A 113,908-nucleotide genomic window follows, 5' to 3' on the forward strand; every position below is an offset into this window, starting at 1 on the left:
GGGAGGGGCAGCGGCGAGGGGAGGTGGGCGGAAGCAAAGGCTCAGGGCGAGCAAGCGAGCAAGCGCGTCCGGAAGGCCCGCCGGCGGGGGCCGACGGGCCGGGCGTCGCTAGGCGGTCTTGCCACGGGGCTTTATGCAGGCGGTCTCCCCGTGCACGTAGTTGTTGGAGTTCCAGGAGAAGTCGCCGCCGTGGTCGTAGCGGGCGACGTAGGGCAGGTCGGGATACGTGATGCTGACCCGTCCGTCGGGCGTCTCCACCCGGACGGCGATCGCGTTGCCGGCGGGCTGCCCGAAGCCGACCACGGGGTAGGCCCTCCAGCCGTTCTCGTGCTCGCGCAGCCACACCTCGTCGCCGACCTCGAGCTCGCCCACCGGCACCTCGACGGAGTCGAGGAACTCGCCGAGGCGCAGGCCCTCCGGCATGGACTCGTCGAAGGAGCGCAGCATCTCGTCGAAATCGTAGGAGCGCTGCTCCTCGCACGGCTCTACGTCTCGGACGCCGGCGGGCCTCCAGCCCTCGTCGTACTCCGTCGTGAGGCGCTCGGCGATTCTCCAGCCCTCGATGACGTAGATGCCGTTGTCCCCGGGATCCATGCTCGCGTCGTCGGTGTAGGGGCCGATGCCGACCGACAGCGCGCCGCCGAAGAAGTTGCCGACGACCTGGCAGATGCGGGCCCACCCGTAGTTGTCGGAGCTGGGCGGGCGGTAGCCCTGGAGCTCGCAGTACCGAAGCAGCGGCTCGACGGTGTCGCGGCCGCCGTTCCAGTGCAGGTAGAGCCCGATCTTCCTCTCGCGCGTGGTGATGATCGCCCTGTTTCCCATCCGGGACCTCCTTCTCTTTCCTGGCTCCGCCCTGTGCTGAGCCCCGTTGGCGATCGCAGTCCGCGAGGCGCTTCCGGGCGCAAGGGAGGAAGGGGAAACCGGAGGCTCGAGCTTCCGACGCAGGAGGAAGGTTTTCCGCGGCCCTTGCGCCCGCAGGGGCCTCGCGGTCGCATGGCGTCCGACGGGGCTGTGCGGGGCGGGGCGAAGGTGCGGATTCCGGGAACGGCATCATCCATCCCAAAGGAGAAGGCCGGCGCGTCCGATATAGCGGCACAAATTGGCTCTCGATTGACCATCGCGATACCAAGTCTGTTTACACTGGTGCGAGCTAACGAAGCATGGCGAAGCGATTCGACGCGTCAGGATCGGGGCGGATTGTCGTTACGCGGTGGGAACTCGCCGCTGCCCAAATTCGGATCATCGAAATCGGGTTCTGCTGCGCCTGCACGTGGTGAATATTGCAGGTGTCGAAAGTCGCACGAAACAAAATCCGCGGGCGTATCGGGAGGAGCGAGCGTGGTAGCATCGAGACAATGCCGAGAACTCATTCGATTCAATCGAATGCGCCTCGCTCGGAAAGGAGCAGCGTATGCCTATTGGGTTCGACAAGGATGATAAGAGGATTCTCTTCCGGTATGAACCTGGGTATTCCTTTGATGCCATCTGCGCAAAGCTATGCATCGGCTTCGATGACTCGGGCGTCATCAGACGATACACTCCGGAGACACTGCCCGACGAGCTCGAGCAGAAGCGCCCGCCCACGCAAGACGACGCCAGGGCAACCATAAAGAGGGTTTTCACGTTTCTTCAAGACGACTTGGTCGATGAGATGTGCGAGAGCCTGACCGAGACCCTAGTATTCAAGTTCGCGGTACTCGACGAAGCGAATCCGGGCTATTTCAGGGTCAACGGGCGCGTATTCGATTGCGAACAAGATATCCTGCTCGCTACCAATCTTCGGCTTGATTGGAGGCTGTTCTGCGTTGGATACGAGCGCCGCACATCGGTCATCGAGCGCATTGCCTCAATGCTCGACGACTCGGAGGCTTTCATCGCCATCGGCGGTGATGACGAAAGGGCAATTCCGGAGGAGACCTTCAAGGAGCTGCTGGATGGCTTTCCAACTACAGCGACCCTAAAGCGCTACGGCGACGCCCAGATAGAAAGCTATATCCAAGACCACCTGTCCCTGAAAAAAGACTACGGGGCACAATACAGGCGATCTCTAGAGCGCAGGCGAACGAAAGCGTGCTTCAAACTTGGAAGCCCGACGATAGACGCGAGCAGGATTACAGCATTGCGCGAAGCGGCCACCCAGCTACACGGCCTTTTGAATCAGGGGAAGGCCGTTCCTGAGGAAAGCTGGCAGAGAGGGATCCTATGCGTACTGCCCGTTTTGTTCCCTCAATACGTTGCCGTAATCCCAAAAGCAATAATAAAGGACACGCTTACAGGCAAGAAGCGGGAAGTGGATTTTCTGCTCGTGGACGCTTCGGGTAACGCGGATGTGCTCGAGATAAAGAAGGCTTTCGACAAACGCAACCTTCTCATGCGGGTCCCGTACCGAGACAACAAGGTCCCGGCGCGGGAGCTGAGCGGGGGGATAATGCAGATCGAGAAGTACATCCACCTCCTTCTCAATTGGGGACGGGAAGGAGAAGCGGCTCTCACTCGCAACCATTCCGACCTTCTTCCCGATGGCCTTGCGATACGGTTCGTTAACCCGCGGGGAATTTTACTCATGGGTAATTGCGAGTTCGATGAAACCGAGCAACGCGATTTCGATCTCATTCGGCGCCAGTACTCGCATGTTGCCGACATCATCACCTATCCCGACCTTCTCCACCGCCTCGAGAGAATGATTGAAGCCCTTGGCCCATTGGAGAGTTCCCAAGATCCTGCGCCATCCTAACAAGATGGAAGACGCTCAGAATAGGACTATGGGACCGGCGGGGCGAAGCAGGGTGCGGACTTCGGGGGGGCGGCATCGCCCACCTTGGAGAGGTGAGACGGCGCGCTCCCGATGCCGCAGCGGAAACCGTCCCTAGGTCGGATATCATGATGCTAAGTTCGTTTACATTCATGTAAACTATCGAAGCATGGTAAAGCAATCTGACATATCGGAGCTGGAGCAGCTCGCCGCCTCCCAATGGGGGATGTTCACCACCGCCCAGGCGCAGGCGCTCGGGTTCAGGCGCAACCAGATCTCGCGCATGGTCGACTCCATGCGCGCCGAGCCCATGTGCTACGGGGTCTACCGGTTCGCCGCGGGGAGCGAGCCCGCGCACGCCGACCTCAAGGCGGCGTGGCTCTCGGCCTTCCCCAAGGAGACGGCGGCCGAGCGCCTCGCCAAGAGGCCCTTCGACGCCGTCGTCGCGGCGGAGACGGCAGCCGCCGCCCTGGGCGCCGGCGATTTTCATCTGTCCCCCTACACCTTCATCACGGCGGCCAGGAAACAGACGGTGCGCAAGGACATGAGATTCCTAGGGTGCTCGCTCGACGAGGCCGACGTCGTGATGATCGACGGGCTGCCGACGACGAGCTTCGAAAGGACCGTGTTCGACCTCCTTCGGATCGACGAGGACCCCTCTCTCGTCGACGGGTTCATGCGCGACGCTGCCAGGAACCGCGCCCACGCCTTCGACTTCGAGAGGCTCTCGGAGCTCCTCGGCCCGATAGCGTCGCGGCACGGCTTCCCCGAAGGGGGCGCGGCCTTCGCAGCCGACCTCGTCCTGCGCAACGTGTCCGACGTGCTGGTCGACAGGGCGAACGACGCCCTGCGAAGCGCGATCGTCGACATATGCGGGAGCGAGGCGTTCCAATCTGCAGCGAAAAGCGCAAACGGCCTTCTTCTCGATATCCTAAGGAGCACTGGCATCACATCCAAACTCGAAGAGATGCAGAGGACGCTCTTCGACTCGATTGGGAGCATGCATCTCGAAGCCATCAAAGAAATAGGGTTCCCCGGGACAGAAGCGTTTGCCAACGAGCTCGCGGCAGCAACCGATGCACTTCCGAAACCCAGCGCCGAAGGCGTTGCTTCGGCTCTAGCGAAAGCGACGAGAGCTCTTGATGCGCCAAGAGAGAGCAACAGAGCCGTGAACGCAGTAAGCGAGGAGAAATGATGCCCAAGGAATATCAAAGCGCGCTTGCGCTGGAGCAGGCGGTCAAGGCGGCGGCGAGAAGGTCCGGGCAGGACGTCGGGCGCGCCGTGGAGGGATTCTACGTCGGCAGGCTGCTGGAGAGGGTCTTCAGCGAGGAGAGGAAGCCCTTCGTGCTCAAGGGCGGCAGGGGGATCCTCGCCAGGACCGTCGACGCCCGCTACACGACCGACACGGACTTCCTCTACAGGGGCGCCGACCTGGAGGAGGCCCTCGGGGAGCTCAAGCGCCTTGCCTCGAAGGACCTCGGCGACCGCATGGAGTTCCGGTTCGTCTCGGCGGACAAGATAGCCGCGACCCAGGAGTACCGCGACGGGTGCCGGGCGCGGTTCGAGGTCGTCCTCGACGGGACCAGGCGCAAGTCGGAGATAGCCATCGACCTCGTCGCCGATCCCGTCGAGCTCGGGAAGGCCGACCTGGTGACGCCAGCCAACAGGCTCGACGTGAAGGGCCTGGCCGTGTTCGACTACCTGGTCTACCCCGTGGAGAGGACCGTGGCGGACAAGGTGTGCGCCACCATGCAGGCATACCCCGGCGGCAGGGAGTCGAGCCGGGTGAAGGACCTCGTCGACCTCGTGCTCCACGTGACCCGCTACGCCATGGCGGGCTCCGACCTCTCGAAGGCCATCGAGAGGGAGGCGGGAGTGAGGGGAATCGGCCCGCTCGACGCCTTCAAGGTGCCGGAATCCTGGCGCGGGCCCCGCGAGGGGGCGTACAGGAAGGCGGCCGCCGAGGCGAAGATCCCCGACCGGTGGCTCGGGGTCGCGGATGCCGAAAGGGTCGTCAAGGCGTGCGTCGACCCGGCGATAAGGCGGCGAGTCGAAGGGCTCGAATGGGATCCGGAAGCGCTGGGGTGGGCACCCGCACCACCATCGGAAAGATAAAGATGAAAGCAGACGGCGGACAAGGAGCGGCCAAGATGGACGAGACCAGCATCATCGGCGTCGTGAGGGGGTACCTCGAGGACAGGGAGAACTCGTACGCCCTCATGCTCACCGGGGAATGGGGATGTGGGAAAACCTACTTCGTCAAGCATGCGCTGACCGAGAACCTGGAGGCGGGTGAGAGCCGGCATCCTGTCGTGGTGGCGTCCGCCTACGGCGTCAAGGACTTGGCGGAGCTTTGCGGGGCGATCGAAGCGGGCTTCATCTCGAAATGCGCAATAGGGCGCGCGGACAGCGGGAAGAAAAGCAGGAAGGACTCACTCGTCGAGTTCGCCAAAGACACGGGCGTGTCGTTCCTCGGGAAGAAAATCAGGGAGCTGGAGAAGAAGGCGGGCGTCGACCTCAAGATGGCGCCGCTGAACGCAGTGAACCTCATCATCGGCCCCGAGGCCCTTCTCGTCATAGACGACGTGGAGAGGTGCGACATGGGGCTTAGAGAGCTGCTTGGAGCGGTCGACCACCTCGTCGTCGGCTGCGGGAAGAAGGTCATCCTCGTCTGCAACGAGGACGAGTGGAGGAAAAGGATAGAGCCGAAGGATGGGAAGGGCCAGGACGCGAGGGGGACGGCCAAGGAATACGAGAATCTCATCGAGAAGACCGTCTGGCGGAAGTGCCGATTCGAGCCCTCGGTCGACTCGGTTGTAGAACGCGTTCTGGGAGACGTCTTGCGTGACGTCTACCCGGAAGCGATCGAGGACGCAGCCTCAGCGATAAGGGAAAGCGGATCGCCGAACTTCCGGTCCCTCGGCAAGATGCGCCCCGTGCTTGTCGGGATGGTGAAATCCGGGTTCTTCGCCGAACCCGCCGACCCGGAGTCCGCCAGGGCGGTCTTCAGGGAGGCTTGCGGATTTGCAGCGGGGGCGGCGAAGGGGAAGCGCATCGAGCCGCCGTCGAGCCGGGAGGACTCCGTCCTTAGGGGAGGCATCTTCGAGTCGCGCCGGCTCAAATACGCCGCCTTGGACTTCATCTCCTGCTTTTTCGAAAGGTGCGAGGGGGTTGATCCCGAGCACGTCCGTTTCTGCCTGGATGACTACCTTGCTACCTTCCACCCCGACGGGCCGGCCGCCCGGGAAGCCCTCAGGTGCATCGAAAAGATCAGGGACGTCGCGTTCCGCGACGCCGAGATCCCTGGTCTGGTGGAGGCGATAGTCGCCGGGATCGCCCCCGAGGACGGGAGCCGCGGCTTGTCGTTCGACGTCTATCCCGACGCCCTGCGCGCCGTCAACGGCATAGCGGATGATTTCGCGGACGCCCTTCCCGGGGGGACCGCGCCGCTCATCGAGGCGATGGAATCCTCCATCGGGCGGGATCCCGAATCTGCGGTGAAGTCGATCAGGAAGAATCGGGTCGAATGGCAGGAAATTCCTTTCGACTCGAGCGGAACGTACGCAATTCCGGTCTTGGAGGAGATCGACAGGTTGAGAAAACTCGCCTTGACGACGCTGCGCGAAAGGGAATCGAGGTCTCTCGGCAACGTCTTGGAAAACGCGCACGACCAATTCGCGGAAAAGCTCTATCTGACTTTCTCGAAATTAGATGATCGATCGGAGCCCATCCTGTCTCTCATTTCCCTCGACGCTTCTCTCTTCATGAGGGCGTTGGAGAAGATGTCTCCCGGGGACATTCGGCTTGTGCACAGGGCTCTCTCTCCGGACGGCCTCATGGGGTCGCGTCCCGCCTCGTTAAAGGATGAGGACAGGAAGGCCCTTGCAGCTTGGGCCAAAAGGATCGAATCAGAGATCGGCGAGGTCGAGGCCAAGGAATACTACCAAAGAATCTACTTCGAGGCCATATCCCGCAGCCTCGATGAGCTTGCCCATCTCTAAAGTTGCCGCTTTAGCCGAGTCGAGAGGCGGCGGCGCTTGATATCGTCGGCGAGTTACCGACGGCCGCTCTACCGCGGAGATGAGGGTTCCTCATTTCCGGGGCATCCTTCCCGTATGGCCTAGACTCCCGCCCAGGCGTCGTCGAGGTCGGACGCGCAGCTTTCCACCACGCACCTCACGGCGGCAATCTCCGACGGGGTCACGCTCCCGCTGCCGGCCTTCTCCTCGAGCATGGCGAGGATGGATGCGGCTCCTTCGAGGCGCTCGGTCGAGCGCACGATTGCGTCGATGGATTCTTGGGGTAGATTGGTGCTGCGGATGCCTTCCATGGGGCTCCCTTTCCTTGGCACGGCGGTCGAGGGAAGGATGTCCTCCGGGGCATGAAGAGAGAGGCATCCACCTCAGTTGTCACCCTGTTGGGAAATGTACGCCAAATACCCAAAACGGCAGATGCCCCTCTGTCCGGTATTTGGCGTACGAGTATTCAGTTAGGGTGACCGCCCTATTATACGCGCCGCGGCACCGCTTCGCCCGAAATGCACAACGCGGCAGGGCGGGAGCGGCGCGCGGCGGCGCCGTGCGCTCACATGAAGCGGAAGACGGCCTTGAAGAGCCATCGCGCGAACCTCGCCACGATCCTCATGACGCAGCCCTCCTCCCGTCCGCCGGCGCGGCGCCGCGGCGGCCGCCTCCGTGCAGCAGCTCGCAGATCGCGAGGTAGCGCCCGTAGCGCTCCTCGCACGCCGCCATGTACTTCCCGTAGAGCCTGTCGCCGGCGCACCTCTCCGCCACGTCCTCCTCGCTCGCCCCGGGCCGCTCGTCGTAGAGCAGCGAGCGCACGATGCTGCGCCGCGACTCGACCTTGCGCCAAAGGGGCGCGAACTCGGGGTCGGCCTTAGCGAGGCCGGGCATGTCGAGGGGCTCCCCGTCGCATCCCAGAAGGTCGGGAGGGACGGGCTCGTCCGCCCACGCGGCGAGGCCGTCCTCGCCCTCGATCCAGCGCAGGAGGTTCTTCGCGAGGCGCCTGTCGTCGCCGTTGCGCAGCCAGTAGCTCCTCGAGTACGCCGCGTAGGCGTCGGCGATCTGGCCGGGGAGGAACCCCGAGGCGACCTTGCGCCGCCACGCCTCGTGGCAGTCGCGCTTGAACCTCAGCGACGCGACGGGCTTGAGCGACATCGCGCACAGCCGCTCGAACGCCTCGGGGAACTCGCCCCTCCTGTACGGCCTGAAACCGCCCGTCTCCTCCGCCTTCCCGGCCGCCTCCGGGGGGCAGGAGGGGGGTTGTTCATCAGGGTCAGTCTTTCCATCCTTTGAGTAGTTTATAGGGGCGGATTCCCCAGATATGGGTTTTCCGGATGTGGCTTCCCCGGATGTGGCCGCGCCAGATACGGGTTTTCCCGTTCTGGGTACGACCTGGGCTTTTTCGGGGGCGCCCTCCCCGCCGCGCCCGCCATGGGGGTCGGCGCCGGACGCCTCGTCTGCCGGCTGGGCGTCGCTTCTGGAAAACTCGGAGAGGACGGCGAACCCGTCGGCCTTGAGCTCCTCGGACACTGCGCCGTGCATGGCGGGGTCGTCGAGCGTGATCCAGGTGGCCTCCTCCGCCTTGAGAAAGCGGCCGTTCTCGCTCCTCTTGCGGGCGCGGATGATGTAGCCGGCCGCCTCGAGCTCCTTGATCCCGGCGGTGACGGCGTCCACCCCGTCTCGGACCAGCGAGGCGAACCCCCGGATGGTGAAGACCCACTCGGGGTTGCTCTCCAGCGAGCGGATCTGGCAGTAGATGCCCTTTGCCTTCAGGCTCAGCGAGCGGTCGAAGAACACGGTGTTCTCGACGTGGGTGAAGGAGCCCTTGCCCCTGTGCATCACATTGCCCACGGCTCCCCTCCCTTCTCCTGGGCGGCGCGCCTGCGTTCCGCCTGCTCGAGCAGCTCGAGGGCGCGAACGATGCGGCCCTCGATCTCCTCGCGGGTCGCGGAGGGGTCGAAGAACCGGGCGATGCTCCTCTTGGGGATCTTCACCTGCTCGACCTGGTTGGGCTTCTCCTCCTCCATGATCGACTGGACGAGCGCGGGGGTGAGGCAGCGCGCGCTCGAGTAGCGCTTCAGCTTGAGCGCCTGTGCGTGGGAGGGGGTGCAGGCGCAGGCCCGCATCGAGTCGAGCAGCCATTCCTGCTCGTCCTTCGAGAGGTAGCTGGCCTCCACCGCGGGCAGCATCCTCATGCGCCCCTCGTCGACGAGGGCGAGCAGCTCCGGGATGAGGTTTGTGAGCCTGATGTAGCGCCTCACCTTGGCGCCGCTGACTCCCAGCTCCTCGGCCAGGACGTCGCGTGAGCGCTTTCCTTCCAACTTGTGTTCATTTTGCACACAAGTTAGGTCGGTGCGCTTCCCTTGGCGGTTCATGGCCTCGAGGCGCATCGCGTAGGCGAACGCGCGCTCGCTGGGCAGGATCGACTCTCTCTGGAGGTTGGAGTCCACCATCGCGATGACGGCCTCGTCGTAGGACATCTCCTTGACGATGCACGGGACGCTCTCGAGCCCCGCGCGCTCTGCGGCGGCCTTGCGCCGGTGCCCGCTGACGAGTCCGTAGCGGCCTCCGTCGACGGGCCTCACCGCGAGGGGGACGAGGACGCCGTTGCGCGCGACGCTCTCGACGAGCGCCTCCATCTCCTCGTCGTCGGCGACGCGGAAGGGGTGCTCTGGGAACGGGTCGATCTCTCCGAGCGGGATCTGGCGGACCTCGTCGGCGAGGGCGCGGTCGCGCTCCTCCTGCGAGGTGAAGAGGTCTTCGATGGCGGGAAGCCCGATGGAGGCGCCCTTCTTCCTAGCCACGGCGGTCCACCTCCTCCGCGAGATCGGCGAAGGCCCTGGCGGCCCTGCCGGAGGCGTCGTAGGAGAAGACGCTCTCGCCCGCGGCGGCGGACTCGGCCGCGGAGACGGCGCGCGGCACCACGGTGTCGAAGACGCGGAGCGCGGCGCCGTACTGCTCCCGGATGGCGCGCTCGACGTCGCGCGCGAGGTTGTTGCGGGAGTCGTAGAGCGTCACCAGGATGCCCTCGACGGACAGCCCGGGGTTGATCTGGCGCCTCACGCGCCCGACGGTCTTGAGCAGCCCCGCCATGCCCGAGGCGGGGAGGTACTCCGCTGACACGGGGATGATCACGCCGTCCGCCGCGACGAGGGCGTTGACGGGGATGATGCCGAGCGTGGGGGCGCAGTCGAACAGGATGTAGTCGTAGTCTGCGCGCAGGGGCTCCGCCCACGTCTTCAGGATGCGCTCGCGGGACATGGCCATGAACACGGCCATCTCGAGGCTGGCGAGCTCGATGTTGGCGGGCATGAGGTCGACCCCCTCGCGATGGCCCAGGATGCCCGCGCGAGGGTCCTCGTCGGCCCCCTCGATGACCGCTGCGATGTGGGTCGCGACCGTCGTCGCGATGGAGTCGGGGTCGGCCCATCCGAGCGATTTGGTCAGATCCCCCTGCGGGTCGGTGTCGACCAGCAGCACGCGCCTGCCGCGCCGTGCGAGCGCCACCCCGAGGCTCAGCGTGGTGGCCGTCTTGCCGGTGCCGCCCTTCTGGTTGGCGACCGCTATTGCCTTGCATGGCATGTTGCTTCCTCCCTTCCGCGGACTTGCGCCGCGTCCCGGGAGGTCAGAAGATATTGGCTTGCAGTTTGGGGAAGCTGCAGGAGGGCCGCAGGCGGGCGTCACGCCCCTTGCGGTCTCTCCGCCTCTGCCGCGTATCGGGTTCGAGGACAGGCGTTCCCGGCCTGATGACTTCGGTCGCAGCCGCTGGAACTGGACGGAAATACCGCGTTTTTCCAGTGCGAACCGATTGATTCCAGTAAATGATGGATAGCGAAAACAGCCGTTTGACGTGGTGTTTTATAGAAACCAGCTGTTTTGGGGTTCGAATCGGATGCGGGTTACTATGTATTGGGAAGCTGATGCCTTACCACTTGGCGATGCCCGCATATCACGTCGTCGCAACGACGTAGGGGATAGTATACCGTGCCGGTTTTGGCGGGACAAGGCTTCGCTCTTAGAACCGCCGCGGTCGCCACGCATTCGACTCATACCACAGCATTACTACCCCTGTGTACCAAGCAGACAGAAGTTCAGAACCAGCCTCTTGTAACAAGGGATATCTCTCCTCTCGAAAAAGATAGATAAATCTAACTTTTCACCTACCGGTCGCCTTTTATCTGATAAGTTATATCAGGTTAACACTTAAGCGAGGAGAGTCTATGGACCGACCGCTGTTAGGCGAAGAGCTCGAGAAAGCATTCGTGCGCTCGTGTGGCCCCGTCCTGCTCGGCGCCAAACCTGCCAACCTGTTTACCTTCTGCGGGCGTTTTGATGAGAACTGCTCCGTATGCGACAAGGGCTGCCGACAAAACCAACCACGTGAAAGAAACCCTCTGGTTGAGCAGCGCCGCAAGAAACTCGCACTCCTCGTTGATGAGCTCGATGCGAAGCTGTCGGCATGCGGTGTGCGTTGCGTTGTCCTTGCGTGGAGGCCTTTCGGCGCTCTCGTGTACGGATACCGTCCCTCACTCGTAGCACATCACATCAAACACGCCCCAATCGCCCACGACCTATTGGTTCGTGGATACCCCATAGAGAGGCTAGCGGACCGTTCACGCCCTCTACCTTCGGAGATGCCCTCCTGCAACATCAATCGGCCGATTCGGCATGAGGAGTTCCTGGCTCCGTGCATCGCCCATCTCGCCAAGCGGTTTCTAGAGCAGCCGGTCCCACACGAAATCGGCTATTTCCTTGGATATCCCGTCTCAGATGTGCGCGGCTTCATCGAGCACGAAGGCCGAAACTTCCTTTGCTGCGGCTGCTGGAAGGTATATGCCAACGTCCGCAGCGCGCAATACCGCTTCGCGCGTTATAAGCGCTGCACCCGAAGGGCGATTCGACTATACAACGCAGGAGTTTCGATTGTTGATCTGGCACGAGATCCCACCGTCAAGGTTGCGTAGCCAGGCGTCCAGATTGGTAACCCGGTTCGGCAAAGGGCCGACCTCAACGTAGAAAGGAACGAACATGAGCAAGGTCGCGGTTGTGTACTGGAGCGGCACGGGAAACACTGAAGCGATGGCGGAATTCGTCGCCGAAGGCGCCCGGGCCGCAGGTGCCGAGGCAGAGGTTATCGCTTGCGCTGATTTCTCTTCGGCAAACCTGGACGACTTCGACGCTTTTGCCTTCGGATGCCCCGCCATGGGCGCCGAAGAGCTGGAGAGCGAAGAATTTGAGCCCATGTGGGACGATGTCGAGCCAGAGCTTCCAGGTCGTCGCGTTGCACTGTTTGGTAGCTACGACTGGGCAGACGGCGAGTGGATGGACCTGTGGCGCGAGCGCGCTGAGGGCGCGGGCATTACGGTCATCGGCACCGTTATCGCTAAAGATTATCCTGATGAAGAGGCGACCGCTGCTTGCAAGGCGCTCGGTGCCGAACTAGCATAAAGGATACCCATACCGACAAACAACAAACAGTTTGCATGCTACCTAGGGGGATCTGGATGAATCAACAACGTGCGCAGGGGCCAACCGGCGTCCTGCTCATCAATACCGGATCCCCCTCCCCCCCAACACCGGAAGCAGTCCGCACCTACCTAGGGCAATTCCTCATGGACGACCGCATCCGGCCATTGCCTGCGCCGGTGTGGAGGGCGATTCTTGAACATATCATCTTGCCGCGACGGTGCCCCGCATCTGCCCAGAAATACGCTGCGATATGGGGTGACAAAGGCTCTCCGCTTATTGCGGGCTGCTGCGAGCTCGCCTCCCAAGTTGAGACGATTATCCGATCCCGAGGGCGCGAGGGGCGGAGTGCCTCGGCTACAGACGTGCCGCTTGTCCGCGCAGCAATGACCTACGGGGAGCCGTCTGTTGCCTCGGTTCTTAAGGAGCTCAAAGACGCAGGGTGCACGCAGCTCATCGCGCTCCCCCTGTACCCGCAATCCGCCTTCGCCACAACCGCTGCGGCGTTGGGCGCCCTTGATCGCAACCTCAAGCAGATGGCATGGCAGGTGCCGACCATATCAATCGAAGCGTACGGGGATAACGAGGCATATCTCGACGCCGTTGCAGATTCGATACTTCAGGCAGGCTATCGCCCCCAAAGCGATTATCTCCTCCTGTCGCTGCACGCAATTCCGCTCCCCGACATCGATGCGGGAGATACCTATACCGAGCAGGTTCGTCGTTCATCTCACGCCATCGCTGAGCGACTTGGCGCTCCCAGCGGTGCCTGGTCGATTGCCTATCAGTCACCGTTTGAGGACGGCAGGCGTTGGACCGGGCCCTATACGGCGCGCGTTGTCACCAGACTCGCCAAAAGCGATAGCCGGCGCCTCACGGTGGCATGTCCGGGCTTTGCGGTTGACTGTCTCGAAACTCTCTACGACATCGACCGGATTCTTCGCGCAACGTACCGGGATGCACAAGGCAATCCCGCGAACGACCTTCTATATGTCCCCTGTTTGAATGCCTCAAAATCGCATGCAGAGGTCCTCGCAGAGATTGTTCTACAGGCGATGAACGAGTAGCCTTCGCCTAAAGATAGCGAGGGACACGCACGCTTGGGTATCTGCAGCTGTCAGCAAAGCCAAGCGCGCGCATCCCGTAATAGCACCGCTAGAGCGTCCACTCCGCGCTCGCGGTCTGCAGATGCACCATACGGGCAAAAAGACCATTGGCAGCCAGGAGCTCGGCGGGGCTGCCCTGCTCGACCACGCGGCCACCATCGAGCACCACGATCTTGTCTGCACTCATGACGGTACGCATGCGGTGAGCGATGACGATAACGGTCTTGCCGACAAGCAAATGCGAGAGCGCCTCTTGCACCTGCGTCTCGTTCTCCACGTCGAGCGATGCCGTGGCCTCGTCCAAGAGCACAACCGGAGCGTCTTTGAGCAGCGCTCGGGCGATGGAGATGCGCTGACGCTCGCCGCCGGAGAGCTTGGAGCCGTTCTCGCCGATCATGGTGTCGTAACCCTTAGGCAGGCGGCTCACAAACTCATCGCAGTTGGCCGCGCGCGCCGCCGCGAGCACCTCCTCGTCGGTGGCGCCGCGCCGACCCAGGCGAATATTGCCCATTACCGTATCGTCAAAAAGCAACACATCCTGGAATACCACGGCAAAGTCGCGCAGCAGCACCTCGGAATCCACGCCAGACACGTCCACACCGCCCACGGTTACGCGGCCCGCATTGGCATCCCACAAGCGACAGCTCAAGCGCGCACAGGTAGACTTGCCGGAACCGCTTGGCCCCACAAGCGCCATGACCTCGCCTTCGCACGCAGTGAACGTCACCCCGTCGAGAACCTTCTCGCCACCATCGTAGGAGAAGGACACATCTTCAAAGGCGACGTCGTGGCCGTTTGGTTCGTACGTCTCGCCGCCCTGTGCAAGCGGCTCCTCATAGAAGCTCTTCATGCGCGACGCAGCGGTCTTGGCCGAGAAGAGCTCGGCGATGAGCATGAGGCACTGATCAAAGGGCGCGTAGATGCGGCTCACCACCACAAGAAAGGCAAAAAGCGTCATGAACGTGCAGGAGCCCTCCAAGATGAAGGTTGCACCGGCGAGAACCGTCGTGGCGAGGCCGAGGCGCAGCACAACTTGGGCACCGTTGACGGCGATACCGCACGCAACTTCGGAACGGGCCGCCTGTCGCTCAGCAGCATCGATGTCGGCATGGATGTGCTCGAGGTAGCGGTCCTCCTGGTTTGTGGCGCGCACCTCTCGCACGCACTCGAGAGCCTCTTGGATATCCTCGGAGGTAGCGAGTCCACGCAAACGCGTGGCCTCCATCATGGGCTGGAGCGTGCGGCGAGCCCCAAAGAGAATCGCAAGCCCCACCGGACAGCTCCAGAGCGATGCGAGCGCAAGCCGCCAGTCGAAGAAAAGAAGTCCTATGGCGGCGACAGCGAGCGTGATGTAGGCACCATAGAGCTCGGGGAGCACGTGGCTATAGGCGTGCTCGGTGGTCTTGACGTCGGTCATGAGGGTCTCGGTGAGGTCGGCAAGGTCGCGCCGGCCAAAAAACGAGAGGGGCAGTTTGCGCAGGCGCTCCGCGAGGCCGATGCGCTGCCGGCCACTTTCCTTATAGATGACGCCGTACTGGTAGTAGTAGGCAAGGTACTCGGTCGCAAAAAGCACGACGGCAAAGATTACAATCGCAGCTGCGTACGGGGCAAGCGGGGGTAGCGGCGCGCCCTCGGTGAGGTGCGCCATGAGCGCCTCCATAAGCAGGTAGACAATACCCACCCCACCGAAGATGACGAGGTTGGAGGCGGCCGTCCATACGGTGCCAAGCTTCACATTTCTCATGCCCTCGTCGGTGAGGGCGTACTTCTCTTGGATACTCATCTAATCCACCTCCCGGGCGCTCGTGATGCGCCAGCTCACAGACCGTTCGTAGTCCGCCCACATGCGCGCGTAAAGACCGCCCGCCGCTAGGAGCTCCTCGTGCGTCCCTTGCTCAACCACGCGCCCCGCGTCGAGCACCACGATTTTGTCGGCTTCGCGCACAGTGGAGAGCCTGTGGGCAATCATGAGGACCGTGCGAGGCTCACCGTTGCGACCGCGGGCGAGGCGCTTGAACGCTGTCTGGATCTTGACCTCGTTCTCCGGGTCGGCAAAAGCCGTCGCCTCATCGAGCACCACTACCGGCGCGTTCTTCAAAATGGCGCGTGCGATCATGAGACGCTGCACCTCACCTCCCGAGAGGTGAGCGCCGCCTGTGCCCACAAGGGTATCGACGCCGTTAGGCAGCTTCTCCAGAATATCGCCGCACTGAGCGGCCTCGAGTGCTTCGAGTGCCTCGCCGCGGGTAGCGTCCGGACGGGCAGCGCGAACGTTTTCGAGCACCGTCTGTTTAAACGGGCGATTTGCCTGGAAGACAAAAGCAACACGGTCCATGAGCTCGGCAGGGTCCATGTCCCGCACGTCCGCACCACCAAGCTCCACGCGCCCCGAGTCAACGTCCCAGAAACGCGGAACGAGGCTCGCCGCCGTGGTCTTACCGCCGCCGGAAGGGCCCACGAGCGCTACCGTGGAGCCGGCAGGCACCTCAAAGCTCACATGGTCGAGCGCCGGCGCCTCCGCTCCCTCGTAGGTGAAGGTAACGTCCTCGAAGCGGACGGCGTTGCCCTGGGGCATGCGAGGATTCACGGGTGCCGAGATGACAGGCGCGGCGAGCACCTCTTCCACGCGCGTCACCGCGTCTGCCGCCGACTGAAACGCCTCGGACATGAACATCACGCGCGTGACGGCGGTAGGAACCACGGCTGAAAAGATTGCGTAGAAGGCGAAATTAGCGACAAAGCGCGCAACGTCGCCCTCGCCAGGCGCTAGCAGAATCGCCGCGGGCACCAAAAAGATCGCGACGCCGTTTAGGACGGTAAGCGAGAGCGACTGTGGGGTCTGGCACCACTTGACTGCATAGTCCTGCGCGAGCCGCGTGAACTCGTCTATGGCGTCGTGGAACGCGCGGAAACTGTAAACCGTCTGCTGGAAGACCTTGACCACGGGGATGCCGCGCACATACTCCGTACCCGTCTTGTTCATCTTGACGAGCGACTCCATGTAGCGCGTCATGAAGTCCATACCGCGCCCGCCCATCATGTAAAAGAGGCAGGCAAGCGACACGATCACCGATATCATGCACGCAAGTCCAAGGCGCCAGTCGAAGACGAAAAACAGGGCTATCATCCCAACGATCATGGCCACAGACCCGGCCGTGTCCGGGAGCTTGTGGGCGAGCAGGCCCTCGGTCTCGGCGGCGCAGCCGTCCACGACGCGGCGAAGCGCGCCGCTTGCGTGGGTATCGAAGTAACCCAGGCTCGCATGCATAAGGTGGTCCGTGGTGCGCTTGCGCATGTTGGACGCGCAGCGGAATGCCGCAAGGTGCGTGCACATGAGACCGGCAAAGTAGAGCAGGATGCTCGCGCCCGAAAGCCCGAACGCCCACCAGCCATACACAGCGATTCCCGTTGCAGCGCCCCAGTCGGGTGCGACTGCGATGAGATCACGCGCTACGAACCAAACACAGATGTACGGCCCAAAGCTCACGAGCATCGAAACCGCCGAAAGAGCGCAACCCAGATACGTGAGCGCGCGGCGAGAGCCGGCGAAAGCAAGCAGGCGCCCCACGGCGCCCTTGCCACGGGCACCGCCCTCTGCCGCCGAGCGTGAATCAGACATATCATCCTCCCTGTCCGTTGAGGCCTTGATTGGCAGCACCCCGCAACGTATCATGTGATGAGCAGAAAGTTAGTATTAGTTAACTCATATGAGACAACCTCTCATGAAAGGCGGACGAATCTTCAAGATGACGGGCGCAGGAAGCATTTCCCGTGAGCTGGTTGCTCTCTTTGAGCCTCAGGTCGAGCAGCTTGGCATACGCCTGGAACGAAGGGGCGGCATCTGGACGGGCTTTGCCGCGGGTGGCAAAGCGCAGGGGTCGATGTGGCTCTGCACGCCTTCGCCGCACTGCCTTGTGCTCTGCCATGACGTAATTCCGCTCGAAGATATGCCGCTCTTTGAAGGATCCCTGGGCCCGTACGCCTGCGCCTGCACGATGGGCTTCGATGCCGTTGAGTGTTCTCGGGACTGCGGCCTTCCCGTCAGGTTCGTCGGCACCGAAAGCTGCAGGCAGCGGCCAGGAGACGAAGTCGCCACATTCGTGGAGCAGGGCCCACGCTCACTATCCAGCCGCCTTGTCGCCGGCCGTGTCTACCGCTCCCGCTCCATCATCATGTTGCCCGAGCTCTTTGATGAGCTGGAGCGCCGGTACTCAGGGGAATTCAGCAAGCTTTTCCCTGCGTTCGGTAAACGCTGGGGGACCAGCTCTGAGCTCGCAATCCGCGATGCTCTTGATGCCATCCCCACGCACCCGCCAACTCATCCCGGCAGCGAATTGGGGCTCCTCTCGACCGTCACTTCATTGCTGGCATCGCTCGTGACAGACGGGACAGGCGCTTGCCAGGATACGGAGGACCTCGCACGCCGTGCAGAAAGGCTCATAGCCTCTGCAATCGAGGTGAACGGAGTGCCGCCCTCTGTCGACGACCTTACAAACGCGCTCTACATAAGCCGGTCACGACTCTGCGATGCGTTCAAGCGCTCGACTGGCCATAGCATAGGCGCATACGCGCGGAAGCTGAGGATGGCACGGGCGTGCCGCCTCCTTGAAGGCGGTGGGCTCTCCATAGCGGAGGTTGCCGCGACCTTGGGCTACCCGAGCCCATCGGCATTCTGTCATGCCTTTGCCTCTGCCATGGGGCTCTCTCCCCGCAAATGGGTCGAACTACAACAGAGACGTTAGAGGCGAAGCAGCATGAGCGCCTCCTCGTCGTCGCCACCTTCCTCTACAAAACCTAGGCGCTGGTACAGATGGATGGCGCGGTTGGCACGCTGGGCAGAAAGCGAAACGGCAGGAAAGCCTGACTCGCGCAGGCGCTCGATCAGCCCACGCAGCAGTTGTGTCCCCACGCCCCGGCCGCGCCATTGGGGCCAGAGGGCGATGGCGATCTCGGGCACGCCCTCATAGAGAAAGCCGCAGCTATGGATCAGGCGCGCCCATGAGGCGCCGACTATCTCGCCATCAACCTCGGCCACAACGCCAATATCCCCCGCGCGCTTACCAAAGTCCTCAACATACGCACGGAATTCCGGCTTGTTGAGGATGCTCCGCGGAAAGGGCTCCTGCCCCTCGGGGACAAAGATCGACTCATAGAGAATGTCATCGAGCAGCGGTATCTCTTCCTCTGCGATATCTCGAATCTGCACCATAGCCCACCTCTTCTGCGCACCTGAGCGTTACGACTCGTGCTAAATCCTAGTAATCCTATAGACATTTGCACGACGCACCTCTACCATACTGGCATCGACGCGTGGCGCGCAAGCTCGCCGCGCATCCCAGAGGGGAGTCTCACCATGAGCTTCATCGCAACCGTCCGCGAGGATATCGCCACCGTTAAGCGCAACGACCCCGCAGCCCAGAGCGCGTTTACCATCTTCATCTCTTACCCCGGCCTGCATGCCAAATGGATGCACACGCCAGAGAACTGGCTCTGGCGCCACGGCCTGCGCGGCCCGGCCCGCGTCCTCAGCCAAATCACCCGCTTCTTCACGGGCGTGGAGATTCACCCCGCGGCGCAGATCGGCCGGCGCTTCTTTATCGACCACGCCATGGGTGTCGTCATCGGCGAGACCACCATCGTTGGCGACGACTGCGTGCTCTACCAGGGTGTCACCTTGGGCGGCACCGGCAACGAGGACGGCAAGCGCCACCCCACCCTCGGCAACAACGTCGTAGTGGGAAGCGGCGCCAAGGTGCTCGGCAACATCCACATTGGCGATAACGTGCGCATTGGCGGCAACTCCGTCGTGGTGAAGGACGTCCCCGCCAACTCCACGGTGGTGGGCATCCCCGGGCGCGTCGTGCGCCGTAACGGCTGCCGCGTGCTCACCGAGCGCTACGATGCGAAGAGCCGCCACGAGAGCATGCCCGACCCGGTGCGCGAGGCGCATGCGTGGAACCGCGAGAAGATCAACGACAACGCACGGCGCATCCGCCAGCTTGAGGAGCAGGTCGAGGTGCTTACCTGCATGCTCGAGCGCCGCGGTGTCCCGGTGCGCGTCGATGCGTCTGCAGAAGACGGCCCGACGCCGTGCGACAACGAGGTTTCCGCCAGCGGCAGATAGGTCGAACGAGTCGCGCGAAGCCGTATAATGTTGACGTTATGACCCCGATAGTCAAAGGAGCCGTATGGCACGTCTTTCCGTCGACTACTTCTCCGCGGCGCTCATGCGCACGACCACCCTCGACGTCATCCTCCCCATCGACAACACGGGCGAGGCGTACGGCGCCGACTACGAGCGCAGGCATGACGCATCTGCCTGGGACCGGCGCGACTACCCCCGCACCAAGGGGCCGTTCAAGACGCTCTATCTTTTGCACGGTATCACCGGCAACCACACCGACCTCATCTCCGAGACGCGCATCCGCGCCTGGGCCGAGGAGCGTCGCATCGCGGTGGTCATGCCGTCCGGCTACAACGCCTTCTACCTCGACCACCCCGAGACGCACAACTACTACGGCCGCTTTGTGGGCGAGGAGCTCCTCGACGTGACGCGGAGCATGTTCCCGCTCTCCGACCGGCGCGAGGATACGTTCATCGGCGGCGTCTCCATGGGCGCGTACGGTGCGATGCGCAACGGCCTTAAGTACTGCGAGAACTTTGGGTCAATCATCTCGCTCTCCACGGCCATGGTCATCGACGGGTTTGACCAGATTATCTCCGACGGCCTCTTCTTCTTGGAGCGCTCCTACCTCGAATCGATTTTTGGCGATCTCAACCAGGTCGTCGGCTCCGATAAGGACCCGGCACGCCTTGCCGCCGACCTCGTCTACTGCGACCGGCCGCGCCCGCGCGTCTTTATGGCGTGCGGCAACGAGGACCCGCTCGCGAGCGCGAACCGCATGCTCGCCGAGCGGCTTCGTGGCACCGGCCTCGACGTAACCTATCATGAACTTCACGGTGGGCACGACTGGAACCTGTGGAACCAGGCGCTGCCCCAAGCTATGGATTGGCTGCCCCGCTAAGTGGCTTGCCGCCGACGCACCATGCGGTAAGGAGGAATACCGTGGCACTGCTCCGAGTCGACTTCTATTCCCGTTACCTTCAGCGCAACGTCGTCCTGACGGCCGTCATTCCGGTCGACAAGATGGACGGCGACAAGCTCGCCAAACGCCGCCAAGGCCCGTACCGCACGGTCTACCTCCTGCACGGCCTCTTTGGCCGCGACTATGACTGGATCGACAAGACGCACGTGGTCCAAACGGCCGAGGCGCGCGATGTTGCCATCATCATGCCCTCGGGCGAGGACGGCCTGTACCTCGACAAACCCGAGATCAACGAGTGGCATGGGAAGTTCATCTCGGAGGAGCTCGTAGAGATCACGCGGCGTCTCTTCCCCTTATCGCGCAAGCGCGAGGATACTGCGCTCGCCGGCATCTCCATCGGCGCGTACACCGCGCTTATCAACGGCCTTTTGCGCCCCGACCGCTTTGGGTCGATCGTGGCGCTCTCGGGCGCGTTCATGCGCGACCGCGTGCTCGACGCCGTTGAGTCGCACTCGCCGCGCAAGCGCAAGTACTACGAGCGGTTCTTTGGCGACCTCGATACGGTCATTGGCTCGGAGAAGGACTACGTTGCCCTGATCGACCGCTTCCGCAACGACCCCGACCTGCCCAAGCCGCGCTTCTACGGCGCATGCGGCAAATCGGACAACCTGTGCAACGCAAACCGCGAGGTCGTGCGCCTGCTCGAGGACGCCAATTTTGACGTGACCTACTGGGAGCCCGGCATCGGCGGGCACGAGTGGCCGTTCTGGAACGCATGGATCGACTGCGCTCTCGACTGGTTTGCGCCCGGCCCGCTGCGCCCCTCCTCCGCCGGCGGCGACTACACGGCGCTCACCGAGCTGCGTCCGCCCGACGAGGGCAAGGGTATTCCCATGAACCAGGACTAGCGCCCCTATACAAAACGGGGAGGGCCGTTCAGGTTAGCCCTCCCCGTTTTGCTGTCTGTCGTTCGAATCCTACGCAAACTGGCTCTGGTAGAGCTCCGCGTAGGACCCGCCGAGCGCGAGCAGCTCCTCATGCGTGCCCTGCTCGATGATGTTGCCGTGATCCATCACCAGGATAAGGTCGGCGTCCACGATGGTGGAGAGCCGGTGCGCGATCACAAAACTCGTGCGGCCCTGCGTGAGCGCCTCCATGGCCTGCACAATCGAGCGCTCGGTACGCGTGTCCACGCTCGAGGTCGCCTCGTCGAGGATGAGGATCGCGGGGTTTGCGAGTAGCACGCGCGCGATGGTCAAGAGCTGGCGCTGACCCTGGCTGATGTTCTCCGCGTCGTTCTCCAGCTTGGTGTCGTAACCCTGTGGCATCGTACGGACGAAGAAGTCCACCTGCGCGGTCTTTGCCGCCTGGATGATCTCCTCGCGCGAGGCACCCGGCGCGCCGTAGGCGATGTTCTCGGCAATAGTGCCCTCGCGCAGCCAAGCGTCCTGCAGCACCATGCCAAAGTGGCCGCGCAGCTCGGAGCGCGTCATAGCGTGCGTGTCGACCCCATCGAGCGTGATACGTCCGCCGTCGATCTCGTAGAAGCGCATGAGCAGATTGATGAGGGTGGTCTTGCCGGCGCCCGTGGCGCCCACGATGGCAACCTTCTGCCCGGGCTCCGCCGTGAAGTTCACGTCCGTCATGAGCGGGCGGTCGGGGTCGTAACCAAAGCGCACATGTTCAAAGGCCACGCGACCCTGCACCGGCTCCACCACGTGGGCGGGCGTGGCCGGGTCAGGCTCGATCTCGGGCTCGTCGAGCACGCCAAAGACGCGCTCCACCGCAGCAAGCGCGCTCTGGAGCTGGTTCACCGTGAGCGAGAACTGCGTGAGCGGCTCGGAGGCGGTGTTGACGTACTGGAAAAACGCCTGCAAGGTACCGATGGTAAGGCCGCCCGCCATAAGGATGCCCGTGCCCATGAGCGCAAGCACCACCTGCGAGAGGCGCACGAGGCAGCGCACCATGGGCGCCACGACGTTGGTGACAAAGTCGGTACGGCGCATGGTGTCGGCGAGCTGCTGGGTCGCCTCGTGGATGCGCGCGGAGCTCGCCTCCTCCTGGTTGAACGCCTTGATGACAATACGGCCGGAGTACGCCTCCTCCACATGGCCGTTCAGAATACCGACGGCGCGCTGCTGCTCGGCGGCGAGCACGAGCGTACGCTTGGCCACAAGGCGCGTGCCGGTAATGGCAATGAGGGCAAAGCAGAGGAACACAAGCGAGAGCGTAAGGTTCAGGCGCACCATCATGATGGCGGCACCAGTAACCGAACCCACCGCCATGAGCATGGAGAGCAATCCGCGCTGCAGCACCTCGGAAACCTTGTCGAGGTCGTTGGTCGCGCGGCTCATGACATCGCCCGGCTTGTGAGCGTCGTAGAACTTAAGCGGCAGCACGTTGAGCTTGGCGGCAATGCGGCAACGCAGGCGCAGGTTCAGCCGCTCGGCAAAGCTTGCCATGGTGAAGCTCTGGACGGTATAGAACGCCCAGGCAACAGTCCAGATGCCCACAAACGTTGCGAGCTCGATGCCGCCCGTCGTCCACGAGATGGTAAAGATCTCGCCGCGGGCGTGCGCCTCTTGGATGTTTGCCCACAGAAGGTCAATCAGGTGCGCACTGTAGGCAGGCGCCGAGATCTGGGCGATGGTGTAGCAGATGACGCACACGACCACCACGGCGAAGCGCCAGTGCTCGCCGCGGGACTCGCGCCAAAGGCGGGCGATCACAGCACGAGCGTCCTTGGGAACCTCGAGCTCCTGCTCACTCTTAGGCTCAGGCGCGCCCGAGCGAGCGGGCTCGTGCGGGTCGGCAAAGCGCGCCGGCGACGCGGCGCCACCCTCGGCGGCAACTTCGTTTTCGTTGACCACGCGTAGATCCTTCTTCTCCTCTGTCATTTGCGCTCACCTCCCTTCGCGGCGGAATCTTCCATAAGTGCCTCCAGCTCCTCGGCGCGCAGCTGCGAGCGGGCGATCTCGCGATACGCCTCGCACGTGCGCATGAGCTCCTCGTGCGTGCCAAGGCCCTGAATGCAGCCGTCTTTGAGAACCACGATCTGGTCGGCCGAGAGAATGGTGTTGATGCGCTGGGCGATGATGAGAACCGCGGCGTCGGCCACCTCCTCGGCAAGGGCGTGGCGCAGCGCTGCGTCGGTCTTGAAGTCGAGCGCCGAGAACGAATCGTCAAAGATGTAGAGGTCGGCCTTCTTTACCAGGGCGCGCGCGATGGAAAGACGCTGGCGCTGGCCGCCGGAGAAGTTGGTGCCACCCTGCGCCACGCGGTGGCCGAGGCCCTCGGGCAGCTCGCGGACAAAGCCCGACTGCGCCACGTCGATGGCGTGCCAGAGCTCCTCGTCGGTGGCGTCCGGCGCGCCGTAGCGGAGGTTGTCGGCAATGGTGCCCGAGAAGAGCCACGCCTTCTGCGGCACGTAGGAGATGTGCTCGCGCAGGGCGTGCTGCGTGAGCTCGCGCACGTCGGTACCGCAGAGACTCACGCTGCCGTCCGTCGCGTCGTGGAAGCGCAGCAGCAGCTTGGCGATGGTCGATTTGCCCGAACCCGTGGGGCCGATGATGGCGGTTGTTGTGCCGCGGCGGCAGAGGAAGTTGATGTGATGAAGCGTGTCCTCGTCGGCGTCCGCAAAGCGGAACGACGCGTTGCCAAAGTGGGCGACCACCTCGCCGAGGACCTCACGTGCGGGAGCATTGCCAGCGTCAGCGGGCGTAGCCGAGGCGCGCTCCGGCAGGCTCTCGAGTTCACCGTCGGCAATCGAGGGCGCATGCTCGATAACCTCGCGGCAGCGCTCGATGCACACGAGCGCGCGCGGCAGCATAAGGGCGCCAATCTGGGCCATCATGATGAAGAAGAGAATCATCATCGCGTACTCAACGCACGCCGAAATCGAGGCGATCTCCATCGCATGCGCGCCCACGCGGTTGCCACCGAGCCAAAGAATCGCCACCTCGGCGATGTTCATGATGAAAAACGCCGAGCAATCGAACGTCGCAAAGATCCAGTTCACACGGATGGCGTTGGTTGCGTAGTCGGAGAACGCCTCGTCGAGGCTCTCCTGCTCGGAGGCCTCCTTACCAAAGGCGCGGATGACGCGCACACCGGTGATGCTCTCGCGCAGACGCACATTCATGCGGTCGATGAAGCGCTGCAGGCGCTGGAAGATACGCGCGGCCTTCTTCACGCTCAAAAGCGCGATGACGGCGACCACCGCCACAAACGCCAGAAGCATCATGCCCATCTGATAGTCGACCGACCAGGCGAGCGCGATGCCGATGACCATGGCAAACGGCACGGGCAGAATCATCTGCACGGTGATGGAGATGGCCATCTGGATAACGTTGACGTCGTTTAGGGTGCGCGTGATCATCGAGCCGGTGCCGAACTTCTCGAAGTCACCGCCCGAGAACGCAAGCGAAGCGTCGTAGACGGCGTTGCGGATGTCGCGGCCCACCTTGGTGACGAGGTCGGCGCAGAAGTAGCTGCACGCAAACGCGCCCGCGCCCGATACCACCGCCGCGACGAGCATGAAGCCGCCTTGGTTCAGGATGAAGCCAAAGTCGCGGGATGACACGCCGATGTTAATCATATTGGCGAGGATCGTGGGCACGAGCAGCACGCCGGCGAGATTCACGCCGAGCGCGATGAGCACGCCGAACGTTTGGAGCTTATAGGGCTTGAGAAAGCGCAGAAGCGTCTTCATGAAGCGGCGATCCTTTCGTGAACGCGGGTTCTCTGGACAAGGGCGCGGAAGCGCTCCGGTTGGAGCGCGGCGCGTGGGCCGCAGGTGCGCGGCGCGTGGGCCGCAGGTGCGCGGCGCGTGGGCCGCAGGTGCGCGGCGCGTGGGCGCGTGGCGCGCGGGCGGGGCGCTACCGGGACTCCCCTTCCGCCGTATCGACAGCGGCAAGCTGGGCGTCGAGCGCGTCTGTATAGCGGCGGACCAAGCGGATGAGGTCTTGCTGCTCGTCGGCGCTCAGATAGGAGAACGCCCGCTCCTCGGCGCGGATTGCGGGCAGGATGTGCCGGCGCGAGAACGTCCGCCCGTCCTCGGTGAGCGTTGCCTGCTTGCTCTTGCGACTGCCCTCCACATAGGAAAGCTCGACGAGGCCGCGCTCGCCTAGCACCTTGAGAGCGGAGTTGATGGTCTGTTTGCTATAGGACCACGACGTCGTAAGCTGCGTGAGCGGTAACGTCCCGCCCGCCACCTCGAGGTCGTAGAGCATCCAGTAGGCGCAGTCCGATACGCCACAGCCGTGGGCATAGGCGTGGTAGAGCTTGTCGATCTCGTTATAGAGGTAGTCGAGCTCGCGCGCAGAAGCGGCACCGTCTGGACTTGCGCATGGCACGCGGGTCGAGCGCTCGACCGATCGCATCTCCTCACTTGGCATAGCTACCCCCTATCGTCACACAAGCCAGAGTTTAGTCCGATTTCGGATGACCGTCAACGTACCGCTACACAAAAAGCCGCCGACGCGCGAACGCGCCGGCGGCAGGGGGCTCATCTGTTGTGAGACAGACGTTACTGATCCCAGCCCTCCTGGTCGGACTCATAGAACGTTGCCTGATCAAACAGGTCGTGGACGCTCTTGCCATCGCGGAACGGCAGCTCGATTACCTCGGGCATGGTGGCAACAAGCTCGGAGCAATCGGTGAAGCGGCCCTTGTCGTTCAGCTTGGAGCAGTCCTGAACGCGCCAGTACCCGTCGGTGTGCGTGATGTAGTACTCGTCACCGTCAACATCCATGAACACGCGCGTCTTGGAACGCAGGTAGGTCTGGAACCCTTCGAAATCGATCTCGAGCGGCTCCTCGGCTTTGCGACCCATAATGTTCCTCCTTGAAGACGGGCGCCCGGGGGCGCCGGCGGATAGTACCCGATATATCTAGTAAGCCCGTCTCGTCCGATATCCATACACACAATCTGGTGAGCGGTTGCGCTCGCAGGGTGGGCGGAATCAGAGCGCAACATCAAAGCTCGTGCCCAAGACGCGGCGCGAGAGCTCGCTGACCCACAAATGGGGGTCGCTGATGCCTGTGAGCAGCTCATTTGCACGTGCTTGATCGTCGGTGTAGGCGGCGAGCGGATAGATGGTCTCGGCCCCCGCCTCACGGTGGTCCACAAGCGGGCGCAACACGATGTTCTCGATGGCAACCGAGCGGCCGGAAGCAGAAGCCTCCTCGGCATTGAGCTTGGTGAAATCACAGGTGAGCATCAGCGAGACCGCCGCATCGACGTTCTCGGCATCGGCGCTTACGAGGTCTCCCAGGCCAAAGGCCACAAGCGTGCGGCCACCGGCGCCCTCGACCCACTCCACCGGCTGGATCACGCGGGTTCCGCAACCCAACACCACGTCGACGCCCGCGTCGGCGAGCTCCTGTGCGCGGGTGCGCTGCGCATCACCGGGATCGTGCGCGTACGCCGCACCGCCCCAGAGCGAGACCACCACCACATCGGCGACCTCGCGTGCGCGCGCAACGTCTGCGCGCATGGTCTCTGCGTCGTAGCGAACAAGGTAGAAATCCTCGGAGGGCGTGTCGTAGGTCGCGCCATCATCTGGGCACCAGTACGAGAGGAAGGCGATGTCGACGCCGTTGCAGGTTGCGGCACGCACGGCGTTGCGGTCGGCAGCGCTCGAGAAGCTTCCTGTTGTGAGGATGTCCGTACCCTTACCGTTCCAGACGCTCAGAGCGTGGGTGATGCCCTCGTCTCCCCCGTCAAAGGCGTTGGCGCTCGCTAGCGCGACCACGTCCCAGCCGGCGCCGACGATTGCGTCTGCCAGCGAGTCGGGCGTGGCAAAGGGTGCAACGCCGCCGGCGGAATTCTGATCCGCTCCGGTAAGCGGGGTGGCCTGGCTTATGAAGGCGACGTCGCTCGCGGCGAGCACGTCGCGCAGCCCGCTGTAGAGCCTGCTGAAATCGTAGGCGCCGTCGCCCGACTCGCCAGAAGCAGCATCTGCCTGGACGAGCTGGACATCATTTACAAAGTTGTCGCCAACTGCGGAAAACGTTACACGGCCCGCCGCCGCCGTGGCCGCGGCAGGGGCAATCACCCGCGAGGAGGGCACCTCGGCCTCGATTGCCGCAACGGAGGGGCTAGCGGACAAGACGCTCGCCAGAGCCTGCACCGAAGCCGCGGGCTCGGGTTCCTCGGCGCTGCCTTTGCCAAAGGGACCCCAGCCGGTCTGCACGGCAGTGCCCACGCCCCAGACCAACAGGACCGCGGCGATGATGCCGAGCGCGTAGGGAAGCACGTGAAGGATATGGGAGCGCGCGGCACGCTGGCGAGCGCTCCCGCCAAACGGTCCTTTGCGGATGTAGCCGAGCGAGCCGTTGTGCTGAACGGTCGAACCAATGACGCCACTGCGGCCGGCGCCGCGCGGAACTCCCTTGGCGAGGCGCTCGCTCACGGTGGGGTAGCCGTAGCGCGTCCGCCTGACATGCGTTCCCGATTGACGGCGCGAAGACGGACCGCGACCAGTGCGCTCGGCACCCCTGCGGGAAGAGGGTCCGGTACGACGGGGCGAGGGCGCCTGCCGCGCTCCGCCAGACGACGCCGACGAGCGGCCCGCCAGCTGCAACGGGCGATGCGTCGGGCGCGACGCGTTGCCGCCCGTCCAAGAACCGCCTTGGCCTGCAGAAGCCATGGCCCCTCCGTTCACTCCCCCGAGGAGCGCCCGCGCCCCGCAGCGGGACGGGCGCCCCGGCATGAAAACGCTTTGCGGCGACTAGCCCACCGCGACCGTGAGGTCGTCGCGCACCTGCACGCGACCCTCGGCAAGAAGGCCAATCACCTGCGGGTAAAGCACGTGCTCGACCGCGTGAATCGCCTCCTCGAGCTCGTCTACGCTCCAGCCTTCCTCAACGCGCACGGGCTCCTGGGCAATAATGGGCCCCTGATCGTACGCCGCGTTGGCGAAGTGCACCGTCACACCCGTGACCTTCACACCGCGGTCGTAGGCGTCCTGGATGCCATGCGCGCCCTGGAAGCTGGGCAGAAGCGCCGGGTGCAGGTTGACAACGCGGTTGGGGAAGGTCGCCAGAAGCGGCGCGTGGACCTTGCGCATGTAGCCCGCCATGACCACGTACTCCGCGCCCGCGGCGATGAGCTCGTGGGCGATGACCTCGTCCGCGGCGATGGGATCGGCGTACACCTCTTTAGAGAGGGAGAGCGTCTGGATGCCCGCTGCCTCGGCACGCTTAAGGCCATAGGCCGAGGGCCGGCTCGCAACCACAAGCACGATCTGGGCGGCAAGGCTGCCGTCGGCAATGCGGTCGATAAGCGCCTGCAGATTAGTGCCGGAGCCAGAGACGAGCACGCCGATCTTGAGCGGCGCGAGTTCCTCGCCCGCCTCGCGTGCGGCGGCGCGCGCCGTCTGGATGGCGTTGTTATCGGGAATCTCGAGATACGAGACGGCCTCGGTGGAAACCTCGTTAGCGCTCATCGGCGTACACCACCTGGCCCGAACCCTCTACGCAGGTGCCCACGCGGAACGGGTGCTCGCCCGCAGCCTCAAGGGCCTCGGTGAGCGCAGCCTCGTCCTCGGGCGCGCAGATGAGCATGAGGCCCACACCCATGTTGAAGGTCTTGCAGGCCTCGTTGGGGGTGAGCCCTGCCTTGCGGGCGATGTAGGAGATAACAGGCGGCATGTCCCAGGTAAAGGTGCCGTCCGCCGCGCGGTCGACCACGGCGTCCACGTCCGCGGCGAGCGCGCGGTTGAGATTCTCGGTAATACCGCCGCCGGTGATGTGGGCAATGGCGTGAACCGTACCGGCCGGTACGCGGTCGAGCACCTCGAGCACGGGCTTCACATAGATGCGCGTGGGCGCCAGAAGGGCATCCGCCAGGCTCTTGCCGCCGAGTTCCTCGAGGGGCTGCTCAAGCTCGGCGCGCTTGGCCTCGGCCTCGGGCGTGCCCGGGATGAGCCCGTCGACACCAATGACCTTGCGCACGAGCGAGTAGCCGTTGGAGTGGATACCGGTGGAGGAAAGGCCCAGGATGACGTCGCCGGGACGGACGTTTGCGGGGTCGAGCATCTTAGGGCGATCGACCACGCCCACCGTGAAGCCGGCGAGGTCGTAATCGTCCGGGCGCATGACGCCGGGATGCTCGGCCATCTCGCCGCCCACCAGGGCCGCGCCCGCGAGCTTGCAGCCGTCGGCCACGCCCTTCACGATCTTGGCCATGTGCTCGGCCTCAATATGGCCGATAGCGATGTAGTCGAGGAAGAAGAGCGGCTCTGCGCCCGACGCGAGGATGTCGTTCACGCACATGGCAACGAGGTCCTGGCCCACCGTCTCGTGACGGTCGAGCAGCTGCGCCAGCACGAGCTTCGTGCCCACGCCGTCCGTGCCGCTGATGAGGATGGGGTCCTCCATGTCCTTTAGCGCAGCGGCCGAGAAGAGGCCGCCGAAGCCGCCGATACCGCCGATAACCTCGGGGCGATTGGTGGAGGCGACCATCTGCTTGATCGCATCGACGGCGCGTCCGCCCTCAGCGGTGTCGACGCCGGCGTCCTCGTAGGTAACGTGCTTGGGAGTTTCGCTCATGGGGATCCTTTCCGCACGGGTCACGTAGAACACCATCATATCAGGATGGCGCTGGCAGCTACCGTGCGGATGGAGCCTTCTTCGGTAATTGAGGCTGGCTTTACGCCTCGCCGTGGGCCGCCTCCCAGCTGTGGTCGCGATCTTTGGCAACCACCACGTCGCGCGGCAGGCGCACCGGCTCGGTCATGTTAAAGGGGTCGTAGCCGGGCATGAACTTGTCGCGCCCAAAGCTCTCGGGCACCGCAACCGGGTAGACGCCCGTGAAGCACGCCGTGCAGTAGCCGCGCGAAGTGCCACCGGGCAGCTCCTCGCCTATTGCGGGCATGCAGGCGAGCAGTCCTTCGACCGAGAGGAACGCGAGCGAATCGGCCCCAATGAAAGCGCGAATCTCGTCCACCGTCTTATTGGCAGAAATGAGCTGCGCTTGCACGTCGGTATCGATGCCGTAGAAGCACGGCCACACGACCTCGGGCGAATTGATGCGCACATGGACCTCGGCCGCGCCCGCCTGGCGCAGCATCCGCACGAGCTGCATCATGGTGGTGCCGCGCACGATGGAGTCGTCAATCACCACGAGGCGCTTGCCGGCGATGTTGTCGCGCAGGGGGTTCAGCTTCATGCGCACGCCCATAGCGCGGAGCTCCTGCGTGGGTTGGATGAACGTACGGGCGACGTAGCGGTTCTTGATGAGGCCCTCGCCAAAGGGGATGCCGCTCTCGCGCGCAAAGCCCTCCGCCGGCGGCAGGCCAGAATCCGGCACGCCGATGACCATGTCCGCCTCAACCGGCGACTCTTGCGCCAAGCGGCGGCCCATATCGTAGCGGCAGGCGTAGACCGACTTGCCGGCCATGATTGAATCGGGGCGTGCGAAGTACACCTGCTCGAAGATGCACTCGGCGCTCTCCTGCTCGGGCGCCACGCCCTGCTCGGAAACGAGCCCCTCGGCAGAGATGCGCAGAATCTCGCCGGGGCGAATGTCGCGCACGTACGTGGCGCCCACGATGTCGAGCGCGCACGTCTCGCTCGCTACAACCCAGCCCTCCTCCGGAAGTTTGCCGAGTACAAGCGGCCTGATACCGTACGGATCGCGGAAGGCATAGAGTGCCTGCTCGTTGATGAGCGCCATGGCGTATCCGCCGCGTACGAGCTCCATGGTCTTGCGGATGCCCTCGCGCAGATGACGCGTCTTTTGCGTGAAGTAGCCAATGAGCTTGGCCGCGACCTCGGAGTCGGAATTGGAGAGGAAGCGAACGCCCAGATCGATGAGCTGACGACGCAGCTCGTCGGTATTGACGAGGGTGCCGTTGTGCGCGAGCGCGATGATGACGTCGTTAATGGTCGAGAGGTGCGGCTGCGCGGCCTCCCAGCTCTTTGCGCCCGCCGTGCCGTAGCGCACGTGTCCAATAGCGAGCTGACCGGGGAGTGCCGCCAAGTCGGCGTCGGTAAAGACCTGGCTTACAAGGCCGAGTTCCTTGCGGACCATAACGGTGCCGCCGTCGCCAACCGCGATGCCCGCCGACTCCTGCCCGCGATGCTGCAGTGACATCAGGCCAAAATAGGTGAGGCGCGCCACATCGCGCCCCGGTGCCCACACGCCAAATACGCCGCACTCCTCGTGCAGCGCGTCGTCTGCCAGCGGTCTTGTTGCCATAGTGCTACCTCACAACCCCATACGCGTCAAAAATACCGAACTATTATGCCGCCCGCGCCCTCATACGGTGGGCACGGGCGGCATATTTTTCGTGTCGACACAAAAGGTGGGACAGCGTGGTGTGGGGTCGACGCGTTTACGCGGGATGCTCGACCTCGGTCACGCACTCGTTTTTGAGCGTGGCGACAAGCGACTGGAGAGCGTCGATCACGCGCGGGCGGATATCGCCGCCCACGAGGACGTACATGATGTCGTCACCCACGGAGAGCTCGCCTTCGTTGAGCCAAACGCGCACGTAGAAGATACCCGGCAGCTCACGGGTGCGGGCGATGGCGGCGTCGACCTTTGCCTGGTCGTAGCCAAAATAGAGGCCACCGACCTTGTCGCCGGGCTGCACACCATCGGTCGCGATGCCGCGTGCCTCGGCCTTAGGCGTCTCGCGCACCACGCCGTTGTGCACAAGGTACATGCCGCACTGCGCGGCAGACTCGTCTGCTTTGGCCTCAGCGAGCCATGCGTCCATCGAGGGAACGGGACGTGCCATGTGTGTCTCCTATCTGATTGGGCGGGCGAGCGCCGGCATGTGCCCTGCGTTTACCCTTGGGAAGCGACGGCCAGACTCGGCGTCTGCTCATCAACCGAAAGAACCATGACCGTTCGATCGGCGCCGGGCAGCTCACCCGAGCAGGTGATAAGCGTGAGCACCTGGTCGACCGTGGCGATGCGTTCCTCGGCGTCGTCCGCCTCGGCACGCATGTCGGCGTGCATCTCGCGCAGGTAATCGGCGAGCGAGTGCGTGTCGGAGAAGTTTGCCTGACGCGCATCGACAAAGGTCTCGTCAATAACGCAGGTCATGAGCGGCGCGCAGCGGTAGGTCGCGTCGCGCGTGATGTAGTAGACCGCCTCGATCTTGTCGAACGCGGCCTGGTCGACCGTGTCGTCAATCTCGTAGAACATGCTGCGGTTGTTCATGTGGTGACCGTACACCGGCGTCTGCTCGTCAACAATACCCGGCGCGGTGGCGTCCGCGTCGAGGAAGATGCTTCCCGAGCTGTTGGACGTCCCGTCGAACAGGCGGTACAGGTACTCGCTGTTGTCGTCGCCCTGGACCACGGGATAGTTGATATTGGTGTTGGGAACGTAAATCCACGCCACGATATCGGGGTTGATCTCGGCCAGCGCATCAAAATCGACCACCGGGAGGCCCGAGCTCGACGAATCGTCGACGGGCGCGTACTCGGCCAGGCTGCCGTAGGTCTCCTCCGCCTGGCGGTAGCCCAAAAGCGCGTGGACAAAGATTCCGCCCGCCACCAGAAGCAGGATAACGCCGAGGGCGATGAGGAGCTTGGGGACGATGCTCTTGCGGCGCGCGGGGCGCTGCTTGGCAGGCGCGGGCGCGGCTTGGCGGTAGCGTGTTCCGCCCGCAGAGGTTGAGGCGGCCGAACGAGGCGGGACAACGCCTGCAGGGGCGCTGCTTGAAGCGGTGCGGAATCTCGTGCCACCCGTGGTGCTGCCCGCGTCCGCGGCGCGGGCATGGGCGCCGCGTGCAGCGGCCGGGCGGGCGCTGCTGTCCGGCTGCGTCTTCTTGAAGCGTTTCCCCTGATAGTCAGCCATTACGCTACCTTTCGGCCGCTAAACCTCCGCGTTAGGCGTTCTCTTTACGCCTCGGCCATCTCGGCCTTGAGCTTCTCGACCGTAGCGCGATACTCCGGCATGGTGGCGCCGAGGATCTGCGTGGCGTAGATGGCGGCGTTCTTGGCGCCGTTGATGGCCACGCACGCAACCGGCACACCGGAGGGCATCTGGACCATGGAGAGCAGCGAGTCCAGACCGCCGAGGTCGCTCGTCTTCATGGGCACGCCAATGACCGGCAGCGGCGTGAAGGCGGCAACGACGCCGCCCAGGTGCGCAGCCTTGCCGGCGGCAGCAACGATGACCTTGATGCCACGGTCGGCGGCGGTGGCGGCCCACTCGTGCACCTTGTCGGGCGTACGGTGAGCGCTCGCGATCACGAGCTCGTAGGGCACACCGAGGGCCTCGAGCTCGGCGGTGCAGCCCTCCATAACGGGCAGGTCGGACTTGGACCCCATGATGATGCCTACAAGCGGCGTCTTCTCTGCGTTCTCGGACATGGCTCCTCCTTGGAATCGACGTACATACGTCCAGTATAGCGGCATCGTTGGCGGCCGCGGACACAGGGGGCACCAACGCAGCTCCTCTGGTTACAAAAAATGCGCCACGTGCACTCGATGGGAACGGGTGCCCGGCAGAGGCTCCTTATGGCTGCTTCCTCCCGGACCTGACCAGGTTCGGAACATATCGTCACCCGAACCCATCGAACGCGCGCGGCGCTAGAATCTAATACTACCCGCTTGCGCCCTCCACGTCGAGAGGCTCTCGATTTCTCCTTCTTGCCAAGTTTGGCGAGCTGGTCACAAGCTATACTGTATGGCACATTATGTATAGCAAGGAGGAATCATGGCTGCATCCCAGATGAACATTCGCATGGACAACATGCTCAAGCAATCGGGGAACGCGGCGCTCAGCAGCCTAGGAATCACCCCATCGCAAGCAGTTCGAGCACTATGGGAGTTTCTAGCCATCCAGCAAACGCTTCCTTCCGAGCTTCTGCGTCTTCTCCACCCCAAAGAAACCCCGCATGCCACGGAACTTGATTCCGGGCATGAGGGGGCGCGTCTTGTCGCTAGATTCTATGAAATAACGGGCATCCCAGAACCCGGCGAAGACCCGCTGGACTACGACGAACTCAAAGACCTCGCTGCGGCCGAGCAGCTAGAAAAATGGGGCCTTTCATGATGACCGACCCTAAGCGAAACAACGTTTTACGGTTGCTGCTAGACACTAATATCTGGCTTGATTACTTTCTCGCCCGCAGCACGCATCACGCTGTTGTCGACACGCTTATTGCAAGTGCGGCAAATCGCGAAGATATTGCCCTGTACGTCACGTCACTTTCTCTAAAAGACATTGCCTACCAGCTCGCAGCGCAAATGCAGGCGGATGTGCGGCGCTCCGGCAAACGGGTAGACGAAAACAGCGCATCGGCGGCCCGTGAGGTCGCGTGGGGGTGCGTACGCAATGTGCTAGAAAAGGCAATCGTTTTGCCCATTGGCTACGACGAGGTCCTCCGCGCGTTCACCTTTAAACCTTTACACGACGACTTGGAAGATGACCTTGTGTTGGGCGCTATGGAGGCATCGGGCGTTGCCGTGCTTGTCACGCATGACCAGAAGCTTGCAAAACACGCAGAGGGAATCTGCTTTACAGCAGAAGAGGCGCTTGCGCTGCTTGACGGTCGTGGTTAAAGCCGCAGCAGAGCACCGTCACCGCGTGCGTCGTTTATCTACGGGCGGCGAAGAGCCATGCGTATGGCGGTCTCGCCGGCAGCGATGAGGTTCGCGCGGGTCTCGGCGGGGTTGAGCGCCTCGGCAAGAGGCATCGGACGCCGCAGGATGGGAAGGGCGGCGTCGATGCCCTCGTCATAAACCGCATTGAGATCGTCTGCCCGGCTGCCGCAGACGGCAACTACGAAGGCGCGCGGATTAGCGCGCTTTGCGCGGCGCGCCACACCAACGGGGACCTTGCCGGATGCCGTCTGCTCGTCAAGCGCTCCCTCGCCCGTGATCACTGCATCTGCTGCGCGCGCCGCTTCGTCAAATGCTGCGAGGTCGAGCACGGCATCTATACCGGAAACGAGCGAACCGCCGAGGGCAAGCACTGCGGCGCCCAAGCCGCCCGCCGCCCCCGCACCCGGCACGCCGGCGAGCGCACGGGGCCGTGCGCCCGGCGCGGGAACGGCGAGGTCGGTGCCGTCCAGCGCGTCACGCGCCCGCGTGAGCTCGGCAGCGTAGCGCACCATCCAGCCCTCGGCAGCGTTGATGAGTTCGCCCTCTTTGGGCAGGCCCTTCTGCGGGCCAAAAACGCGCAGCGCACCACGCGCCCCCACGAGCGGCGCGCGCACGTCGGTGAGCGCAACAAGCGTCACGCCCTTGAGAAGGCGCCGCGCCGGCGCAAGGTCTATGTGCGCCAGATGCTCGAGCCCGGCAAGCCCAGGAGCTACAGGCACGCCATCCTTTTGCAGAAGCTCGGCGCCAAGGGCCTGGAGAAACCCTGCGCCGCCGTCGTTGGTGGCGCTTCCGCCCAGGCCAAGATAGATGATGCGAGCACCCGCCTCGACCGCCGCGCGCACAAGCGCGCCGACGCCCGCCGTGCTGGCGGCAAGAGCGTCTGCCTCGGTTCTGCTTGTGAACGAAAGCCCCGCCGCGCGCGCCATCTCGACCACCGCGATCGGAGCGCCCGACGTATCTGCTGTGCGCAGATAGGTAGCATCGACCACATCCCCCAAAGGACTGGGTACCGAGCAGTGAGCGTCTTCTCCCCCGCACGCAGCATGCACGGCGTCGAGCGTTCCCTCGCCACCGTCTGCCACGGGGATAGCCCGGACCTCGACAGGCCGCCCAAGCTGCGCCGCGGCGCGTTGTGCACCCTCGGCCAGCCACGTCTCCGCCTCGGCGCTCGTGGCCGAACCCTTGAAGGAGTCCACGGCAAGTAACGCGCGGGCGGGCGGCAGCGCGGCAAGGCGCTCGTTGCGCGAGACGCGCACAGAGGCGCACGCCTCCTGTGGCGCGGGGGCACCGCCGACAACCTTGCCCGCACGACGCGACGCAAAAAAGGCGGACAAGAGCTCCGCGCACTCATCGCCCAGCACGCCCGCCGTCACGGGAAAAGCGTGGTTTAGGCGCTCGTCATCATGCAGACGGTACAGGGAGCCGGCAGCACCACCCTTGGGGTCGGCCGCGCCGTACACGCAGCGGTCGATGCGAGCGTTAACCATAAGACCCGCGCACATGCAGCACGGCTCAAGCGTCACATACACGGTGCAGCCCGTGAGGCGCCAGCGGCCAAGAGCGCGTGCCGCGGCAACCATGGCGGAGAACTCGGCATGCGCCGAAGGGTCCGCGTCCGCCTCGCGTCGATTATGCGCGCGGGCGATGACCTCGCCATCATGCACTACCACGGCGCCTATGGGAACCTCGCCCTCGGCGGCGGCCAAGCGAGCTTCGGCCAGCGCTTCGCGCATAAAGTGCTCGTCATCATACACGCTCACGCCCTGCTTCATGTCCATCGGCCGCACACCCCTTTGCCCTCCGCGCGCATCAGTTGATTCGATGCTATCATTACCTCTCACGGAGAGATGGCAGAGCGGTTGAATGCGGCGGTCTTGAAAACCGTTAGGCGCGTGAGCGTCTCGGGGGTTCGAATCCCCCTCTCTCCGCCAGTTGCGACTTGCGCGAACCCCATCCGGCGCGTCCGGGTGGGGTTCGTTTTCGTTTTGCGGGCGCTTGCGCGGGCGGTTTTTCAACTATTCAACAATCTTCGCCGCGCTGTTGGAGTATCTGTCCAAAACAGGCTCCATTTCCCTGCGGTTTTGCTGATGGCCCGAGGGCTCTATCTCGACATGCGCGCCTAGATTGTTGAATAACTGCATTTCTGAGCGACAGGTGCTTCCGGGTGGCACGTTTCGCTTTTGCCCAGAGATGAGCATGCTGCGTGAAATAGGGGCGGGCACGGCTTCAAAGCCCATGCCCGCCCCCGTTTAGGACGCATATACGAGCATCAAAAGACGCTTGGAGAAACCCTACGCGATCTTGACGACCCAGCCCTCGGGCCCCTCGATCTCGCCAGCCTGAATGCCGGTGAGCGTCTCGCGGAGCTTCTGCATGACAGGACCGACGTGGTCCATGCCGCCCTCGCCAAAGACGATCTCCTCACCACCCTTGACGACCTTGCCCACCGGGCTGATGACGGCGGCGGTGCCGCACATGCCGCACTCGGTGAACTCGTGGAGCTCGACCTCGCTGAAGGGCACCGGGCGCTCGACAACCTTCATGCCAAGCATGTGCTCGGCCACATACACGAGCGAGCGGCGCGTGATGGAGGGCAGGATGGAGTCGGTCGCGGACTTGGGCACCACGAGCGTGCCTGCGTGATCAACGAACAGGAAGTTCGCGCCGCCGGACTCCTCCACATAGGTGTGCGTCTGCGGGTCGAGGAACATGTTGTCAGCAAAGCCCTCGGCATGGGCCTCGACGCTTGGGTAGAGACTCATGGCGTAGTTGAGGCCCGCCTTGATGTTACCGGTGCCGTGGGGCGCCGCGCGGTCGTAGTCGGGAACCTTGACGGCAACCGGCTTGACGCCGCCCGAGTAGTACGGGCCAACGGGCGTCACGAGAATGCGGAACTGGTACTCGTCCGCCGGGGCGACGCCAATGACCTCGCCCGTTGCCACCATGAAGGGGCGCACGTAGAGCGTCGCGCCCGAGCCAAAGGGCGGGACCCACGCCTCGTTAGCCTTGACGACCATCTTGACGGCCTCGATGAACTTGTCCTCCGGGAAGGGCGGCATCACGATGCGGCGCGCCGAGTCGGCCATGCGGCTGGCGTTGAGGTCGGGGCGGAAACAGACGATGTCGCCGTCCTTGGTGGTGTAGGCCTTAAGGCCCTCGAAGACCTCCTGGCAGTAGTGGAAGATGCCCGCGCACTCGGACAGCGTAAGGGTGTGGTCGGTCGTGAGGCCGCCCTCCTCCCAGGCACCGTTTTTGTAGTTGCAGACGTAGCTGTAGTCGGTGGGCTGATAGGCAAAGCCGAGGCTGCCCCAATCGATATCCTTCTTCTCCGCTGCCATGGCGAACTCCTTTGCGTACCGGGTATAGCGAAGGACTCCCGCCCAAAAGCGAGAGCCCGTATGCGTTGTGTTCCCGATTGTACTCCCGCCTGCGCTGCCTCGGAGTTTGTTTACCGCAGCGTAACGTTGCGCGGCACGCCGCTAGCTCTGCACCTCGAGCGTAGCGAGGAGCGCCCGGTGATCGGTGCCGCTTACGGCAACCGTCTCGAGGTCGCTCACCGCGAGACCCGCGTCGCGCACATAGACAATGTGGTCGATCTCCACGAGTGAAGGAATCACGCTGTTGGAGGGGTAGGTCATGTGGAAGCCCTCGCCCGCCTGCTCGCTCGCGTCAACAAACGAAGTGCCCAAAAGCTCGCGGAAGCGCGCGTGGTCCCACGTGGAGTTGAAGTCGCCCATGATGATATAGGCATGGTCGTAGTCCGACAGGGACCCAATGGTGGAGAGGCCCTCCTCCCATAGGTCCTGCGCGCCACGCACCGGCGAGTTGGGGTGCACGCCCACCACGCGCAGAGCGCGACCGCCGATGGTGATGGTCACCGCGGGCATGGAGCTCGTCTGGATGGGGAGCAGGTTCTGCGAGATGTTGCTCATGGGGGTGAGCGTCCAGATGCCGTTGCGTCCGCCGTTGTTGACGCCCGAGGCGCCGAGCGAGATGACGTGGTACGGCAGAAGCTCGTCGATGCCCGCCGCCGAGAGCTCCGCCGCAAAGTCGTCGGAAAGCTCCTGCAGGCACAGAATTTCGACGTGCTGCTCGCGCACGATCTTGACAATCTCCTCTGCCGAGGCGCGGCCCGCGAGCGTGTTGAGGGTCATGATGCGGGCGGCGTTGTCTTCTGCCGAGGCGGCCGTCGCGACCGCAGTCTGCGCCACAGCGGAGACGCGCGCCGAGGGGATGAAGTAACCCGCGTGCCACCAGCCCATAACGGCGAGCGCGACCACGGTGAGCACCGCGAGAACGCGTCGGCGCCAAAGCACCGCAAGCGCGAGGCAAACGATAAGCGGCACGAAGATAATCGGGATAAGGGAAACGAGCTCCGGCACAGCGCGGCCGTTTGCCATGCTTGCCGGCAGGCAGCGGAGCGCCATGAACGCAACCGCCACGGCAAGGCCAATCCAGAGAAAGAAACTGAGGCATCCGTGCTTGGCGCGCTTGTGCGGCCGCGGAGCACGACGCTCCGGGGCCTCCGCGGCAGCTGACGGCCGGTAAGCGGACGCAGGAGCAGCTTGGGACGCCGACGCCGCCTGTGCACCGGGGCGTTGCGCGGACGCGCGGGACCGACGAGCGACACCCTTCTTGGAAGCGGTCTGTACCGGCGCGGTAGTGCCCACGGGGATTCTCCCGCGCTCGATGCTTTTTCTGGAACCGGCCCATGATGTGGGCCGCATCACCGTTTGATCCGCCGCGGCAGGCGTGCCTACCGGCCGATACGCCGGCGGCTCGGGCGCGGGTGCGTCACCAAAGGGATCAACAGCGGCGGGATTTGCTGCAGAACGCGACGCGGGCCGTGCCGCTTCGGGCGCCGACGCGGCACGACGAGCCGCAGCGGCGTCCGTCACAGGGCGCGCATCGGGACGTGCGACCTCGCTTACGCCTGCGGCATCGTTCTGGAACCTCCACGCGTCATCCGACAAGGGCTCCCAACGCGCACCGGTGTCCTCGGTATCGAAATCGTCGTATGGCACGGCCCCTCCTTCGAACGCGCAAGCATAACAACAATGCCGTCCATGGTACCCGCCGCGTCCCCGCTCCACCGCAATCCAATATCATCGTCACAATGCGCGCATGGACGTGAAGACGGGCACGGCTGCGTCCTAAGGGCGCATACGCCCGTCAAAACCAATAGATTAACCCCCTGGTGCGCAAAAATCGGTTTGCTGACCCAAAAGCATGCCCTGCATACCAAGACAGGTCAGCATTATCTGGGGTTTTTCATCTTTGAAATAAGTCGAATCGCCTCTAGGAAATCGGGCACCCAAGAAACCCCAGATATCTTGAGGTCAGCAAAACGATTTTTGTGCACCCGGCAGCAAGGAAAACGCTCATGCGCTCACGCGCACGAATTCGTATGCATAATTAACGAATATTCCCGGAAATATATGCAATGCGGCGCCGTCACATGACCATGACGGCGCCGCTTACACACGATGTATTGCGCAGCAGACTATGATTCGCGGTTAAAGGCCTCTTCGGCACTCGCGGCATCCTCGGCTGCATCCTTGGCGGCGTCATCGACGGCAGCTTCATCGCCGGTCGCCGTCTCGCGCGCGGCCTCAGCCTCAACTGCAGCCTCTGCGGCGATCGCCGCCTCGGCGTAGCGCGCCGCATCCTCCTCAAGCTCCTCCTGCGAGAGCTTGGGCTTGGCACTCGCTTGCGCGTCAGCGGACGCAGCGGCGCCGGTGCGCTCGAGATAGCTTGCCCACTCGTTGTTGAGCAACGCCTCCACGGCTTCGCCCTCCACGGTTTCGCGCTCAAGAAGCACGCTCGCCATGAGGTCGAGCTGGTCGCGGCGGGCAGAGAGAATCGCCTCCGCACGGCGGTGCGCCTCGCGCATGATGCGCTGCACCTCGGCGTCAATGCGGCGCGCCGTCTCCTCGGAGTAGTCCTGGTGGTCGGCATAGTCGCGGCCCAAGAAGACCTGGTGCTGCGCCTCGCCAAAGACCTGAGTGCCGAGCTCCTCGCTCATGCCCAGGCGCGTGACCATCTCGCGCGCCATCTTGGTCGCACGCTCGAGGTCGTTCGATGCGCCGGAGGTGATGTCATCGCACATGAGCTCCTCGGCAACGCGGCCGCCCAAGAAAACGGCGAGCTCGTCGAGCATCTCGTTGCGCGTCTTCAGGAAATGGTCCTCCTGAGGCAGCTGAAGCGTGTAGCCGAGCGCCTGACCGCGGGAGACGATCGAGATCTTGTGGACCGGGTCGGAGTGCTCCAAGATGTGGCCCACGAGCGCATGACCGCTCTCGTGGTAGGCGATGGTCGTGCGCTCCTTCTCTGTCATGACGCGCGCCTTCTTGGCGGGACCGGCGATGACGCGCTCCATGGACTCCTCGATCTCGGCCATGGAGATGAGGTTCTTGTTGCGCCGCGCCGCCAGAAGCGCCGCCTCGTTCATGAGATTGGCGAGGTCAGCACCGGTGAAGCCCACGGTGAGCTGGGCGAGCTTGTCGAACTTGACGTCGTCGGCAAGCGGCTTGTTGGCGCCGTGGACCGCGAGAATCTGCTCGCGCCCCTTCACATCCGGGCGGTCGACAGTGACCTGCCGGTCAAAGCGACCGGGACGCAAGAGGGCCGGGTCGAGAATGTCGGGGCGGTTGGTGGCGGCGATGAGGATGACGCTCTCGGACTCCTCGAAGCCGTCCATCTCGACGAGGAGCTGGTTGAGCGTCTGCTCGCGCTCGTCGTGGCCGCCGCCAAGGCCGGCGCCGCGCTGGCGGCCGACGGCGTCGATCTCGTCGATGAAGATGATCGAGGGCGCCTGCTCCTTAGCCTTCTTGAAGAGGTCGCGCACGCGTGAGGCTCCCACACCCACGAACATCTCGACAAAGTCAGAACCCGAGATAGAGAAGAATGGCACGCCCGCTTCGCCGGCAACGGCCTTGGCCAGAAGCGTCTTACCCGTGCCCGGAGGGCCCACGAGCAGCACGCCGCGCGGAATCTTAGCGCCGAGCTTACGGTAGCGCTCGGGCGACGCGAGAAAATCGCGCACCTCCTCGAGCTCCTCGACCGCCTCGTCAATGCCGGCGACGTCCTTGAACTTAACCTTGGGGCGCGTGGCCTCGTTGGTCTTGGCGTCCGTCTTGCCAAATTGCATCGCCTTGCCGTTTGCGCCGATCATCTGGCGCATGAAATAGAACATGAGCACCACGAGCAGGATGGTCGGCACCACCTGGATAAGGATGTTCGACCACATGTTGGGGTCGGAAGTGTCGATGCGGTAGGTGATGGAGGGGTGCGCCGCCATGAGCTCGTCGAGCGAGTCGGTCCCCACGTAGTTGGAGACAAAGCGCTCGAGCTTGCTCTCGTCGCCGCGGCTCTCGGCGTCCGGCCAGTACGTGCCCTCGACCTCGCCGACCATCACCGTGTAGGTGAGCTCGTCGACGCGATTCTCCTTGATGGCCGCAATCAGCTGGCTCGTAGGAATCTCGGTCGCCTGGCCTTGTGGGGCGCCCTGGTTCAGCATGGTAAAGATGACGTAGCCAATGAGTACGGCGCCCACGATGAGGTAGATGAGGTTGGAGCGCGGCGAGCCGTCGGGCCCGCCGGGATCGCCGTCGCTAAACGGCATCTTGTTGCCGCGATCATCGCCGCCCGAGGGGGAGTTGTCGCCCCCCGCGCGCAGCAGGCGGGGCGCCCGGGCGTGAGCGTATTCAGTTAGAGAACGAAACATCACTACGAGTAAACCTCCGGCTTAAGGATGCCCACATAGGGCAGGTTGCGGTAGTGCTCGGCATAGTCGAGACCATAGCCCACCACAAAGGCGTCGGGGCAGTGCGTGCCCACGTACTTGGGGTCGATAGCGGCCTGCTTGCCCTCGACGTCCTTCCACAGGAAGGTCGCGACCTCAAGCGATGCCGGGCCGCGGTTGGAAAGGTTCTGCATAAGGTATTTGAGGGTGAGGCCCGAGTCGAGAATGTCCTCGACAATAAGCACGTCGCGCCCCTTGATGTCCATGTCGAGGTCCTTCACGATGCGGACAATACCCGAGCTCTTGGCGTTGGCGCCGTAGCTCGACACGGCCATGAAGTCGATGGACAGCGGCACGTCGATCGCACGCATGAGGTCGCCCATAAAGACCACGGCGCCGCGCAGAACCGCGATAAGGACGAGGTCCTTGCCCGCGTAGTCGCGCGAAATCTGCTCGCCCATGCGCTTCACGATCTGGGCGATATCCTCCTCGGAGAAGAGAACGGATTCTACATCGGGATGAAGCGTAGTCATGAGCAACCTTTCTGCTGTGGTGGAACACCTGCTTATCTTAGCAGCCCGCGCGGGCAGCTGCACCCGCAAACGGGCGGGCACACGCGCCTCTTACAGGGAGCGGAGCGTGAGCTTGATGAGGATGCGGGTCGACGCGGTGCACTTGAACCGGTCGTCAAGCCGGATGCCCGCCGCCCACACGATCGCGCCGCCGGGGGCGGTGCGCACCACCGGCACAAGCGGGCGCTCGGCCACGGGCACGCGCTCCTCGCCCAGGATATCGGAGAGCTTCTTGCTGCGGCCCTGCATGCCCAAGGGGCACATCACATCGCCCGGCGCGGGCGCGTCAGCCCACAGGCGCGCGGCGCGCACCTCGGCGGGCAGATCGGTGCCGCCCTCCTTGAGGCGGATGAGGTCGCCCTCGGCATAGCCAAGCGCCGCCGCATCGATGCAGGCGACGTTGCGGCCCGACCGGTCGTCGGCGTCGTCTGCCTGCGCGCGCGCAAGGTCGCGGGCAAGCGCCACGGCGTCGGTGCCCGCCGGAACCCGCATGACCTCGGCCTCAAGCACGGCCTCGTTGGCAAGCGGCATATGCCCCGGCACCGCCAGCCATCCGGCGGCGAGTGCCTCACGCGCCGCCGGGGTGCGGAGCGAGAGCGTGCCAAACTCCATGCGCGCGTCGATGCCGTCCGGCAGCGTGAGCGAGCCCTCGCCCGCCGCCACGCAGGCAAGAACCGCCTCCACATGCCGCATCTCTAGGCGCGCGTCACGGTCGAGCGAACGCACGGCCAGGCGCACCATGCGGCGCGCGATGACGAGCTCCGCCGCAGCAAGACGCGCCCCATCGAGAACGATGAGCCCCGTCTCCGCGCGGCGCGTGCAGGCACGCAGCGCGGTCGCGGCGAGCTGCGAGAGGAAGGCGTCCTCGTCACCCAAGATGTCGCAGGTGGTCCCTACGGTGCGGGCAATTTGGCCGTTGCGCTCCGCGGCGAGGGGCATCACCTCGTGGCGCACAAAGTTCCGCAGGTACGAGGTATCGTAGTTGCTCTCGTCCTCGCGCCAGGCAATGCCCGCCATCTCGAGGTAGCGGCAGAGCTCCTCATGCGTACGGTCGATCAGGGGCCGGACGATAATGTTGCGCCGCCTAGGGATGCTCGAAAGCCCCGCCGGGCCGGCACCGCGAATAGCGTTCATAAAAAAGGTCTCGGCGCGATCACTCGCCGTGTGCGCCGTCGCAATGCGCGCCGCGGTGCGCGGACACCCCGCCTCGGCGCAGAGCTCGCGCGCGTAACGGCGGGCCGCACGGTAGCGCGCCTCACGCGCGGCTGCCTCCAGGTTTTGCCCGCCCAGATCGTCAAAGGTCGCGTGCTCCACGCAAAGGGGCAGGCCAAACCGGTCGCAGAGGCTGCGCACGTACGCCTCGTCCCCATCGGACGCTTCGCCGCGCAAATGGTGGTTCACATGAAGGACATGCAGGCGCTCGCGGGCGATGCGCGCCGTTCCGCGGCCGTCGGCAATATCGAGCGCACCCGTGCAGGCCATAACCAGAAGCGCGGTTGAGTCCGCACCGCCTGATACCATAAGCACCACAGGCGCCGATTGCGCACGCGCCGCGTCCCCCGCCGGGGCGCCGCCGCGGGCGCGCTTCCCAAAATGCTGTGCTACCGTTGGCACGTGCACCTCCTAGCCTCGTACCCATTGTATCCGCAACGAAAGAGCCATGATGACATCCAAGACACTCCCAAGCAACTCCCCGCACACGCCCGCGCCCCATGCGCTTCGCCTGCACATTCTGGGCAGCGGGTCAAAGGGCAACTGTGCGCTTGTCGAGGGGCCAGAGGGCTTCATCATGATCGACAACGGCTTCTCGCGGCGCGAGACCATCTCGCGCATGCATGAGCTCGACCTTGACGAGAGCCGCGTGCGCGCGCTCATCCTCACCCACGAGCATTCCGACCACGTGAGCGGCGTGTCGGTGTGGTGCCGCCGTTTTGAGGGCGAGCTTTGGGCGAGCAACGGCACCGCCGAGGCGCGGCCGTACCTCGCCGCGCTGCCATTCCAGACCTTCATGCCGGGCGATGTGCTCGATGTTGCCGGCGTGCGAGTCGTGACGTTTCCCAATACCCACGACGTGGTGAATCCTGTGGGCTTTCGCTTTGAGTGCGCGGGCGACACCATCGGCTTTGCGACGGACACCGGTGCGCTGACCCCTGGCGCCCTGCGCGCACTGGCGGACGTGCGCGTGCTCGCGCTGGAGTCAAACCATGACGTGCCAATGCTCCGCACCGGCTCCTACCCGCGCTACCTGCAGGACCGCATCATCAGCGAGCGCGGCCACCTCTCCAACGCGCAGGCGGCAGAAGCCGTGTGCGAGCTTGTGACCGAACGCACCGAGGACGTGGTGGCGATGCACATCTCGCAAGAGAATAATCGCCCAAGCCTTGCCGTACGCGCGCTGGCCGAGGCACTCGGCGCGACGCTCGACAACGAACTCGGCAGCTCCGCCACGCTCACACGCGAACCTGGCCTGCCTCCGCTGCGCATCCGCGCCGCCGGCCAAAACCGACCGATCAGCGTCGGCTAAGTCCGCGCACTCGGACAACTCCCTAAACGAAAACAGTCCAACTCGCCAAACAAAAACGGTCCAACTCCCTAACTAATTTCGGTCCAACTCCCTAAACAAAAGCGGTCCAACTCGCCAAGTCGAGGCGTCTAGCTCGTACTTTGTAGATACATGGCAAGGGGAGAGCCCCTCTCGAGGCTCTCCCCTTCTCGTGTCTTATCGACGCTCAGACGGCCTTGGCCGTGGCGTCATCCGCGGCCGCTAGAGCTGCAATTAGTCGATGGCGATCTTGGTGACGTTCTTCTTCTCGACGATCTTGGGCACGGTGACCGTCAGCACGCCATCGGCGTACTTGGCTGCCAAGCCCTCGCTCGCAGCGTCCTTGAGGTAGACACCGCGCGTGGCGCTGTAGGACGTGAACTCCTTCTGCAGGTAGTTCTTGCCCTTGTCCTCTTCCTTCTCCTCCACGTTGACGGAGATGGAAAGACGGCCCTCGTTGAGCTCGACGTCGATGTCGTCCTTGTTGACGCCGGTGAGATAGGCCTTGACCTCGTAGCCCTCGCCCGTGTCCTCAACATCGATGGGGAACGCCTTGGCGAGCGGCGCCTGGGCGAAATCCATCATGTCGTCGAACGCGTCGAGCAGCGACGTGTTGAAGGGACGGAGACCAAAAACCGAACGATACGGAACCATGCTAGACATAACCGATCACTCCTTAGTGACGACCCGCGGCAATGTCTGCTGTCGCGGGATTTCGTTAACCGCTTTTGTTATGCCCGCGCAAGGCGGTTCTATTCGCGCAGTCACAGATTTTTTAAGCGTCACAGTATCATCAAATCTAAGTATGACTGACTTAGATTTAGCTTACAGGCGAGCATGCATCGCCCACAAAGGAGCATCCCGACATATGTCACCCCCATGAACCCTCCGTGAATATGCCGGCGTTTTGCGATTGAGGACAGGCGGGCGCACCTCAGACCGTACAATAGCCTCAACGCCAGCCGACTATAAAGGGGCACGTGATGGACAACCTGGGCAACACGGGAGAGCGACCGCGCATCGATCAGCGCGCAGACACCCCCTCCCCCCGCCGGCTCCACATGGGCGTCGCGACCTCGGATCCTCAGTATCTTCCCGTTACCGAACCGGCACGTCGCGCACCGCGCGGCGCCGCACCGGGCACCGCGCCCCAAGGCCCCGCGCACCCCGTTAGCGAGCAGCGGGCGCCCCTCCATTACGATCGCTATCTCCAGACTCCCAAGCGGGGCCGCGCCATCTTCTCGTCGCGCCAAGGGCGCGCCCGGCGCCGCACGCGCGTCTTGCTCGCGCTGCTCGTTTTGGCTGTTATCATCGTCGCGTTCGTGTGGTTCGTTATCCTCCGCTAAGGTTTTCGCGTACGACCGAAACGACCATGGACGAGAACACCCCGTATATCTACGCCGACAACGCCGCCACCACGCCGCTCTCGCCGCGCGCGCTTGAGGCGATGATGCCCTACCTAACCAGTGTGTTTGGCAACCCGAGCGGCATCCATCGCGTCGCCCGTGACGCCGCGGCCGCCCTTACAGACGCGCGCGAACGCGTCGCACAGGCCCTTGGCGCCGAGGCGCAGGAGATTTACTTCACCAGCGGTGGATCGGAATCGGACACCTGGGTCCTCCGTGGCGCGGTGCGTCGTTTTCGCGACCTCTACGGCGCAGACGCGCCCGTGCGCCTTATCACCTCTGCCATCGAGCACCATGCCGTGCTTCACACCTGCGAGACACTCGAACGCGAGGGTGTCGAGGTCACCTATCTGCCCGTGGACGCCCTCGGCCACGTTGACCCCGCCGATCTTGAACGCGCGCTCGCCGATGCCGAGGACAAGAACCGCATGGCAGGAGTCACCGCGCCTGCCTGCGCGCTCGTCTCTATCATGCTTGCAAACAACGAGGTCGGCACCATTGAGGACGTACGCGAGCTTGCCTGCGTCGCGCACGCGCACCAAGTGCCCTTCCACACCGATGCGGTGCAGGCAGTCGGCCATATTCCCGTCGATGTTGCCGAGCTTGGGGTCGACGCGCTCTCGCTCTCTGCCCATAAGTTCCATGGGCCTCGCGGCACCGGTGCGCTCTACCTGCGCGAAGGCTTCTCCATCCCGCCGCTTATCCAGGGTGGCGCGCAGGAGCGTGGCGAGCGCGCGGGGACCGAGAACGTTGCCGGCGCCGTAGGCCTTGCCGCTGCGCTCGAGGAGGCCGTCGAGGACCTTCCCATGCGGCGCGAGCGCCTGGCGCACCTGCGCAACGAGCTTGTCCGCCGCATCGTCAATGCTGCCCCCGACGTACGCGCGACCGGCGACCCCGACCCCGCGCATCGCCTGCCTGGCACGGCGTCCTTCGTCTGCCATAACGTGGATGGCGAGCTCTTGGTGGTGCTCCTCGACCGTGCCGGCGTAGCGGCAGCAACGGGTTCCGCCTGCTCAACCGGCGAGACCGGCCCCTCCCATGTTATTGCCGCGCTCGGGATCACCGACCCGCGCTGGGCGCTGGGAAGTCTTCGCCTCACGCTTGCCGATGACATCACGGCAGAAGAAATCGATCTGCTTGCCGAGCGCGTCATCTCCACCATCAAGCGCACGCGCAACCTCAGCGCCGCCGTCTAGGCAGCAAAAAGGGCGGGCACCCGTTAAGGTACCCGCCCGAGTCGCCCTAGTATGACCGGCCGTTATACCCAGTCACAAGGTAAAAGCCGTGCTACGAGAGCAGCTTGCGGCCGTCCTCCTCAATCTTGTCCATAAGCGCGTCAGCCGCGGCGGCGTCCTCGCCCTTGGCGAAGATGTAGAGCTTGATCTTGGGCTCGGTGCCGGACGGACGGACGATGGCCTTGTTGCCGCCCTCGAGGTCAAACTCGATAACGTTGGCCTTGGGCAAACCGTTCACGCCCTCACCGTAGTCAACAACGGCCTCCACCGGCGAACCGGCAATCTCGGTCGGCGCGGTCTCGCGAAGCGCGGCCATAATGCCCGCCATCTTGGCGGCCCCGTCGGCGCCGGGGTAGCTGAGCGAAATGGTCTTGTTGTGGTAGTACCCGTACTTCTCGTACAGCGCGCGCATGGCCTGGACGAGGTTCAGGCCCTGGAGCTTGTAGTACTGCGCCATCTGGCAGATAAGCAGCGACGCGTTGACGGCATCCTTGTCACGCACATGGTCGCCCGAGAGGTAACCGTAGCTCTCCTCAAAGCCGAAGATGTAGCGGTCGACCTCGCCGGCGTCGGAAAGACCGGTGATGATGTCGCCAATGTACTTGAAGCCGGTGAGGCAGCGGCGGAGCTCAAAGCCGTACTCAGCGGCAAGGGCGTCGACCATAGCGGAGGACACGATGGTGGTCACCGCGACCTTGTTGGTGAGGTCCTCGCCACGCTCGGCGCGCATCTTGCAGATGTAATCGAGCAGAAGCACGCCCATCTCGTTGCCGGTAAGCAGCGTGTAGTCGTCGCCGTCCTGGCAGGCAACGCCCACGCGGTCAGCGTCCGGGTCGGTAGCGAGCAAGAGGTCGGGCTGCACCTCAGCGCAAAGGTCGATGCCCTTCTGCATGGCCTCGCGAATCTCGGGGTTGGGGTACGGGCAGGTGGGGAAGTCACCGTCCGGATCCTTCTGCTCGGGCACGATGGTGATATCGGTAATACCGGCCTTGTTAAGGACGGTCGTCACCGGGATGAGGCCCGTGCCGTTGAGCGGGGTGTAGACGAGCTTGAGCGGCGCGCCCGCAACCTGCTCATCGGTAAGGTTGGAGACAGAGCACTTGAGAACGGCGTCGTAGTAGGCGTCGAGCACCTCGTCGTCAATCCACTTGACGAGGCCCTTCTCCACGGCCTCATCGAAGTCCATCGTCTTCACGTCGGTGAAGGGGTTGGTGGCCTCCATAGCGGCGGAGATGGCGTCGGCGGCCTCAGAGGTGATCTGGCAGCCGTCGGGGCCGTAGGCCTTGTAGCCGTTGTAGGGCGCAGGGTTGTGCGAAGCGGTCATGCAGATGCCGCCGGAGCACTTGAGGTAGCGCGTGGCCCAAGAGAGCGTGGGTACCGGGCTGATCTTGGGGTAGACGTAGGCCACAACGCCGTTAGCGGCGAGGATGGCAGCCGTCGTCTTAACAAAAAGCTCGCCCTTGTTGCGGCTGTCGCGCGCGATGGCGACGGTGGGGTTCTCAAAGTTCTTGTTGAGGTAATCGGCAAAACCCTGGGTGGCGCGGCCGACCGTGTAGATGTTCATGCGGTTGGTGCCGGCGCCGATGGTGCCGCGCAGGCCCGCCGTACCAAAGGCGAGGTCCTGGAAAAACGCATCGGTAATGGCGTCCTCGTCGCCCGTGCCCTTCATAGCCTGGAGCTCGGAGAGAAGCTCCTCATCCTTGACGTTGGCAATCCATGTGTCAAGGAGCTCATGTACATCTGCCATAGCATTCAGTCCTTCCTGTTGGGACATGCCTACCGGTTCGCCGCACGCCAAGGAGGTGGCGGTTGTGCCTGGGCGCACCGCACCCAGTATCTTGCATCATACGGCAACGCACCATCTCCCGCGCGCGTCCATCGGTAAGCGTACAGGTTTATCGGGTGGATGCGTTGCGGTGGCACGCAACGTGGTACAATAGCCGCCACGGGCCGTTAGCTCAGCTGGCAGAGCAGGGGACTTTTAATCCCAAGGTCTAGGGTTCGAACCCCTAACGGCCCACCCGTTGATGCGAACGCCCCCTACCATGGGGGCGTTTTTGGTTTGGGGCCCTTCCGAGGGCCCGAACCCGTAAGGGCCACATGGCGAGAAAAGCGCATGAGCGTCTTTGCCACTATGTGTCACAAGGGGACCGCCGGGTCTCCGCAGCTCCTGCGGGCGGCACCAGCCGCACGCAGAACCCCTAACGGCCCACCCCATGCTTACCATGATGCCCTCTTCCTAGAAGACATTCATAATTTGGCTAGCGTTCCAAGGCGTCAGAATCATTGAGAGCGCAGGCCGAAGGGCCGCAAGGTGAACAACTATACGCACAGACGTCGTTGTTCACCTCGCGACGCAAAACAAATCACCGTTGACTGCAAATAAACGCATACGCCTTCTTCAGTGTTCCAAAATTCACTGTAACCCAACAAGGAAAAATCAAGAAGGTGGCACGGAGCAACGTAGGAGCAACATCGGCAACCAGAGAGGAATCGCCCGTCTCAATCATCTTAATGGCACCAGCAATAAGCATGCTAAAGGAGAGGAATGCGAATAACGCACTCACGGCAGCACAAACCAACCGCCTTTCAAGCCTGTCTGGCCAGAGCGCATTCGCAACAACAGACAACAGCAGAGACGCTGCTATCGCACCAAGACCTCCCAAAAACACAGCATGCTCCCTTCGCTGCCGGCGAAACTGTATGGAGACATAGAAGTGACCTATTTACCGACCCGTTAGTTACAAGTATATGGGTTAACCGATGTTTTCCAGGGCTCCAAGTTCCACGGCAGTTTTATCCCACTCGCCAAACGCCAATGGCAGAAAAACTGTTCCTGCATTGAAGCGGAATTTGCCCAATTAGAATTCCTATGGAATCTTGCAAACACGGTATTCCACGCATTGTTTGCATCAGACAAAACCCAAATCCCGCCATTCCGAGGATGAAGCGACAGCGAGATGCCCGCCTCGCGATCAATCCACCTTCCGTAGAAAAAATAGTTCGGAAATTGACCACTCCAGTATGTCTCATCCGGATCGGCCATAGGTACAATTGCGGACGAAGAAGAGCTGGCGGCAAATTCAATCTCCTTGTCGAGTGTTGATTCCCCAAGCTCAATCAGCCATTCCTGCGTTTCTTTATCCCCATCCTCAACAGCCTGGAGGTAAGCTTGACGCATCTCTTCAAAACTCTCAAAAGGTGCGTATATGTTGTTAAGCTCTTGCGCTAAAGATGGTACTGGGGAGAATATTGTGATGCCGGCAATCAATATTAGCAAGCAGATACCGAATCGTTTCATCATTGCCTCCCATCTGCCTTTCAATCGGCCTTTTGACCAATTGTGGTGTTATAATATTATTTCTTAATTTGAACTTGATTCCTTTCATTGGGGAAATGATGGACGAACGGCAATATAGCTCGACAAGCGGTACGGCCATCACGTCAACCGTATTGCTTCTGATTTCCCTCTTTGTCTTTCTTTTAGCAGCTTGTTCCACAGCTAATCTGGAGAAATCCACCGATTCAAATCATTCGAATGCTGCACACTCGCAAAGTTCCACCAAATCAGATACAGGCAGCGGGGGAAGGGCAGAGAATGGATTGCTTTATCTCGAATTGATCGGTTACGAGAATGCCATTAAAACCTTTAGGGAAATCAACAGCGGAGAGGCACAAACAAAGATTAACGCTGGAGATTGCTTCTTTCTCTTCGTTGGAAGAAGCACATGCGAATGGTGCCGTCGACTTGCCCCCTCTGTTCAAGAAGTGTTTACTAAGAAAAATATAGAGGTGTTCTATATCGACAGCAGCGAGACTGATATTGATTCTAGGCTTAATGATTTTAGGATTCGCTATCATATCGACACCGTCCCATCCATTCTTTTCTTTGCAAACAATGGAAGTTATTCGAAAGTGTCTGTTGACCTTGCTGAGCCCTCTATCAATTCCCAAATTGAAAGGCAACTAGAACTCCTAGGGTACTAAGGAAGTCTTTATCTTGCTATCAGTGGTTCTTGAGCTTAAACGTTGCGTCCCGCTTCGGTAAACAGGGCTTCCACTTATTCAGAGCTTTATCTAATCCTTGCACGCTCCGGTAGACACAAGAATACGGCACCGTCCCGAAATGTTTTTACACTTGTCCAACGTTAAACGTTGCTCAAATAGGCTTAGCCGTCCAAATGCGTCTGGTGCCGCAGCAACAAGTGACAAAAGCTCTGGGCAGAGCATGCGGAAGCGAGAGGCACCGCAAGTTGCTTAAGCAAGAACACTACGCGAGCGACGGTTTGAACGGCAACCTACGGAACCTCGGCGCCGCGCGGCAGCGGCCGTTCCGCGGTAGGTATAACCGCGGAACTACTTCACTCCCAGCTCCACTGCCCGTTCACGAAGACCGGAACCTCGGTGCCGTCTGCCATGATACCGGTGATGTCCATGTCGTCGGTGCCGATCATAAAGTCGACGTGCGTGGCGGAGGTGTTCACCCCGTGGGCGGCGAGCGTCTCGGCATCCATGTCGTAGCCGCCCTCGTAGCACTCGGGGAAGCCAATGCCGAGCGCCAGGTGGCAGCTCGCGTTTTCGTCGTAGAGCGTGTCAAAAAATAGTGTGTCGCTCTCGCGGATGGGCGTGTTCTTGGAGATGAGCGCAACCTCGCCCAAGCGGCAGGCGCCCTCATCCGTCTCGATGATGGAGCGAAGGGTCTCAAGCCCCTGCTCCGCACCGTAGTCGACAACCTTGCCCGCCTCAAAGCGCAGCCAGAAGCGGTCCACCTTGTTGCCGTGGTGGATGAGCGGCAGCGCGGAGTGGACGATGCCGTCGGCGCGCATGCGATCGGGCGAGGTGAAGACCTCCTCGGTGGGGATGTTCGGGAAGAACGGGTGACTCTCGGGCGTCTCGCCCTTGCCGCCCGCCCAGATGTGGCGGTCGGTGAGGCCGATGGTGAGGTCGGTGCCGTTGTCTGCGGTGTAGTGGAGCGCGTCGAAGTGATGCTCGTTCAAGAAACGCAGGTTCTTGTCGAAGGTCGCGTCGTGGAGTTCCCAGTCGCTCTCGGGGTCCTCGCCGTCGGCACGCGCCGCAGAAAGGATGGCGCACCACAGCTTGTAGATGGCGACCTCGTCCTCGAGGTCCGGGAAGACGTGGCGCGCCCAAGCCGCAACGGGGGCTCCGGCGATGCACCAGGGATTGATATTGAAGTCGAGCCCGCGGCGGTAGATCTTGCACTGGGAGTTGCGCGCCTTGGAGGCGGCCGCCGGCTTGGCCGGGTCGATGCCCTTGAGGGCCTCGGGGTCGGAACCCTCGACAAAGATGAAGCAGGCACCGGCGCGGGCGAGCGAATCGAGCTGCTCGACCTGCCAGGAGGGCGTCTTCTCAAAATACGCGGTCGCGACGTTCTCGTAGGTGAGGCGCGTTACCGCGTCGTCCGACCAGATGACTGTCACATGGCCGGCGCCGGCAGCGTACGCCTCGCGCACAAGCACGTGCACAAAGGCGTTTGACTCCACGGGCGCTTGCACAACAACCTCTTGGCCCTGCTTGACGTTCACGCCCTTGCGCACGATGAGGCGCGCGTAACGCTCGATCTTGGGCGCGAGGTTGCGCATGCCGGCACGAGCGTCCTCAACGGTCAGTGCGGCTCGAATCATACTAACCCTCCTGCCAGGGTGCTCTGTCTTGAGTTACCTGCGAGAACGCTGGTTCTTCTTGGGCTTTTTGGCCGACTCCACGGTGGTGTTCGCAGAGCCCTCCGCCACCTCGGCGGCGTCCTTGCCGGAGCCCTTAGACCCCTTGGACGAAGCCGCAGCGAGGACCTCGGCGATCTTGCGCTCGGACATGCCCTCGGCCTTGGAGCGGTAATAGTTGCGGATGGGGCGGATCTTCACCATATCGAACACAAAGGCGCCGATGATGGCCGCATAGGAGACCACAATGCCCACGATCTCGAGCGGGTTGCCGCTCTGACCCACGTGGTCCTGCTGGCCACCCAGCAGCACGTACCACGTCACCACGATGGCCGCCATGCCCACACCAAGAATCGCCCAGAAGATCTTGCGGTACTTGTTGTAGTCCTCGTCGGCCTTGAGCAGAACGCTCGAGGCGTCGTACAGACGGTCCTCACGGGCGCGCTCCTCGCGCTTACGGGCGCGCTTCTCCTCCTTAGAGAGACCCTCGAGGTTCTCGCCGCGCTCGGCGGCCTTGCGGCGCGCCTTTGCCGAGGCGGGAACGACGCGAACCGACCCTGCGGCCGCGCGGGCGGGCTTGGCGGAGCTGGCGCCCTTACGGGTGGCGCCGGCGTACTCGTGCTCCAGCGTGCGCTTGTTGGTGGCGCTGCGCATACTCATTTACTGGTTCTCCTTCATGCTGACAAAATCGGTTCCGGTGATGATCTGGAACGCCTCGCGATACCGCGCGGACGTACCCTCGACCACCTCGGCGGGCAGGTGCGGCGGCTCGCCGGTCATGTCCCAGTTGGCGCGCAGCCAGTCGCGGACATACTGCTTGTCATAGCTCGGCTGGACCTTGCCCTCCTCGTAGGTGGCAGCGGGCCAGAAGCGGCTCGAGTCGGGGGTGAGGCACTCGTCGATGAGAGTCACGCGGCCGTCGATGATGCCGAACTCAAACTTGGTGTCGGCGATGATGATGCCGCGGGTCGCCGCGTACTCGGCAGCGGCGGTGTAGATCTTGAGCGACAGGTCGCGCAGCTGCTCGGCAATGTCGGCACCCACGATCTCGACGGTACGGTCAAACGAGATGTTCTCGTCATGGTCGCCGATGGCGGCCTTGGTGGACGGGGTGAAGATGGGCTCGGGGAGCTTGGACGCCTCGGTGAGGCCGGCAGGAAGCTTGATGCCGCAGACGGTGCCGTCGGCATCGTAGGTCTTCTTGCCCGAACCGGTGAGGTAGCCGCGGACGATGCACTCGATGGGCAGGGTCTCGGCGCGGCGCACGAGCATGGCGCGGCCGGCAAGGTAATCACGGTACTCGGCAAACTCCGCCGGGAAGTCATCCACGTCGATGGAGACAAGGTGGTTGGGCACGAGCTCGGCAAACTTGTCGAACCAGAAGGCCGAGATGCGATTCAGGACCTCGCCCTTAAACGGGATCTCATCGGGCAGGATGAAGTCGTAGGCCGAGATGCGGTCGGTTGCCACCATGAGCAGGTTGTCGCCAGCCTGGTAGATGTCGCGGACCTTACCGCGGGAATCGGGACGGCGCTCGAGCGTAGTCACGTGGGATCACTCCTTAGAGACGAGCCGGGTACGAGGGCGCACCCCCTCGATGCACCCCGCCGCGCCGCCGTTGCTAGCCAGCAAAAGACAGCGCTAATTTTCCATTGTAGTGGACGGCGTCTCGGGCGTGTGCTCACGCGGCAGATGAATCGTAAAAGTCGTACCTTTTTCAAGCTCGGAATCGACCGCGATGTAGCCGTGATGGCGCTCGATAATCTGCTGGGTGAGGGAGAGGCCCACGCCCAGGCCGCCCGCCTCACGCGCGCGGCTCGCGTCGGCGCGCCAGAACCGGCTGAAGATGCGGGGCAGGTCCTCTTTGGCAATACCGATACCGGTGTCGCTCACCGATATGAGCACGTCGCGCTTGCCCGTCTTGACCGACACAACAACCCAGCCGCCCTCGGGGGTGTAGCGCATGGCGTTGCTCATGATGTTGATGATGGCCTGGGTGATCATATCGGGGTCGCACTCCACCACCGCGTCGCGACCCTGTGTCTCGTCGTTGAAGCGCAGGCGTAGGTCGTGGTCGTGGAACAGCTGGTGCTGGCCCGATACAATCTGTCGCACGAACGAGACCATGTCGACCTCTTCGATGTTGAGAGGCGCGCTCTTGGCTTCCATGCGCGACAGGTCGAGCATCTGCTGGACGAGGCGTGCTAGGCGGCGCGTCTCGGCGGCGACGGTCTCCAGGTGCTCGTCGTCGGCGGGCATCACGCCATCTTGCATGGCCTCGACCGTGGCGAGCATGCCCATAAGCGGGGTGCGCAGCTCGTGCGCAACGTCGGAGGTGATGCGGCGCTCGTGCTTGAGGTCGCGCTCGAGCGAGGTTGCCATCTCGTCAAAGGTCTCGCCCAAGCGATCTATCTCGTCGTCGCCACGCATGTTGGTGCGCGCCGAGAGGTCGCCGTCGCGCACCTGCTTGGCGGTTGAGGTGATGCGCCTAAGCGGCGAGGTGAGCATGTGCGAAACAAGAAAGCCGATCACAATCGAGATGCACACCGCAATGAGCGCGGCAAGCGCCATGGCGTTGAAGGTGCGGTCGCGGAAGGCGCTGTCCGCCTTGCTGAGCAGCACGTCGGAGCCGAGCACCCACACGCGAACGGTGCCGACGGTCTCGCCGTCGGCGGTAACGATCGACTTGGTGACCGAGCCGCCGGCGTCGGTTGGCGCGGTCGAGGTGAGGCTGTGGCCGCGCTTGGCGGGAACAGCGGGCCAGGTATCGTCGTAGATGATCTCGCCCGTGGCATCGGAAACCTGGATGCCGATGTCGCTCGAGAGCGTGGTATCCGCCACCGATGACAGGTACTCTGCCGTCCACGGCCCACTCTGGTCATATGATGCGGCAAGGCGCTGGGCCGTAACGGAGGCAATGTCCTCCATATTGGCGCGCGTGTAATCAGAAAAGACGCCACCCCACACCACGCTGACCACGCCCACCATGATGAGCACGGTCATGACGGAGGTGGCCGCAAAGCTGAACGCCATGCGCGTGGCATAGGAGATGCCAGGACGGTTGTCCTTGCGCGGCGTATTCCAACTCGCCCGGGAAGACACCTTCTCGGGCGAGCTCTTGTGTCGTTTACCTATTTCGAAGCGCGCTGAGGGCATGGCCAGCCCTTACTCGTCGGACTTCTTCTCCTGAGCGGGAGCCTCAAAGCGGTAGCCCACGCCGTGCACCGTGAAGAGCCACTTGGGATGGCGCGGGTCGTCGCCGAGCTTGGCGCGGAGGTTCTTAACATGGGAGTCGATGGTGCGCTCGTAGCCCTCAAAGTCGTAGCCGAGCACCTTTTCCACGAGCTCCATGCGGTTGTACACGCGGCCCGGATGACGGGCGAGCGTAGCGAGCAGCTTGAACTCGGAGGCCGTGAGGTCCACGTCCTTGCCGTCGACCAGAATCTTGTGGCCGGAGATATCGATAACGAGCTCGCCAAAATCGAGCACATCAACCTCGGGCTCAACGTGGGCGCGGCGGAACATGGCGCGCACGCGGGCAACAAGCTCGCGCGGGGAGAACGGCTTCACAATATAGTCGTCCGCACCGAGCTCGAGACCGATGATGCGGTCCTCGACCTCGCCCTTGGCGGTAAGCATGATGATGGGCACGGCGGACTGCTTGTCGCGAATGATCTTGCAGACGCGCTCGCCCGATAGCTTGGGGAGCATGAGGTCAAGAATCACCAGGTCAAACTTGTGCTTCTCGAACTCGTCAACGGCGGCCTTGCCGTCGCCCACACCCACGACCCAATAGCCCTCACGGTCGAGATACGCCGCAACAGCGTCACGAATGGCCTTCTCGTCTTCAACCAAAAGGATACGCTTTGCATCTGAAGCCATGACCGGCCTCCTGTCTTGCCGTCGAGTTTGCCTCGTCCATTGTACCGCACCGGACGGCGCCGGCCCGTGAGCACGTGCTCCGCCTCCTATAAGCGTGCGAAAGTGCCCGCCGAGGGCGGAAAAGTACTCTCCTGTTGTTCCATTATGCCCAGGGTGACCCGATTTCTTTCGGGTCATTCACTTAGAGGTTGAAGACGCGCGCCACCACGCGCTCGGGAACGCCCCGATCGTTGCGGATGGTCGCATAGCTCAAGAAGCGGTCGACCACGCCCTCGCTCGCCGGCCAGTCGCCAAAGTCCACGCTGCGGTCCGGGGCGAGCAGCGTCGCGTAGGTCTCGGCCTCCGTATCCACCACAAAGTGCGAAGTCTGAGCTTTGACGAGGTAATTGGTGCCCTTGGCAACCACGCAGGCCAGCGGCTCGCGGCGCACAAAAATGTACGGGCCGCCCTCGCGCCCAATGTAGGTTCCCATGTTGCCGAGGCTGCCGCGCCCGCTGTAGCTCGCCTCGATGGAGAAGACAAACTGCTCGTTCATATAGATTGCCTCAAACGGGGCGACCGACGAAGGGAGCACGAGCTGGTCGCGGCGTGTGAGGTTGCCGTCGGTGAGGTCGAGCGCCGTCATGCCGTAATAGACGCCCTCGTCGTCGTTCACACGCGGCGTGATGGTGAGAATGCCGTCCACCACATGCGGCGAGGCCGCAAAGCGACCGTGCGAGGTCCAGAGCTCACGACCCTCGGTATCGCCAAGTGTCCATTGGTAGCAGTGCGAGTCCTCGGCACGCGCCGTACCTGTTGCCAGCGGCATGCGCTGCCAGATGACGCTCGTCTCCCACGTGGTGAAGCGGGGCGGTTCCCAATCGGCGTCGCCATGATCAAGCTCGACAGGCTCGCCCGTCAGCTGCCCGTTGGAAAGCCCCTGGGCAATGAGCGCCCATTCGCGCGTGGCGTAATCGACCTCGACCCACGCAAAGACGTCGTCGGTGGCGCGCACATCATGAAAGCCGTACGTGCCGCCAAGGGTCGGGGACTCTATAAGCGTGTTGAGGTTGCCGCTCGCCAAGCTCATGACGCCGAGCGTGTTCACATGCGTGGACGACTCGGGCGTGAGCAGCGCCGCCGCCCACGAGCCGCCGCTGTGGAACAACAGCGTCCCCAACGGGAGCGTGAACTCCTGCGCCGCCGCGTAGGGGCAGTCGGCGCTCTGGTAGTCGCCGTCGAGCACGGCGACAAGCTGCGAATCGTCGACCACCTGCGGCTCGCCGGTAGCCTCGGGGACATCGCTGGACCCGCATGAGGAGAGCGAGATGGCAGCCATGCCCGCGCCGATGGCGGCAACGCTGCCAATAGTGAAGCTGCGGCGCGTGACCCCCCGGGAACTGGCAGACGCACCCGAGCCGCTCGCTCGGGCTATAAGGCGGTCGAGTATGCTCATGCGCGAGCCTGCTCCTGGGCCGCGTCGAGCGCGCAGCAGAGCTGATCGGCACACGACGTGCCCTTGTTGCCGCAGAGGTTGCCGCGCAGGATGCCGGTGACCTCCTCAACGGTTCGGCCCGTGACGAGCTTGGAGACGGCCTTGAGGTTGCCGTTGCAGCCGCCCACAAACGAGACGCCCTCGATGGTGGTGCCGTCGTCGCTAAGGTCGACGTGGATGTTGCGCGAGCAGACGCCGCGCGGCGTGAAGTCGATTGAAATCATAAAACCCTCCCCTGGGTTTGAAGCGTCAGCTAAACCATATCGGACGGCTTGGCCGTTGCACGGCAGGAATTGCCGTGCCGTGGGGGCCACAGTCCGGTAACGACTGCCATTATCCCCGTTTCGCCACACCTCCGCACGTCCGGCACAGGGATTACATGCGCAGGGGTGCCTATCTGCCTCAAAATTGTGTATACCGAAAGATTGTGTATGGTGAAACTGCACCAACTCTCAAGCACGATATCCTCAACAAGCTCTGTAGCTGGGAATACGTTCGAACCACATTTTAGGGCCGCAACTTTCGGTATACACAATTTTTCGGTAGGCACCTTCGGTATACACAATGTTTGCCTAGACCCCCTCGTCGGCGCATCACGAAAGCCAAACCGTACAAAAAGCCCCCGAGAAGATGGTCTTCTCGGGGGCTTCGGTCAGCTTATACAAGCAACAAGCTTATGCGAGCTTACTCCGTGGTAGTCGCCTCGAACAGGTCGGGGGTAGTCCAGCCATCGGGCACCGCGCCGGTCTTGCCGTCGTAGCCGAGGTCCTGGACCGTCCAGCCCTCGGGCACGCCGCCCTCGCCCTCCCAGGCGCCGACCTGGTGGCAGGTGGCGCAGGTGAAGACGCTCTGGTCGTGCATGCGGTGGCAGGTGTTGCACTGCTGCACGCCATGGTAATCGCTGTGCGGGTCAAAGCTCAGGTCAGCCGTCGAGGACTCGGTCGCACCGGGCATCACGCCAGCGCCGGTGTGGCAGCCGCTCTGGAGGCAGAACTCGTTGGAGTAGCTCTCCTTGGCGAGCGGGGTGTCATAGCCGCCGGAGAGCTGCGCCTGGATCTGCGAGCCCATCTGGCCGAGCGTCTGCTCGTGGCAGCCGAGGCACTGGTTGTCCACAACGCCCTTGTGCGCATAGGCAAGTGACGTGGTGTCGTTCTCGAAGGACTGATAGTACTTGCCCATGGTGCTGTGGCAGAGGCTATCGCAGAACTCCGGAGTGGAGCGCCAGGCCCAGCCGGCAACACCGAGGACCGTGACCACCACGACGGCGGCGATCACGATCGGGAGGCGCTTGGCCTTCCAATTAATCTTCTTCTTCGGAGCATCAGCGGTCTCGGCCGCCGTGGTCTCCTGCTTCTCTTCAGCCATCGGTATCTCCTCTCAGGCAGCTTAGGCCAGCGCCGGGTTGTCGCCGCAGTAATCGGCGAGCACGCCGGCGTACTTGCGGGTGCGCTCGTCATAGGACTTGCCGCCCTCGGTAAGGAGACCAAGCTCCTCGAGGTCGGAGGCAACGTCGTCGAGGCCGAGGTCCGTGAGGCACTCCTTGGTCGGGCAGCCGAGCTCGGCGTCCCAGCCAAAGCGCTCGTACATCATGGTGAGGGCCGTCTTCCAGTCCTCGCGCTCCATCTTGTTGGTGCCCTTGGTGAACGGCTCGATGTCCGGATCCTTGGTGAAGACCCACTCGGTGATGACGTCGTGGACGTTGCGGAAGTCATTGCAGCCCAGGTTGCCGTCGGCGTCTTTCATGCCGCGGGCGGTGTTGGCGCGCTGGAGGGTCATAACGCGCTCGGCGGCCTTGTAGAGGTCGTCGATCGTGATCTCCTGGCCGGTGACCGCGGTGTAGAACTGAGCCTCAAGGTCGAGGTCGCCGCGGTAGCTGCGCTCCTTGGCAGGGGCCATGGCCATCGGCCACACCCAGTTGCAGAGCGTCAGGCAGTCATGCAGCACGTCGGTGACGATGCTCCACCAAGCGAACTCGGCCTTGTACTCGTTCATGGGCGTGTAGTCGTTGTTGGGGTCGATAGCATCCTCGGAGCCCCACATCTCGGCCGCCATCTCCTTCTTGAGGTCGATGGGAAGACCGCAGCCCTGGAAGTTCACCGCAGAGTGAATCATGTCGTCGCGGTTGAAGACCATGTTGTAGAGGCCGCCGGTCTGGCCGAAGCACTCGATGGCGTGGTGGACGGGCCAACCACGATAGTTGATGAGGCAGGAGGTCGCGTTGTCGAACCACTCCATGTGGTCCCACTCCTTGCACCACACGATCGGGCCGTGGCCAAGAAGCGCGATGGGCTTCTTCTCGACGTCGTTCTCGGCGATGTCGCAGAGGATCTTGATGAACGAGGTCGGGTCGCCGTTGTTCACGATGGCGTCGAAGTTGTACTCGGCCATCTGCTCGGGCGTGCAGTGCTCGGCGAGGATGCCCTTGGTGTAGGTCCAGGCGATGTCGCGGTAGAGCTGCGCGTAGTTGCACCACAGGCCGAGGTCGTCGACCGTGTTGGAGATGAGCTGATCGTAGAAGACGGAGGTGTCGGTGTTGGTGCCCTCCTCGGTCTTAAGACCGGTCGCCTTCATGATCGGCTGCATGTAGCTCGAGAACGGGAAGTTCGGCACGCAGGTGTTACCCGAGGACTGGTAGCCCGTGGCCTCGTAGACGCGCGGGTCCTGGATCTGCGAGTAGCAGCGCACGGGGCAGCCGTGGCAGCCGGCCATCTTGACGGTGTACTTCTCCGCCTCGGGGCCGAGGTCCTTGGTGGACTTCATGCAGCGGTAGCCCATGGTGTTGGGCTCGAAGGGCTTGGGCTCGCCGGTCTCGATGGGGCCGCCCTCGGCAGCTGCCCAGTAGAGGCCCTTGCGAGCGGTCCAACGCGAGCCGGAGTCGTAGTACTCGGCCCAGGACTGCTGGGTGCTCGGCACGACGTGGTTGTTGTTGGAGCCGAGGACCTGGGCGATCATGTAGTCGGAGAGGTCGGCGACCATCTGCGGGTCGGCAACGTTCACGGCCTTGGTGCCCTTGACGACAACGGCCTTGCACTTCTTGGAGCCAAGGACCGCGCCGAGGCCCGCGCCCGCGGAGTGGCTACGGGTGTTCATGACGCACGCGTAGGGGAGCAGGTTCTCACCGGCAGGGCCGATGGTGGCAACGCAAGCCTCGAGGCCGTGCTTCTTGCAGAGAGCCTCGGTGGTCTCGCGGGTGCCCTTGCCCCAAACGGCGGAGGCGTCCTCGATCGAGATCTTGTCGTCGTCGATCAGGATGTAGACGGGCTTGTCGGAAGCGCCCTCGATGATCAGGCCGTCATGGCCGGAGTACTTGAGGGTGGCACCGAGCTGGCCGCCGCAGTGAGCGTCGACAACGAGGTAGTCCGTGGTGAACGTGGAGAGCGTCGCCCACGTGGAGCGGCCGCCCAGAGGCACACCCGAACCGGTGAGAGGGCCGACGGCGAGGACAGCCTTGTTCTCGGGCGCGTCCCACGCGGTGCCGGCGGGCACCTCGTCATACATAATCTTGTTGGCGAAGCCCATGCCGCCGATGTAATCGGCCTGCATGGCCTCGTCGGACTCGACGGAGATGTCTCCCGTCGTGAGGTTGACGCGCGCGATCTGGCCCGCCCAACCGTAAGAACCATAGGTGGCAGTATCAGCCATTGCGTATCTCCAATCTTTAAGCGACCTTGCCGCCGCCGACGAAGTCCTGCTGCTCGCCTACGAGCGGGTACGGATTCTCCTGACGGGTCGGGCCAGACGAATGGCTGACATCCTCCCACTCGATGAGCTCGATGGCGCCGTTGGGGCACTGCGCTGCGCAGCGGCCGCAGGCGACGCACTTGCGGGACTTGCCGGTGACGGTGTTGATCACGGGCATGTCGTACGGGCAGGCGGTCACGCAAGCGCCGCAGCCCACGCACTTGTCCTCGTCAACCACGCGAACGCCGTTGTCGTTGGTGGTGATGGCGCCGTGCGGGCAGGCGGTCTGGCAAAGGGCCGTCTTGCACATGTAGCACGCGCGGATGGTCCACTCCATGGAGTAGAAGATACCGTCGCCCGAGCCGAGCTCCTTGCCGTACTGGTAACCGTCGTGCACGTGAATACGCGCAGCGGCCGGCTGGCTCACGCCGTCGAGGGCGAGCGTGCAGGCCATCTCGCAGCGCTGGCATCCGGTGCAACGGGCACGGTTCACCTTGAGCACGTGGGACGGCGTGGCGTAGTAGTCCAGGTCGCCCATGGAGCTCGTCGGCGCGGCGGCCGCCTCCTCCGGGAGCAGGCCGAGCGCCACCATGCTCGCCACGAACGCACCCGAGACCTTCACAAACCCGCGACGGGTGAAGAAGGATTCGAGGCGATCCGCGCCCGAGCCCACCAGCTCTGTGGTGGTGTTCTCTTTCATAGTTCCCTCCCCTACTGGTTACGGCGGTTCCCCGCCGTGGTTCGATATGACGTGCGCACCTGGCGACGGTACGCATTTCGCCGCATATCATTGTCACCTTTGTTTGTTCGCAAGCCTCACCTGCTTCCGGGTAATTTGCGCCTTTTAGTGCATTTTCAGGCACAACAGGCTGTCACCTGTTTGAGGTGACCTGTCGCAAAACGGCATATAACTGTCACGTTTGGGGACGGGGTCGTTTTGTGCACGACGATCGCACGTTTGGGGACGGGGTTGTTTCGTGCAGCCCGGCTAAATCTCGCCCGCCTCGCGGAGCTCTTGGTCCACACGGCTATCGCGCAGCGAGCAGTTCTCAGTAATCATGCACGGGACCGAAAGCCGCGTGCAGGGAAGCACCTCATCCAGCTCCGCGATCGAGAACTTGCGGACGCGCAGATAATAATCGCCCACCAGGGCGCGCACCGCTTCGAGCGCAAAGACGAGCGTGTAGTTGCGGCTCCCCGGCAGAGGACCGGTGAGCTCCTCAATGTCCTCGCGGGTGATGGCGAGCGCCTCGTCAACGGTCTTGCCGCGCAAAAGCGTTGCGAGTGCCGTGGCGCACGCGATGGCGGCAAGGCATCCATGGCTGCGGAAGCCCACCTCGCCAAACGTCCCCGTCTCCGGATCAATCTGGGCAAAGAGCTGCATCTGCACCGTGCCGCGCTTCTCCTTGCCAACGCTGCAGAAGACGTTGGCCCCATCCGGGATGCCACCGTTGGCAGCATCGGCAATCAGGTCGATGGTCTTCTTGTCGTATTCCGAGATGGGCGCGTCCTTCTCAATCTGGTACATATCGGGCGTACGCAGAAACGGCGTGTCCTCGGTCAGGCGGTTCTTGGGCATGGGTTCTCCTCAATACATCTCGGCGCTATAGGCCCAGGTGGCATACGGCATATACGGACTCGCACCGCAAACGCGCATTACGGATTGCGCTGCTGCTCCACCCCGTACCACTCCGCAAGCGAGCGCGCCTGCGCCTCGGACAGGTAGATATCCGAGTAATAGTAAGTGCGGCCGTTGCTCGCATGGGTCTCGTGGATGTCCTTGAACGAGCCCGCCTCTTGCACCTTAGCAAAGACCTCGCGCGTGTGCGCGGGTGACCACAGATAGGGCGGATTCATAAGGCTATCGATACCCAAGGGGCGTGGGTAGGTGCTCGACTCGGTGCGCACCACGTCGACAAACGTGGCAACATCGTTGTCCTCCGCCGTGTGGTAGAGAGCCTTCGCGAAACTGTGTGAGAGCAGCGCCGCCGAATAGAGGTAGGTCGCCTTCTTGCCCTGCAGGATGGCGATGTCTACAACCGAGCGCTCGGGAAGCGGGTCGTCTTCGTTCAGCTCGCGGCCCTCAAGCTCAACGTCAAGGGGCTTGGGCGCAGCAAGGCGGCCCATGACGGGCTTTGCTTCGGCGTGCTCATGGGTATCGAGATAGTCCATGAACTTTTGCTCGAACTCCTTGGCGGTCATCCCCTCAGGCGCGATGGCGCGCTTGCGCCACCGACCCGTTGTGGTGAGCTTTCCCTCGTAGGAACGCTGACGCACGTCGGTAAGCGCTGCATCGAGAGCGCGAATCCACGCGTTCTTGGCGTGAATCGCCGCGCGTTCCTCGTCCGTCAGGGCTTCCGCCTCTTGATTGTTCGCCTCAGCCGCAACCTCCACGGCCGCGTCCTCAACAGCGGTCGCCTCAGCCGGCGCAATATCGTTTCTCTCCTCCATGGGGCCCCTTCACTCATGGGTTACCTGCGTCGATTCGCATGCATCACAGTTTAGTACAAGGTATACTTCATATCACCTCAAACAGGTGACCCCAATCAGGGTACCTTCGCAGTAAGGATGAGACGTGGCAGCAGAACCCGTTGACAACGCTTCGAGTGAAGACGCCAAGCGCGTGCTCCTACCTGCTGTTTTGGGCCTTGCATTTGCCGCCGCCTCGTTTGGCCTCACCGCCCAAGGGGGCGCCCTTGCCGGCGTGTCACCCGCCTTTGAGGGCACGGCAACGCTTGTCACCTGTGCGATGGCAGCCGCTCTCATGCTGAGCGCCTGGCATCACGGGCGCCTAGCCAAGCGCGCTGTCTTTCTCATCACCTTTGTCGCCATCCATATAGCCGGCATCGGTGCGCTCGGGCTTGTCTTTCTGGACATCACGCGTCCCGCACAGGCTGCCCTGTGGGCCGTGGCGCTCGAGGCCGTGAGCGGATGCGGCAGCGCCCTGCTTATGTTCTATTGGCTCCGCAAGCTCCGCGGCACCTCGGCAACCACCGTATCCGCCGTGTCGTTTGCCGCGCTCGCGCTGGGCACCGCCGTGACATTTGTGGCAGGTATTGCGGGACCTCTCGCCTGCCATGTTGCGGCCTTTGCGCTCTCGTTTGCCCAGTTTGCCACCACTCGCGCATCACGCCGTTTCGAGGCACCGGGCGGCGCCTTCCCCGCTCACCCCGAGATGTACTTTGGCACGAGCGAGGAGCGCTTCTCGGACCGCGGCTACCTCGCTGCCGCACTTGCTGGCGTATGCGGCGTTTCCCTTGCGGCCGGTATGGCCAACGCTTTTGCCATCTCGGTCGAGGGATCGGCGGGCCTTGAGTTTGTTTCCCGCCTCATCACCCTCGTGCTGGTGTGCGCGGCCGCGGCGGCGGTCATGCGCCGCTCGCTCGAGACGCAGGAGCGCTCGTTTGTCGCCAACATTTGGATTGCCCTTTGCCTGCTGTTGAGCATCGGCGCGGTCTTCCTGTCGTTCAGCGGGCCAGCCGCCTACATCGGCGGCGCCGTTGATGCCGCTGTCCTGCTTCTTCTACAGGCACATATCTGGTATCTCTCGGTGGCGTTCTCGAGCTACGGCAAGCTCGACCCCTACATCTACGCCGCAGGCTCCTGGATCGCGCTCCACGCGTTCCACGTTACGGGCACGGCCCTCGGCCATCTTATTGCCGGCGCCACGCCGCAAAACCCCGCGCCCGCCATCGCCCTCATGGGTCTTTGCGCGGTAGGCGCCACTCAGATTGTGTTCTCACAGCTGCTCGCCGACCCTGAGCGCACGCCCCTGCCCGGCACCGCCGCTCAGGCAGCCGCGGCCCAGATCCTCCCGCAAAACGCGCCGAGCATGCTCGCTCCTGCCTCGACAGAAGCGCCTTCCTTGGGCACGGCGGCAGACGCCGGCGCGCCCTCTGATGTGCACATCGCCACCTCGGTCATCGCCATGGGGCAGCGTTTTGGCCTCACCGGCCGCGAAATCGAGGTTCTCACCCTCTACGCCCTCGGCCACACGCAAGCGCGCGTGAGCGAGGAGCTCCACCTCTCGCAAAACACCGTACACACCCACATCAAGCGCATCTACGACAAGTGCGACTTGCACTCGCGCCAGGAGATTCTCGATTACCTGAATGAATACGGCGGCTAGGTTCCGTATCAACATGTAGGTATGTGCACTATTTTGCACATACCTGTTTTGTTATGCGCAGGCGCTCCTCGACAACATTGGCATACGCAAGCACGCTCCAACAACATTGGCATACGCAAACGCGCCCCGACGCTCGGCCGGGACGCGTTTCTGCACCAAGAGTTCTTGGCAGCTAATTGATAGGTTCTACCAGCCGGATACCTTCCACCGGCCGGCAAACCGCAATCAGCTGCAAGCCTTACGCGAAATCGAGCTCCTCGAGACGGTCGAAGACGCGGTCGACGCGCGTGAGGAAGTCCCACGGATCGAAAATCTCGTCCAGCTTCTCGGGCGCGACCGTGCAACGCGGGTCGGCCTCGAGCTTCTCCCGGAACGTGGTGCCGCCGGCGCACTGCTGCACCTCGCGCCACGTGGCCATGGCGTTCTCCTGCACGATGGCGTAGGCCTCCTCGCGCGTGATGCCCGTCTCCACGAGGGCGAGCAGCACCTTGGACGAGAAGATGAGGCCGCGGGTCTTGTTGAGGTTGGCCTTCATCTGCTCCGGATAGAGGATGAGACCGTCGACCACGCGGGTGAGGCACTGGAACATATGGTCAAGCGCGATAAAGCTGTCGGCCTGCGCCACGCGCTCGGCGGAGCTGTGCGAGATGTCGCGCTCGTGCCAAAGGGCAACGTTGTCGAAGGCCACCTGCGCGTTGGCCTTCACCACGCGGGAGAGGCCGCAGACCTTCTCCATGGTGATGGGGTTACGCTTGTGCGGCATGGCGCTCGAACCCTTCTGGCCCTTCTTGAAGGGCTCCTCGGCCTCAAGGGTATCGGTCTTCTGGAGGTTACGGATCTCGGTCGCAATGCGCTCGCAGGTAGCGGCCGTAGTGGCGAGCACGCCGGCAAGATAGGCGTGGTGGTCGCGGCTAATGACCTGCGTGGACAGCGGGTCGTGCACAAGGCCCAGGTGCTCGCAGACGTACTCCTCCACAAACGGGTCGATGGAGGAGTAGGTGCCCACCGCGCCCGAGATAGCGCCAAAGGCAACGTTGGCGCGGGCGTCGATCAGGCGGTCGAGGTCACGCTTGAGCTCCCACGCCCAGCTGCCAAACTTCATACCAAAGGTCATGGGCTCGGCGTGAATGCCGTGGGTGCGGCCAGCGCAAAGGGTGTTGCGCTCCTCAAAGGCGCGGCGCTTGCAGATGGCGCCGAGCTTTTTGACGTCCTCAATGATGATGTCGGTCGCCTGCACGAGCTGGTAGCAAAGCGCCGTATCGCCGAGGTCGGAGCTCGTCATGCCAAAGTGAACCCAGCGGCTAGGCTTGGGCTCGCCCTCGGGAACCTCGGCATCGATATATTCACCCATGTTAGTAAGGAAGGCGATAACGTCGTGGTTGGTCACGGCCTCGATGGCGTCGACCTCGTCCTTGTTGAACTTGGCGTGATCGCGAATCCACGCGGCCTCCTCGCGCGTGATGCCAATCTGGCCGAGCTCGGCCTGCGCCTCACAGGCGAGGACCTCGATTTCCTGCCAGATGGCGTACTTGTTCTCGAGAGAGAAGATGTGACCCATCTCGGGACGGGTGTAGCGATCGATCATGCTGAGCTCCTTTGCGCGGCAGCCGGCAACCGAGCCGCCGGTGCGGCCCGCTCTTACCCGTCTATTGTACGGCACGGGGCGCGCCTCGCCAGGTGGGCGCGGCGAGGCGCACAAGCAACGCAAAGGTGGGGTGAGGTTTAGCCTGCAACCGGCGAATCGTCATCCCAATAGGAGCCGCCCTCGGTGGGCGCCGCGCCGGCGCGGGCGTCGTCGCCCTGCGCGCTGCCAGGCGGCACCGGAGCCGTACCCGCACCGCCGCGCGAAGAGAACCCGCCGCGATCTGCCGGGACGCCCTCGGGCAGGGGATCTGCCGACACGCCCCAGCGCGCGACCTCAAACCGGCAGAACCACTGGCCCATAGCGTTTATGGCCACCATCTGCATGGCAATGCAGACCACGCCGTAGAAAAACGCGGCGGCGATCAACAAAAGGACCGCAAAGATAATGGGGCCGGCGCCCCAAGACGAGAGCTGCTCCAGCGGGTAGCCGCCGTGCCCCAGGTGAAACGCGATGCCGCCGTGGCGCGCGTAGGAGACAAAGCCGCCAAAAGCGAGCGCACCGCCGAGCGCGGTGGTCGCGAGTGTGTACACGATGCTGAGCGCCCCGCCCGCAAGCGACACGAGCCACGTCTTGAGAAAACCGCCCGGGTCGCGCGCAATCATCTGAAACAGCCGGTCGACGCGCCACCCTGCAGCAAAGCTGTCGTAGAGCGTGGCGCGCATCATCGCCGCCATAAGGAACGTACCGAGCACAAGGCCCACGGCAAGCGCGATTACGCCCCAAAGCGAAAGCTCGGTAATGCCGTCGACAATGGAAGCGGCAGAAAGGCCCGAGCCCATGGGCAGAAAACGCATGAGCCGGTCGATGCGGCTAAAGCCAAAAACCGCGAGCGCAAACCGTACGATCATGCCCATAAGCAGAAAGACCAAAAAGGCCCTACCACCTGTGGTAAGGACCTTGCCGTAGTCTACGTTGCGGCGCTTGGGCGCAGTGTCGATCCCCCACGCCGTGAAGCGCGCCCACTCGTAGGCGTAACCAAAAACAGCGATCTGTCCCAGGATGGGAATCCAGCCCACAAGCGCGAGCAAACAAAGGGGGATGATCCAACCGCGCTCGTGCGTGAGCATCCGCCACGATGTCGAGAAACCAAGTTCCCGTGAAAGCATCCGAGCTCCTTCCTCCTTCCCGCGCGCGACGTGCAGGCATCTGCGCGCGGAATCTCCTCTTAAGTGTACCTGTGACGCCCCATGAGCCAGATGCGCAACTCGACCCTTAAGTTGCACTTTGGCGTCGTATAAGTCTTTTTTAAGCGCTCGCCCAAACCCGGCGGAGCACATCCACCACGTTCTTTACAGAAAATCGCGTTTGCATCGCGTGAGGTTTACGGTACAATTGCCTGTGCTTGCAACGGAGAGTTGTCCGAGTGGCCGAAGGAGCACGATTGGAAATCGTGTAGGCGGCAAAACCGTCTCCAGGGTTCAAATCCCTGACTCTCCGCCAGTTGCCTTTTCTCGCGGCGTGCCTTCTGGGCACGCCGTTTCACCCCATGCGGAGGGGTGGCAGAGTGGTTGAATGCGGCGGTCTCGAAAACCGTTTGGCCTGTATAAGGTCACGAGGGTTCGAATCCCTCCTCCTCCGCCAGCATAGACGCTCACGGGCCTCCATCCGATTGTCGGAACGGGGCTCGTTTCTTTTTTGCCCCGCGCCGCCGCCTAGGCGCTTGCCCTCTTCTCCTCACAATTCAGTCCCATCTTTGGCGTACGTTTTGGCACGATTCTCGCTAAGATATACGGGGCCTGTACGCATGTTGATGTGAAGGAACCGGTCGTGTCCCTCGCCACCTACGCCATAGCAGCGGCGCCTGCCGCGCTCGCCATACCCGTCACCAGCGGTGCTGTTGATACGCCCGTTGCGGTGCCGGTGTGGCTCGAGCTCATCGCTATTGTGGTGGCATCTATCTCCGGCGCGCTTACGGCGCGCGAGAAAAAACTCGACCTCGTTGGTGCGGTGTGTCTGGCCGTCCTTTGCAGCCTGGGCGGCGGTCTTCTGCGCGACATGACGCTGCAGGTAGGAAACGTCTATATCCTCAACCAGCCGATAGCCATGCCGGCTGCCATTCTCACGGCTGCCGTGGTGTTTGTTGCGCCGTCGGTTATTGCCAAGCAGGACCGCTTGATTGCCGTACTCGACATCTTTGCGGTCGGGCTCTACGCCGCAACCGGCGCCGACAAAGCCCTGGTGTACGGCTTTGACCCCATCATCTGCATCACCATGGGATTTTTCACGGGCGTGGGCGGCGGCATGCTGCGCGATGTCTTTTTGGGGCAGGTCCCCTATATCTTCCAACGCAGTAACCTCTACGCGGTTGCCGCCATCGCGGGTGCGGGCGTCTACGTGCTGTTTGCCGCTGCGGGCATCTCGCACGTGGTGGGCGTCGTTGCGTGCGTGGGCGTGACCATGGGCCTGCGCTGGCTGTCGCTTCGCTACAACATCTTGAGCCCTACCGAGCTCGACCTTACGCGCATGGTACCGCGCCGCCATGGTAGGCGCCTTGCCGCTGACGCCGCAGAGGACACGGCGCGCGCCGAGGCGCCTGCCGCCAAGCCCCGCATCGACCGGCCCGATCGCTCCGCCGCCGAGCTGGCACGACGCCGTCGTCGCACGCTGGCCGATATCGAGAGCCGCCGCGAGCTGGAGCGCCGCGCCACCGCGCTTGACCGGCTGAGGCGCAACCGCCGTCGTCGCGAGCAGCGCAAACTCGATCTATAGAATGCGGTAAGGTCGCGCTAGACTCTCGCCCGATCTTAGGCAAGCGTTCCAGGGCGGCTCCGCCGCGTTCCAGCCCTCCGCCGCGGACCATTCTGCTCAAAAATGCAGCTATTCAACAATCTGAATGTGCGCCGAGCAATAGAAGCCCTTATCAACCACTCAAAACCGCAGGTTAATTCCCTCACCGCGGCACGCATACTCCGGAAGTGGAGCGCAGATTATTGAATAGTTGAAATTCTGTCCGCTCAGGACCGCTAGCGGCGAATGCGCCCTACTCCAAACGGGTATGGAATATCGCCAACATAGCTCCTAGCCGGTATTGATATATTTTCGACAGGATAAGAAAAAACTCGGAGCCGTAAGTTGGCTCCGAGTTGCGAATTCTTGGTCGCGGGGGCAGGATTTGAACCTACGACCTCCGGGTTATGAGCCCGGCGAGCTACCAGACTGCTCCACCCCGCAATGTCTGGATGCGCCTTTGCGCAAGAGAGTATATTACGCTTCCGCATGCGCGATTGCAAGCCGCCAGCCAAAGGTTGTGAAGGCTGCTCCACAATAGGGCCGGCGGGCGGCTGCGAACGCGCTGCGCAGGCAGGTTAGCGCTCGAGCTTCTCCTCACGGGCGGCAAGGGCCTGCTTGAGCGCATCGAGGTCGCGCTCGGTGCGCTTGGCGCGGCGCGACAGGACAAACGCGTAGACCGCAAGCGCGAGCCAAATGCCCACGTAGGCAGCGATAACAAAGGGAGCGGCGGGCAAAACGGTCGAGTAGACCTCGGCAAGAATGGGATCCATGGGTTAGACCTCCTGAGAGGACGGGGCGGACTGATCGGAATCGCGGGTCGCGTCTGCTGCGGGGGCAGCATTTGAACCTACGACCTCCGGGTTATGAGCCCGGCGAACATCGGGTGCGGCGGCAGGGGCAACGTCTGCCGCGGGGGCGCTGAGCTTGGCGCCGGCGGCGCGCAGGCGCTCGAGGGCCTCGTCGGCGGCGGCGCGCTCACGCCAAGCATCCTGCTCCTCAAGGCGCTCCTTCAGCTCCTCCACCTCTGCAGCGTCTGAATTGATGCGAAGCGCTATGCGCGTGAGCGCAAACGCCACGAGAAGCATGCCAAAAAGCCCCAGCAAAAACGGGATGAGCATCATGGGCGGCAGACCGCTGTCGGTGCGAAAGACCACCGGGTGAATCGAGCTCGGCACCAGGCGCGTGATGAGAAACGAGATGGGCGCGTCCACAAAGGCCACGATGCCAAACACGGCAGAGAAGCGCGCGCGGCGCTCGGGATCCTCGATTGCATTACGCAGGATAAAGTAGCCGATAACGAGCAGCATGAGGATGAAGTACGTGGTGAGGCGCGGCTCCCAAACCCACCAGACGCCCCACTCGAACCGGGTCCAAAGGTCGCCCGAGATCATGGTTGCTGCCACGAAGACGAGCGTGACCTCCATGGCGGTTTTGGACCACACGTCAAAGCGGCGCTCCCCCGTCATGAGGAAGCGAACGGCCCAGAACGCCGCAAACGCCATGACGGCAAACGACGCCACGGCAACGGGAACGTGCAGGTAGAAGATCTTTTGGCTAAGCAGCAGCTTGGTCGTAATCTGCTGACCGGCAATGACCACCGGCTCGGAAAGCTCGGCACCTTGCACCATGGGCGCCAACGTGAACGTCCACACGACGTCGATGAGCACGAGCAGCACCCCGAGCGCGAGCGCCGCGGGCACAAGCCTCTCGAGCGCGCCACCCGCGCGGCCGGTCCGGTCGGTTTGAAGCGTGTTGTGCGCCACCTTACCTCTTTCTCTGAAGTTACCGTAATGCAACTAATCTATCCCTCGACGGCGAACTCGTAAAGGCCCCACGCCGCCGCAATCATGACCACGTCGTAAGCGGCCGCTACGGCAAGCGAGGTCCAGAACGTGCCAAACGTGCCCTCGACCCCCATGAACGCGACCGACGTGGCCGAGACGCAGGCATAGAGCAGCGGGAAGATGACGGGGATGAGGAGAATGGCGAGCAGCACGTCGCGTCCGCGCGTGTCGATGGTCATGGTGGCGAGGAGCGTGCCCACGCCGGCGACGCCGATGGTACCCACGATGAGCGGGAGCACGATGTAGGGCGTGGTGGCGGCGAGCTCCGCCCCCGAGAGGAAGAACAAGAAGAAGAGCGGCACCGTGATGCACTCCACCACCGCGAGGAAGATTAGGTTGGCGGTGGCCTTTGCTAGAAAGATCACGGCGCGGTCCACGGGCGCGAGCAGGATGCCCTCGAGGCAGGAGGACTCCGTCTCGTGCGCAAAGCTGCGGTTGAGGCCGAGGAGACTCGTGAAGACGATGAGCGCCCAAAGCAGGCCGCCCGCAAACGACACGACCTGCAGGCGGTCGCCCACCTGCGCGAGCGCGGCGCCGTACACCGTGAGCACAAGAAGCGCGTAAACCACCATGGAGGTGAGCATCTCGCGCGTGCGGATCTCTTGGCGGAGGTCCTTTGCAAGAAGCGCCCGGTACTGCTGCCAGGACGAGGCGCGCCGGCGCGCAGCGGACGAGCGGGGCGCGGCGGACGTGGGGGGCTCGGCGCAGCGGGCTTTGGGCTGGTTGTTGGGCGTGCGTGCCATATCAGCTCACCCCCATGCCGACGGTCGCCAGGTAGAGCTCGCGGAACGCGTCGCGGTCGAGGCCCGCCTTCTCGGCCATAAGAACCACCTGCCCGCGCGCCAGGATGAGCGCGTGCGTGCAGAGGTCAAAGCCTTTGTCGAGGTCGTGGCTCACCATGATGAAGGTGCGCGAGGCGCGCTCGGCGCGGGCGCGGCCGATGAGCTCGTCAAACAGCTCTGCCGCGTGCGGGTCGAGGCCGGAGTAAGGCTCGTCGAGCAAAACGAGGTCGGGGTCGTTCACGAGGGCGCGCGCGATGGAGAGGCGCTGCTGCATGCCGCGCGAGTACGTGCGGACCGGGTCGTTGCGGCGGTGGTCGAGCTCCACCAGGCGCAGCAGCTCGTCGATACGCGCGCGGTCGGGCTCGCCGGTGTAGAGCGACGAGTAGAACGCGAGGTTCTCGTCGGCGGAAAGGTCACCGTAGAGCATGGAGCGATGGCTGATGAGGCCGAGGCGCGGGCGGAGCGCGTTGGGCTCCTCGAGCGCATCGATGCCAAGGATGTTGAGGGTGCCCGAGGTGGGGCGCGCAAGAAGCGCAAGCTGGCGGAGCAGCGTGGTCTTGCCGGCGCCGTTGGGGCCGAAAATGGAGACAAAAGCGCCGGTGGGAACGTCCAGGTCCACGCCGTCGAGGGCGCGGCGCTCGCCAAAGCGCTTGGTGAGGCCACGCGCGGAGATGGCGAGAGCGGGCGCGGGGGCGGCCGGGGCAAAACTGCCAGACGCGGGGGCAGAGGATTGTCCCGTTTCCGAGGCCACAGAACTGGCGACGGACCTCGTCCCCATGGTTGCGCCGCCTGCGGTGGTGCTAGCCACGGTCATCAGCCGCCAGGAGCGGCGTGGCGCGGCGCGGCAGGGCGGCGAGCACAATGCCCGCAATGCAGATGGCTCCTCCCACCCAGTTGCAGAGGATAAGCGGGTTGACCTTGACCGAGAGCGAGAGGGATCCATCCGCGTTGAGGCCCTGGAAAGCGACGAAGAGGTCCTCCGTGGGGAAGGTGAGCACGCTCGCATGGAGCGTCTGCTGCTGCGTGGTGGCCGAGACCTCGATGGCCGGGGCGAGCGTGCCGATGGTGGCGGACTCGTCGGCAGCGCCATCCGACGCGGCGCGGCTGACCGCGAGGTCGACCGTCATGATGCGGTTGTCGTGCGCATCAAAGGTGTCGTCGATGTTCTCGACCGTGAGCGTGTAGCCGCCCGCGGTCCCCTGCGCGCCCACCTCGGCAGCCACATTTACCGTCCGTTCCTGCACAAACATGCCGGAGCCCACGAGACCCACCAGAGCAATCGCGCAGCCCAAGTGCGCGAGGTAGCCGCCGGCCTGCGCGGGCGAGCGACGGAACAGGTTCACCGGCGCCGCGAGCGCGCTGTCACCCTTGGCAAGGCGGCCGCGCACGCCGCGACCCAAAAGATAGGCGGACGAGGCAAACAGGAGCGCCGCCGCTACGAGAGAGACCTCGGCAACGGCAAGGTAGTACAGGCGCGGCCCCTGCTCGGCAAGCGCTGCCGCCGCGTCGCCGCCCGCCGCGATGATCGCGTCGTAGGCGGGGACGAGCTCGAGCGCAAAGTACGCCTCGAGCGCCACAAGCACCACCACGCCGATGAAGAGTGGCACGCGGAAGTTCCGCCAGAAGGCAGCGCCCTCGGTACGGCGCCATCCAAGCAGCGGGCACACGGCCATGAGCAGGCCAAAGAGCGCCGTCGCCGGACGCGCGACCGCGTTGTAGACGCCGGCGGAGACCACCTGACCGCCGAGCGGCAGCCAGCTCGGCAGCGCGCTCGACACCGTAAGATACGCCACAAGGCACGCGCCCACGATGCACACCAGGTCGGTGATGTAATAGGAGCCGTTCTTGGAAAGGAGCGACTCGATCTCGTCGTCCTCGGCAAGCGCCGCGTTGCGATAGAGCAAAAGCAGCAAGAACGACAGCGCCGCAGCTATCATGATGCCGAGGAAGAAATAGGTCGAGACCGGGTCCTCGGCAAACGCATGCACCGACTGCACAAGGCCTGAGCGGGTGATGAACGTGCCGAGCACCACAAAGATAAAGGTGATAGTGGCGGCGAAAAGGCTCCAGCGCTTGAAGACGCCGCGGCGACGGTAAAGGGTAAAGCTGTGGATCATGGCGATGGCGGTGAGCCAGCTCATGAAGCTCGCGTTCTCGACCGCGTCCCAGGCCCAGAAGCCACCCCAACCGAGCACAACGTAGGCCCACACGGCGCCAAGCACCATGCCGATGGTGAGGAAGATGAAGCTAAAGACGGCTACGCGGTCGGCGTGCTCGACCCAGCGCGCCGAGAGGTCACCGGTGATAAGCGCGCCGATTGCATAGGCAAATGGCACGGCGCAGCCGGCGTAGCCGATGAAGGTCGCCGGCGGATGGAGGACCATCGCCCAATGGAGCAACAGCGGGTTCATGCCGCTCGACGCCCCCGCCATGAGCGAGCCATCGGCATTGAGGTACTCGGCGGGCGTGGCGATGAAGGCGTTGTTGGCATCGGAGAGCGCCATCGCGCAGGTGAAGAGCACGATCACAACCTCGGTCACGCCAAGGGCGGCGCAAGTGAGGGCGTCGGTCTGGCGCATGCGGCGCCAAGCGGTGGCCGCGGCAAAAAGGGAGATGAGCCAGGTCCAAAAGAGCAGCGAGCCCTGGCGGCCCGCCCACACGCCTGCGACCTGGTAGAGCACGCGCAGCGGGCTGTCGTCGACGGGGAAGTTCATCGCCACGTAGGAAAGCGTCATGTTCTCGGTAAGGAAACACACGAGAATGAGGCCGATGCAGAGCGTGAGCAGAAGCGCGTTCGCAAAGACGAGCATGAATCCTGTGTTGGCGAGGGCGCTCGCCCGCTTCTCGCCCGTGGTACCGCCGCGGGTCGCCGCCACGCTCGCCATGAGCGCCACAAACGCCACCGCGCCAACCGCGAGCGATAGGTTCTGCATGATGTTGCCGATAAGACTCATTGGGAAGGTTCTCCTCTACGCGATGTGCGGTACAAACGGAAAACGGGGCCGCGTGCGCTGCACCCTGGCCCCGTGCGGTGATTACTCGGTCACGGCCTCGTCGATGGCGGGCTGGTCGCTCGCCGTGAAAGTGCCGTCGGCGTTGAGCGCGCCCGACACCACAAGCGCCGTTCCGTCGGTCACGGCCTCGTCGATGCCGCCGTCCCAGATGACATTGATGGCTGCGCCCTGGCTCTCGAGCGTGAAGCGGTAACCCTCGGCGGCGTCGACGGGGAGCACCTCGCCGCGGACGTAGCCGCAGACCTTGGTTGTCTCGCCGGTCATGCTCTCCGCCTGATCAAGAAGGCCCTTGACGGTGAGGGACCCCTCGGCGCTCTCGTACTTGGAGGGGCACTTGGTGACGAGCTCGGTCGCCGTGAGCGTGTTGTCCGACTCAACCGTGCCTGTGCAAATGGCGACTACGCCGGTGCCAAAGGTGGCAGGCAAGGCGCCGTCGTAGCGAACGGTGAGGGTCTCCTGGCCGGAGGCGGCGGCTGAGCCCTCCTCGGGCTGGATCTCAAAGAGTGCAGTCGAGCCTTCGCTTGTGAGCGAATCCGCCACAACCGAGCCCGATACCTGCACCTTTTTGCCACGGTAATCGCCCGAGACCACGTCGGCGATGGAAAGCGAGCTCGCCGCGCCGCCCGATCCGGCAATGGCCACGATTACAAGCATCGCCACCACGATGATGCCGCCCACAACCACCAGGCGGCGTTTTGCTGATCTGTTCATGCGCACTCCATGCGAATAGTCGTTTTTCAGGTGTTAAGTATACAATGGGCGCGTGCGCGTGCGCGCGAAGCGGACCGCACGTTGAAATGAACAGGAAATCGGAGACGCCATGCTTCTTGCTATCGACATGGGCAACACCCAGACCGCTCTTGGCCTGTTTGACGGGGGGGAGCTCGTCCACTCGTGGCGCATGCCCACCGACCGCTCCTTTACGGCCGATGAGCTGCACGTTCGTCTGCACGGTTACTTCCATATGTACGGCATGGACCTCGATGTGGTGGACGCCATGGCGTTTGCCGGCGTGGTGCCGCAGCTCAATCGCGCTTGGCGTCGCGTGGCGGAGCGCCTGGGGGCGCGAACGGTCGTGGTGGGGCCGGACACCGCCTCGGTCACGTGCGTGCGCGCGAAAAATCCCGCTGAAGTGGGTGCCGACCGCATCGCCAACGCTACGGCGGCGGCGAAGTTCTACGGCTCACCTTCGATTGTGGTCGACTTTGGAACGGCGACAAACATCGACGTAGTTGATGCGGAAGGCTATTACATCGGCGGCGCGATTGCGCCAGGGCTGCGCATCTCGATGGATGCCCTCACGGCGCGCGCGGCCAAGCTCTCGAGCGTGCCTTTGGAGGCCCCTGCGCACGCCATTGGCGTTGATACGGTGGAGGCCGTGCAGTCGGGCGCGGTGCTTGGAACTGCGGCTATGGCAGAAGGGCTCGTGGCGCGCATCAAGCGCGAGCTTGGCGCACCGAACGCGACCGTGATTGCAACGGGCGGCCTTGCGGTGGTGATTGCCGACTCGACCGATGTGTTCGATGTGGTGGACAGTCAGCTCACTTTGAGGGGCATTTGCGAGATTTACCGGCGCTTGAACGGGTAGCGTGGTCACAGGCCCCCGCAGAATAATAAAAGACCCCCTATGCGTGGCGTCATAGACGCTCCTCATGCTTCACGCCAAGCCAGATTTGGCAACGAGAAGCGTGAAATCGGCTCGTTCTGGGCACGAAAACACTGAAATGGGCACGCTGGAACCGGCGCGCCCATCTGTTTGCAGAGGGTTGTTTATTATTCTGCGGGGGTCTTTGACCATCGCCGTGCGTTGAGAGCCCTGCAGAGCGGTTACACCTCGCGGAGGCTCACGACTTCAGCCGAGAATGTCTTGGTTTCGCCGGTGCCGAGCTTCACTTCGGCGCGACCCCACGCGTCGATGCCCGTGAAGTAGCCAACGGCAAGGGTGTTGCCGTTCTGCGCGACCACGCTAACAGGCTTGCCCAGCATAGGCAGGTTGTCGACATAGGACGAAAGGATAGGAGCTATGGGGCCGGCGGCGCCGAGACCGGCGGCGATGGCGCGCTGCCAACGGGCAACACGCGCGAGCACTGCCTCGCGGACCGCCTTAGCGAGGTCTTCGCACGTGGGGAGGGCCCTGCCTTCGGGAAGCGCCTCGGCGAGCGAGATGGGATCGAGACGCGGCACGTTGTTGGCGCCCGTCGCCTCCGCCTGCTGCCGGCGCACCGATGCGACTGCGTCGATTGCCGCCTGGACCTCGGGCGATGCCGGAGGAGCGTCTACCGGAGAGATGATGTTTACACCAATGCCCGCAACGGCAAAGGCGCCCATATCTGAGGAGCGGGCCTCGACGAGGATGCCCACGAGCTTGCGATTGAACTGGGAGCTGTGTGGGGTGGGGATCTCTCTCGGGACCGAAACGATGTCGTTGGGCCACTTCACGCCCACGCGCCCCTGGAGTCCCAACCCCTCGAGTGCATCGAGCACGCCCAGGCTCGTCACGGCAGGAAGGCCCATAAGCATCTGCATGGGGACCTGCGGGCGCAACACAATGGAGAGGTAGAGGCTGCCATTGGGCGAGGTCCACGAGTGCCCGCGGCGACCGCGGCCTGCCGTCTGGACCGATGCGCGCACCGCCCAGCCGTGCTCGGCGCCCGCGCGGCCAGCATCAACGGCGATGTCGTTGGTCGAGGGGACGGTATCGAGAGCAAGCATCGTCGAGCTCGAAAGATCGACGGAAGTCAGGTCGGTCATAGGACACCTCGTTTCGCGCGCAAGGGCGACGCGCCGGCGGCACGTTCACACGTATGGTTATGAATACCGCTTTGACGCGCGCGGTACTGCCGCCAGCGGGGATTCGTCGGCAAACGGCCCGCAGAAATCGGTCTGCGACGGCAACGACGCGCTCTCGTTTCTGGAATGACGGGCCTTCCCGGACGGGCGGCCGAGATCGTCACAAGTTCCGCACGCAAAGAAGGCCCCGGTGGGGCCTTCGGCTTGCGCAGGACTGTTCGAAGCGGCGACCTCGGCCGCTCGTCCGGAAGAGTGACCTACAGCACGCCGAGTTCGCGCACGACGTGGCCGACGCGCTCCTCGGGGTCCTTCACCTCAATACCCTCGTAGCGGAAGAAGCGGGCCGGGTCGTGCACCAGGTCCTCGAGCGGCACGAGCACAAAGTCGCGTTCGCCGAGGCGCGGGTGCGGCAGGCGCAGCTTGTCGCCGCCGTGAACCTCGCCCTCCATCCAGAGCAGGTCGCAGTCAATCACGCGCGGACCGTTGGCGCGTGCGCTCGGGGTGCGGTTGCGGCCGAGGCGGTTCTCGATAGCCATAAGCTCATCAAGCAGCACCAGCGGCGAGAGCTCGGTGCGAATCTCCACCACCGCGTTGGCAAAGGGGTCCTGGCGCTTCACATAGGCAGGTTCGCTCTCGTAGATGTGCGAAGAGTTGAACACGCAGGTGAGTGGAATCTCGGAGATGAGGTCGCGCGCGGCACGGATGTTGTCGAGGCGGCGCCCCATGTTGGAGCCGAGCGCCACAAACGCGCGGCGCGGCTGCGGATGGGCAACCGCCCAGTACCCGCGCAAGAACTGCGCGCAACCGGCGACGTCGTGCACACGCACGATATTGGCGCCGTTTTCGATTGCGCCGAGGCACATGCCAAAGGTCGCGGCATCGCGCGCGGCGGGGTCCTCGACGCCCGCCACCGCGCCGACCACACGCTTGCGCGACACCGCGCACATGAGCGGGTAGCCGAGCGTGACCATCTTGGCCGTCTCGCGCTGGATCACGATATCCTCGTTGGCGGACTTGCCAAAGCCCGCGCCCGGGTCGACGCAGATGCGCTCGCGCGCCACGCCCGCCTGCACGAGCGAGCGCGCCTGATCAGACAGAAATCCCATGACGCGGCGCATGATGGGCGCCGAGTCCGGCAGCGTGAAGCGGCTCTGGCGCACCCGATCGGCGGCCGAGGTACCGCGGCGCTCGGCCGCACGCGCCATGATGGCGGCGAGCTCGTCGCTCGTGGGAACGGTATCGCCCGTAGCGGCACGCGTGCGGTCGCGGGGGTCCTCCGCGCCGGGGACCTTCTCGGTGGAGACGGCCGTATCTGCAGCAGTAGCCGCTGCAACCGTGCGCACCGCCTCGTCAACGACCTCGTCGGCCGCGGGCGCAGAGCCCGCCGCAGAGCCGTTGGGCACGTCACCAAAGGGGAGCCGCTGCTGCACGGCGCCGCCCTTCAGGCGCGGCTCGCTAAGCGCCTTGCCACCACGCGGACGGCCCAGGCGCCCCACGGGCGCGGGCTTGCCCTCCGCCTCGGCGCGGGCGCGCTCGGCTTCGCGCTCCGCCATGTAGGCAGCAGCCGAGGTGTCGAGCGTGACGGCGGTGTGCGGGGCGCGTTCGGGCTCGGTGAGTTCGCCGGCGTGCATGACCACCACGCCGCAGGTGTTGTTGGCAACAAACTCGACCATCTTGGGGTCGGTGAACCCCGTGACATCGTTCACAATGGAGGCGCCCATACGCACGGCAGCCTTGGCGACCTCCACATGGCGCGTGTCGATGGACACGATCGCGCCCTTGGCCACGAGCGCGCGGACCACGGGCAGCACGCGGCGCGCCTCCTCGTCGGCGGTTACCGGCGTGAAGCCAGGGCGCGTTGACTCGCCGCCCACGTCGATGATGTCGGCACCCTCGTCGAGCATCGCGAGCCCGCGAGCAATGGCGGCGTCCTGGTCAAAGTTCTCGCCCCCGTCGCTAAACGAGTCGGGCGTGACGTTCAAGATGCCCATGATGCGTGGGCGATCGAACGTGAGCGTGTGCTTTCCGCAATGCCAAGTCTTGGTTTCACGAGCCATGCGAATCCCTAACTCCTCGTCTCGGGCGGGTGCGTCAGACGGTTCCAGTCATCCTCCCTATTGTATCCAGTCACCGCGCGAGCGACCTCATATGCCGCGCGTCCTCAGCGAAAAGCTACGGGTAGCGCAGCGCACGGGCAGCGGGCGCGTGCTACAATCGGCGGTGCATCTATATATGGCCTGATGGATGGTGCGGAGACGCACGGGCGCGGTATCACCGCCGCCCAGGGGAACGGGGTGCGATACCCCGGCTGTACCAGCAACCGTGAGTCCTGTGGCCGCGAGTCCGCCTTCGCAGATCGGGCGGGGGCGCGCGGTCGAGGGGACGAGCCGGATCGCCTCTCCATCAACGGTAAGGCCCTGGAGAGAAAGGTATCCCCTAATGAAAGACATCCGTATGATTGCCAAGCCGGTGCGCGCCCTTGCGGCGAGCGCGGTGCTGGTCCTCGCGCTGGCCGTGGGCGGCTGCACGCAAACCGTCGCGCCCGCTACGGGCTCCGACGCCGGCAGCGCCGCGGTCCAGGCGGGCTCTGCTGCCCAGAGTGCCGACGACGCCCAGATCACCGTCCAGGTGACGGTCGACTCCAGTGCGGCCGACGGCAGCGTGAGCTTCGACGGTACGGTCGAGCTTGCCGAGGACGCCACGGTGCTCGACGCCCTTAAGGCCACGGGTCTCACGCTCGACGTTCAGGACTCCGAGTACGGCGCCTTTGTGAATGCCATTGACGGCCTGGCTACCGGCGCCTTTGGCGATGCGAGCGGCTGGGGCTACGACATCAACGGCGAGATGGTCATGGACTCCGCCGACGTCGCGACCGTTGCCGACGGCGACGTGGTGGCCTGGACCTACTTGGTCTAGTGCGCGCCTCGCAGCACAATCCCTTTGCCCTCAGGCATCCGGCGGTGGCGTTCACGTACCTGGTGAGCGCTGCCGCTTTTGCCATGGCGGCGGCACACCCCGTCTACGCGGCGCTCGCGCTCGCGGGCTCGGCCGCATGCGCGTGCTGCACGCGCGGGTGGCGCGCGGTCGCGCCGGGCGTGCCCGTGCTCGTCGGCGTGATAGCGGTTGTTGCCCTTGCCAACGCGCTCTTTGTGGCCGAGGGCACCACGCCCCTGTTCTACATGGGCGAGCGACCCGTCACGCTTGAGGCCCTCGGCTACGGGTTGTGCTCGGGCACCATGCTCGCTGCCGTGTTTCTGTGGTTTTCGAGCTACGCCGCCTGCATGGACAGCGCCGCCACCGCATCGGTACTGGGACGTGTGGCGCCCACCATCGCGCTTATGGTCTCGCAGGTGATGCGCCTTGTTCCGCAGTTTGCCGCGCGCGGGCGCACCATTCTTGCCACGGAGCGCGCCGCGAGCGCCGCGGCGCCGCGCACCGCGCGCGAGCGTGCCGCCGGGAACCTGCGCGCGGCATCGGTCCTCATGGGCTGGGGGCTCGAGGACAGTCTCACCAGAAGCGACGCCATGCGCGCCCGCGGCTGGGGCTGCGGCGTGCGGCGGACCTCGTACCGGCAAGACCACCTCGGCCGCGCCGACATTGCGCTGCTGGCGATTGTGGTGGCGCTCGTGGCGGTAAACATCCCGCTCGCGGCCGTGGCGTGCGCCCAGTTCTCGTTCTACCCCACCCCGCCGCAGCTCCTTGCGTGGTGGGGGTACGTGCCCTACGCAGCCCTTATGCTCGTGGCGCCTGCGCTGTATCTGGGGGAGGTGATCCGGTGGAGAAGCTAGACGAGCAGACCACCCCCGCCGTCCGCATCGTGGACTACACCTTTGCCTATCCAGGCGGCGAGCCCGTTCTCGACCACGTCTCGCTCGAGGTGGCCGAAGGCGCGTTTTGCGTGGTCGTGGGCCCCACGGGCTGCGGCAAAACCACGCTTCTGCGCGCCCTCAAACCCGAGCTCGCCCGAGCGGGATCGCACGCCGACACCATCGAGGTGCTCGGCCACACCCTCGTGCGCGATGGGCGCGTGACCGGCGAGCTCTCACCCGAGCGCTCCGCGCGCAAGATTGGCTTTGTAGCGCAGGACCCCGCTGCGCAGATTGTGTGCGACACCGTCTGGCACGAGCTTGCCTTTGGGCTCGAGAACATCGGCACCCCCGCGCCCGAGATGCGCCGGCGCATCGCCGAGGTCGCCCACTTCTTTGGTATCGAGGCGCTCATGCACGCCGCGTGCGAGGAGCTCTCGGGCGGCCAGCAGCAGCTCGTGAACCTCGCGGCGGTGCTCGCCCTGCGCCCGCGCCTCATCGTGCTCGACGAGCCCACCGCGCAGCTCGACCCCCACGCGCGCCGCCAGTTCCTCTACCTGCTCGGACGCGTAAGGCGCGAGCTTGGCATCACGGTCATGCTCTCCACGCACGCGCCCGAGGAGACCGAGACCCTCGCCACGCAAACGCTCACCATGGGCACGCTCTCCCCTCTCGCCCGCCGTGAGGATGCCGAGCGCCTGCTCGAGCTCCGGCGCCGCACGTGCGAGCACGCCCTTGCAGCCGCCGCGACCGTTGTGACCGCGCACGACCTCCACGTCCGTTACCGGCGCGAGGACCCGTGGGTGCTCCGCGGTGTCGACCTCGCCGTCCGGCGCGGGACTATCCATCTGATCGTGGGCGGCAACGGCTGCGGCAAGTCAACGCTTCTTGCCGCGCTTGCCGGCGTGCGTGCGCCCCAGCGGGGCAGCGTCGACAACGCGCTCGCCGGTCGCCAGGCGCTTCTTCCCCAAGATCCCAAGGCTCTCTTTGTGTGCGACACCGTTGCCGAGGAGCTGGCCGAGTGGCGCGCCCGCTGCGGCTATGCCGCAGATGAGGAGCGCACCCTCGTAGCGCGCCTCAGCCTGACCGGGCTCGAGGGTGCCTCTCCGCTCGACCTCTCCGGCGGTCAGCAGCAGAAGCTTGCCCTTGCAAAGCTCCTGCTCACCAAGCCCGAACTCCTCTTTTTGGACGAGCCTACCAAGGGCCTTGACCCCGCGAGCGCTGCCGAGTGCGCCGAGATGCTGCACGAGCTTGCCGATGCGGGCTGCACCATCGTCGGCGTGACGCACGACCTCGACTTTGCCTGCGCGGTGGCAGATGAGGTCTCGATGCTCTTTGACGGCGAGATTGCCTGCACCGAGCCCGCTCGGGCGTTTTTTGCGCACAACCTCATCTACCGTCCGCACGATGCGTCGCGCTTCTTTGGCGCGCTGCTAGAGCGGATGGACGAGGGGCGAGCAGGCGGCTCGGAGCCTACCGGTGCGGCCGCGGCTACGGGCGCAGGCGCACGCACGAACCCGGGCGCAAGCGCAGGTCCCGACACCTCCAACTGCGCCCGCCGAGCCAGTCGCACCTGCCGTACCAGTCGCGCCGACGAGACCACGGCGGCAGCGCCCAACAACGGCCCGCACAAGACTACGCTCCACCGGGCGCGCGGCGTTGTGGAGGCCGTCGCGCTTGCCGCGGTGCCCGCTATGCTCGCCATCACCACACTTGCGGGGGTCCGCCAGACCGCAATCCTATCGTTTGCCGTGGTCATCGCCGCCCTCGGCATCTTCTTCGCAAGCTTTGAGGCCAGCGGCGCGCGCCTGCGCGAGCTTATGCCCACCGTCGTGCTCGCCGCGCTCGCCGCGGCCGGACGCATCGTCTTTGCCGCGGTACCAAGCATGAAACCGGTGAGCGCCATCGCCATCATCGCCGGCGTCATGCTCGGCAGACGCAGTGGCTTTATGGTGGGCGCGCTCGCCGCACTCGCCTCCAACTTCTTCTTTGGTCAGGGTCCGTGGACTCCCTGGCAGATGTACGCCTGGGGCCTTGTGGGCTGGGGCGCCGGCGCCCTCGCGCAAACGGGCGTCTTTGGCGTGCGCCCGGGCGCTTCCGCCAGCCCGTCCGCACGGCGCCGCGTGGTGGGCACCGCATGTCTTCTTGTCTACGGATTTGTCTCTTCGGTCGCGTACGGATGGATCCTCAATGCGTGGACGGTGCTCGGCTTTTTGCACGCGCACACCACGTTTCAGGTGCTTACCGTCTACGCGGCGTCGCTTCCCTTCGACATCGCCCACGGTGTGGCGACCGTCGGCTTTTTGCTCGCGCTCTGGACACCGTGGCAGCGCAAGCTCGCACGCGTGCTCAAATCCTACGCGGCGTAGGAGCGCACCGGGGCCGGCGGCGCCCTGGCTCGCCGGCAACGCCGCACCCCGCTGGCAATGCAGCGCCGCGGGCATCAACCGGCCCCTCGCCACCTAAAAGTCAAACGCCTCGGCAATGTCGCAGCTAATCAGCATATCCGCCAAAGAATCCTGCGGCGTGGGGTCGCGGTTCACAATCACCAGCGTATCGCCGCCAAAGTAGCGGATAAGCCCCGCCGCAGGGTAGACCACAAGCGACGTTCCGCCCACCACAAGCAAATCGGCCGACGCAATGGCGGCAAGCGCGCCCTCGACTACCCGGTCATCAAGCGCCTCGCCGTAGAGCACCACGTCCGGCTTGATGGGCCCGCCGCACACGGGGCAAACGGGTATGTGGCGCGGATCCTCGCGCCCGTCCTCGAGCACCCACGCGGCGTCTTGAACAGCTCCGCAACGTGCGCAGATATTGCGATGCACCGAGCCGTGAAGCTCCCACACCTGTTTGCTTCCCGCCGCCTGATGCAGGCCGTCGATGTTTTGCGTCACCACCGCGCTGAGCACGCCCGCGCGCTCGAGCTCGGCCAGCTTGGTATGGCAGCGGTTGGGACGAGCGCCCAGGGCAATCATCTTCTGCCGATAGAACGCAAAGAACTCGCCGGTATGCGTCTCGTAAAACTCATGGCTGAGCATGGTCTCGGGCGGATAGGCAAACTGCTGGTGGTACAGGCCGTCCACGCTTCTAAAGTCGGGAATGCCACTTGCGGTGGACACGCCCGCGCCGCCAAAAAAGACCGCGCGGCGATGCCCGTTAAACAGCTCGCGCAACCGCGTCTGCGCCTCGGTTGGATCCGTGATGTTTGCCCTCATATCGTTGCCTCCTCGCCCGAACGTGCCCGCTATCGGATACGATAACGCGCGAGACCCTTCGACTTCAGGAGTTTCTGATGACCAAAACGTATTCATTCGCTTCGTGGAACGTCAACGGCCTGCGCGCCGTCCTCAAAAAGGAGCCGAGTTTTACTGACATTGCGCGCGAGCTCGATGCCGATGTCCTCGCCATCCAGGAGACCAAGCTGCAAGAGGGTCAGGTCGCGCTCGACCTGCCGGGATACACGCAGACCTGGAGCTATGCCGAGCGCAAGGGGTACTCGGGCACGGCGGTCTTTAGCCGCGAGGAGCCGCTCTCGGTGCGGCGCGCCGACGAGCTGCTCGCGCCGGCGGTGCTTGACGCCGCGGGCATTGCAGAGACGAGCGACGCGGCCGAGCTTCTTGCCGAGGCCGTGCGCGAGGGGCGCGTCTGCGCGCTTGAGTTTGACCGCTTTTGGTTTGTGGACGTCTACACCCCCAACGCCAAGGACGGCCTCGCGCGCATCGACGGGCGCATGGTGTGGGACGACGCCTACCGCGCCTTTTTGCGCGCGCTTGAGACCGAGACGGGAAAACCCGTTGTCACCTGCGGCGACTTTAACGTGGCGCACGAGGAGATCGACCTCAAGAACCCTAAGTCCAACCGCGGCAACGCCGGCTTTTCCGACGAGGAACGCGGCAAGTTTGGAGAGCTTCTGGACGCCGGCTTTACCGATACCTTCCGCTACCTCCACCCCGACGAGGTGGGCGCCTACAGCTGGTGGAGCTATCGCTTCAACGCTCGCAAGAACAACGCGGGCTGGCGCATCGACTACTTCCTCGTGAGCGACGCGATACGCGAGCAGGTGCGTGCGGCGGGCATCCGCAACGACATCTTTGGGTCCGATCACTGCCCGGTCACGCTCGAGATCGAACTGTAGCACGCAGGCGCGGCGGCTCCGATTGGCGGTGCGGCCCCGATTGGAAGCACGGCGCCGCCTCCGCGTCCGCCGCTGCCCCGCCCCTGCCGCCGCAGCGCCGCCCTCGGCAACCACTCCAGCCGTGGCCCGTTCGTGGACAACCTGCGTGCGGGCTCCAACCACGGCTGGCTGCGGTATCATCAGATAAGTTGGCTTTGCGCCGACCCATCTGCACGCGCAGCATTCCGGGGAGCCTACATGGAAGCAACCGTCATCATTCTCGCCGCCGGCGAGGGCACTCGCATGAAGTCCAACCATGCCAAGGTGTCGCATCAGATTCTCGCTAAACCTATGATTCGCTGGGTCGTCGACGCCGCGCTTGCGGCGGGCGCCGGGCGCGTCATCACCGTTGTGGGCAGCCATGCCGACGAGGTCCGCGCGCTGCTCGCAGGGCTTGACGGCGTCGAGTGCGTCGAGCAGGCCGAGCGCCTGGGCACCGGTCACGCCGTGCGCGTGGCCCTCGAGGCCACCGGCGTCTGTGAGGGGCCCGTCGTCATTCTGAACGGCGACCTGCCGCTTATCGAGCCCAAGACCATCCGCAAGTTCGCAGACACGGTCGCTGACGGCACCGCCGCAGCGGCCGTTCTTACCATGACGACGCCCGACCCATTTGGCTACGGCCGCATCGAGCTTGACGAGGCGGGCCAGGTCCTGCGCATTATCGAGCAGAAGGACTGCACCGACGAGCAGGCAAAGACGCTCTTGGAGTGCAACGCCGGCTGCTACGCCTTTGACGGCGCGGCGCTCGCCGCCCACATCGGCGAGGTCGGCTGCGACAACGCCCAGGGCGAGTACTACCTGCCCGACATGCTCGAGATCCTGCGCAACCACGGCCTCGGCGTCACGTACTTCCACTGCAACGACTTCCGCGAGGGCCTCGGCGTCAACAGCCGCGCCCAGCTCGCCGAGCTCACCGCCATCGCGCGCGACCGCATCAACGCGCGCCTCATGGCAGAGGGCGTCACCATGATTGACCCTGCGAGCACCTGGATCGGTCCGGACGCAACCGTTGGCCGTGACACCATCATCTACCCCGCCACCATGCTCATGGGTGAAACTGTGATTGGCGAGGAGTGCACCGTCGGCCCCAACACGCGCCTGACCGACACGCGCGTGGGCGACCACTCCGTCATCGACGAGACCGTCGCCGAGAACGTCCAGATCGACAACTTTGTCACCTGTGGCCCGCGCGCCTACCTGCGCCCCGGCACGCATCTGTGCGACCACAGCAAGGCCGGCACCCACGTAGAAATCAAGAAGTCCACCATCGGCGTGGGCTCCAAGGTCCCGCATCTCTCCTACATCGGCGACACCACCATGGGCGAGGGCGTAAATGTGGGCGCGGGTTCCATCACCTGCAACTACGACGGTGTGCACAAGAACGCCACCACCATCGGCGACAACACGTTCATTGGCTCCGACACCATGATGGTGGCGCCCGTGAACATCGGCGCAAACGCGGTGACGGGCGCGTCGAGCTGCATCACCAAGGATGTTCCTGACGGGGCGCTCGCCATCGAGCGTTCCGAGCAGCGCATCATAGAGGGCTATACCGCACGCAAGCGCGCGCGTCAGTAAAGCAAACCGGTCAGGGCAATCGAGCGCAAACGGGAGCGCGCTCAACCAAACGAAGGGGAGAACATGCCGACCACAGACTTCAGCCAAACGATGCCGATGTTCAAGACCATGCGCGTCTACTCGGGCACCGCCAACCGCCCGCTTGCCGAGAAGGTCGCGAAGATCCTGGGCGTCGAGCTCTCTGGCCTTGCGCTCGAGAAGTTCGCCAACGGCGAGATCTACGCTCGCTTTGACGAGACCGTCCGCGGCGCCGACGTGTTCTTCATCCAGTCCATCTGCGGCGACGTCAACGACGCCCTGATGGAGCTCCTTATTGCGACCGACGCCGCCAAGCGCGCCTCGGCCCGCACCATCACCGCGTGCATCACGCACTACGGCTACGCCCGCCAGGACCGCAAGGCCGCCCCGCGCGAGCCCATCACCGCCCGCCTTGTGGCAAACCTCCTCGAGCGCGCCGGCGTTGACCGCGTGATCACTCTCGACCTGCACCAGGGCCAGATCCAGGGCTTCTTCGACATCCCGGTGAACCACCTCTCGGCGCTCCCGCTTTTTGGCGAGTACTACAACAACAAGGGCTTTGACACCGACAACCTCGTGGTGGTCTCCCCCGACGTGGGCCGCGCCAAGGCCGCCAAGAAGCTCTCCGATATGCTCGGCTGCTCGCTCGCCATCGCCCATAAGGGCCGCCCGCGCCACAACGCCGCTGAGGTCATGGGCATCATCGGCGACATCGAAGGTAAGACCTGCATCATCAACGACGACATGATCGACACCGCTGGCACGCTCTGCGCGAGCGTCCGCGAGCTCAAGAAGATGGGCGCCGGCGACATCTACGTGTGCGCCACGCACGCCATCTTCTCTGGCCCGGCCGTTGAGCGCCTGAACGACGCGCCGATTGTCGAGTGCCTCGTTACCGACTCGATTCCCGTCGAGGTGGGCGGCAAGATCAAGACCATCACCGTTGCCGACGAGTTCGCCAACGCCATCGCCGCAGTCTACGGCGAGGAGAGCGTGTCCGACCTCGTGGGTGGCGACTTCGCCCTGTAGGGCGCGCCTCCTGCGCGACAACACATAGCGCACCGGACACGGGGCCGCGGCGGCTTGTTGCTCGCCGCGGCCCCGGTTTTTGCGCAATCAATCCCTATAGGTAAACATCCCGACCAAAAACGCAGGTAGATACAGCACTCTATCATCCTTGCGCACATTGGTCTCAGCAAAGACGATGGCGCGGTCGATGGTAAACCCCGGCGAGGCGAGCGCATGGTCGAGCGATGCGTGCCGCAAGTAGGATGCGCCGCTTTTCACCTCGATGGCCATGAGCTCGCCATCTGCTCGCTCTGCAAGGAAATCGAGTTCGCCGACTTTTCGAGAGGCATAATATCTCAGCGCAAAACCATGCGCCGCCAACTCCTGTGCCACAAACGCCTCATATACGGCACCCATGTTCGCTGTGGGTCGCCCATCAAGCAGCCCTTCGTACACCGCCTTGGGATACGTGCTCGCCAGCATGCCGGCGTCCAGGTAGAACAGCTTAAATTTGTTGTGCTGCTCGTTCATGAGCAATGGCTTTACGGGGGCAGCAACGTTGTAAACCGCAAGGGAAACGCCTGCATTCGTCAGCCATAGAAAATGATCTTGCACCTGGCTGAAACGCTTCACGTTTTCTATGCTGCCGAACTGGAAGCGCCTCGATGCGTTGATGACCTGGCTGGGGATCAGGTCGTAGATGTCCCGAATAACCAGGCGCAGCCCATCGGGCGCGTGCTTGGTTATATCGTCGCGGTACAGGGCATGCAGATCGAGATGAACGGTGCGAACCTCATCTATGTTGTTGGTCGACACAAACGCGTTGACTGCGTCGGGCATACCGCCAACCATCAGGTATCTATGGAACAGATCGCTCAATTTATTGTAGAGGTAATCTGGCAACCGCTCTTCGTGCAGCGCGCAAGCTACAGCACGCCGCATAACCTGCTCGTCGAGCCCCATGGCCCAGCAAAACTCTTCAAAATCGAGCGGATACATATCGAGACGTGATGCAAACCCAACGGGCAGCGAGTCGATATTTTGGAGCTTCACCCCCAAGAGCGAACCCGTGAGGATGTACCGGTAATCCCCTTGCTGCACAAGGTATTTGATAAACGTGACCACGCCAGGGCATTCTTGCACCTCATCGAAGATGACCACGGTCTTACCGGGCACAAGCGACTCGGTTGCCGCAACAGACATACGTAGCAGCAGGTCGTCGGCACTCGTCGCCCCTGCAAACGACTCGCGGGCCGACACGTCCCGCAGCAAGTCGAAAACCACCACATGAGAGAAATGATCACGGGCAAAACGCTCCGCCAAATAGCTCTTCCCTACCTGGCGTGCCCCCATAACGAGAAGCGCCTTGTTACGAGGTCCCTTGTACCACGATTGAAAGCGTGCCTCGGCTTTACGTTTCAACATCTTGACCATCCCTCCGTTCGCTACCTGCAATTCTACATTTTTCAGAAATGTAAATCTCCGTTATAGACACTTTTGCAAAAAGTTATACCTAATGATTATTCACTTTTACAAGTTTATGCCTCACGAGTGCAATAGCGCGCCCGGCGTTGCGCGGCGCTTGCTACAATAGCTCGCTGATAGAACTACGCAACAGAGGAGCAGCAATGGCAGCAGCGCAGCCGGGCAAGATTCGCATGGTCGCAGGCCTGGGCAATCCGGGCGACGAGTACGCCGCGACCCGTCACAACGCGGGCTTTCGCGCCGTCGATGAGCTCGCGCGCCAGGCGGGCGTGAGCTATTGGAAAAACCAGCTCGGCGCCGAGGTCGCCGTTATCAAGGTGAACGATGCCGAGGAAGAGGGCGGCAAGCGCGAGGTCGTACTCGTGAAGCCCCAGAGCTTTATGAACACAAGCGGCGGCCCCATCTCCAAGCTCTGCGCTACCTACAAGGTGCGCCCCGAGGAGGTGCTCGTCATCCACGACGAGCTCGACATCCCCGAGGGCGACGTGCGCGTGAAGGTCGGCGGCGGGCATGCCGGGCACAACGGCCTGCGCTCCATTATCGACAAGCTGGGCAGCCGCGACTTTAGCCGTATTCGCGTAGGAATCGGCAACCCGCCCGGGCGCATGCCGGTGGCGGATTTTGTGCTGAAGCAGTTCCGCCCCAAGGAGCTCGAGGAGTTTGACGAGACCTGCGCCCGCGCGGCAGACGCCGCGGCGCTCGCCCTCGTGCGCGGCGTTGTGTTTGCGCGCGACCACGTCAACGGGGCGGCCGCGCAAAACGGCAAGCACTAGCACGGCGGACGCCGCGCCCCGTTACGGCAACCCGCGCCTCCGAATGCCCTCGCCTCCGCCCCAACGGGGTCCTCAACTAATGAAGCTCTTAAACCTTGCTTAGCCAAGTGTTACCGCTTAGCGCGAGCAGCTGCATGCGCAACGAGCGGCAAGCGGCGCACGGTATAATCGGAACATGACTGTCAGAGAGGGGTCCTATGTACCAAATCCTGAAGAAGACGCAGTTCTCGGAGAACGTCTTCGAGTTCCGCGTTGCCGCGCCGCGCATGGCCAAAAAGGCGCACGCCGGCCAGTTCCTTATGGTGCGCGCCGACGAGACGGGCGAGCGCGTGCCCTTCACCTTTGCCAACTGGAATCCCAATGAGGGGTGGATCGAGTTCATCTTTATGGTGGTCGGCAAGACCACCCGCGCGCTCGCGCAGATGAACGAGGGCGACTACCTCCGCGACGTGACGGGCCCGCTGGGCTGCCCGACCGAGATCGAGGGCGACCGCGTCACCGTCATCGGCGGCGGCGTGGGCCTCGCCATTGCCTATCCGGTGGCGCGCATGCTCTGCGAGCAGGGCAAAAAGGTCTCCGTCATCATGGGCGCCCGCACCGAGAGCCTGCTCATCTTAACCGAGCAGTTCCGCGCACTGCCGCTCGAGAACCTCTACATCACCACCGACGACGGCTCCGCCGGCGAGCAGGGCGTAGTGACCGCGCCGCTCGGGCGCATCTGCGAGGCCGGCGAGGTCGACAGCGTCTTTTGCGTCGGCCCCGTGCCGATGATGAAGTTCTCAGCGCTTACCTGCGAGAAGCACAACGTGCCCGTTGTTGCGAGCCTGAACCCCATCATGGTCGACGGCACCGGCATGTGCGGCTGCTGCCGCGTCGAGGTGGGCGGCGAGACCAAGTTTGCCTGCGTCGACGGCCCCGACTTTGACGCCACCAAGGTCGACTGGAACGACCTCGCCCACCGTCAGGCGAGCTACAAGACGGAAGAGGCCGCGTCCATCGCTCACTTTGAGGAGGCATGCGCATGCCAGAAGTAACTTCCACCGGCGCGAACGCCGCCGAGCCCAAGAAATACCGCCCCAACCTCAAGGCGCCGCGCACTCCCGCCAACGAGGAACCCGCTGCCGAGCGCGCCTGCGATTTCCGCCCCGTCGACACCGGCTACACCAAGGCCGACGCCGTCGCCGAGGCCAACCGTTGCCTCGACTGCAAGCGCCCGCTGTGCATGGAGGGGTGCCCCGTTGGCGTGCACATCCCCGAGTTCATCGCCAAGATCCGCGACGAGAACTGGGCGGGCGCGCTCGAGACCATCAAGCGCGACAACCTCCTCCCCTCGGTCTGCGGCCGCGTCTGCCCGCAGGAAAATCAGTGCGAGGGCAAGTGCATCCTCGGCAAGAAGGGCGAGCCCGTGGCCATCGGCCAGCTCGAGCGCATGCTCGGCGACATGGCGGACGAGGTCGGCACCGCGCCTGTCTGCAAGCCCAAAAACGGCCACAAGGTCGCAATCGTGGGCTCCGGCCCCTCCGGCATCGCCTGCGCTGGCGAGCTCGCGCGCGAGGGCTTTGATGTCACCGTCTTTGAGGCGTTCTTCACCGGCGGCGGCGTGCTTACCTATGGCATCCCCGAGTTCCGCCTGCCCAAGGACATCGTCAAGCGCGAAATCGACAGCCTGGAGAAGCTCGGTGTGCACTTTGAATACAACGCGGTTGCCGGGCGCCTCTTCACCGCCGACGAGCTCTTTGAGGAGGAGGGCTTTGACGCGCTCTACCTCGCCGTCGGCGCTGGCCTGCCGCGCTTTTTGAACGTCCCGGGCGAGAACCTCCCCGGCGTGTACTGCGCAAACGAGTACCTCACCCGCGTGAACCTCATGAAAGCGTACGAGTTCCCCACCTACGACACGCCGGTGCGCCACGGCAAGAACGTCGTGGTCTTTGGCGGCGGCAACGTTGCTATGGACGCCGCGCGCACGGCACTGCGCCTTGGTGCCGAGAAGGTCACGCTCGCCTACCGCCGCACCGAGGCTGAGATGCCCGCGCGCAAAGCAGAGATCCATCACGCCAAGGAAGAGGGCGTTGAGATCCTCGAGCTGGTGAGCCCCATCGAATTCACCGCAGGCGAGGACGGCTTTGTAAACGGCATCCGCCTGCAGCAGATGGAGCTCGGCGAGCCGGATGAGTCCGGACGCCGCCGCCCCGTCGTTGTGGAGGGTGTCACGCACGAGATTCCCTGCGATGTTGCCATCACCGCCATCGGCACGAAGGCCAACCCCTTTGCAAGCCCGGCATCTGGCGTTGAGGCCAACAAGTGGGGCTATATCGACACCGATGAGGACGGACGCACCTCGAACCCGCGCGTGTGGGCGGGCGGCGACATCGTCACCGGCGCCGCAACGGTCATCCTCGCGATGGGCGCGGGCAAGAAGGCCGCGCACTCGATTGCAAAGACAATCCTGGAGGCATAGCCCCCGGAGCGGGTACTGCGAACATCCCGCAAAGTAGCGGAGGGCCCGAGCTTACGTACGCTCGGGCCCTCCGCTTTTAGGAACCATCGTCGCCAGACCTACGCAGATGCAGCGCATTCCGACTCGTCATGACTTAAAAACGCTCTCAGCGGTCAAAGACCCCCGCAGAATAATAAACAACCCCCTATGAGGCAGCCCGAACAGAGGCCCATGGCGGGCCTCAGCGTCCAAATAGTGCCAAAAATGGCTCTGCTGGGCATCTTTTTGGCTCCTGCGAGCCGGTTTCACCCGCATCCGGCAAGTCGAATCATTATTCTGCGGGGGTCTTTGACCAATGAGGGGCCCTCTTGCGAGAGCCCCTCTTCAAAACAAGCTATGTTGCGGTCCGGCGTGCTACTCCACCGTCGCGGGGACGCGCAGCGGACGCGCCGCCTCAGCCTCGGCGGCAGCCTTAGATGCCGCCTCCTCGCAGACGCCGAGCTCGCGAAGCTTCGCGCGGTACGCGGCGGCAATAACCTCCATGCAACCCTCGCGACCGAGCTTGGCGCGGTTCACCACCAGGTCCTTGCCGCTGTCCATGCGCCACTTGCCCGCCGAATAGCGCTTGTAGAAGTCCTCACGGAAGCGCTGCATGCGCTTCACAAGACGCGCTCCCTGCTGGCGGTTGAGACCGCGCTTGCCGGCAACGATCTTCACGCGCTCGTCAAAGGGCGCGGTCACAAGCACGGCGATGTGGTTGGGGTTATGGCGCAGGATGTAATCGGAAAGGCGCCCCTCGATGATGCAGCTCTCGGTGGAGCCAAGGTCAAGAATGACCTGCGTCATCTGCTCAAAGAGCTTGTCGGCGAGCGTGCGGGAATCCACGCGATCGGGCAGAAACGCCGTGAACTCGGCGGCAAGCTGCTCATCGTACTGGGCAATCTTGTCGACGGACTCACCGGCGCGCTGGCTAGCACGCACGAGCACCTCTTTGTCGTACAGCGGGATGCCGAGCTCGGCGGAGAGCATCTTGCCGATCTCGTGCCCCTCGGCGCCAAAGTCGCGCGCAATGGTGATGACAACGGGCTGGCCGGCACGCTCGGCCTCGCTCGCCGCGGCGCGCGCCTCGAGGACGGCGCGCTGACGGCTGATGAACGGAATGAAGGGCATGGTGCCTCCTTTGCTCGACGCCGGCTACGCGGCGACCACGCGGCGCTGGTAAGCGCGCACGATCAGCGAGATACCAAAGTTCAAAACGAAGTACAGAGCAAAAACGAATCCGTAGAGCAGCAGGACCTGCGAGAGGTCGCTTGTGTAGCCCATGACAACCTTTGCCGAGAACATGAATTCCGCGACATTGATACCGGCGAGATACGACGAGTCCTTGATGACCGTCGTGCACTGGCTAAAGAGCGCCGGGATGATGGTCTTGAACGTCTGCGGCAAGATGATGAGACGCATGCTCGCGAAGAAGCCGAAGCCCTGGCTCTGCGCCGCCTCAAACTGGCTCTTGGGAATGGAGTTCAAACCGCCGCGGATGATCTCGGCCATAACGGCGGAAGTGAAGATCGTAAACGCCAACACGGAGATAAAGATATCGTTACCCTTCACCGTGAAGTAGATGAAGAGGATCCACAGCAGGTTAGGCGTGCAGCGGAAGAGCTCGATGTAGGCGGAGACCAGCCATTTGAAGATGCTGAGCTTGCCGGTGCAATACTGTTTAACAAGCGCGAGCACCGTTCCCAAGATGACCGAGAAGATGATAGCGAGTATCGAAATCTCGATCGTTTTCAGGAAGCCCTGCATGATGAAGGAGACGTTTGCGGGAGTAAAGATTTCCATGCCTTACGCCTCCTTTGCAGGCTCAGGGGTGATACCGGGGATAGTTTTGGCGCGCGGACGCTTCTTGGAGCGCTTCTCGAGCCACTGAACAAGAAGCGCCAGCGGGAAGCAGATGATGAAGTACAACACGCAGGCCATGATGTAGCCCTGCAGGTATCCATACGTGGATACAAAGTTGTCGGCATTGTACATAAGGTCGCCACCGGCAATAAGCGCGAGCACCGAGGTGTTCTTGACGAGGTTGAGCGCCTGGTTGCAGAGCGGGGGCAGAATCACTTTAAAGGTCTGCGGCAGGATAATGTAGATGTAGGCCTGCACGCGGGTGAAGCCCTGTGAGAGCGCCGCCTCCATCTGACCGCGCGGCACCGCCTCGATGCCGGTACGGATGACCTCGGAGATATACGCCGCATGGTAGAGGCCCACGCCGAGGGCGCCGATGGCAAACGACGAGAGGCGGACCGGACTCGGAGCGCCGAGAATCGCCTGCAGCACACGCGGACCCGCCATGTAGTAGAAAAACACCTGCACGGGAAGGGGCGTGTTCTGGAAGAACTCAACATACACACGGCTAATACCGCGAAGAATCCGCGAACGCGTGGTCGAGAACACGCCAAGGACGGTTCCCAAAACCAACGACAGCGCCAAGCCGGCGATGACCACCTGCAGCGTGAAGGCAAACCCCTCCCAGAAGCCCTCCATGCTGCTGAGGGTAATCTCCCAGCGCCGCGGATCGAATAGGCCTTCGAGCATATCGCTCCTCTCTCGTGCCAGTACGTGCAAAACGCCCGGGCGGATGGCGCCGCCCGGGCGAGACATCCCTCAGACCAGTCAGAACCGGATCGAGGGATTAAGCTCAACTTAGAGCAGATTCCAAGTCGTGGCTTCCTCCTCGAGCCAGCCATTGTCGAGCAGCTCGTTTACCTTGTCGTTCACAACCTCGGACAGGTCGGAACCCTTCTTGGTAGCGATGCCGTACTCCTGCTCGCCAAACTCGACCTCGGGCTCCAGGAGCTCCTTCTGGTCGTTCATGTAGGTGTTCAGCGTAGAGCGGTCCATAGCGAAGGCGTCGACGTTGCCCGACTCGAGCGCGGAATTGATCGAGGGGTAGTCGGGGTATTCGTTGAAGTTGTCGTTCGTGAGCTCAACGCCCTCCTCGGCAACGGCGGCGATAACCGCGTCCTTGGTGGTCGAACCCTGCGAAACGCCAACGAGCTTGCCCTCGAGATCGGAGAGCTTCTCCATGCCGGAGTCCTTCATGATCATGACGCCCACGTGGTCGACACGGTACGGATCGGAGAAGTCCCAATCCTCCAAGCGCTCATCGGTGATGGTATAGGTGGCGCAGACGATATCGAGCGAGTCGTTGTCGATAAGCGGGCCGCGCGTCTTGGGGGTCACGGTCGTGAACTCGCAGAGGCCCTGCTCCTTGGCCTCCTCGTAGGAGACGCCAAAGACGGCCGCGGCGATCTGGTAGCACAGGTCAATCTCGAGACCCTCGTACTCGCCGGTCTCGGTATTGAGGTAGCCGTAGCCGAGCACGTCGGCCTTCACGCCACAATTAAGCTTACCGCGCGCCTTGATGGTCTCGACCTTGGACGATGCGTCGGCGCTGCCAGAGGCTGCCGGATCGGAATTGCAACCAGCGAGTGCACCGGTGCCGAGCACCGCGGCTGCTGCGCCGAAAACCTGTACGAACTGACGACGAGACAGAGACATAAGAGGTACCTCCCTTTGGTACGGGCGACGCGCGCCAAAGGCGCGAACGCCGGAAGAGCCGCCGAGCGGGGCGCCCGGCGGGCGAGCCAAAACTACGCGCTAGTGCAAGATCTTGTTGAGGAAGTCCTTGCAGCGCGGGTTCTGCGGGTTGGTGAAGAAGTGCTCGGGCGTGCCCTCCTCCAGAATCTGACCGTCGTCCATAAAGATGACGCGGTCGGCGACCTGGCGGGCAAAGTTCATCTCGTGCGTCACGCAGATCATGGTGATGTTTTCCTGCGCGAGCTCGATCATGACGTCGAGTACTTCCTGGATCATCTCGGGGTCAAGCGCCGAGGTGGGCTCGTCAAAGAGGATGATCGGCTGCTTGGTGCACATAGCGCGCGCAATGGCGACGCGCTGCTGCTGCCCGCCGGAGAGGTTCTGCGGGTACTCGCCCGCCTTCTGGGCAAGGCCAACGCGCTCGAGCGCGGCCATGGCGGCCTTGTTGGCCTCCTCCTTGCTCTTCTTTTGGAGCTTGATGGGGGCCAGCGTGAGGTTGCCAAGCACCGTCATGTTGGGGTAGAGGTTGAACTGCTGGAACACCATCGAGGAGTACTTGCGCGTGAGCTCGAGGTGGTTCTTCTTGGTCATGAGGTGACCGTCGATGGTCACGGTGCCGGTCGTGGGCTCCTCGAGGAAGTCCACGCAGCGGATGAGCGTCGACTTGCCGGAGCCGGAGGGCCCGATGATGACGACCTTCTCGCCGCGCTTCACGGTGAGGTCAATGTCCTTCAAGACGTGGAGGTCGCCGAAGTACTTGTTGAGGCCACGAATCTCGATCATCTCGGCCATGCGGTGAATCCTTTCTATCTGGCCGCGGCGCCGGGGCATCCGCGGTTCGCGTGCTCATTGTAGAACAGCGGGGTTGGGGAGCATCCGGAGGGGGTTACCCGCAACAGAGGGGTAACGAGCTCGGCACACGCCCGTAACCAATGCGCCCCATCTCTGGGGCGCAAAGCGGTTTTCTTATGATACCCGAAATATTTGGCAAGTAAACACTTTAGCGTGATGGAGTATCACTCCTTCACAAGCGTGTACGGGGCGTTTCTTTGCCCGGACGCAGCATTCTCGCCAGCAAGGGCAATGGCGCCTACGCCAGCGGCTCTTACGCCAAGCGGGAGCCGACCTCTTTTGCTGCGGCAGCCTTGTCAAAGTTCCCGCCCGTCGCCTGATTGAGCGCGCCCATGACGCGACCCATGTCCTTCTTGGTGGTGGCGCCGACCTCGGCAATCGTCTCCTCGATCAGCTGGACCAGAGCCTCGCCCGAGACCTGCGCGGGCAGCAGGCTCTCCAGAATCTCAACCTGCTCGCGCAGCGTATCGGTGCGCTCCTGGTTGGTGCCGGCCTTCTCGGACATCTCGAGCGTCTCGGAGGTCTGCTTGATAAGGCGACGGATCATGTTGGTCACGTCCTGCTCGGTGGCGTCGCGGCGCTCGTTCACCTCGACGTTTTTCACCTCGCCCATGACCTGGCGGATGATGGAGAGACGCGTCTTGTCCTTCGCCTTCATGGCGGCGACCATCGCGTCGTGAAGCTCCTCGTTAGTCATAGCGCACTTCCTATCTAGGTAACTCTCAACACTATTCAGTCGCGGCGGTATCGTCGGCGGCGTCAGAACCATCGGACGCGGCCGCGTCGTCAGCGGTGCCCTCGGCCGAAGCATCGGCGTCGCTAGCCGTGTCGTCCGCGCTCTCATCCTCGGTGCCGGCAAGCGCCATGTCCACGTTGTAGGGAACGTCCTCGGGCATGGGGTTGATCTCAATGCCGGCGTCCTCAACATACTGGTCGAGCCACGCGTCGTAGGCATCGCTCTGGGCGTTGGACGCGATGGTGTCGGAGATGGTGTCGCGCAGATTCTCGGGAATCTGGTCGATGGAGGTGACCTCGCCGTCCACGTGGAAGAGTTCGGTGCACTGGATGAGGTGGTAGCCGTAGGTCGTCTCCACGATGCCGCTCATTTCGCCGGGGTCAAGCTCGGCCAGCGCGTCGCCGTACTCGGTCACAAAGCTCGTGAGCTTGTCCCAGCCCACGTCGCCGCCGTCCTTGGCGGAGCCGTCCTCGGAGTTCTCCTTGGCGGCATCGGCAAACGAAATCTCGCCCGCCTCAATCTGGGCGCGCAGGTCCTCGAGCTTCTGGCGAGCCTCCTCGCGCGTGGCGTCATCGGCCTCGGAGTCAACCTTGATGAGGATGTGGCTCGAGCGGCGCGCGTCATTCAGCGAGTCGAGGTTCTCGTTCACGTAGTCGATAATCTCCTGGTCGGAGGGGTCCTCGAGCGGCGCCACCTCGTCGCGGAGCTTCTCGAGCGCAACCGAGCTCTCAAGCTGCTGGCGGTACGTGTCCTCGGTGTAGCCGTACATCTGGATGATGGAAAGGAGCGTCTCCTCGGAGCCGTACTGGGCAACCTCGTTGTCCCACGCCTCGTCAATCTCCTCGTCGGAAACCTCGATACCGTACTCGCTCACGGCCTGGGTGAGCAGGTACTGGCGAGCGAGCGAGTTGATGACCTGCTCGCGCAGGGTCTCGGGCGTGAGGCCCTGGCCCTCGAGGTAGGTCGCCCACGCGGCGTCGGTGTCGTAGCTGCTGCGCGTGGCCATGATCTGCTCGGTAACGGTGTCCTCGGTAATGTTCACACCAGAGACCTCGGCCGCAACGCCGCCGGTAAGATGGTAGTCCTCGCCGCCGGAGCTAATCTGGTTCAAAACGCCCGAGCACGCCATCGCGGTGACCGAAAGCAGCATCGCGGCAACGCCGATGGCAACCAGAACGTACTTGGCGGCCTTGCTCATCTTCTCCTTGCGTGCGTGCTTGCGCTCGGCCTTGGTGGCGCCGTCCTTTGCGCCGGCAGTGCGACCGCGACCGTCCTTGGCGTCCGCCTCGGCGGCTGCCTTGCCACCGGCAAGCTTGCTCGACGCGGCGCGCGTGGCACCCTGAGCCTTCTTCTTAGGGTCGGCCTCGGGCGCGGACCCGTCGTTTTTCTTCGTAAAGAGAGCCATAAGAAGCGTTCCCTCTCACGCGGCGATGCACAACCATCGCACGGGCGGCGCTCGGGCGCGCACCCAAAAGCTGGCAGATAAACGTTCCTATTCTCGCACAAAGCGAGCGCCGGGGCCTCCCCCGCCGTGCGAAGAGCAGCCAGCCGACACATCGCCTGCCACCGCCGCGCCGCGCAATGCTCCAACGGCGCTCCGTCGCGCCCCTCTTGGTGCAGCCGACACATCGTCTGCGCGCAGGGGGTTGTTCTGCTACGATGCCTCCACAGCATTTTTATCCGTGCAGCAAAGGGGAAGCACCATGGCCATCGACCTCAGCCTCTTCAAACCCAACCTGGTCTTTTTTGGGTGGGAGTGCGCGACGCCTGACGAGGTCTTTGACCACCTCGCCGCCGAGCTCGAGGCGCGCGGACTTGTGGCCCCCACCTGGCGCGAGGCCGTCGGCGCGCGCGAACGCGTCTTCCCCACCGGCCTCAAGACCATCGGCTGCGGACTTGCGCTTCCCCATGCAGATGCCGAGCACACGCTCGCACCCTTTATCGCCATCGCGCGGCCGGCAACGCCCGTGCCGTTTGAGCCCATGGGCGGCATTGGCAGCACGGTTCCGGCGGACATCGTCATCGCACTCGGCTTCAATCATGCCGACGACCAGATCGGCGCCCTCCAGCACCTCATGGGTGTTTTTGCAGACGAGGAACGCGCCCACGCCGTACTTGCCGCCGCAACGCCCGAGGAACTTGTGGCCGAGTTGAGTGCCTAGCCCGTGGCGTTGGGCACACAGCGCTGGGCACGTGGCGCTGGGGCCGCCGCTCCGAGCCCGCAGCACTGGTAAACCCCGCGTTGTTAGCGTGTCGTTTCATCAAAACCGTGTTTGCCAGCTCTCCAGCGGCTTGGAGAGCTGGCAAACACGGTTTTGGCGAAATAGGGCCCCTGCCGAGGGGCAACTGCGGAGGCGGGAGGTGCTGGCCAGCAAGAACGTTGCCGCCCATAGCGCGCATTTGCAAGCGGAGGGCGAGCGCCCGTTGCCCGGCCGCTACATGAGCTCGAGCGAGGGGTGGTCGATGCCGTGCTCGACGGAGTAGGCCCACAGCTCGTCGCGCTTGGCAGCAAAGTCGCTGCATACCGGCTCAAACCGCGCCGCATCAACGAGGGAAAGGCCTGTCTTGGCGAGCTCGAAGCGGTCCATACCGTTTGCGTAGAGCATGCCGTAGGGCGTGGTCGTGGCGCCTTGGTTGCGGAAGCCGCGGACGCAGAATCGGCTCGCACCCGGGCGACGCGCGATCAGGCGCAGCACCTGGCCTTCGTACCCGTGGAAACAGAAGAGCACTGGCACGTCCGTGCCAAAGAGCTCATCAAACTCGTCGGCGCTAAACGCGCCGGCGGCGTCGCCCGGAGCCGCCAGGCGGAGCAGGTCGACCACGTTCACAAAGCGCACACGCACGCCCGCCTCGCTCATGAGGCGCGCGGCGGCAAGGGCCTCGACCGTCACCACGTCGCCCGCGCTCGCCACCACAAGATCGGGGCGCTCGCCTGCGGCCGCGCTCGACGCCCAGCCCCACGCGGCGGCGCCGCGCGCGAGCTCGGCGGTTGCCTCCGCGAGCGTGAGGTAGACCGGACTCTCGTGCTTGCCGGCGATGATGGCGTTTACGCGGTTGGTAGACGCGTAGCAGCGGCGCATCACGGCGAGCATCATGTTGGCGTCGACCGGGTAGTAGAGGCGCGCGATGTCGAGCGCGCCCGCCTTGTTGATGAGCAGGTCGGCAAAGCCGGGGTCCTGGTGCGTGAAACCGTTGTGATCCTGGCGCCACACGTGGCTGGTGAGCAGAATGTTCAGGCTCGAGAGCGGGGCGCGCCAGGCGCCGGGGGCCAAACTCTCCTCCAGCCACTTGAGGTGCTGCCCCACCATGGAGCCCGCCACCTGGGCAAACGCCTCGTAGGTGGCCCAGATGCCATGGCGCCCCGTGAGCACGTAGCCCTCGAGCATGCCCTCGCACTGGTGCTCGGAGAGTACCTCGACCACTTTGCCGGACGGCACGAGGTCGAGGTCCGCAGGGTCGTCAACGGGATCTGCCACCGAAGCGGCACCGTCGTCGCGGGCGATGGCGCCCGCGTTCCACTGCTTGCCCGTGACCTCGAGCGAGGCGTCCATGCGGTTGCTGGAGAGCTCGTCGGGGCTGAACAGGCGGAAGTTATCGGGGTTCTCGCGCATGACCTCGCGCGTGTAGGCGCCGCACATGCCGGCAAGGCCCACTTTGCGCTGGCCGCGCGTACGGTCGGAGATAAGAAGCGCCCAGTCCGCCGGGTCGGGCAGCGCAAGGGCGCGCCGGCAGGTACCGCCGTCTGCGAGCGAGTTCACGCCCAGGCGCATCGCGCCCGTGGGCATGATGGCGCGCACAGCAGGCACAAAGGCGCCCGCGTCGTCAAAGAGCTCCTCCGGCCGGTAGGAGCGCAGCCACTGCTCAAGCCACGCGAGCCGCTCGGGATCCGCGCCAATGCGCAGCGGCACCTCGTGGATGGAGGTCGTGTCCTCAAAAGGTGTGCCGTCCGGGCCGGCGGGCGTGGTCCAACCCTTGGGCGACTGGAAGATGATGAGCGGATAGGCAGGCCCCGCCGCGGGCTCGGGGCGCTCGCCCGCGCACGCATCTTCAAGCGCGGCCGCCTTAATCGCGCAGATGCGCGCGTACACGTCCTCAAGAAGCTCGGCAAACCGCGTGTGGAACGAGAGCGGATCCTCGTCATCAAAACCCACGGTAAAGGTCACCGGGTCGTAACCGAGGCCGCGGAAGTACATCGCCCGCTCCTCGGGCGTGGCCGCCGCAATGAGCGAGGGCATGGTGATCTTGTAACCGTTGAGGTGGAGGATGGGCAGCACGATGCCGTCGGTAGCCGGGTTCATAATGCGCGACATGCTCCAGGCGGACGCGATGGCGCCCTCCTCCGACTCGCCGTCGCCCACGATAGGCACGATCAGCTGATCGGGGTTGTCAAAAGCGGCGCCAAAGGCGTGACTGAGCGTGTAGCCAAGCTCGCCGCCGGAATGGATGGACCCGGGCAGCGCCGGCGTGCAGTTGGAGGGCATGCCGCCGGGCGCCGCGTAGGCGCGCATAAAGGTGGCGAGGCCGTCCTCGGTAGGCGTGACCTCGGGATAGCGCTCGGTATAAGAGCCGTCAACAAGCGCGCTCACCGCACCGGCGTTGCCGCCGTGACCGGGGCCCAGCACCACAAGCGCGTGCTGGGCGTGCGCCGCAACGAGGCGGTTCACATGCGCGTAGATGAAGTTGAGGCCGGGGATGGTGCCCCAGTGGCCCACCGGGCGCGGCTTCACGTCGTCAAAGGTGAGCGGCCGGCGCAAAAGCGGGTTGGCGCGCAGGTAAATCTGGCCGAGGGACAGGTAGTTTGCGCAGCGCCAGTAGGCGTCAAGCGAACGCGCCGTCGCGGGCGTGATGGGGGCGCGCTCGGCACGCCAGGCGCCCTCGGCGCTATGCGGGACGGCGCCGACGGCTCCATCGGCATATGCCCGTTGAGACGCCATGGCTCCCTCCCCTGCACGGTCGACCTCAAGCTACGGTTCTATCCATCATAGGTCATCGCCGCGCCGGCACTCCTCGATTCCCGGCAGACGGTGGGAAAGCTCCTGCTCACGCAACGGGGGACACAATTACTCCACCGTATGCACGCGCGCCGTACGCGCCCGGTCGGCACGGCCAGCAGGCACCCCGCCGCCCCGGCCGGCGCGCGCTACTCCACCGTCACGCTCTTGGCGAGGTTGCGCGGTTGGTCCACGTCGCAGCCGCGCATAAGCGCGACCTCGCGGGCGAGCAGCTGGAGCGGCACCGTTGCCGTGATGGCAGAAAACGCGTCGCGCACGGGCGGGATGTAGATGACATGGTCCGCTATCCGCGCAATGTCCTCGTCCCCCTCGGTCGCCACAACCACGATCTTGGCCCCGCGCGCCTCGCACTCCTTAAGGTTGGAGACGGTCTTGTCGTACACGGGGCTCTTGGTGGCAATGGCAATAACCGGGAACCCCGGGTCGATAAGGGCGATGGGCCCGTGCTTCATCTCACCGGCGGCGTACGCCTCAGCGTGCAGGTAGCTGATCTCCTTCAGCTTGAGGGCGCCCTCGTTGGCGATGGCGGCGCCCATGCCGCGCCCCACAAAGAGCGCCGAGTGCGCGTCTTTGCAGGCAAGCGCGGCCTCGTGAATCGCGTCTTTTTGCGTGTCGAGAATCCACTGGATCTGCTCGGCCGTGTCACCCAGCTCGCGGAAGAGCATGCGCACCTGGCCCACCGTAAGGCGGTACTTTACCTGCGCCAACAGCAGCGCCAGCAATGTGAGCGACACCACCTGTCCAATGAAACTCTTGGTGGAGGCAACCGCAATCTCTTTGTTGGCCTTAGTGTAGATGACGCCGTCGCTCTCGCGCGCCACGGGGCTCCCCACCACGTTGGTGATGCCAAAGACCTTGGCGCCCTTGATGCGCGCGTCGCGGATGGCGGCGAGGGTGTCGGCCGTCTCGCCAGACTGGGACACCGCGACTACCAGCGTAGAGGGGGTGATGATGGGGTTGCGATAGCGGAACTCGCTCGCCGCCTCGACCTCGCAGGGGATGCGCGCCCACATCTCGATAAGGTTTTTGGCGATAAGGCCGGCGTGGTAGCTCGTACCGCATGCAATCACGTACACGCGGTCGATGAGGTTGAGTTCCTCGAGCGAAAGGCCCAGCTCGTCGATGGTGAGCTCGCCTCCCGTCATGCGGCCCACGAGGGTGTCGCGCACCACGCGCGGCTGCTCGCAGATCTCCTTCAGCATGAAATCGGGGTAACCGCCCTTTTCCGCCATGTCGATATCCCAGTCGATGTGGGTGACGGCGGGCTCGATGGGTGCGCCCTCGGTGTCGGTGTAGGTGATGCCCTCGGGGGCGAGGCGCGCAAACTGCCCGTCTTCCAGCACCACCACGTCGCGCGTGGCGTCGATGAGCGCAATCACGTCCGAGGCAACGTAGCTGCCGCGCGCACCGCGGCCGATGACGATGGGACTGTCCTTGCGGGCGACGGCGATCACACCGGGCTCGTCCGCACACACAACGGCAAGACCGTAGGCGCCGACCACGTGCGTGCACGCCTCGCGCACAGCCGCCATAAGGTCGTGGCAGCCCGGGGCAGCGGACGCGCCCGGCGCTGTGCCCGCGGCGGGGTCGGAGGGCGACCCGACCGGCCAACCGTAGTAGGCCTCCTCAATAAGGTGCGCAAAGACCTCGGTATCGGTATCGCTGGTAAAGGTGTGGCCGCGTTGGCCGAGCTCCTCGCGCAGCTCGGCAAAGTTCTCGATAATGCCGTTGTGCACGATGGCGATGCGCCCGTTGCAGCTCGTATGCGGATGCGCGTTTTCCTTACTCGGACGGCCGTGCGTGGCCCAGCGCGTGTGGCCGATGCCGCAGGTCGCGGCCGCGTCCCTGTTGGCGAGCGCCTCCTCAAGACCAGCGACCTTGCCCACTCGGCGGATCACGTCGATGTGCGCGGCACCACCCGCAGCATCCTCCAGCGCCACGCCCGCCGAGTCGTACCCGCGGTACTCAAGCCGCTTGAGGCCGTTGATAAGGATATCTTTTGCCAGCTCATCACCGGTGTAACCCACGATGCCGCACATAATCGCTCCCTCGCTTGCGCGCAGACGGATATGCGGACCATTCTAGGAGCGACCCCACGCGCGCCGGCGCACAACCAGACTGGTAACAATAATAACATACCAGTTTGACACACGTGAAACATCGTCCTTGTTGCTGAAACGCTTCAATTGTTGCTATGCTGAGGCCAGCTGACCGCCCGCACGCAAGGAGAAACCATGGCCAAGGTGAGAATCGTCGACGTCGCCCGCGAAGCCGGAGTCTCACTCGGCACGGTCTCCAACGCGCTCAACCACCCCGAGAAGGTGCGGCCCGACACGCGCCGTCTCATCCAGGAGGCGATCGACCGGCTCGGCTACACCCCCAACCAAAGCGCGCGCATGCTCGCGGGCGGGCGCAACGCAACCATCGGCCTCGTGCTGCCGCGCCTCAACCACGGCCCCAGCCTGCAGATTGCCAACGGCGCGCACACCGAGGCGCGCCGCCACGGCTTTGACCTGCTGATTGCCAACGCCGACGGCGACTCCGCGCTCGAGAAACACTACAACCGGTTTTTCATTGGCAGCCAGGTGTCGGGCGTGCTCATCAACCCGGTTGAGACCTCGCACTGGCACCCCTGCCCCACGCTTCCCGTGCCCGTGGTCTACCTGGGCATCCACAGCGCGGAGCCGGGCCTCTACGTTACGGCCGACCACCGCGCGCAGGGGCGCATTGTCGCTGCGCACCTGGTGGCGCAAGGCGCCCGGCGCGTGTGCATCATCGGCCACGCGGACAACCAGTCGATGCAGCTGCGTCTTGAGGGCGCACTCAACACGTTTGCCGCGACGCCCGATATTGCGGTCGAGGTGATTGACGCGGGCGAGGGCGGTGTCTCGGGCGATGGCTACACGCTGGGCGCCCAGCTCATGCGGCGCGACGAGGCCAGCCGCCCGGACGCGGTGCTGGGTCTGAGCGACGTGCTTGCCGCCGGCGCCATCGCAGGCGTGATGTCGCTTGGGCTCAACGTGCCGGACGACGTGATGGTCGCCGGCTGCGGCGGCAACCCGCTCGCCTGGTGCGGTGCGGTGCCGCTCACCACGAGCGCGCCCACCGGCTACGAGGTCGGGCGCAAAGGCGTGCAGCTGCTGCTTGAGGCCATCGAGCAACAGCGGGCGGACGAGGAAGCGCGCGCACGGCTCGCGCGCGGCGGTACCGCGGGTACCTGGGCCGCCCAAAGCGGGCGAGCGGCCGAGCCCCTCGCCCATGAACGCCCCGCAGAGCCCCTCACCCATTGGGAGCTCGTGCGACCGTTTTTGCTCGCGCGCGAGAGCACGGGCGGGCACGCCACCTCGATTGTGCCGGGCGCGCACACCGTGCCAATCCCCGAGCTCAACCTCGGCGTCTACCTGTAACTTCGACACCTAGGGCGGGAGCGGCGCCCCGTGAGCGCCAACGGCACACGCCTCGCGCCGCGCAACGCAGCACGCTACCCCACTCGCCTAGATGTGACCCTGCTCCTCGGGATCAAAGTCCACGCCCTCGTCCGCACTCGTCGCATCAAACGACGCATCGAACGCATCGTCCAGATCGGTGCCGAGCGGGTCGATGTCAATCTCGTGCAGCTCTTCCTCAAGCGACGCCTCGTTGCGCGTCGCACGCAGGCGGTCCGCCTGCGCAACCGACATGACGCGCGTGTTGGAGATGACGCCGTTTAGCATCACAAACGGCCGCTTAAAGGCAGAATGAATCGCGCGCACGGCAACGGTAACGAGCCATACGCCGTAGGCGCTCATAAGCACGATGGTGATGCCCTCGGCGCCGATCGAGACCTCGTCACCAAGCAGCATAAGCGGGCTCGAGGACGACGGAAAGAGCGTCGCCACCCACGTGGGCAGCAGCAAAAACGCCCAAAAGAGCAAGCCGTAGCGCACCACGTACGACCACCAGCGCGCGCTCGAACCGTCCGGGCGCACCACGCGCAGGCGCACGATCGCGTGACCCACGGTCTGGCCGCGTGTGACGATGGGAACGAGCATAAAGGTAATGCCGGTTGCCGCCATAAGGAGGCCGATGTGGCCGGGCGCGGTATCGTCCGCCCCGGGGAAGGCAAACCGCAGCACCGCAAGCACGAGCGCGCAGACCACCATATCGATCACAAACGCCACAAGGCGGCGCGAGAACGAGGTGTGCGCGGCGCCGCGCTCGAGGGCGCGCTCCTCCACCTCGTCGATACTCGGCAGGAAGTGGCAAAGCGGAATCGCCACAAGAGAGCCCAGCACGGTGCCCGTCGTGTTGGTGATGAGGTCGTCCACATCAAACAGGCGATACGGATGCGCGTACAGACCAAAAAGGCCCGTCACCTGCGAGATCTCAAAAAAGAGCGAAAGCCCAAAGCCCGCAAGCAGCGCCTGCCACCACGGCCGGTCAAACAGGTAGCGCAAGTACACGCCAAACGGCAGCGTGAGCAGCACGTTAAAGAGCGTGGTGTAGACCGTTGGGTTCTTGAGGAAGGCGAGCCACGACGCCGGCGAGGTGACGTCCAGCCGCACGAGCGCCGGCGCCATGATGTCGAGCGCGTAGAAGGGGTTGAGCTGCGGGTGCGCGGCGTTGGCGTAAAACGCGGTGCGGTCCGCCGGCAGCGGCAAGATCACCATAAAGTACGCGCAGATGAGGTAGAAGATGAGCGAAAAGACGAGAAACGTCTTCCAGACCGAGATGCTGCCAAAACGGCGGTACTGGTAGATGGCGTAAGGCAGCGAGAGGACAGCAGCGATAAGTGGAAAGAGCAGCGCCGCCACCACAACGTTGTTGGCGTACGAACTCACCGGTTACGCCCTCGCAATCGCCGCCGGGAGGTCGGCGAGGGTGCTGAGCACCTCGTGCGTCATGGCCTCGATCTCGGGCGTGGGGGCAATAATGTCGGGCACAAGGTAGACCTGCATGCCCGCGGCGTGACCTGCGCGGACGCCGTTGGGCGAGTCCTCGATCACGGCCGCGCGCGCCGGTTCGACACCGAGCTTCTCGGCCGCAAGCAGGAAAATGTCTGGCGCCGGCTTGCCGTTTTCAACCTCGGTACCAGCGGTAATGGCGTCAAAGTAGTCGAGCATACCGGCGCGCGAGAGGTTGATCTCAATCATCTCGCGGCCCGAGGAGGACGCCACCGCAAGGCGATACCCCTCCGCCTTGAGGGCGCGCAGCGCGTCGAGAGCGCTGGGCTTGGCCTCAAGCTCCGTCTCGGCAAGCTCGCGGCGCTTTTGCCAGTGCAGGTCAAACACGCGGCGGGCGAGGTCCGCGTCACCAATCGCATCGGTCAGCATGGCGAGCACCGCCGGTTCGTTGTGGCCAACAAAGCTCACGGCGAGCTCGCGCGGCACATCGGCACCGAGCTCCGCCGCAGCGAGGTCCCACCCCTTGAACCCAAGGCGCTCGGTATCGACGAGCGTACCGTCCATATCAAAAATGATGGCGTCAAAGGCACGTGCCATGACAAGTCCTTTCTCACAAGCGCGCAGGCGCAGGCCCGTTTGACTCAACGGCGGGCAACATGGGTATTGTGCCAGAATGGACGCGTGGGCGCGCCCCGCTCAACGCATCTGCGACACACCGCCATCTTCCGGAGGACCCCGTGACCGATACACCTGCCGCCAAACGCGACGCGCACGCCGCCTCTTGCCCCGGCCCAGCCGCGACCTCCTTCGCGCCCGGCTCAAACGAGACCGCGCACAAGCTCGAAGCCCTCGAAGCGTTGCTCCGCGACCTTGCACCTGTGGCGCTCGGCTTCTCGGGCGGGGTGGACAGCACGTTTCTCGCTGCGATGTGCGCGCGTGCCATCCCCCAAAAGGCCCTGCTCGTGCACCTCAACTCGCCCTTTGTGGGTACCCCCGAGCGCGCCTCGCACGACGAGCTGGCGCACGCCTTTGGCCTGCCCACCATCTCCCTTGCGTTTGACCCCTTTGCAGACGAGGACATCGTTGCTAACGGGCCCGATCGCTGCTACCTCTGCAAGCGCGCGGGCTTTACCCGCATTACCGAGGCAGCGCGCGCGTGGGCTGCCGAGCAAGGCTTCGGCCCAAACACCATCTGCGTACTCGATGGCAGCAACGCCGACGACGCGGCCGCGACCGACCGCCCCGGCATGCGCGCACTCCGCGAGCTTGGCGTGCGCTCTCCTCTTATGGAGACCGGTTGGACCAAGGCCGAGGAGCGCGAGATGCTCCGCACCTGGGGTTACCGCACCTGGAACCTGCCTGCCGGCGCCTGCCTCGCCACGCGCGTTGTCACCGGCGAGCGCCTGACTCCGCAGAAAGTCGCGGCGGCGCGCGCTTGCGAGGACTACCTCCACACCCTCGGCTGCACGCAGGTTCGCGCGCGCATCGCAGACGGCGAGCTCCATATCGAGGGCTCACCCGAAGACCTCGCCCGCATCTGCGCATCCAGCGAGGACGCTTCTGCCACGAGCAGCCAAGCACTAGCGGGCGCACGGTCGACAGACAGAGTGCCAGCGGCCGGGACAGCTGCCGGCGAGTCGGCGAGCAAACTCCAGCTCAGCCGCAACGTCCTCGCCCAACTCAACGCGCTTGCCAAGACAAACGGCATCGCCCGCATCGCGCCCGAGGCCCACCCCTACCGTCGCGGCAGTATGAACCGCTAGCCTCTGCCAAACGCAAGACTCGCTCCGCCTTGCAGCGATAACCAACAGAAAGGACGCGCCGGTGCATCACATCACCAGCGCGTCCTTGAACTACCTCTCAGATGACAGAGGGCCCTACCCCCGTATCGCCCTTTGCTGCGCCCGTTACTTGTTACCAGCGGCGCGAGCCTCCTGGTACTCCTTCACCAGACGCTCCTGCACGTCGTGCGGAACCTGCTCGTAACCGGCCGGCTCCATGGTGAAATCACCCGTGCCGCGTGTGAGCGAACGCAGGCGCGTGGCATAGTCGGTGAGCTCGGCGTAAGGCACGGTTGCCGTGACCACGGTGTCGCCGCGATCATTGGTGTCCATGCCGGTCACGCGGCCGCGCGAGGCCGAGACATCGCCCATCACGGCACCAGCGTAGCTCTCGGGGATCGTTACGGTGATGTTCTCCATAGGCTCGAGCACCACGGGGCTCGCCTCGGCGCAGGCCTTCTGCAGGCCAATGCGCGCCGCCGTGCGGAACGCCATCTCATTGGAGTCAACGGGGTGATACGAACCGTCGTAAACCGCCACGCGAATGCCCGTGAGCGGGAAGCCGGCAATGACGCCGCCCTTCATGGTCTCCTGAACGCCCTTGTCGACCGCGGGGATGAGTGCGCGCGGAATGTGGCCACCCACGACCTCGTCTACAAACTCGTAGTCGCGGCCGTCGGTCAGCGGCTCGACGCGCAGGTAGCAATCGCCAAACTGGCCGGCACCGCCGGTCTGCTTCTTGTGACGACCCTGAGCGCTTGCCACGCGGCGGATGGTCTCGCGATACGGAATCTTGATGGGCACGCTCTTGGCCACAACCTTGGTGCGCTCCTCCAGACGGTTGAGCAGCACGCTTACCTGCGCCTCGCCCACCGCAGAGATGATGGTCTGGCCCGTCTCTTCGTTGCGCTCGATCTTCATCGTTGGGTCGGCCTCGCAGGCGCGCTCGACAAAGGTGTAGAGCTTCTCCTCGTCGCCGCGGTTCTCCGCCTCAATGGCGATGCGGTACTGGCTGTTGGGGAACTGGAACGCAGCGGCCTCGACCTTGCCGGTGACCGAAAGCGTGTCGCCCGTGTCGGCAGCGATCTTGGTGGTGACAATGATGTCTCCCGCCTCGGCCTTGCCAACCTCGGTCATCTCGCGCCCACACATCACGTAGAGGTGCGCCAGGCGCTCACCCTTGCGCGTGCGCGCGTTCACGAGCTCCACGCCCGGGGTGAGGGTGCCGGTAAGGACCTTCAAGAAGGAGATGCGGCCCTGCTGCGGGTCGTTCAGCGTCTTGAAGACAAAGGCCACCGGGCGCTCGTCATCGGAGCTAATCTTGAGCGTGTCGCCATCAACAAGCGGCATCTCGCCGTAGTCGGTCGGCGCCGGGAAGTAGGTGACGATGTCGTCCATGACGGAGTGGACACCGAGCTCCTTGGTGCAGGAGCCGACGAAGACCGGCACGAAGAGGCGGCTCGCGATGGCCTTGCCGAGCAGTCCCTCGATCTCTTCCTGCGTGAGCGGCTCGCCCTCGAGGTACTTCTCCATGAGGTCGTCGTCCGCCTCGGCCACGAGCTCGCACAGGGTCTCGCGCGCCTCATCGGCCGCGGCCTTGTACTCGTCGGGAATGTCGAATTCCTCCTGCTTGGTGCCCTCGCAATGGCGGGCCT

General features: G+C 63.9%; 98 protein-coding genes, 5 tRNA genes, 1 other RNA gene and 1 riboswitch (1 of these 105 cut by a window edge). Of the genes, 36 read left to right on the forward strand and 68 right to left on the reverse strand.

What is annotated here, in order from left to right; translation table 11 throughout:
• Positions 1-108: 108 nt before the first annotated feature.
• Entirely contained in the window at positions 109-822 is a 714-nt protein-coding gene (locus B5F89_RS05975; protein ID WP_087430887.1) for a hypothetical protein, read from the reverse strand.
• Positions 823-1,411: 589 nt separating this feature from the next.
• Between B5F89_RS05975 and B5F89_RS05980 the strand changes: the two genes are divergently transcribed.
• Positions 1,412-2,734 (forward strand): Shedu immune nuclease family protein, encoded by a 1,323-nt coding sequence (locus B5F89_RS05980; RefSeq protein ID WP_087430888.1) that lies wholly within the window; start codon positions 1,412-1,414, stop codon positions 2,732-2,734.
• Between the two features lie 177 nt (positions 2,735-2,911).
• On the opposite strand, the gene B5F89_RS10295 is transcribed toward B5F89_RS05980, so the two are convergent.
• The gene (locus B5F89_RS10295) at positions 2,912-3,037 is read right to left on the reverse strand and encodes a hypothetical protein (protein ID WP_255375167.1); all 126 of its coding nucleotides are present in this window, start codon (positions 3,035-3,037) and stop codon (positions 2,912-2,914) included.
• On the opposite strand from B5F89_RS10295, the gene B5F89_RS05985 reads away from it, so the two are divergent.
• Genes B5F89_RS05985 through B5F89_RS05995 form a run of 3 tightly spaced genes read left to right on the forward strand, consistent with a single transcriptional unit; the run spans position 3,036 to position 6,753 of the window.
• A complete protein-coding gene (locus B5F89_RS05985) occupies positions 3,036-3,947 on the forward strand; it encodes a hypothetical protein (RefSeq protein ID WP_239286693.1) in 912 nt (303 codons plus the stop codon). The two genes, B5F89_RS10295 and B5F89_RS05985, sit on opposite strands and share 2 nt — an antisense overlap.
• Positions 3,947-4,867 (forward strand): nucleotidyl transferase AbiEii/AbiGii toxin family protein, encoded by a 921-nt coding sequence (locus B5F89_RS05990; RefSeq protein ID WP_158098429.1) that lies wholly within the window; start codon positions 3,947-3,949, stop codon positions 4,865-4,867. The genes B5F89_RS05985 and B5F89_RS05990 overlap by 1 nt, the downstream gene beginning before the upstream one ends.
• Before the next feature lie 35 nt (positions 4,868-4,902).
• A complete protein-coding gene (locus tag B5F89_RS05995; protein ID WP_158098430.1) occupies positions 4,903-6,753 on the forward strand; it encodes a P-loop NTPase fold protein in 1,851 nt (616 codons plus the stop codon).
• 119 nt (positions 6,754-6,872) lie between these two features.
• Here B5F89_RS05995 and B5F89_RS06000 read toward each other — a convergent pair whose 3' ends face one another.
• The 4 genes from B5F89_RS06000 to B5F89_RS06015 form a co-directional block, all read right to left on the reverse strand.
• Positions 6,873-7,082, reverse strand: a complete 210-nt coding sequence (locus tag B5F89_RS06000) for a hypothetical protein (protein ID WP_087430892.1) — start codon at positions 7,080-7,082, stop codon at positions 6,873-6,875.
• Positions 7,083-7,392: 310 nt separating this feature from the next.
• The gene (locus tag B5F89_RS06005) at positions 7,393-8,625 is read right to left on the reverse strand and encodes a hypothetical protein (RefSeq protein ID WP_087430893.1); all 1,233 of its coding nucleotides are present in this window, start codon (positions 8,623-8,625) and stop codon (positions 7,393-7,395) included.
• Positions 8,613-9,578, reverse strand: coding sequence for a ParB/RepB/Spo0J family partition protein (locus tag B5F89_RS06010; RefSeq protein ID WP_087430894.1), 966 nt, complete (start codon positions 9,576-9,578; stop codon positions 8,613-8,615). Before B5F89_RS06010 ends, B5F89_RS06005 begins: the two co-directional genes overlap by 13 nt.
• Positions 9,571-10,356, reverse strand: a complete 786-nt coding sequence (locus B5F89_RS06015; protein WP_087430895.1) for an AAA family ATPase — start codon at positions 10,354-10,356, stop codon at positions 9,571-9,573. Before B5F89_RS06015 ends, B5F89_RS06010 begins: the two co-directional genes overlap by 8 nt.
• 638 nt (positions 10,357-10,994) lie before the next feature.
• Here B5F89_RS06015 and B5F89_RS06020 point away from each other — a divergent pair.
• The 3 genes from B5F89_RS06020 (at position 10,995) to hemH (ending at position 13,307) form a co-directional block, all read left to right on the forward strand.
• The gene (locus tag B5F89_RS06020) at positions 10,995-11,738 is read left to right on the forward strand and encodes a DUF3793 family protein (RefSeq protein WP_087430896.1); all 744 of its coding nucleotides are present in this window, start codon (positions 10,995-10,997) and stop codon (positions 11,736-11,738) included.
• Between the two features lie 64 nt (positions 11,739-11,802).
• Positions 11,803-12,222: a flavodoxin gene (locus B5F89_RS06025; protein ID WP_087430897.1), complete on the forward strand. Its 420-nt coding sequence runs from the start codon at positions 11,803-11,805 to the stop codon at positions 12,220-12,222.
• 56 nt (positions 12,223-12,278) lie between these two features.
• Positions 12,279-13,307: a ferrochelatase gene (gene hemH / locus B5F89_RS06030; RefSeq protein WP_158098431.1), complete on the forward strand. Its 1,029-nt coding sequence runs from the start codon at positions 12,279-12,281 to the stop codon at positions 13,305-13,307.
• 88 nt (positions 13,308-13,395) lie between these two features.
• On the opposite strand, the gene B5F89_RS06035 is transcribed toward hemH, so the two are convergent.
• On the reverse strand, positions 13,396-15,129 hold the full coding sequence (locus B5F89_RS06035; RefSeq protein ID WP_087430899.1) for an ABC transporter ATP-binding protein: 1,734 nt from the start codon (positions 15,127-15,129) through the stop codon (positions 13,396-13,398).
• A complete protein-coding gene (locus B5F89_RS06040) occupies positions 15,130-16,965 on the reverse strand; it encodes an ABC transporter ATP-binding protein (RefSeq protein WP_204230609.1) in 1,836 nt (611 codons plus the stop codon).
• Between the two features lie 127 nt (positions 16,966-17,092).
• On the opposite strand from B5F89_RS06040, the gene B5F89_RS06045 reads away from it, so the two are divergent.
• Positions 17,093-18,088 carry an AraC family transcriptional regulator gene (locus tag B5F89_RS06045; RefSeq protein ID WP_087430900.1) on the forward strand — a complete coding sequence of 332 codons (996 nt, stop codon included), beginning with the start codon at positions 17,093-17,095 and terminating at the stop codon, positions 18,086-18,088.
• Here the strand turns inward: B5F89_RS06045 and B5F89_RS06050 are convergent.
• Positions 18,085-18,555: a GNAT family N-acetyltransferase gene (locus B5F89_RS06050; RefSeq protein WP_087430901.1), complete on the reverse strand. Its 471-nt coding sequence runs from the start codon at positions 18,553-18,555 to the stop codon at positions 18,085-18,087. The genes B5F89_RS06045 and B5F89_RS06050 overlap by 4 nt on opposite strands.
• A 144-nt stretch (positions 18,556-18,699) precedes the next feature.
• Here B5F89_RS06050 and cysE point away from each other — a divergent pair, with 144 nt between their 5' ends.
• The 3 genes from cysE to B5F89_RS06065 all read left to right on the forward strand — a co-directional run bounded on the left by cysE (position 18,700) and on the right by B5F89_RS06065 (position 21,300).
• Positions 18,700-19,470, forward strand: coding sequence for a serine O-acetyltransferase (gene cysE, locus B5F89_RS06055; RefSeq protein ID WP_087430902.1), 771 nt, complete (start codon positions 18,700-18,702; stop codon positions 19,468-19,470).
• Between the two features lie 64 nt (positions 19,471-19,534).
• On the forward strand, positions 19,535-20,371 hold the full coding sequence (locus tag B5F89_RS06060; protein WP_087430903.1) for an alpha/beta hydrolase family protein: 837 nt from the start codon (positions 19,535-19,537) through the stop codon (positions 20,369-20,371).
• A gap of 41 nt (positions 20,372-20,412) precedes the next feature.
• Positions 20,413-21,300 (forward strand): alpha/beta hydrolase-fold protein, encoded by an 888-nt coding sequence (locus tag B5F89_RS06065; protein ID WP_087430904.1) that lies wholly within the window; start codon positions 20,413-20,415, stop codon positions 21,298-21,300.
• Positions 21,301-21,369: 69 nt separating this feature from the next.
• Here B5F89_RS06065 and B5F89_RS06070 read toward each other — a convergent pair whose 3' ends face one another.
• The 12 genes from B5F89_RS06070 to ffs all read right to left on the reverse strand — a co-directional run bounded on the left by B5F89_RS06070 (position 21,370) and on the right by ffs (position 33,936).
• Positions 21,370-23,289 carry an ABC transporter ATP-binding protein gene (locus B5F89_RS06070; protein ID WP_087430905.1) on the reverse strand — a complete coding sequence of 640 codons (1,920 nt, stop codon included), beginning with the start codon at positions 23,287-23,289 and terminating at the stop codon, positions 21,370-21,372.
• Positions 23,286-25,103 carry an ABC transporter ATP-binding protein gene (locus B5F89_RS06075; RefSeq protein WP_087430906.1) on the reverse strand — a complete coding sequence of 606 codons (1,818 nt, stop codon included), beginning with the start codon at positions 25,101-25,103 and terminating at the stop codon, positions 23,286-23,288. Before B5F89_RS06075 ends, B5F89_RS06070 begins: the two co-directional genes overlap by 4 nt.
• Before the next feature lie 166 nt (positions 25,104-25,269).
• On the reverse strand, positions 25,270-25,788 hold the full coding sequence (locus tag B5F89_RS06080) for a MarR family transcriptional regulator (protein WP_239286694.1): 519 nt from the start codon (positions 25,786-25,788) through the stop codon (positions 25,270-25,272).
• Between the two features lie 131 nt (positions 25,789-25,919).
• Positions 25,920-26,225 carry a CDP-alcohol phosphatidyltransferase gene (locus B5F89_RS06085; protein ID WP_087430907.1) on the reverse strand — a complete coding sequence of 102 codons (306 nt, stop codon included), beginning with the start codon at positions 26,223-26,225 and terminating at the stop codon, positions 25,920-25,922.
• A gap of 129 nt (positions 26,226-26,354) precedes the next feature.
• The gene (locus B5F89_RS06090) at positions 26,355-28,043 is read right to left on the reverse strand and encodes a CapA family protein (RefSeq protein WP_158098432.1); all 1,689 of its coding nucleotides are present in this window, start codon (positions 28,041-28,043) and stop codon (positions 26,355-26,357) included.
• Between the two features lie 81 nt (positions 28,044-28,124).
• Positions 28,125-28,841, reverse strand: a complete 717-nt coding sequence (gene purN / locus B5F89_RS06095; RefSeq protein ID WP_087430909.1) for a phosphoribosylglycinamide formyltransferase — start codon at positions 28,839-28,841, stop codon at positions 28,125-28,127.
• Complete coding sequence (purM, locus tag B5F89_RS06100) at positions 28,831-29,946, reverse strand: phosphoribosylformylglycinamidine cyclo-ligase (protein ID WP_087430910.1); 1,116 nt, start codon at positions 29,944-29,946, stop codon at positions 28,831-28,833. Before purM ends, purN begins: the two co-directional genes overlap by 11 nt.
• A 100-nt stretch (positions 29,947-30,046) precedes the next feature.
• The gene (purF, locus tag B5F89_RS06105; protein ID WP_087430911.1) at positions 30,047-31,597 is read right to left on the reverse strand and encodes an amidophosphoribosyltransferase; all 1,551 of its coding nucleotides are present in this window, start codon (positions 31,595-31,597) and stop codon (positions 30,047-30,049) included.
• A 136-nt stretch (positions 31,598-31,733) separates the two neighbouring features.
• Positions 31,734-32,141 (reverse strand): molybdenum cofactor biosynthesis protein MoaE, encoded by a 408-nt coding sequence (locus B5F89_RS06110; RefSeq protein WP_087430912.1) that lies wholly within the window; start codon positions 32,139-32,141, stop codon positions 31,734-31,736.
• A gap of 50 nt (positions 32,142-32,191) precedes the next feature.
• A complete protein-coding gene (locus B5F89_RS06115) occupies positions 32,192-33,211 on the reverse strand; it encodes a class B sortase (protein ID WP_087430913.1) in 1,020 nt (339 codons plus the stop codon).
• Between the two features lie 44 nt (positions 33,212-33,255).
• Positions 33,256-33,729, reverse strand: coding sequence for a 5-(carboxyamino)imidazole ribonucleotide mutase (purE, locus tag B5F89_RS06120; RefSeq protein WP_087430914.1), 474 nt, complete (start codon positions 33,727-33,729; stop codon positions 33,256-33,258).
• A gap of 111 nt (positions 33,730-33,840) precedes the next feature.
• An RNA gene (gene ffs / locus B5F89_RS06125) (signal recognition particle sRNA small type) lies at positions 33,841-33,936 on the reverse strand.
• Positions 33,937-34,075: 139 nt separating this feature from the next.
• Here ffs and B5F89_RS06130 point away from each other — a divergent pair.
• Positions 34,076-34,414: a type II toxin-antitoxin system RelB/DinJ family antitoxin gene (locus B5F89_RS06130; protein ID WP_087430915.1), complete on the forward strand. Its 339-nt coding sequence runs from the start codon at positions 34,076-34,078 to the stop codon at positions 34,412-34,414.
• Complete coding sequence (locus B5F89_RS06135) at positions 34,411-34,923, forward strand: PIN domain-containing protein (protein WP_239286695.1); 513 nt, start codon at positions 34,411-34,413, stop codon at positions 34,921-34,923. The genes B5F89_RS06130 and B5F89_RS06135 overlap by 4 nt, the downstream gene beginning before the upstream one ends.
• Before the next feature lie 38 nt (positions 34,924-34,961).
• Here B5F89_RS06135 and tadA read toward each other — a convergent pair whose 3' ends face one another.
• On the reverse strand, positions 34,962-36,743 hold the full coding sequence (tadA, locus tag B5F89_RS06140; protein ID WP_087430916.1) for a tRNA adenosine(34) deaminase TadA: 1,782 nt from the start codon (positions 36,741-36,743) through the stop codon (positions 34,962-34,964).
• A gap of 63 nt (positions 36,744-36,806) precedes the next feature.
• Here tadA and B5F89_RS06145 point away from each other — a divergent pair.
• Positions 36,807-36,896, forward strand: a tRNA-Ser gene (locus B5F89_RS06145).
• An 84-nt stretch (positions 36,897-36,980) separates the two neighbouring features.
• On the opposite strand, the gene B5F89_RS09985 is transcribed toward B5F89_RS06145, so the two are convergent.
• From B5F89_RS09985 to tilS, 6 genes are all read right to left on the reverse strand, one after another.
• Entirely contained in the window at positions 36,981-37,202 is a 222-nt protein-coding gene (locus tag B5F89_RS09985; protein WP_143758346.1) for a hypothetical protein, read from the reverse strand.
• A 54-nt stretch (positions 37,203-37,256) separates the two neighbouring features.
• Positions 37,257-38,303: a branched-chain amino acid aminotransferase gene (locus B5F89_RS06150; RefSeq protein ID WP_087430917.1), complete on the reverse strand. Its 1,047-nt coding sequence runs from the start codon at positions 38,301-38,303 to the stop codon at positions 37,257-37,259.
• 141 nt (positions 38,304-38,444) lie between these two features.
• Positions 38,445-39,989 carry an endonuclease/exonuclease/phosphatase family protein gene (locus B5F89_RS06155; protein WP_087430918.1) on the reverse strand — a complete coding sequence of 515 codons (1,545 nt, stop codon included), beginning with the start codon at positions 39,987-39,989 and terminating at the stop codon, positions 38,445-38,447.
• Positions 39,990-40,468: 479 nt separating this feature from the next.
• The gene (gene ftsH / locus B5F89_RS06160; RefSeq protein ID WP_204230630.1) at positions 40,469-42,589 is read right to left on the reverse strand and encodes an ATP-dependent zinc metalloprotease FtsH; all 2,121 of its coding nucleotides are present in this window, start codon (positions 42,587-42,589) and stop codon (positions 40,469-40,471) included.
• Between the two features lie 104 nt (positions 42,590-42,693).
• A complete protein-coding gene (gene hpt / locus B5F89_RS06165; protein WP_087430920.1) occupies positions 42,694-43,242 on the reverse strand; it encodes a hypoxanthine phosphoribosyltransferase in 549 nt (182 codons plus the stop codon).
• Positions 43,243-43,332: 90 nt separating this feature from the next.
• Complete coding sequence (gene tilS, locus B5F89_RS06170) at positions 43,333-44,895, reverse strand: tRNA lysidine(34) synthetase TilS (RefSeq protein WP_239286696.1); 1,563 nt, start codon at positions 44,893-44,895, stop codon at positions 43,333-43,335.
• Positions 44,896-44,944: 49 nt separating this feature from the next.
• On the opposite strand from tilS, the gene B5F89_RS06175 reads away from it, so the two are divergent.
• On the forward strand, positions 44,945-45,805 hold the full coding sequence (locus B5F89_RS06175; RefSeq protein WP_087430921.1) for an MBL fold metallo-hydrolase: 861 nt from the start codon (positions 44,945-44,947) through the stop codon (positions 45,803-45,805).
• Positions 45,806-46,057: 252 nt separating this feature from the next.
• On the opposite strand, the gene B5F89_RS06180 is transcribed toward B5F89_RS06175, so the two are convergent.
• Positions 46,058-46,486 (reverse strand): Hsp20 family protein, encoded by a 429-nt coding sequence (locus B5F89_RS06180; RefSeq protein ID WP_087430922.1) that lies wholly within the window; start codon positions 46,484-46,486, stop codon positions 46,058-46,060.
• A gap of 320 nt (positions 46,487-46,806) precedes the next feature.
• Here B5F89_RS06180 and B5F89_RS06185 point away from each other — a divergent pair, with 320 nt between their 5' ends.
• Together B5F89_RS06185 and B5F89_RS06190 are read left to right on the forward strand one after the other, a co-directional pair.
• On the forward strand, positions 46,807-47,169 hold the full coding sequence (locus B5F89_RS06185; RefSeq protein ID WP_087430923.1) for a hypothetical protein: 363 nt from the start codon (positions 46,807-46,809) through the stop codon (positions 47,167-47,169).
• Positions 47,170-47,195: 26 nt separating this feature from the next.
• Positions 47,196-48,425: a cysteine desulfurase family protein gene (locus B5F89_RS06190; protein ID WP_087430924.1), complete on the forward strand. Its 1,230-nt coding sequence runs from the start codon at positions 47,196-47,198 to the stop codon at positions 48,423-48,425.
• 91 nt (positions 48,426-48,516) lie between these two features.
• Here B5F89_RS06190 and B5F89_RS06195 read toward each other — a convergent pair whose 3' ends face one another.
• Entirely contained in the window at positions 48,517-50,211 is a 1,695-nt protein-coding gene (locus B5F89_RS06195; RefSeq protein ID WP_087430925.1) for a phospho-sugar mutase, read from the reverse strand.
• 200 nt (positions 50,212-50,411) lie between these two features.
• Between B5F89_RS06195 and B5F89_RS06200 the strand changes: the two genes are divergently transcribed.
• Positions 50,412-50,484, forward strand: a tRNA-Lys gene (locus B5F89_RS06200).
• A gap of 717 nt (positions 50,485-51,201) precedes the next feature.
• On the opposite strand, the gene B5F89_RS06205 is transcribed toward B5F89_RS06200, so the two are convergent.
• Complete coding sequence (locus B5F89_RS06205) at positions 51,202-51,765, reverse strand: DUF2599 domain-containing protein (protein WP_158098433.1); 564 nt, start codon at positions 51,763-51,765, stop codon at positions 51,202-51,204.
• 98 nt (positions 51,766-51,863) lie between these two features.
• On the opposite strand from B5F89_RS06205, the gene B5F89_RS06210 reads away from it, so the two are divergent.
• Entirely contained in the window at positions 51,864-52,451 is a 588-nt protein-coding gene (locus B5F89_RS06210; RefSeq protein WP_143758347.1) for a thioredoxin family protein, read from the forward strand.
• A gap of 374 nt (positions 52,452-52,825) precedes the next feature.
• On the opposite strand, the gene B5F89_RS06215 is transcribed toward B5F89_RS06210, so the two are convergent.
• The 12 genes from B5F89_RS06215 to B5F89_RS06270 all read right to left on the reverse strand — a co-directional run bounded on the left by B5F89_RS06215 (position 52,826) and on the right by B5F89_RS06270 (position 65,630).
• On the reverse strand, positions 52,826-54,106 hold the full coding sequence (locus tag B5F89_RS06215; RefSeq protein ID WP_087430928.1) for an aminopeptidase: 1,281 nt from the start codon (positions 54,104-54,106) through the stop codon (positions 52,826-52,828).
• Between the two features lie 33 nt (positions 54,107-54,139).
• The gene (locus B5F89_RS06220) at positions 54,140-54,802 is read right to left on the reverse strand and encodes a hypothetical protein (RefSeq protein ID WP_204230610.1); all 663 of its coding nucleotides are present in this window, start codon (positions 54,800-54,802) and stop codon (positions 54,140-54,142) included.
• Positions 54,803-55,690 carry a phosphoribosylaminoimidazolesuccinocarboxamide synthase gene (locus B5F89_RS06225; RefSeq protein WP_087430929.1) on the reverse strand — a complete coding sequence of 296 codons (888 nt, stop codon included), beginning with the start codon at positions 55,688-55,690 and terminating at the stop codon, positions 54,803-54,805.
• A 93-nt stretch (positions 55,691-55,783) separates the two neighbouring features.
• Positions 55,784-57,298, reverse strand: coding sequence for a HAMP domain-containing sensor histidine kinase (locus tag B5F89_RS06230; RefSeq protein WP_087430930.1), 1,515 nt, complete (start codon positions 57,296-57,298; stop codon positions 55,784-55,786).
• A gap of 9 nt (positions 57,299-57,307) precedes the next feature.
• Positions 57,308-58,024, reverse strand: a complete 717-nt coding sequence (locus tag B5F89_RS06235; protein WP_087430931.1) for a response regulator transcription factor — start codon at positions 58,022-58,024, stop codon at positions 57,308-57,310.
• Between the two features lie 181 nt (positions 58,025-58,205).
• Complete coding sequence (locus tag B5F89_RS06240; protein WP_087430932.1) at positions 58,206-59,459, reverse strand: hypothetical protein; 1,254 nt, start codon at positions 59,457-59,459, stop codon at positions 58,206-58,208.
• Positions 59,456-59,722 (reverse strand): TIGR03905 family TSCPD domain-containing protein, encoded by a 267-nt coding sequence (locus B5F89_RS06245; RefSeq protein WP_087430933.1) that lies wholly within the window; start codon positions 59,720-59,722, stop codon positions 59,456-59,458. Before B5F89_RS06245 ends, B5F89_RS06240 begins: the two co-directional genes overlap by 4 nt.
• A 460-nt stretch (positions 59,723-60,182) precedes the next feature.
• Positions 60,183-60,863 (reverse strand): cytochrome c3 family protein, encoded by a 681-nt coding sequence (locus B5F89_RS06250; RefSeq protein ID WP_087430934.1) that lies wholly within the window; start codon positions 60,861-60,863, stop codon positions 60,183-60,185.
• Between the two features lie 21 nt (positions 60,864-60,884).
• Positions 60,885-63,140 carry an aldehyde ferredoxin oxidoreductase gene (locus tag B5F89_RS06255; RefSeq protein WP_087430935.1) on the reverse strand — a complete coding sequence of 752 codons (2,256 nt, stop codon included), beginning with the start codon at positions 63,138-63,140 and terminating at the stop codon, positions 60,885-60,887.
• Between the two features lie 16 nt (positions 63,141-63,156).
• A complete protein-coding gene (locus B5F89_RS06260; RefSeq protein WP_087430936.1) occupies positions 63,157-63,879 on the reverse strand; it encodes a 4Fe-4S binding protein in 723 nt (240 codons plus the stop codon).
• A gap of 288 nt (positions 63,880-64,167) precedes the next feature.
• On the reverse strand, positions 64,168-64,758 hold the full coding sequence (locus tag B5F89_RS06265; protein ID WP_087430937.1) for an iron-sulfur cluster assembly scaffold protein: 591 nt from the start codon (positions 64,756-64,758) through the stop codon (positions 64,168-64,170).
• Positions 64,759-64,835: 77 nt separating this feature from the next.
• Entirely contained in the window at positions 64,836-65,630 is a 795-nt protein-coding gene (locus tag B5F89_RS06270) for a hypothetical protein (protein WP_087430938.1), read from the reverse strand.
• A gap of 124 nt (positions 65,631-65,754) precedes the next feature.
• Here B5F89_RS06270 and B5F89_RS06275 point away from each other — a divergent pair, with 124 nt between their 5' ends.
• Positions 65,755-67,308, forward strand: coding sequence for a LuxR C-terminal-related transcriptional regulator (locus B5F89_RS06275; protein WP_087430939.1), 1,554 nt, complete (start codon positions 65,755-65,757; stop codon positions 67,306-67,308).
• Between the two features lie 238 nt (positions 67,309-67,546).
• Here B5F89_RS06275 and purB read toward each other — a convergent pair whose 3' ends face one another.
• The gene (purB, locus tag B5F89_RS06280) at positions 67,547-68,893 is read right to left on the reverse strand and encodes an adenylosuccinate lyase (RefSeq protein ID WP_087430940.1); all 1,347 of its coding nucleotides are present in this window, start codon (positions 68,891-68,893) and stop codon (positions 67,547-67,549) included.
• Positions 68,894-69,030: 137 nt separating this feature from the next.
• Positions 69,031-70,059 (reverse strand): DUF4013 domain-containing protein, encoded by a 1,029-nt coding sequence (locus B5F89_RS06285; protein ID WP_158098434.1) that lies wholly within the window; start codon positions 70,057-70,059, stop codon positions 69,031-69,033.
• Positions 70,060-70,302: 243 nt separating this feature from the next.
• On the opposite strand from B5F89_RS06285, the gene B5F89_RS06290 reads away from it, so the two are divergent.
• The 3 genes from B5F89_RS06290 (at position 70,303) to B5F89_RS06300 (ending at position 71,662) form a co-directional block, all read left to right on the forward strand.
• Positions 70,303-70,393: transfer RNA gene (locus B5F89_RS06290), tRNA-Ser, on the forward strand.
• Positions 70,394-70,443: 50 nt separating this feature from the next.
• Positions 70,444-70,534: transfer RNA gene (locus B5F89_RS06295), tRNA-Ser, on the forward strand.
• Positions 70,535-70,720: 186 nt separating this feature from the next.
• Positions 70,721-71,662, forward strand: a complete 942-nt coding sequence (locus tag B5F89_RS06300; protein WP_239286697.1) for a TRIC cation channel family protein — start codon at positions 70,721-70,723, stop codon at positions 71,660-71,662.
• 385 nt (positions 71,663-72,047) lie between these two features.
• On the opposite strand, the gene B5F89_RS06305 is transcribed toward B5F89_RS06300, so the two are convergent.
• The 7 genes from B5F89_RS06305 to B5F89_RS06335 form a co-directional block, all read right to left on the reverse strand.
• Positions 72,048-72,124 (reverse strand) — tRNA-Met (locus tag B5F89_RS06305).
• Between the two features lie 134 nt (positions 72,125-72,258).
• A complete protein-coding gene (locus tag B5F89_RS06310) occupies positions 72,259-72,453 on the reverse strand; it encodes a CcmD family protein (protein ID WP_087430942.1) in 195 nt (64 codons plus the stop codon).
• A gap of 3 nt (positions 72,454-72,456) precedes the next feature.
• Entirely contained in the window at positions 72,457-73,446 is a 990-nt protein-coding gene (gene ccsA / locus B5F89_RS06315; RefSeq protein ID WP_087430943.1) for a cytochrome c biogenesis protein CcsA, read from the reverse strand.
• Between the two features lie 38 nt (positions 73,447-73,484).
• Positions 73,485-74,270 carry a heme exporter protein CcmB gene (locus B5F89_RS06320; RefSeq protein ID WP_087430944.1) on the reverse strand — a complete coding sequence of 262 codons (786 nt, stop codon included), beginning with the start codon at positions 74,268-74,270 and terminating at the stop codon, positions 73,485-73,487.
• A gap of 1 nt (position 74,271) precedes the next feature.
• Positions 74,272-75,117 (reverse strand): ABC transporter ATP-binding protein, encoded by an 846-nt coding sequence (locus tag B5F89_RS06325; protein WP_239286698.1) that lies wholly within the window; start codon positions 75,115-75,117, stop codon positions 74,272-74,274.
• The gene (ccsA, locus tag B5F89_RS06330; RefSeq protein ID WP_087430945.1) at positions 75,110-77,263 is read right to left on the reverse strand and encodes a cytochrome c biogenesis protein CcsA; all 2,154 of its coding nucleotides are present in this window, start codon (positions 77,261-77,263) and stop codon (positions 75,110-75,112) included. Before ccsA (B5F89_RS06330) ends, B5F89_RS06325 begins: the two co-directional genes overlap by 8 nt.
• An 81-nt stretch (positions 77,264-77,344) precedes the next feature.
• A complete protein-coding gene (locus B5F89_RS06335) occupies positions 77,345-78,034 on the reverse strand; it encodes a cytochrome c maturation protein CcmE (protein WP_087430946.1) in 690 nt (229 codons plus the stop codon).
• 109 nt (positions 78,035-78,143) lie between these two features.
• On the opposite strand from B5F89_RS06335, the gene B5F89_RS06340 reads away from it, so the two are divergent.
• Positions 78,144-78,911: a type III pantothenate kinase gene (locus B5F89_RS06340; protein WP_087430947.1), complete on the forward strand. Its 768-nt coding sequence runs from the start codon at positions 78,144-78,146 to the stop codon at positions 78,909-78,911.
• 239 nt (positions 78,912-79,150) lie between these two features.
• Here the strand turns inward: B5F89_RS06340 and B5F89_RS06345 are convergent, their stop codons facing one another.
• Complete coding sequence (locus B5F89_RS06345; protein WP_087430948.1) at positions 79,151-80,074, reverse strand: biotin--[acetyl-CoA-carboxylase] ligase; 924 nt, start codon at positions 80,072-80,074, stop codon at positions 79,151-79,153.
• A 296-nt stretch (positions 80,075-80,370) separates the two neighbouring features.
• Positions 80,371-82,170: a dihydropteroate synthase gene (gene folP / locus B5F89_RS06350; protein ID WP_087430949.1), complete on the reverse strand. Its 1,800-nt coding sequence runs from the start codon at positions 82,168-82,170 to the stop codon at positions 80,371-80,373.
• 167 nt (positions 82,171-82,337) lie between these two features.
• Positions 82,338-82,533: riboswitch (cobalamin riboswitch) on the forward strand.
• A gap of 19 nt (positions 82,534-82,552) precedes the next feature.
• On the opposite strand from folP, the gene B5F89_RS06355 reads away from it, so the two are divergent.
• The 3 genes from B5F89_RS06355 to B5F89_RS10235 are packed head-to-tail and all read left to right on the forward strand — an operon-like array spanning position 82,553 to position 86,288.
• Entirely contained in the window at positions 82,553-83,029 is a 477-nt protein-coding gene (locus tag B5F89_RS06355) for a DUF4430 domain-containing protein (RefSeq protein ID WP_087430950.1), read from the forward strand.
• A gap of 44 nt (positions 83,030-83,073) precedes the next feature.
• Positions 83,074-83,901 (forward strand): energy-coupling factor transporter transmembrane component T, encoded by an 828-nt coding sequence (locus tag B5F89_RS06360; protein ID WP_204230611.1) that lies wholly within the window; start codon positions 83,074-83,076, stop codon positions 83,899-83,901.
• Positions 83,889-86,288 carry an ATP-binding cassette domain-containing protein gene (locus tag B5F89_RS10235; RefSeq protein ID WP_239286699.1) on the forward strand — a complete coding sequence of 800 codons (2,400 nt, stop codon included), beginning with the start codon at positions 83,889-83,891 and terminating at the stop codon, positions 86,286-86,288. The genes B5F89_RS06360 and B5F89_RS10235 overlap by 13 nt, the downstream gene beginning before the upstream one ends.
• Positions 86,289-86,381: 93 nt before the next feature.
• Here B5F89_RS10235 and B5F89_RS06375 read toward each other — a convergent pair whose 3' ends face one another.
• On the reverse strand, positions 86,382-87,134 hold the full coding sequence (locus B5F89_RS06375) for an NAD-dependent protein deacylase (protein ID WP_087430952.1): 753 nt from the start codon (positions 87,132-87,134) through the stop codon (positions 86,382-86,384).
• Between the two features lie 77 nt (positions 87,135-87,211).
• On the opposite strand from B5F89_RS06375, the gene B5F89_RS06380 reads away from it, so the two are divergent.
• The 3 genes from B5F89_RS06380 (at position 87,212) to B5F89_RS06390 (ending at position 90,718) form a co-directional block, all read left to right on the forward strand.
• Positions 87,212-88,054: an exodeoxyribonuclease III gene (locus B5F89_RS06380; protein WP_087430953.1), complete on the forward strand. Its 843-nt coding sequence runs from the start codon at positions 87,212-87,214 to the stop codon at positions 88,052-88,054.
• 237 nt (positions 88,055-88,291) lie between these two features.
• Positions 88,292-89,671 (forward strand): bifunctional UDP-N-acetylglucosamine diphosphorylase/glucosamine-1-phosphate N-acetyltransferase GlmU, encoded by a 1,380-nt coding sequence (gene glmU, locus B5F89_RS06385; RefSeq protein WP_087430954.1) that lies wholly within the window; start codon positions 88,292-88,294, stop codon positions 89,669-89,671.
• Positions 89,672-89,734: 63 nt separating this feature from the next.
• Positions 89,735-90,718: a ribose-phosphate pyrophosphokinase gene (locus tag B5F89_RS06390; RefSeq protein WP_087430955.1), complete on the forward strand. Its 984-nt coding sequence runs from the start codon at positions 89,735-89,737 to the stop codon at positions 90,716-90,718.
• 87 nt (positions 90,719-90,805) lie between these two features.
• Here B5F89_RS06390 and B5F89_RS06395 read toward each other — a convergent pair whose 3' ends face one another.
• Positions 90,806-92,131, reverse strand: coding sequence for an AAA family ATPase (locus B5F89_RS06395; protein ID WP_087430956.1), 1,326 nt, complete (start codon positions 92,129-92,131; stop codon positions 90,806-90,808).
• Between the two features lie 194 nt (positions 92,132-92,325).
• On the opposite strand from B5F89_RS06395, the gene pth reads away from it, so the two are divergent.
• The 3 genes from pth to gltA all read left to right on the forward strand — a co-directional run bounded on the left by pth (position 92,326) and on the right by gltA (position 95,413).
• Positions 92,326-92,955, forward strand: coding sequence for an aminoacyl-tRNA hydrolase (gene pth, locus B5F89_RS06400; protein WP_204230613.1), 630 nt, complete (start codon positions 92,326-92,328; stop codon positions 92,953-92,955).
• Between the two features lie 197 nt (positions 92,956-93,152).
• Complete coding sequence (locus B5F89_RS06405; RefSeq protein ID WP_087430957.1) at positions 93,153-93,989, forward strand: sulfide/dihydroorotate dehydrogenase-like FAD/NAD-binding protein; 837 nt, start codon at positions 93,153-93,155, stop codon at positions 93,987-93,989.
• Positions 93,977-95,413 carry an NADPH-dependent glutamate synthase gene (gene gltA / locus B5F89_RS06410; protein WP_087430958.1) on the forward strand — a complete coding sequence of 479 codons (1,437 nt, stop codon included), beginning with the start codon at positions 93,977-93,979 and terminating at the stop codon, positions 95,411-95,413. The genes B5F89_RS06405 and gltA overlap by 13 nt, the downstream gene beginning before the upstream one ends.
• A gap of 393 nt (positions 95,414-95,806) precedes the next feature.
• On the opposite strand, the gene B5F89_RS06415 is transcribed toward gltA, so the two are convergent.
• The 7 genes from B5F89_RS06415 to B5F89_RS06445 form a co-directional block, all read right to left on the reverse strand.
• Positions 95,807-96,562 carry a cytidylate kinase-like family protein gene (locus B5F89_RS06415; RefSeq protein WP_087430959.1) on the reverse strand — a complete coding sequence of 252 codons (756 nt, stop codon included), beginning with the start codon at positions 96,560-96,562 and terminating at the stop codon, positions 95,807-95,809.
• A 24-nt stretch (positions 96,563-96,586) separates the two neighbouring features.
• The gene (locus tag B5F89_RS06420; protein ID WP_087430960.1) at positions 96,587-97,234 is read right to left on the reverse strand and encodes an amino acid ABC transporter permease; all 648 of its coding nucleotides are present in this window, start codon (positions 97,232-97,234) and stop codon (positions 96,587-96,589) included.
• Positions 97,235-97,237: 3 nt separating this feature from the next.
• Positions 97,238-97,984: an amino acid ABC transporter permease gene (locus B5F89_RS06425; protein ID WP_087430961.1), complete on the reverse strand. Its 747-nt coding sequence runs from the start codon at positions 97,982-97,984 to the stop codon at positions 97,238-97,240.
• A gap of 108 nt (positions 97,985-98,092) precedes the next feature.
• On the reverse strand, positions 98,093-98,950 hold the full coding sequence (locus B5F89_RS06430) for a substrate-binding domain-containing protein (protein ID WP_087430962.1): 858 nt from the start codon (positions 98,948-98,950) through the stop codon (positions 98,093-98,095).
• A 99-nt stretch (positions 98,951-99,049) separates the two neighbouring features.
• Positions 99,050-99,781 carry an amino acid ABC transporter ATP-binding protein gene (locus B5F89_RS06435; protein ID WP_087430963.1) on the reverse strand — a complete coding sequence of 244 codons (732 nt, stop codon included), beginning with the start codon at positions 99,779-99,781 and terminating at the stop codon, positions 99,050-99,052.
• A gap of 313 nt (positions 99,782-100,094) precedes the next feature.
• Complete coding sequence (locus tag B5F89_RS06440; protein WP_087430964.1) at positions 100,095-100,538, reverse strand: GatB/YqeY domain-containing protein; 444 nt, start codon at positions 100,536-100,538, stop codon at positions 100,095-100,097.
• Between the two features lie 31 nt (positions 100,539-100,569).
• The gene (locus B5F89_RS06445) at positions 100,570-101,982 is read right to left on the reverse strand and encodes a peptidylprolyl isomerase (protein WP_087430965.1); all 1,413 of its coding nucleotides are present in this window, start codon (positions 101,980-101,982) and stop codon (positions 100,570-100,572) included.
• Positions 101,983-102,280: 298 nt separating this feature from the next.
• Here B5F89_RS06445 and B5F89_RS10045 point away from each other — a divergent pair, with 298 nt between their 5' ends.
• Positions 102,281-102,739: a PTS sugar transporter subunit IIA gene (locus B5F89_RS10045; protein ID WP_158098435.1), complete on the forward strand. Its 459-nt coding sequence runs from the start codon at positions 102,281-102,283 to the stop codon at positions 102,737-102,739.
• Positions 102,740-103,012: 273 nt separating this feature from the next.
• Here the strand turns inward: B5F89_RS10045 and B5F89_RS06455 are convergent, their stop codons facing one another.
• Both B5F89_RS06455 and glmS read right to left on the reverse strand, forming a co-directional pair.
• On the reverse strand, positions 103,013-105,511 hold the full coding sequence (locus B5F89_RS06455) for a phosphoketolase family protein (RefSeq protein WP_087430967.1): 2,499 nt from the start codon (positions 105,509-105,511) through the stop codon (positions 103,013-103,015).
• A gap of 206 nt (positions 105,512-105,717) precedes the next feature.
• Positions 105,718-107,628: a glutamine--fructose-6-phosphate transaminase (isomerizing) gene (gene glmS, locus B5F89_RS06460; RefSeq protein ID WP_087430968.1), complete on the reverse strand. Its 1,911-nt coding sequence runs from the start codon at positions 107,626-107,628 to the stop codon at positions 105,718-105,720.
• Between the two features lie 195 nt (positions 107,629-107,823).
• Here glmS and B5F89_RS06465 point away from each other — a divergent pair, with 195 nt between their 5' ends.
• The gene (locus tag B5F89_RS06465; protein WP_087430969.1) at positions 107,824-108,996 is read left to right on the forward strand and encodes a LacI family DNA-binding transcriptional regulator; all 1,173 of its coding nucleotides are present in this window, start codon (positions 107,824-107,826) and stop codon (positions 108,994-108,996) included.
• A gap of 87 nt (positions 108,997-109,083) precedes the next feature.
• On the opposite strand, the gene B5F89_RS06470 is transcribed toward B5F89_RS06465, so the two are convergent.
• Both B5F89_RS06470 and B5F89_RS06475 read right to left on the reverse strand, forming a co-directional pair.
• Positions 109,084-110,409, reverse strand: coding sequence for a VanZ family protein (locus tag B5F89_RS06470; protein WP_087430970.1), 1,326 nt, complete (start codon positions 110,407-110,409; stop codon positions 109,084-109,086).
• 3 nt (positions 110,410-110,412) lie between these two features.
• On the reverse strand, positions 110,413-111,069 hold the full coding sequence (locus B5F89_RS06475) for an HAD family phosphatase (protein ID WP_087430971.1): 657 nt from the start codon (positions 111,067-111,069) through the stop codon (positions 110,413-110,415).
• Positions 111,070-111,209: 140 nt separating this feature from the next.
• Between B5F89_RS06475 and B5F89_RS06480 the strand changes: the two genes are divergently transcribed.
• Positions 111,210-112,235, forward strand: coding sequence for an asparagine synthase-related protein (locus B5F89_RS06480; RefSeq protein WP_239286700.1), 1,026 nt, complete (start codon positions 111,210-111,212; stop codon positions 112,233-112,235).
• Between the two features lie 144 nt (positions 112,236-112,379).
• Here B5F89_RS06480 and B5F89_RS06485 read toward each other — a convergent pair whose 3' ends face one another.
• A protein-coding gene (locus tag B5F89_RS06485) for an elongation factor G (RefSeq protein ID WP_087430972.1) crosses the window boundary here: on the reverse strand, positions 112,380-113,908 show its 3' portion. 541 nt of this gene lie beyond the right edge of the window; the window shows 1,529 of its 2,070 coding nt (coding positions 542-2,070); the start codon falls outside the window, past its right edge — the gene reads right to left on this strand; the stop codon is at positions 112,380-112,382.

Source organism: Collinsella sp. An307 (genome assembly GCF_002161805.1).
Lineage (GTDB): Bacteria > Actinomycetota > Coriobacteriia > Coriobacteriales > Coriobacteriaceae > Coprousia.

Excerpts from the sequence above, each read along its gene's own strand:
- B5F89_RS05975 (WP_087430887.1), bottom strand. The coding sequence starts at position 822 with ATGGGAAACAGGGCGATCATCACCACGCGCGAGAGGAAGATCGGGCTC.
- B5F89_RS05980 (WP_087430888.1), top strand. The coding sequence starts at position 1,412 with ATGCCTATTGGGTTCGACAAGGATGATAAGAGGATTCTCTTCCGGTAT.
- B5F89_RS05985 (WP_239286693.1), top strand. The coding sequence starts at position 3,036 with ATGGTCGACTCCATGCGCGCCGAGCCCATGTGCTACGGGGTCTACCGG.
- B5F89_RS10295 (WP_255375167.1), bottom strand. The coding sequence starts at position 3,037 with ATGCGCGAGATCTGGTTGCGCCTGAACCCGAGCGCCTGCGCCTGGGCG.
- B5F89_RS05990 (WP_158098429.1), top strand. The coding sequence starts at position 3,947 with ATGCCCAAGGAATATCAAAGCGCGCTTGCGCTGGAGCAGGCGGTCAAG.
- B5F89_RS05995 (WP_158098430.1), top strand. The coding sequence starts at position 4,903 with ATGGACGAGACCAGCATCATCGGCGTCGTGAGGGGGTACCTCGAGGAC.
- B5F89_RS06000 (WP_087430892.1), bottom strand. The coding sequence starts at position 7,082 with ATGGAAGGCATCCGCAGCACCAATCTACCCCAAGAATCCATCGACGCA.
- B5F89_RS06015 (WP_087430895.1), bottom strand. The coding sequence starts at position 10,356 with ATGCCATGCAAGGCAATAGCGGTCGCCAACCAGAAGGGCGGCACCGGC.
- B5F89_RS06020 (WP_087430896.1), top strand. The coding sequence starts at position 10,995 with ATGGACCGACCGCTGTTAGGCGAAGAGCTCGAGAAAGCATTCGTGCGC.
- B5F89_RS06025 (WP_087430897.1), top strand. The coding sequence starts at position 11,803 with ATGAGCAAGGTCGCGGTTGTGTACTGGAGCGGCACGGGAAACACTGAA.
- hemH (WP_158098431.1), top strand. The coding sequence starts at position 12,279 with ATGAATCAACAACGTGCGCAGGGGCCAACCGGCGTCCTGCTCATCAAT.
- B5F89_RS06035 (WP_087430899.1), bottom strand. The coding sequence starts at position 15,129 with ATGAGTATCCAAGAGAAGTACGCCCTCACCGACGAGGGCATGAGAAAT.
- B5F89_RS06040 (WP_204230609.1), bottom strand. The coding sequence starts at position 16,965 with ATGTCTGATTCACGCTCGGCGGCAGAGGGCGGTGCCCGTGGCAAGGGC.
- B5F89_RS06045 (WP_087430900.1), top strand. The coding sequence starts at position 17,093 with ATGACGGGCGCAGGAAGCATTTCCCGTGAGCTGGTTGCTCTCTTTGAG.
- B5F89_RS06050 (WP_087430901.1), bottom strand. The coding sequence starts at position 18,555 with ATGGTGCAGATTCGAGATATCGCAGAGGAAGAGATACCGCTGCTCGAT.
- cysE (WP_087430902.1), top strand. The coding sequence starts at position 18,700 with ATGAGCTTCATCGCAACCGTCCGCGAGGATATCGCCACCGTTAAGCGC.
- B5F89_RS06060 (WP_087430903.1), top strand. The coding sequence starts at position 19,535 with ATGGCACGTCTTTCCGTCGACTACTTCTCCGCGGCGCTCATGCGCACG.
- B5F89_RS06070 (WP_087430905.1), bottom strand. The coding sequence starts at position 23,289 with ATGACAGAGGAGAAGAAGGATCTACGCGTGGTCAACGAAAACGAAGTT.
- B5F89_RS06075 (WP_087430906.1), bottom strand. The coding sequence starts at position 25,103 with ATGAAGACGCTTCTGCGCTTTCTCAAGCCCTATAAGCTCCAAACGTTC.
- B5F89_RS06080 (WP_239286694.1), bottom strand. The coding sequence starts at position 25,788 with ATGCCAAGTGAGGAGATGCGATCGGTCGAGCGCTCGACCCGCGTGCCA.
- B5F89_RS06085 (WP_087430907.1), bottom strand. The coding sequence starts at position 26,225 with ATGGGTCGCAAAGCCGAGGAGCCGCTCGAGATCGATTTCGAAGGGTTC.
- B5F89_RS06090 (WP_158098432.1), bottom strand. The coding sequence starts at position 28,043 with ATGGCTTCTGCAGGCCAAGGCGGTTCTTGGACGGGCGGCAACGCGTCG.
- purN (WP_087430909.1), bottom strand. The coding sequence starts at position 28,841 with ATGAGCGCTAACGAGGTTTCCACCGAGGCCGTCTCGTATCTCGAGATT.
- purM (WP_087430910.1), bottom strand. The coding sequence starts at position 29,946 with ATGAGCGAAACTCCCAAGCACGTTACCTACGAGGACGCCGGCGTCGAC.
- purF (WP_087430911.1), bottom strand. The coding sequence starts at position 31,597 with ATGGCAACAAGACCGCTGGCAGACGACGCGCTGCACGAGGAGTGCGGC.
- B5F89_RS06110 (WP_087430912.1), bottom strand. The coding sequence starts at position 32,141 with ATGGCACGTCCCGTTCCCTCGATGGACGCATGGCTCGCTGAGGCCAAA.
- B5F89_RS06115 (WP_087430913.1), bottom strand. The coding sequence starts at position 33,211 with ATGGCTGACTATCAGGGGAAACGCTTCAAGAAGACGCAGCCGGACAGC.
- purE (WP_087430914.1), bottom strand. The coding sequence starts at position 33,729 with ATGTCCGAGAACGCAGAGAAGACGCCGCTTGTAGGCATCATCATGGGG.
- B5F89_RS06130 (WP_087430915.1), top strand. The coding sequence starts at position 34,076 with ATGGCTGCATCCCAGATGAACATTCGCATGGACAACATGCTCAAGCAA.
- B5F89_RS06135 (WP_239286695.1), top strand. The coding sequence starts at position 34,411 with ATGATGACCGACCCTAAGCGAAACAACGTTTTACGGTTGCTGCTAGAC.
- tadA (WP_087430916.1), bottom strand. The coding sequence starts at position 36,743 with ATGGACATGAAGCAGGGCGTGAGCGTGTATGATGACGAGCACTTTATG.
- B5F89_RS09985 (WP_143758346.1), bottom strand. The coding sequence starts at position 37,202 with ATGGGCTTTGAAGCCGTGCCCGCCCCTATTTCACGCAGCATGCTCATC.
- B5F89_RS06150 (WP_087430917.1), bottom strand. The coding sequence starts at position 38,303 with ATGGCAGCGGAGAAGAAGGATATCGATTGGGGCAGCCTCGGCTTTGCC.
- ftsH (WP_204230630.1), bottom strand. The coding sequence starts at position 42,589 with ATGCCGTTTAGCGACGGCGATCCCGGCGGGCCCGACGGCTCGCCGCGC.
- hpt (WP_087430920.1), bottom strand. The coding sequence starts at position 43,242 with ATGACTACGCTTCATCCCGATGTAGAATCCGTTCTCTTCTCCGAGGAG.
- B5F89_RS06175 (WP_087430921.1), top strand. The coding sequence starts at position 44,945 with ATGACATCCAAGACACTCCCAAGCAACTCCCCGCACACGCCCGCGCCC.
- B5F89_RS06180 (WP_087430922.1), bottom strand. The coding sequence starts at position 46,486 with ATGTCTAGCATGGTTCCGTATCGTTCGGTTTTTGGTCTCCGTCCCTTC.
- B5F89_RS06185 (WP_087430923.1), top strand. The coding sequence starts at position 46,807 with ATGGACAACCTGGGCAACACGGGAGAGCGACCGCGCATCGATCAGCGC.
- B5F89_RS06190 (WP_087430924.1), top strand. The coding sequence starts at position 47,196 with ATGGACGAGAACACCCCGTATATCTACGCCGACAACGCCGCCACCACG.
- B5F89_RS06195 (WP_087430925.1), bottom strand. The coding sequence starts at position 50,211 with ATGGCAGATGTACATGAGCTCCTTGACACATGGATTGCCAACGTCAAG.
- B5F89_RS06205 (WP_158098433.1), bottom strand. The coding sequence starts at position 51,765 with ATGAAACGATTCGGTATCTGCTTGCTAATATTGATTGCCGGCATCACA.
- B5F89_RS06210 (WP_143758347.1), top strand. The coding sequence starts at position 51,864 with ATGGACGAACGGCAATATAGCTCGACAAGCGGTACGGCCATCACGTCA.
- B5F89_RS06215 (WP_087430928.1), bottom strand. The coding sequence starts at position 54,106 with ATGATTCGAGCCGCACTGACCGTTGAGGACGCTCGTGCCGGCATGCGC.
- B5F89_RS06220 (WP_204230610.1), bottom strand. The coding sequence starts at position 54,802 with ATGAGTATGCGCAGCGCCACCAACAAGCGCACGCTGGAGCACGAGTAC.
- B5F89_RS06230 (WP_087430930.1), bottom strand. The coding sequence starts at position 57,298 with ATGCCCTCAGCGCGCTTCGAAATAGGTAAACGACACAAGAGCTCGCCC.
- B5F89_RS06235 (WP_087430931.1), bottom strand. The coding sequence starts at position 58,024 with ATGGCTTCAGATGCAAAGCGTATCCTTTTGGTTGAAGACGAGAAGGCC.
- B5F89_RS06240 (WP_087430932.1), bottom strand. The coding sequence starts at position 59,459 with ATGAGCATACTCGACCGCCTTATAGCCCGAGCGAGCGGCTCGGGTGCG.
- B5F89_RS06245 (WP_087430933.1), bottom strand. The coding sequence starts at position 59,722 with ATGATTTCAATCGACTTCACGCCGCGCGGCGTCTGCTCGCGCAACATC.
- B5F89_RS06250 (WP_087430934.1), bottom strand. The coding sequence starts at position 60,863 with ATGGCTGAAGAGAAGCAGGAGACCACGGCGGCCGAGACCGCTGATGCT.
- B5F89_RS06255 (WP_087430935.1), bottom strand. The coding sequence starts at position 63,140 with ATGGCTGATACTGCCACCTATGGTTCTTACGGTTGGGCGGGCCAGATC.
- B5F89_RS06260 (WP_087430936.1), bottom strand. The coding sequence starts at position 63,879 with ATGAAAGAGAACACCACCACAGAGCTGGTGGGCTCGGGCGCGGATCGC.
- B5F89_RS06265 (WP_087430937.1), bottom strand. The coding sequence starts at position 64,758 with ATGCCCAAGAACCGCCTGACCGAGGACACGCCGTTTCTGCGTACGCCC.
- B5F89_RS06270 (WP_087430938.1), bottom strand. The coding sequence starts at position 65,630 with ATGGAGGAGAGAAACGATATTGCGCCGGCTGAGGCGACCGCTGTTGAG.
- purB (WP_087430940.1), bottom strand. The coding sequence starts at position 68,893 with ATGATCGATCGCTACACCCGTCCCGAGATGGGTCACATCTTCTCTCTC.
- B5F89_RS06285 (WP_158098434.1), bottom strand. The coding sequence starts at position 70,059 with ATGCTTTCACGGGAACTTGGTTTCTCGACATCGTGGCGGATGCTCACG.
- B5F89_RS06310 (WP_087430942.1), bottom strand. The coding sequence starts at position 72,453 with ATGGATCCCATTCTTGCCGAGGTCTACTCGACCGTTTTGCCCGCCGCT.
- B5F89_RS06320 (WP_087430944.1), bottom strand. The coding sequence starts at position 74,270 with ATGGCACGCACGCCCAACAACCAGCCCAAAGCCCGCTGCGCCGAGCCC.
- ccsA (WP_087430945.1), bottom strand. The coding sequence starts at position 77,263 with ATGAGTCTTATCGGCAACATCATGCAGAACCTATCGCTCGCGGTTGGC.
- B5F89_RS06335 (WP_087430946.1), bottom strand. The coding sequence starts at position 78,034 with ATGAACAGATCAGCAAAACGCCGCCTGGTGGTTGTGGGCGGCATCATC.
- B5F89_RS06340 (WP_087430947.1), top strand. The coding sequence starts at position 78,144 with ATGCTTCTTGCTATCGACATGGGCAACACCCAGACCGCTCTTGGCCTG.
- B5F89_RS06345 (WP_087430948.1), bottom strand. The coding sequence starts at position 80,074 with ATGACCGACCTGACTTCCGTCGATCTTTCGAGCTCGACGATGCTTGCT.
- folP (WP_087430949.1), bottom strand. The coding sequence starts at position 82,170 with ATGGCTCGTGAAACCAAGACTTGGCATTGCGGAAAGCACACGCTCACG.
- B5F89_RS06355 (WP_087430950.1), top strand. The coding sequence starts at position 82,553 with ATGAAAGACATCCGTATGATTGCCAAGCCGGTGCGCGCCCTTGCGGCG.
- B5F89_RS06375 (WP_087430952.1), bottom strand. The coding sequence starts at position 87,134 with ATGAGGGCAAACATCACGGATCCAACCGAGGCGCAGACGCGGTTGCGC.
- B5F89_RS06380 (WP_087430953.1), top strand. The coding sequence starts at position 87,212 with ATGACCAAAACGTATTCATTCGCTTCGTGGAACGTCAACGGCCTGCGC.
- glmU (WP_087430954.1), top strand. The coding sequence starts at position 88,292 with ATGGAAGCAACCGTCATCATTCTCGCCGCCGGCGAGGGCACTCGCATG.
- B5F89_RS06390 (WP_087430955.1), top strand. The coding sequence starts at position 89,735 with ATGCCGACCACAGACTTCAGCCAAACGATGCCGATGTTCAAGACCATG.
- B5F89_RS06395 (WP_087430956.1), bottom strand. The coding sequence starts at position 92,131 with ATGGTCAAGATGTTGAAACGTAAAGCCGAGGCACGCTTTCAATCGTGG.
- pth (WP_204230613.1), top strand. The coding sequence starts at position 92,326 with ATGGCAGCAGCGCAGCCGGGCAAGATTCGCATGGTCGCAGGCCTGGGC.
- B5F89_RS06405 (WP_087430957.1), top strand. The coding sequence starts at position 93,153 with ATGTACCAAATCCTGAAGAAGACGCAGTTCTCGGAGAACGTCTTCGAG.
- gltA (WP_087430958.1), top strand. The coding sequence starts at position 93,977 with ATGCCAGAAGTAACTTCCACCGGCGCGAACGCCGCCGAGCCCAAGAAA.
- B5F89_RS06415 (WP_087430959.1), bottom strand. The coding sequence starts at position 96,562 with ATGCCCTTCATTCCGTTCATCAGCCGTCAGCGCGCCGTCCTCGAGGCG.
- B5F89_RS06420 (WP_087430960.1), bottom strand. The coding sequence starts at position 97,234 with ATGGAAATCTTTACTCCCGCAAACGTCTCCTTCATCATGCAGGGCTTC.
- B5F89_RS06425 (WP_087430961.1), bottom strand. The coding sequence starts at position 97,984 with ATGCTCGAAGGCCTATTCGATCCGCGGCGCTGGGAGATTACCCTCAGC.
- B5F89_RS06430 (WP_087430962.1), bottom strand. The coding sequence starts at position 98,950 with ATGTCTCTGTCTCGTCGTCAGTTCGTACAGGTTTTCGGCGCAGCAGCC.
- B5F89_RS06435 (WP_087430963.1), bottom strand. The coding sequence starts at position 99,781 with ATGGCCGAGATGATCGAGATTCGTGGCCTCAACAAGTACTTCGGCGAC.
- B5F89_RS06440 (WP_087430964.1), bottom strand. The coding sequence starts at position 100,538 with ATGACTAACGAGGAGCTTCACGACGCGATGGTCGCCGCCATGAAGGCG.
- B5F89_RS06445 (WP_087430965.1), bottom strand. The coding sequence starts at position 101,982 with ATGGCTCTCTTTACGAAGAAAAACGACGGGTCCGCGCCCGAGGCCGAC.
- B5F89_RS10045 (WP_158098435.1), top strand. The coding sequence starts at position 102,281 with ATGGCCATCGACCTCAGCCTCTTCAAACCCAACCTGGTCTTTTTTGGG.
- B5F89_RS06455 (WP_087430967.1), bottom strand. The coding sequence starts at position 105,511 with ATGGCGTCTCAACGGGCATATGCCGATGGAGCCGTCGGCGCCGTCCCG.
- glmS (WP_087430968.1), bottom strand. The coding sequence starts at position 107,628 with ATGTGCGGCATCGTGGGTTACACCGGTGATGAGCTGGCAAAAGATATC.
- B5F89_RS06465 (WP_087430969.1), top strand. The coding sequence starts at position 107,824 with ATGGCCAAGGTGAGAATCGTCGACGTCGCCCGCGAAGCCGGAGTCTCA.
- B5F89_RS06475 (WP_087430971.1), bottom strand. The coding sequence starts at position 111,069 with ATGGCACGTGCCTTTGACGCCATCATTTTTGATATGGACGGTACGCTC.